At 37.0% G+C, this 115343-nt stretch carries 123 protein-coding genes and 1 pseudogene (2 of these 124 running past the window's edge); 100 read left to right on the top strand and 24 right to left on the bottom strand.

The genetic code is table 11. From position 1 onward, the window contains the following. The 20 genes from MKX83_RS04185 to MKX83_RS04280 all read left to right on the top strand — a co-directional run. Positions 1-91 carry the 3' portion of a GNAT family N-acetyltransferase gene (locus MKX83_RS04185; RefSeq protein ID WP_445293152.1) on the top strand. Its footprint begins 389 nt before the window's first position, so 91 of the gene's 480 nt are visible here — the last part of the coding sequence; its start codon lies beyond the left edge, outside the window; the stop codon is at positions 89-91. A gap of 252 nt (positions 92-343) precedes the next feature. Beyond that, on the top strand, positions 344-682 hold the full coding sequence (locus tag MKX83_RS04190; protein WP_095370570.1) for an ArsR/SmtB family transcription factor: 339 nt from the start codon (positions 344-346) through the stop codon (positions 680-682). 22 nt (positions 683-704) lie between these two features. Then, positions 705-1703, top strand: a complete 999-nt coding sequence (locus MKX83_RS04195) for an NADP-dependent oxidoreductase (RefSeq protein WP_322910154.1) — start codon at positions 705-707, stop codon at positions 1701-1703. A 426-nt stretch (positions 1704-2129) separates the two neighbouring features. Further along, positions 2130-2693: an alkyl hydroperoxide reductase subunit C gene (gene ahpC / locus MKX83_RS04200; RefSeq protein ID WP_095370569.1), complete on the top strand. Its 564-nt coding sequence runs from the start codon at positions 2130-2132 to the stop codon at positions 2691-2693. A gap of 13 nt (positions 2694-2706) precedes the next feature. After that, complete coding sequence (ahpF, locus tag MKX83_RS04205; RefSeq protein ID WP_307315039.1) at positions 2707-4236, top strand: alkyl hydroperoxide reductase subunit F; 1530 nt, start codon at positions 2707-2709, stop codon at positions 4234-4236. A gap of 561 nt (positions 4237-4797) precedes the next feature. Then, positions 4798-5115 (top strand): hypothetical protein, encoded by a 318-nt coding sequence (locus MKX83_RS04210; protein ID WP_341054235.1) that lies wholly within the window; start codon positions 4798-4800, stop codon positions 5113-5115. Positions 5116-5210: 95 nt separating this feature from the next. After that, on the top strand, positions 5211-5393 hold the full coding sequence (locus MKX83_RS04215; RefSeq protein ID WP_341054237.1) for a hypothetical protein: 183 nt from the start codon (positions 5211-5213) through the stop codon (positions 5391-5393). A 260-nt stretch (positions 5394-5653) separates the two neighbouring features. Further along, positions 5654-5956 carry a hypothetical protein gene (locus MKX83_RS04220; protein WP_341054239.1) on the top strand — a complete coding sequence of 101 codons (303 nt, stop codon included), beginning with the start codon at positions 5654-5656 and terminating at the stop codon, positions 5954-5956. Positions 5957-6236: 280 nt separating this feature from the next. Then, positions 6237-6902: an HAD family hydrolase gene (locus MKX83_RS04225; RefSeq protein ID WP_341054241.1), complete on the top strand. Its 666-nt coding sequence runs from the start codon at positions 6237-6239 to the stop codon at positions 6900-6902. Positions 6903-7040: 138 nt separating this feature from the next. After that, positions 7041-7847, top strand: coding sequence for a protein phosphatase 2C domain-containing protein (locus tag MKX83_RS04230; protein ID WP_341054242.1), 807 nt, complete (start codon positions 7041-7043; stop codon positions 7845-7847). Positions 7848-7932: 85 nt separating this feature from the next. Further along, a complete protein-coding gene (locus MKX83_RS04235) occupies positions 7933-8367 on the top strand; it encodes a DUF3888 domain-containing protein (RefSeq protein ID WP_233435325.1) in 435 nt (144 codons plus the stop codon). 116 nt (positions 8368-8483) lie between these two features. Beyond that, positions 8484-8765 (top strand): hypothetical protein, encoded by a 282-nt coding sequence (locus MKX83_RS04240; protein ID WP_307316911.1) that lies wholly within the window; start codon positions 8484-8486, stop codon positions 8763-8765. Positions 8766-8861: 96 nt separating this feature from the next. Further along, positions 8862-9065, top strand: coding sequence for a hypothetical protein (locus tag MKX83_RS04245; RefSeq protein ID WP_341054247.1), 204 nt, complete (start codon positions 8862-8864; stop codon positions 9063-9065). 181 nt (positions 9066-9246) lie between these two features. After that, positions 9247-9873, top strand: coding sequence for an SMI1/KNR4 family protein (locus MKX83_RS04250; RefSeq protein ID WP_341054250.1), 627 nt, complete (start codon positions 9247-9249; stop codon positions 9871-9873). 308 nt (positions 9874-10181) lie between these two features. Beyond that, positions 10182-10370, top strand: coding sequence for a hypothetical protein (locus MKX83_RS04255; RefSeq protein WP_341054252.1), 189 nt, complete (start codon positions 10182-10184; stop codon positions 10368-10370). 155 nt (positions 10371-10525) lie between these two features. Beyond that, positions 10526-11023 carry a YehS family protein gene (locus tag MKX83_RS04260; RefSeq protein WP_341054254.1) on the top strand — a complete coding sequence of 166 codons (498 nt, stop codon included), beginning with the start codon at positions 10526-10528 and terminating at the stop codon, positions 11021-11023. Positions 11024-11175: 152 nt separating this feature from the next. Continuing rightward, positions 11176-11541 carry a DUF2089 domain-containing protein gene (locus MKX83_RS04265; protein ID WP_224934442.1) on the top strand — a complete coding sequence of 122 codons (366 nt, stop codon included), beginning with the start codon at positions 11176-11178 and terminating at the stop codon, positions 11539-11541. Positions 11542-11554: 13 nt separating this feature from the next. Further along, positions 11555-11944, top strand: a complete 390-nt coding sequence (locus tag MKX83_RS04270) for an SHOCT-like domain-containing protein (protein ID WP_341054258.1) — start codon at positions 11555-11557, stop codon at positions 11942-11944. A 9-nt stretch (positions 11945-11953) separates the two neighbouring features. After that, on the top strand, positions 11954-12235 hold the full coding sequence (locus MKX83_RS04275; protein ID WP_341054261.1) for a hypothetical protein: 282 nt from the start codon (positions 11954-11956) through the stop codon (positions 12233-12235). 231 nt (positions 12236-12466) lie between these two features. Continuing rightward, positions 12467-12604 (top strand): hypothetical protein, encoded by a 138-nt coding sequence (locus MKX83_RS04280; protein WP_157733793.1) that lies wholly within the window; start codon positions 12467-12469, stop codon positions 12602-12604. A gap of 28 nt (positions 12605-12632) precedes the next feature. Here the strand turns inward: MKX83_RS04280 and MKX83_RS04285 are convergent, their stop codons facing one another. Together MKX83_RS04285 and MKX83_RS04290 are read right to left on the bottom strand one after the other, a co-directional pair. Next, a complete protein-coding gene (locus tag MKX83_RS04285; protein ID WP_328199778.1) occupies positions 12633-13268 on the bottom strand; it encodes a DUF998 domain-containing protein in 636 nt (211 codons plus the stop codon). A gap of 117 nt (positions 13269-13385) precedes the next feature. Continuing rightward, positions 13386-13608, bottom strand: a pseudogene (locus MKX83_RS04290) (cyclase). A gap of 209 nt (positions 13609-13817) precedes the next feature. Here MKX83_RS04290 and MKX83_RS04295 point away from each other — a divergent pair. The 16 genes from MKX83_RS04295 (at position 13818) to MKX83_RS04370 (ending at position 29954) form a co-directional block, all read left to right on the top strand. Beyond that, positions 13818-14786: a tRNA dihydrouridine synthase gene (locus MKX83_RS04295; RefSeq protein WP_307315390.1), complete on the top strand. Its 969-nt coding sequence runs from the start codon at positions 13818-13820 to the stop codon at positions 14784-14786. Positions 14787-15171: 385 nt separating this feature from the next. Beyond that, a complete protein-coding gene (locus MKX83_RS04300) occupies positions 15172-17067 on the top strand; it encodes an endonuclease MutS2 (RefSeq protein ID WP_341054265.1) in 1896 nt (631 codons plus the stop codon). A 396-nt stretch (positions 17068-17463) separates the two neighbouring features. Beyond that, positions 17464-18042 carry a hypothetical protein gene (locus MKX83_RS04305; protein ID WP_307315019.1) on the top strand — a complete coding sequence of 193 codons (579 nt, stop codon included), beginning with the start codon at positions 17464-17466 and terminating at the stop codon, positions 18040-18042. Positions 18043-18167: 125 nt separating this feature from the next. Continuing rightward, positions 18168-18818 carry a GntR family transcriptional regulator gene (locus MKX83_RS04310; RefSeq protein ID WP_340977902.1) on the top strand — a complete coding sequence of 217 codons (651 nt, stop codon included), beginning with the start codon at positions 18168-18170 and terminating at the stop codon, positions 18816-18818. A 27-nt stretch (positions 18819-18845) separates the two neighbouring features. Continuing rightward, positions 18846-20021 (top strand): amidase, encoded by a 1176-nt coding sequence (locus MKX83_RS04315; RefSeq protein WP_341054266.1) that lies wholly within the window; start codon positions 18846-18848, stop codon positions 20019-20021. Next, positions 20018-21670 carry a gamma-glutamyltransferase gene (gene ggt, locus MKX83_RS04320; protein WP_341054268.1) on the top strand — a complete coding sequence of 551 codons (1653 nt, stop codon included), beginning with the start codon at positions 20018-20020 and terminating at the stop codon, positions 21668-21670. The genes MKX83_RS04315 and ggt overlap by 4 nt, the downstream gene beginning before the upstream one ends. 416 nt (positions 21671-22086) lie before the next feature. Beyond that, complete coding sequence (locus tag MKX83_RS04325; protein ID WP_341054270.1) at positions 22087-22419, top strand: hypothetical protein; 333 nt, start codon at positions 22087-22089, stop codon at positions 22417-22419. A gap of 75 nt (positions 22420-22494) precedes the next feature. After that, positions 22495-22713, top strand: a complete 219-nt coding sequence (locus tag MKX83_RS04330; protein WP_341054272.1) for a hypothetical protein — start codon at positions 22495-22497, stop codon at positions 22711-22713. A 189-nt stretch (positions 22714-22902) separates the two neighbouring features. After that, complete coding sequence (locus MKX83_RS04335) at positions 22903-23286, top strand: hypothetical protein (protein ID WP_341054276.1); 384 nt, start codon at positions 22903-22905, stop codon at positions 23284-23286. Between the two features lie 75 nt (positions 23287-23361). Further along, complete coding sequence (locus MKX83_RS04340) at positions 23362-23580, top strand: hypothetical protein (RefSeq protein WP_341054281.1); 219 nt, start codon at positions 23362-23364, stop codon at positions 23578-23580. Positions 23581-23667: 87 nt separating this feature from the next. Then, positions 23668-23847: a hypothetical protein gene (locus tag MKX83_RS04345; protein ID WP_341054284.1), complete on the top strand. Its 180-nt coding sequence runs from the start codon at positions 23668-23670 to the stop codon at positions 23845-23847. 441 nt (positions 23848-24288) lie between these two features. Further along, positions 24289-25068: an ABC transporter ATP-binding protein gene (locus MKX83_RS04350; protein WP_095370548.1), complete on the top strand. Its 780-nt coding sequence runs from the start codon at positions 24289-24291 to the stop codon at positions 25066-25068. A gap of 3 nt (positions 25069-25071) precedes the next feature. Beyond that, on the top strand, positions 25072-25923 hold the full coding sequence (locus tag MKX83_RS04355) for an ABC transporter permease (RefSeq protein ID WP_095370547.1): 852 nt from the start codon (positions 25072-25074) through the stop codon (positions 25921-25923). 46 nt (positions 25924-25969) lie between these two features. After that, on the top strand, positions 25970-26971 hold the full coding sequence (locus MKX83_RS04360; protein ID WP_341054288.1) for an ABC transporter substrate-binding protein: 1002 nt from the start codon (positions 25970-25972) through the stop codon (positions 26969-26971). 282 nt (positions 26972-27253) lie between these two features. Then, complete coding sequence (locus MKX83_RS04365) at positions 27254-28645, top strand: sodium/glutamate symporter (protein WP_095370545.1); 1392 nt, start codon at positions 27254-27256, stop codon at positions 28643-28645. Between the two features lie 166 nt (positions 28646-28811). After that, positions 28812-29954 carry an MFS transporter gene (locus MKX83_RS04370; protein ID WP_095370544.1) on the top strand — a complete coding sequence of 381 codons (1143 nt, stop codon included), beginning with the start codon at positions 28812-28814 and terminating at the stop codon, positions 29952-29954. Positions 29955-30023: 69 nt separating this feature from the next. Here the strand turns inward: MKX83_RS04370 and MKX83_RS04375 are convergent, their stop codons facing one another. Further along, positions 30024-31163, bottom strand: coding sequence for an endonuclease (locus MKX83_RS04375; RefSeq protein WP_341054295.1), 1140 nt, complete (start codon positions 31161-31163; stop codon positions 30024-30026). A 188-nt stretch (positions 31164-31351) separates the two neighbouring features. Here MKX83_RS04375 and MKX83_RS04380 point away from each other — a divergent pair, with 188 nt between their 5' ends. Together MKX83_RS04380 and MKX83_RS04385 are read left to right on the top strand one after the other, a co-directional pair. Next, positions 31352-31705, top strand: coding sequence for a DUF3221 domain-containing protein (locus tag MKX83_RS04380; RefSeq protein ID WP_095370542.1), 354 nt, complete (start codon positions 31352-31354; stop codon positions 31703-31705). Positions 31706-31720: 15 nt separating this feature from the next. Then, the gene (locus MKX83_RS04385) at positions 31721-32080 is read left to right on the top strand and encodes a n-acetylglutamate synthase (RefSeq protein ID WP_180317008.1); all 360 of its coding nucleotides are present in this window, start codon (positions 31721-31723) and stop codon (positions 32078-32080) included. Positions 32081-32142: 62 nt separating this feature from the next. Here MKX83_RS04385 and MKX83_RS04390 read toward each other — a convergent pair whose 3' ends face one another. The 7 genes from MKX83_RS04390 to MKX83_RS04420 form a co-directional block, all read right to left on the bottom strand. Beyond that, the gene (locus MKX83_RS04390; RefSeq protein ID WP_328199793.1) at positions 32143-32925 is read right to left on the bottom strand and encodes a cytochrome c oxidase assembly protein; all 783 of its coding nucleotides are present in this window, start codon (positions 32923-32925) and stop codon (positions 32143-32145) included. Positions 32926-32944: 19 nt separating this feature from the next. Beyond that, positions 32945-33421, bottom strand: a complete 477-nt coding sequence (locus MKX83_RS04395; protein WP_095370541.1) for a DUF2243 domain-containing protein — start codon at positions 33419-33421, stop codon at positions 32945-32947. Between the two features lie 223 nt (positions 33422-33644). Further along, positions 33645-34004, bottom strand: a complete 360-nt coding sequence (uraH, locus tag MKX83_RS04400) for a hydroxyisourate hydrolase (protein ID WP_307314999.1) — start codon at positions 34002-34004, stop codon at positions 33645-33647. Positions 34005-34052: 48 nt separating this feature from the next. Then, positions 34053-35513 carry an NAD(P)-binding domain-containing protein gene (locus MKX83_RS04405; protein WP_341054301.1) on the bottom strand — a complete coding sequence of 487 codons (1461 nt, stop codon included), beginning with the start codon at positions 35511-35513 and terminating at the stop codon, positions 34053-34055. Positions 35514-35528: 15 nt separating this feature from the next. Next, positions 35529-36044: a 2-oxo-4-hydroxy-4-carboxy-5-ureidoimidazoline decarboxylase gene (gene uraD, locus MKX83_RS04410; RefSeq protein WP_341054303.1), complete on the bottom strand. Its 516-nt coding sequence runs from the start codon at positions 36042-36044 to the stop codon at positions 35529-35531. A 16-nt stretch (positions 36045-36060) separates the two neighbouring features. Next, on the bottom strand, positions 36061-37386 hold the full coding sequence (locus tag MKX83_RS04415; RefSeq protein WP_341054304.1) for a nucleobase:cation symporter-2 family protein: 1326 nt from the start codon (positions 37384-37386) through the stop codon (positions 36061-36063). Between the two features lie 146 nt (positions 37387-37532). Continuing rightward, positions 37533-39137, bottom strand: a complete 1605-nt coding sequence (locus tag MKX83_RS04420) for a PucR family transcriptional regulator (protein WP_341054306.1) — start codon at positions 39135-39137, stop codon at positions 37533-37535. 178 nt (positions 39138-39315) lie between these two features. Between MKX83_RS04420 and allC the strand changes: the two genes are divergently transcribed. From allC to MKX83_RS04455, 7 genes are all read left to right on the top strand, one after another. Next, positions 39316-40569, top strand: coding sequence for an allantoate deiminase (allC, locus tag MKX83_RS04425; RefSeq protein WP_095370535.1), 1254 nt, complete (start codon positions 39316-39318; stop codon positions 40567-40569). Positions 40570-40584: 15 nt separating this feature from the next. Further along, complete coding sequence (locus tag MKX83_RS04430; protein ID WP_341054308.1) at positions 40585-41835, top strand: pyridoxal-phosphate-dependent aminotransferase family protein; 1251 nt, start codon at positions 40585-40587, stop codon at positions 41833-41835. A 21-nt stretch (positions 41836-41856) separates the two neighbouring features. Beyond that, positions 41857-43236 (top strand): allantoinase AllB, encoded by a 1380-nt coding sequence (gene allB / locus MKX83_RS04435; protein WP_341054310.1) that lies wholly within the window; start codon positions 41857-41859, stop codon positions 43234-43236. Positions 43237-43360: 124 nt separating this feature from the next. Continuing rightward, complete coding sequence (locus MKX83_RS04440) at positions 43361-44398, top strand: XdhC family protein (protein WP_341054312.1); 1038 nt, start codon at positions 43361-43363, stop codon at positions 44396-44398. A gap of 35 nt (positions 44399-44433) precedes the next feature. Then, entirely contained in the window at positions 44434-45294 is an 861-nt protein-coding gene (locus MKX83_RS04445; protein WP_341054314.1) for an FAD binding domain-containing protein, read from the top strand. Continuing rightward, positions 45275-47566: a xanthine dehydrogenase subunit D gene (pucD, locus tag MKX83_RS04450; protein ID WP_341054316.1), complete on the top strand. Its 2292-nt coding sequence runs from the start codon at positions 45275-45277 to the stop codon at positions 47564-47566. The genes MKX83_RS04445 and pucD overlap by 20 nt, the downstream gene beginning before the upstream one ends. Then, positions 47493-47999, top strand: coding sequence for a (2Fe-2S)-binding protein (locus MKX83_RS04455; RefSeq protein ID WP_445293153.1), 507 nt, complete (start codon positions 47493-47495; stop codon positions 47997-47999). The genes pucD and MKX83_RS04455 overlap by 74 nt, the downstream gene beginning before the upstream one ends. Before the next feature lie 205 nt (positions 48000-48204). On the opposite strand, the gene MKX83_RS04460 is transcribed toward MKX83_RS04455, so the two are convergent. After that, positions 48205-48333: a hypothetical protein gene (locus tag MKX83_RS04460; RefSeq protein ID WP_307314985.1), complete on the bottom strand. Its 129-nt coding sequence runs from the start codon at positions 48331-48333 to the stop codon at positions 48205-48207. 396 nt (positions 48334-48729) lie between these two features. Between MKX83_RS04460 and MKX83_RS04465 the strand changes: the two genes are divergently transcribed. Continuing rightward, the gene (locus MKX83_RS04465) at positions 48730-49194 is read left to right on the top strand and encodes an SRPBCC family protein (RefSeq protein ID WP_095370529.1); all 465 of its coding nucleotides are present in this window, start codon (positions 48730-48732) and stop codon (positions 49192-49194) included. Positions 49195-49437: 243 nt separating this feature from the next. On the opposite strand, the gene MKX83_RS04470 is transcribed toward MKX83_RS04465, so the two are convergent. After that, positions 49438-50463, bottom strand: a complete 1026-nt coding sequence (locus MKX83_RS04470) for a serine hydrolase domain-containing protein (protein ID WP_307314983.1) — start codon at positions 50461-50463, stop codon at positions 49438-49440. 462 nt (positions 50464-50925) lie between these two features. Between MKX83_RS04470 and MKX83_RS04475 the strand changes: the two genes are divergently transcribed. From MKX83_RS04475 to MKX83_RS04545, 15 genes are all read left to right on the top strand, one after another. Further along, positions 50926-51423, top strand: coding sequence for a PH domain-containing protein (locus MKX83_RS04475; RefSeq protein ID WP_307314982.1), 498 nt, complete (start codon positions 50926-50928; stop codon positions 51421-51423). After that, positions 51423-52907, top strand: a complete 1485-nt coding sequence (locus tag MKX83_RS04480; protein ID WP_307314979.1) for a PH domain-containing protein — start codon at positions 51423-51425, stop codon at positions 52905-52907. The genes MKX83_RS04475 and MKX83_RS04480 overlap by 1 nt, the downstream gene beginning before the upstream one ends. Before the next feature lie 16 nt (positions 52908-52923). Then, positions 52924-53895 (top strand): quinone oxidoreductase family protein, encoded by a 972-nt coding sequence (locus MKX83_RS04485; protein ID WP_307314976.1) that lies wholly within the window; start codon positions 52924-52926, stop codon positions 53893-53895. Positions 53896-53914: 19 nt separating this feature from the next. After that, a complete protein-coding gene (locus MKX83_RS04490; RefSeq protein WP_322910220.1) occupies positions 53915-54622 on the top strand; it encodes a DNA alkylation repair protein in 708 nt (235 codons plus the stop codon). Between the two features lie 475 nt (positions 54623-55097). Further along, positions 55098-56660, top strand: a complete 1563-nt coding sequence (locus MKX83_RS04495) for an ABC transporter substrate-binding protein (RefSeq protein ID WP_341054320.1) — start codon at positions 55098-55100, stop codon at positions 56658-56660. 80 nt (positions 56661-56740) lie between these two features. Then, entirely contained in the window at positions 56741-57658 is a 918-nt protein-coding gene (locus MKX83_RS04500) for an ABC transporter permease (protein ID WP_095370522.1), read from the top strand. A gap of 15 nt (positions 57659-57673) precedes the next feature. Further along, the gene (locus MKX83_RS04505; protein WP_095370521.1) at positions 57674-58582 is read left to right on the top strand and encodes an ABC transporter permease; all 909 of its coding nucleotides are present in this window, start codon (positions 57674-57676) and stop codon (positions 58580-58582) included. Between the two features lie 15 nt (positions 58583-58597). After that, on the top strand, positions 58598-59575 hold the full coding sequence (locus MKX83_RS04510) for an ABC transporter ATP-binding protein (RefSeq protein ID WP_095370520.1): 978 nt from the start codon (positions 58598-58600) through the stop codon (positions 59573-59575). A gap of 7 nt (positions 59576-59582) precedes the next feature. Next, a complete protein-coding gene (locus MKX83_RS04515; RefSeq protein WP_341054322.1) occupies positions 59583-60581 on the top strand; it encodes an ABC transporter ATP-binding protein in 999 nt (332 codons plus the stop codon). Between the two features lie 20 nt (positions 60582-60601). Beyond that, the gene (locus tag MKX83_RS04520) at positions 60602-61735 is read left to right on the top strand and encodes a M20 family metallopeptidase (RefSeq protein ID WP_095370518.1); all 1134 of its coding nucleotides are present in this window, start codon (positions 60602-60604) and stop codon (positions 61733-61735) included. A 251-nt stretch (positions 61736-61986) separates the two neighbouring features. Further along, entirely contained in the window at positions 61987-62637 is a 651-nt protein-coding gene (locus tag MKX83_RS04525; protein ID WP_328198427.1) for a protein kinase family protein, read from the top strand. A 443-nt stretch (positions 62638-63080) separates the two neighbouring features. Next, positions 63081-63221 carry a hypothetical protein gene (locus MKX83_RS04530; protein WP_341054324.1) on the top strand — a complete coding sequence of 47 codons (141 nt, stop codon included), beginning with the start codon at positions 63081-63083 and terminating at the stop codon, positions 63219-63221. A 280-nt stretch (positions 63222-63501) separates the two neighbouring features. Then, on the top strand, positions 63502-63651 hold the full coding sequence (locus MKX83_RS04535) for a hypothetical protein (RefSeq protein WP_341049924.1): 150 nt from the start codon (positions 63502-63504) through the stop codon (positions 63649-63651). A 205-nt stretch (positions 63652-63856) separates the two neighbouring features. Then, positions 63857-64660, top strand: coding sequence for a nucleotidyltransferase (locus tag MKX83_RS04540; RefSeq protein WP_341054326.1), 804 nt, complete (start codon positions 63857-63859; stop codon positions 64658-64660). 313 nt (positions 64661-64973) lie between these two features. After that, positions 64974-65105 carry an anti-repressor SinI family protein gene (locus tag MKX83_RS04545; RefSeq protein ID WP_341054327.1) on the top strand — a complete coding sequence of 44 codons (132 nt, stop codon included), beginning with the start codon at positions 64974-64976 and terminating at the stop codon, positions 65103-65105. A gap of 14 nt (positions 65106-65119) precedes the next feature. Here the strand turns inward: MKX83_RS04545 and MKX83_RS04550 are convergent, their stop codons facing one another. Both MKX83_RS04550 and MKX83_RS04555 read right to left on the bottom strand, forming a co-directional pair. Continuing rightward, complete coding sequence (locus MKX83_RS04550; protein WP_341054330.1) at positions 65120-66235, bottom strand: response regulator; 1116 nt, start codon at positions 66233-66235, stop codon at positions 65120-65122. Positions 66236-66453: 218 nt separating this feature from the next. Then, complete coding sequence (locus tag MKX83_RS04555) at positions 66454-69363, bottom strand: hybrid sensor histidine kinase/response regulator (protein ID WP_341054332.1); 2910 nt, start codon at positions 69361-69363, stop codon at positions 66454-66456. 674 nt (positions 69364-70037) lie between these two features. On the opposite strand from MKX83_RS04555, the gene MKX83_RS04560 reads away from it, so the two are divergent. From MKX83_RS04560 to MKX83_RS04585, 6 genes are all read left to right on the top strand, one after another. Further along, entirely contained in the window at positions 70038-71330 is a 1293-nt protein-coding gene (locus MKX83_RS04560; protein WP_341054334.1) for an acyl-CoA thioesterase/bile acid-CoA:amino acid N-acyltransferase family protein, read from the top strand. Positions 71331-72023: 693 nt separating this feature from the next. After that, positions 72024-72497, top strand: coding sequence for a DUF2975 domain-containing protein (locus MKX83_RS04565; RefSeq protein WP_224934506.1), 474 nt, complete (start codon positions 72024-72026; stop codon positions 72495-72497). 9 nt (positions 72498-72506) lie between these two features. Next, positions 72507-72734: a helix-turn-helix domain-containing protein gene (locus tag MKX83_RS04570; protein WP_095370515.1), complete on the top strand. Its 228-nt coding sequence runs from the start codon at positions 72507-72509 to the stop codon at positions 72732-72734. A gap of 121 nt (positions 72735-72855) precedes the next feature. Next, positions 72856-73068, top strand: coding sequence for a helix-turn-helix transcriptional regulator (locus MKX83_RS04575; protein ID WP_095370514.1), 213 nt, complete (start codon positions 72856-72858; stop codon positions 73066-73068). A gap of 1 nt (position 73069) precedes the next feature. After that, the gene (locus MKX83_RS04580) at positions 73070-73444 is read left to right on the top strand and encodes a permease (protein ID WP_307314954.1); all 375 of its coding nucleotides are present in this window, start codon (positions 73070-73072) and stop codon (positions 73442-73444) included. A gap of 20 nt (positions 73445-73464) precedes the next feature. Further along, positions 73465-73635: a DUF3976 domain-containing protein gene (locus tag MKX83_RS04585; RefSeq protein ID WP_322910113.1), complete on the top strand. Its 171-nt coding sequence runs from the start codon at positions 73465-73467 to the stop codon at positions 73633-73635. Here MKX83_RS04585 and MKX83_RS04590 read toward each other — a convergent pair. Beyond that, on the bottom strand, positions 73591-74238 hold the full coding sequence (locus tag MKX83_RS04590) for a hypothetical protein (protein ID WP_341054336.1): 648 nt from the start codon (positions 74236-74238) through the stop codon (positions 73591-73593). The genes MKX83_RS04585 and MKX83_RS04590 overlap by 45 nt on opposite strands. A gap of 748 nt (positions 74239-74986) precedes the next feature. On the opposite strand from MKX83_RS04590, the gene MKX83_RS04595 reads away from it, so the two are divergent. Both MKX83_RS04595 and MKX83_RS04600 read left to right on the top strand, forming a co-directional pair. Beyond that, on the top strand, positions 74987-75535 hold the full coding sequence (locus MKX83_RS04595) for a GNAT family N-acetyltransferase (RefSeq protein WP_322910110.1): 549 nt from the start codon (positions 74987-74989) through the stop codon (positions 75533-75535). A 1-nt stretch (position 75536) separates the two neighbouring features. After that, positions 75537-76382 (top strand): GNAT family N-acetyltransferase, encoded by an 846-nt coding sequence (locus MKX83_RS04600; protein ID WP_322910109.1) that lies wholly within the window; start codon positions 75537-75539, stop codon positions 76380-76382. A 10-nt stretch (positions 76383-76392) separates the two neighbouring features. Here MKX83_RS04600 and MKX83_RS04605 read toward each other — a convergent pair whose 3' ends face one another. Next, positions 76393-76524, bottom strand: coding sequence for a hypothetical protein (locus tag MKX83_RS04605; RefSeq protein WP_267892255.1), 132 nt, complete (start codon positions 76522-76524; stop codon positions 76393-76395). 80 nt (positions 76525-76604) lie between these two features. After that, positions 76605-77219, bottom strand: a complete 615-nt coding sequence (locus MKX83_RS04610; RefSeq protein WP_095370507.1) for a TetR/AcrR family transcriptional regulator — start codon at positions 77217-77219, stop codon at positions 76605-76607. Between the two features lie 159 nt (positions 77220-77378). Between MKX83_RS04610 and MKX83_RS04615 the strand changes: the two genes are divergently transcribed. Next, entirely contained in the window at positions 77379-78539 is a 1161-nt protein-coding gene (locus MKX83_RS04615; RefSeq protein ID WP_307315371.1) for a YhgE/Pip domain-containing protein, read from the top strand. Positions 78540-78557: 18 nt separating this feature from the next. Next, on the top strand, positions 78558-80051 hold the full coding sequence (locus MKX83_RS04620) for an FAD-dependent monooxygenase (RefSeq protein ID WP_341054340.1): 1494 nt from the start codon (positions 78558-78560) through the stop codon (positions 80049-80051). An 83-nt stretch (positions 80052-80134) separates the two neighbouring features. Here MKX83_RS04620 and MKX83_RS04625 read toward each other — a convergent pair whose 3' ends face one another. Continuing rightward, positions 80135-80440, bottom strand: a complete 306-nt coding sequence (locus MKX83_RS04625) for a putative quinol monooxygenase (protein ID WP_095370505.1) — start codon at positions 80438-80440, stop codon at positions 80135-80137. Positions 80441-81087: 647 nt separating this feature from the next. Here MKX83_RS04625 and MKX83_RS04630 point away from each other — a divergent pair. The 16 genes from MKX83_RS04630 to MKX83_RS04705 all read left to right on the top strand — a co-directional run bounded on the left by MKX83_RS04630 (position 81088) and on the right by MKX83_RS04705 (position 96203). Beyond that, positions 81088-82734: an ABC transporter substrate-binding protein gene (locus MKX83_RS04630; protein ID WP_341054342.1), complete on the top strand. Its 1647-nt coding sequence runs from the start codon at positions 81088-81090 to the stop codon at positions 82732-82734. A gap of 15 nt (positions 82735-82749) precedes the next feature. Beyond that, positions 82750-83763 (top strand): ABC transporter permease, encoded by a 1014-nt coding sequence (locus tag MKX83_RS04635; protein ID WP_328198441.1) that lies wholly within the window; start codon positions 82750-82752, stop codon positions 83761-83763. Continuing rightward, positions 83756-85444, top strand: a complete 1689-nt coding sequence (locus MKX83_RS04640; protein WP_341054345.1) for a dipeptide/oligopeptide/nickel ABC transporter permease/ATP-binding protein — start codon at positions 83756-83758, stop codon at positions 85442-85444. The genes MKX83_RS04635 and MKX83_RS04640 overlap by 8 nt, the downstream gene beginning before the upstream one ends. Next, positions 85441-86235 (top strand): ABC transporter ATP-binding protein, encoded by a 795-nt coding sequence (locus MKX83_RS04645; protein WP_340977994.1) that lies wholly within the window; start codon positions 85441-85443, stop codon positions 86233-86235. Before MKX83_RS04640 ends, MKX83_RS04645 begins: the two co-directional genes overlap by 4 nt. 3 nt (positions 86236-86238) lie before the next feature. Continuing rightward, entirely contained in the window at positions 86239-86874 is a 636-nt protein-coding gene (locus tag MKX83_RS04650) for a phosphate starvation-inducible protein PhoH (protein WP_095370502.1), read from the top strand. Then, on the top strand, positions 86871-87479 hold the full coding sequence (locus MKX83_RS04655; protein ID WP_095370501.1) for a hypothetical protein: 609 nt from the start codon (positions 86871-86873) through the stop codon (positions 87477-87479). Before MKX83_RS04650 ends, MKX83_RS04655 begins: the two co-directional genes overlap by 4 nt. Positions 87480-87481: 2 nt before the next feature. Further along, entirely contained in the window at positions 87482-88129 is a 648-nt protein-coding gene (locus MKX83_RS04660) for a cell division ATP-binding protein FtsE (protein WP_341054347.1), read from the top strand. After that, entirely contained in the window at positions 88119-88994 is an 876-nt protein-coding gene (locus tag MKX83_RS04665; protein ID WP_341054350.1) for a cell division protein FtsX, read from the top strand. The genes MKX83_RS04660 and MKX83_RS04665 overlap by 11 nt, the downstream gene beginning before the upstream one ends. After that, the gene (locus tag MKX83_RS04670) at positions 88987-89937 is read left to right on the top strand and encodes a hypothetical protein (RefSeq protein ID WP_095370498.1); all 951 of its coding nucleotides are present in this window, start codon (positions 88987-88989) and stop codon (positions 89935-89937) included. Before MKX83_RS04665 ends, MKX83_RS04670 begins: the two co-directional genes overlap by 8 nt. Before the next feature lie 13 nt (positions 89938-89950). Then, positions 89951-90829 (top strand): hypothetical protein, encoded by an 879-nt coding sequence (locus MKX83_RS04675; protein WP_341054353.1) that lies wholly within the window; start codon positions 89951-89953, stop codon positions 90827-90829. 401 nt (positions 90830-91230) lie between these two features. Next, positions 91231-91497, top strand: coding sequence for a hypothetical protein (locus MKX83_RS04680; RefSeq protein ID WP_341054355.1), 267 nt, complete (start codon positions 91231-91233; stop codon positions 91495-91497). Between the two features lie 90 nt (positions 91498-91587). Next, the gene (locus MKX83_RS04685; protein WP_341054357.1) at positions 91588-91836 is read left to right on the top strand and encodes a hypothetical protein; all 249 of its coding nucleotides are present in this window, start codon (positions 91588-91590) and stop codon (positions 91834-91836) included. A gap of 108 nt (positions 91837-91944) precedes the next feature. Next, entirely contained in the window at positions 91945-92346 is a 402-nt protein-coding gene (locus tag MKX83_RS04690; protein WP_341054360.1) for a hypothetical protein, read from the top strand. 176 nt (positions 92347-92522) lie between these two features. After that, positions 92523-93623 (top strand): GerAB/ArcD/ProY family transporter, encoded by a 1101-nt coding sequence (locus MKX83_RS04695; RefSeq protein ID WP_341054363.1) that lies wholly within the window; start codon positions 92523-92525, stop codon positions 93621-93623. After that, a complete protein-coding gene (locus MKX83_RS04700; RefSeq protein WP_095370493.1) occupies positions 93601-95043 on the top strand; it encodes a spore germination protein in 1443 nt (480 codons plus the stop codon). The genes MKX83_RS04695 and MKX83_RS04700 overlap by 23 nt, the downstream gene beginning before the upstream one ends. After that, positions 95040-96203 carry a Ger(x)C family spore germination protein gene (locus MKX83_RS04705; protein WP_341054366.1) on the top strand — a complete coding sequence of 388 codons (1164 nt, stop codon included), beginning with the start codon at positions 95040-95042 and terminating at the stop codon, positions 96201-96203. Before MKX83_RS04700 ends, MKX83_RS04705 begins: the two co-directional genes overlap by 4 nt. 152 nt (positions 96204-96355) lie before the next feature. Here MKX83_RS04705 and MKX83_RS04710 read toward each other — a convergent pair whose 3' ends face one another. Continuing rightward, positions 96356-97228, bottom strand: coding sequence for a glycoside hydrolase family 73 protein (locus MKX83_RS04710; protein WP_224934533.1), 873 nt, complete (start codon positions 97226-97228; stop codon positions 96356-96358). 225 nt (positions 97229-97453) lie between these two features. On the opposite strand from MKX83_RS04710, the gene MKX83_RS04715 reads away from it, so the two are divergent. The 8 genes from MKX83_RS04715 to MKX83_RS04750 all read left to right on the top strand — a co-directional run bounded on the left by MKX83_RS04715 (position 97454) and on the right by MKX83_RS04750 (position 105252). Next, positions 97454-99466, top strand: a complete 2013-nt coding sequence (locus MKX83_RS04715) for a methyl-accepting chemotaxis protein (RefSeq protein WP_341054369.1) — start codon at positions 97454-97456, stop codon at positions 99464-99466. A 454-nt stretch (positions 99467-99920) separates the two neighbouring features. Next, the gene (locus MKX83_RS04720) at positions 99921-100433 is read left to right on the top strand and encodes a DUF4037 domain-containing protein (protein ID WP_341058573.1); all 513 of its coding nucleotides are present in this window, start codon (positions 99921-99923) and stop codon (positions 100431-100433) included. Positions 100434-100464: 31 nt separating this feature from the next. After that, positions 100465-102132 (top strand): FAD-binding dehydrogenase, encoded by a 1668-nt coding sequence (locus MKX83_RS04725; protein WP_322910095.1) that lies wholly within the window; start codon positions 100465-100467, stop codon positions 102130-102132. A 12-nt stretch (positions 102133-102144) separates the two neighbouring features. Then, entirely contained in the window at positions 102145-102618 is a 474-nt protein-coding gene (locus tag MKX83_RS04730; protein ID WP_095370487.1) for a GNAT family N-acetyltransferase, read from the top strand. A gap of 503 nt (positions 102619-103121) precedes the next feature. Further along, complete coding sequence (locus MKX83_RS04735; protein WP_307314891.1) at positions 103122-103754, top strand: HNH endonuclease family protein; 633 nt, start codon at positions 103122-103124, stop codon at positions 103752-103754. A 29-nt stretch (positions 103755-103783) separates the two neighbouring features. Beyond that, a complete protein-coding gene (locus tag MKX83_RS04740) occupies positions 103784-104026 on the top strand; it encodes a hypothetical protein (RefSeq protein ID WP_307314888.1) in 243 nt (80 codons plus the stop codon). A gap of 109 nt (positions 104027-104135) precedes the next feature. Beyond that, the gene (locus MKX83_RS04745; RefSeq protein WP_341054371.1) at positions 104136-104831 is read left to right on the top strand and encodes a hypothetical protein; all 696 of its coding nucleotides are present in this window, start codon (positions 104136-104138) and stop codon (positions 104829-104831) included. A gap of 43 nt (positions 104832-104874) precedes the next feature. Beyond that, positions 104875-105252, top strand: coding sequence for a hypothetical protein (locus tag MKX83_RS04750; protein ID WP_322910092.1), 378 nt, complete (start codon positions 104875-104877; stop codon positions 105250-105252). A 694-nt stretch (positions 105253-105946) separates the two neighbouring features. Here the strand turns inward: MKX83_RS04750 and MKX83_RS04755 are convergent. The 3 genes from MKX83_RS04755 to MKX83_RS04765 all read right to left on the bottom strand — a co-directional run bounded on the left by MKX83_RS04755 (position 105947) and on the right by MKX83_RS04765 (position 108501). After that, the gene (locus tag MKX83_RS04755) at positions 105947-107071 is read right to left on the bottom strand and encodes an MFS transporter (protein ID WP_341054374.1); all 1125 of its coding nucleotides are present in this window, start codon (positions 107069-107071) and stop codon (positions 105947-105949) included. Between the two features lie 67 nt (positions 107072-107138). Continuing rightward, a complete protein-coding gene (locus tag MKX83_RS04760; protein WP_341054375.1) occupies positions 107139-107669 on the bottom strand; it encodes a TetR/AcrR family transcriptional regulator in 531 nt (176 codons plus the stop codon). A 418-nt stretch (positions 107670-108087) separates the two neighbouring features. Beyond that, on the bottom strand, positions 108088-108501 hold the full coding sequence (locus MKX83_RS04765) for a VOC family protein (protein ID WP_095370479.1): 414 nt from the start codon (positions 108499-108501) through the stop codon (positions 108088-108090). Between the two features lie 174 nt (positions 108502-108675). Between MKX83_RS04765 and MKX83_RS04770 the strand changes: the two genes are divergently transcribed. Then, the gene (locus MKX83_RS04770) at positions 108676-109200 is read left to right on the top strand and encodes a dihydrofolate reductase family protein (protein ID WP_341054378.1); all 525 of its coding nucleotides are present in this window, start codon (positions 108676-108678) and stop codon (positions 109198-109200) included. Positions 109201-109232: 32 nt separating this feature from the next. Here MKX83_RS04770 and MKX83_RS04775 read toward each other — a convergent pair whose 3' ends face one another. Beyond that, on the bottom strand, positions 109233-109616 hold the full coding sequence (locus tag MKX83_RS04775; RefSeq protein ID WP_307314869.1) for a nuclear transport factor 2 family protein: 384 nt from the start codon (positions 109614-109616) through the stop codon (positions 109233-109235). 390 nt (positions 109617-110006) lie between these two features. Between MKX83_RS04775 and MKX83_RS04780 the strand changes: the two genes are divergently transcribed. The 3 genes from MKX83_RS04780 to MKX83_RS04790 all read left to right on the top strand — a co-directional run bounded on the left by MKX83_RS04780 (position 110007) and on the right by MKX83_RS04790 (position 113587). Beyond that, on the top strand, positions 110007-111470 hold the full coding sequence (locus MKX83_RS04780; RefSeq protein ID WP_307314868.1) for an Msr family ABC-F type ribosomal protection protein: 1464 nt from the start codon (positions 110007-110009) through the stop codon (positions 111468-111470). Positions 111471-111483: 13 nt separating this feature from the next. Then, complete coding sequence (locus tag MKX83_RS04785; protein WP_341054381.1) at positions 111484-112401, top strand: macrolide 2'-phosphotransferase; 918 nt, start codon at positions 111484-111486, stop codon at positions 112399-112401. 229 nt (positions 112402-112630) lie between these two features. After that, positions 112631-113587, top strand: coding sequence for a hypothetical protein (locus tag MKX83_RS04790; protein ID WP_341054386.1), 957 nt, complete (start codon positions 112631-112633; stop codon positions 113585-113587). Between the two features lie 185 nt (positions 113588-113772). Here MKX83_RS04790 and MKX83_RS04795 read toward each other — a convergent pair whose 3' ends face one another. Next, positions 113773-114477: a polysaccharide deacetylase family protein gene (locus tag MKX83_RS04795; RefSeq protein ID WP_341054388.1), complete on the bottom strand. Its 705-nt coding sequence runs from the start codon at positions 114475-114477 to the stop codon at positions 113773-113775. Positions 114478-114607: 130 nt separating this feature from the next. On the opposite strand from MKX83_RS04795, the gene MKX83_RS04800 reads away from it, so the two are divergent. Beyond that, positions 114608-115343 carry the 5' end (the start) of a YrzE family protein gene (locus tag MKX83_RS04800; protein WP_307314857.1) on the top strand. It continues 947 nt past the right edge of the window, so only the first 736 of its 1683 coding nucleotides appear in the window; it begins with the start codon at positions 114608-114610; its stop codon lies off the right edge, out of view.

A 115343-nucleotide genomic window follows, 5' to 3' on the forward strand; every position in this document is an offset into this window, starting at 1 on the left:
ATTGTACTTAAAAGTTGGTTTTGTTGATACTGGTGAGCGGAAAATAGGAAAAATTGACGAACAGTTTATATTGAAATTAGAAATGAAGTAATTGACCATGTTCATCTCAAACCACCTTCTTATTTTGAAGGAATACTAGCGTTTCTGTTTATGCAGAAACGCTTTTCTTTATTGTAATAAAACCTGCGCGAATGATGGGGTCTATAAGATTAAAACGTTAATGTGTTCGTCTCGATTTTCTTTCTCAATATTGCACTAGAAAAACCAATAGTATATTGTTCTCTTAAGTTATTTGGTTTATCAACTTAATCGATTCAACAAACAATTGGAGGAATTTAGCTGAATGAATAAACAGGTCCAACTGAATAAGATTAAAGAGGATTTTATTCTAAGTCAAAAGGTGCTATCAGCCATTGGTGATGAAACGCGTCAATCAATATTATTAGTGCTTATGGGGACGGATTGTGAAACGGGAATGCGCGTGGGTGAGATTACTAATCAAACGCATCTTTCAAGACCTGCCGTTTCTCATCATCTAAAGATCTTGCGTGAAGCTGGAATCATATTAATGCGTAAAGAAGGCACAAAGAATTTTTATTATATAAATGTACGAACAGAATTAGGGTTATTAAAAACGCTTGTAGGGGATATTGAAAAATTCATGGATGATTTTTATAGATAATGAAGGAAAAGGAGGATGAAATATGAGAGCAATGGTTATTGATCAATATGGAAAAGTGCCCATGCAATTGGCAGATATGTCTATACCAGAAATGAGTGATCATGAGGTACTCGTAACCATTTATGCCGCTAGTTTTAATCCCATTGATTTTAAGATCCGGGATGGGAAAGTGAAACTATTAGTTAAATATAGTATGCCACTTATATTAGGTAATGATTTTTCTGGTGTTGTTACAAAAGTCGGTAAAAAAGTGACGCGTTTTAAAATAGGTGATGAAATATATGGCCGCCCCCGCAAGAGTAAAATTGGCACTTTTGCGGAATACCTTGCCATTCATGAAGATGACATTGCATTAAAGCCAAGAAATTTGACCTTTGAAGAAGCAGCATCAATTCCGTTGGTAGGGCTAACTTCTTATCAAGCGTTAATAGATATTTTACAATTGCAAAAGGGTCAAAAGGTGTTTATTCAAGCTGGAGCAGGTGGAGTCGGCACCTTTGCTATTCAGTTGGCAAAAGAAATGGGTGCTACCGTGGCAACGACTGCGAGTCAAGCTGGTGAAGATTTAGTAAAATCTCTTGGAGCCGATATCATTATCAATTACAAGACGGAACAATTTGAAGAGATACTGAATGACTACGATGCAGTCTTTGATACGCTTGGCGGAGAAATATTAGAAAAATCTTTTGAAGTGGTAAGGCCTGGAGGAAAGATTGCTTCCGTTTCGGGACTACCCAATGCTCGCTTCGGTAAAGATTATGGCTCAGGTTTTTTTAAGACGTTATTGTTTTCCGTGGCAAGCCATAAACTTACGAGTCTTGAAAAAAAATATCAGGTTCATTATACTTTTTTATTTATGAAACCAAGTGGCAAACAATTAAAAGCCATCGCAGACTTGATTGAGGCTAGTAAAATAAAGCCGATCATAGATAAAGAATTTTCATTTGACGATGCACAAAAAGCGATGGAATATGCAGAATCAGGGAGGGCAAAAGGGAAAATCATATTAAAAATTAAATAGGTGCTAAATATTCTTTTAGTGACTGTAAAATACTAGTCCCTCACATATGGAACTAGTTTTTCCCTTTCTTAAATCGTATTTATTTGTCCGTTCTCTCTTAGAATGGAGAGGGAAGAATTTTCATTTGAAGCTATCCATTCTCAATTGAAGACTCTTTTTTTCTATTTTATAGTTTATTTCACAATAATGTAATATTTAGTTGAAAACGTATACATTTCTTATATAGCCTATATTTAGCGTTGATTCCTCATAATATTTAACCGATTAGGAATGATTGATATAAATTAATTCATGCGCTTTAATTGACAAATATAATATTAGTAATATAATAATAATCAATGCTAATTAATAATAATTATAGATTATGAATGTGATCATTCTGTTAATCTATGATTAAATTTAAACAACTTTTAGGAGGACTACAACATGTCATTAATAGGAAAAGAAGTATTACCATTTAACGCACATGCATATAGAAATGGAGATTTTATTGAAGTATCTGAAGCAGATCTTAAAGGTCATTGGAGTGTCGTTTGTTTCTACCCAGCTGACTTTACATTTGTTTGCCCAACAGAGCTTGAAGATCTTCAAGATCAATACCCAGCTCTACAAGAACTAGGTGTAGAAGTATTCTCTGTTTCAAGAGACTCTCACTTTACTCATAAAGCATGGCATGATACATCAGAAGCAATTGGTAAAATCACATATACAATGATTGGTGATCCATCACATACAATTTCTCGTAACTTCGATGTTCTTATTGAAGAATTAGGTCAAGCAGATCGTGGTACATTCATTATCGATCCAGATGGTATCATTCAAGCAGTTGAAATCAATGCAGATGGTATTGGTCGTGACGCAAGCATTCTTATCGATAAAATTAAAGCAGCTCAATATGTTCGTTCTAATCCAGGCGAAGTTTGCCCGGCAAAATGGAAAGAAGGATCTTCTACACTTAAGCCAAGCCTTGATTTAGTCGGCAAAATTTAAGGAGTGGAACCCCATGATATTAGAAGCAGAAATTAAAGAGCAACTCCATCAGTATCTTCAACTGATGGAGGGCGATGTATTACTGAAAGTAAGTACCGGAGACGATGACGTATCAAAAGATATGCTTTCTCTCGTTGATGAACTTGCCACAATGTCATCTAAAATTAAGGTAGAAACAGCTACATTAAAAAGAACACCAAGCTTCAGCGTGAATCGCATGGGTGAAGATACAGGTGTAGCTTTTGCTGGTATTCCTCTTGGTCATGAATTTACTTCCTTAGTATTAGCCTTATTACAAGCAAGTGGCCGCGCGCCAAAAGTAGATGATAAGGTGATGGAACAGGTAAAGAATATTCAAGGAGAGTTTCATTTCGAAACTTACGTTAGTCTGACATGCCATAATTGTCCTGATGTGGTACAGGCCTTGAATATCATGAGTGTGTTAAACCCAGGCATTACACACACAATGATCGATGGCGCGGCTTTTAAAGAAGAAGTCGATAGCAAAAACATCATGGCCGTACCAACTGTTTTCCTTAATGGAGAAGTGTTTGGCAGTGGACGTATGACTTTAGATGAAATTTTAGCGAAGATGGGTAGCACAGAAGATCCAGCCGAATTTTCTAATAAAGATCCATTTGATGTACTAGTTGTTGGTGGTGGCCCAGCAGGTGCGAGTGCAGCGATTTATGCTGCTCGTAAAGGTATCCGTACTGGAGTTGTTGCTGAGCGATTCGGTGGTCAAATCATGGATACGTTAGGTATCGAGAACTTTATCGGTACGAAGTATACAGAAGGTCCTAAGCTTGCAGCTAGTCTTGAAGAACATGTGAAAGAATACGATGTCGACGTGATGAATCTACAACGCGCGAAAAGCTTACAAAGAAAAGAACTCATTGAAGTGGAATTAGAAAACGGTGCAGTTCTTAAGAGTAAGTCAGTCATTCTTTCCACAGGTGCAAGATGGAGAAACGTTGGTGTACCTGGTGAAGCAGAATTCAAAAATAAAGGTGTCGCTTACTGTCCACATTGTGACGGCCCATTATTCGAAGGAAAAGACGTTGCGGTCATCGGTGGCGGTAATTCAGGTATCGAGGCAGCAATCGACCTAGCGGGTATCGTTAAACATGTAACAGTTATTGAGTTCGGTGCAGAACTAAGAGCCGATTCGGTCCTACAAGAGCGTCTGTATAGCTTACCGAATGTAAAAGTGATTAAGAACGCACAAACAACAGAAATCACGGGTACAGATAAAGTGAATGGTATCACTTATCTAGACCGTGAAACAGAAGAAGTACACCATATTGAACTTCAAGGAATCTTTGTTCAAATTGGTCTTGTTCCAAACACGGATTGGTTAGGCGATACGATTGAGCGCACAAGAACAGGCGAAATCGTCGTCGATAACCATGGTGCAACAAACGTCCCAGGCGTATTTGCAGCAGGTGACTGTACGAACAACCCGTATAAACAAATTATAATTTCTATGGGATCAGGTGCCAACGCATCATTAGGTGCATTTGATTATCTGATTAGGAATTAATATATATTTGCGGAGAAAGGTCAAGTGAGTTGAAACTCATCTTGGCCTTTCTCTTTTTTTATGGAGTGGATGTATTAATATTGTTTGGGCTGGTTCAATCATGCAATCGAAGAAAAAGAGTTTTGCTCGTACATCTAGAGTAAAATCTTCAAAGATAGCCGAACAAAAAGTTTTCATTCTCTCCTATTTAGTCCTTATTTGTTGACTAAGCGTTTATCAACTAGGTTATTTTTACAATTTTTACATATATTTTGATACAATTATAGTGAGATCAAAGTATTTCTAGAGGGTGGATGACTATAAATATGTGGAGACCTTTTTACGCTAGTGGTGTAGATTTAAAATAAAATCGCGACGTTTGTAAAAAAGATGCGATGTTTAAAACAAAGGTACGATATTTATAAAAAAGATGCGAAGATTTACCCCTTTGAATATGCATTGTCCGAAGAGGGATTTTATGGTGAAAATAACATGACGATCTTCAACAATCGGGCCATTTAATTGAATGAACTAGGTTAAAATTGAATCAATTTAAAAGCAAAAGAAAGGGGGGATTATAATATGGGTTTAGCATTGGATATTGCGCGTGTCATATTGCCTCTTGTAATAGTGGGTGGGATTGCAGTATTTGTAATTCTGAGAATGAAGCATAAATATGAGAAAGGCACCCTGGGTAAGAAAAAAACGAAAGACGCTCAAAATTTATTGGATAGCTTAATACCATTCGGAATGATGATTGGTTTTGCTATTGCTATATTTTTAAGTGTATTTTCACCAATTTCCTTACTATCTGCAATGACTTGGGGACCTGGAATAGGTTTTTTATTTGGATATTTTGCGTATGAAATTTATAGCAAAAAAGAAGAGAGTCATTCGTAATAACTGTCTTCCTGAAAAGGGTGCAGTTTTGGAATAACCTGTATAACATGAATACTTTTTAGTCAGATGTTCTGATACGAAAGGAGGTCTATGACTTGAGTAAATATGTCAAATACGCAGTAGTTATTGGTATCATAGCTTTTGTTTTGGCTTTGGTCTTATTCTTAACAATCGATTCTCCGTACCCATACCTTGGTGGTCTTGTTGTAGCGTTTATTATATTTGAAATCAGTTTTTTTCACTTATTTGGAAAGGAAAGACAAAAGAATAAACTGTAAAATGACTCTTGGGACATTTAAGCAAACGGGCGCATTTCAGGAGTAAGAATTAGCCTCTTCGTTTTTATATCTGTATTGGATCTCTCGTTGTTTTTGGATAATTATGTTAAAATAGATGAAGGTTATGAAATTTGTGCACTTAAACTCTAGAGCAAGTTTCTATTTTAAGTGAAGACACCTTTTTTATTAAAAGGTCAGGGTTTTTAGGTAATAGCAATTTTGTGCCTAATATAGTTTTTATAACTTGAGGATGGATGATTATGGCATTAATAATCTTGTTATTATTTATTTTGACAGTTGTTATCATAGGAAGGCTTTATAAAGCTAAAGAGGTTATTCGTAAACTTTCTTGGTGGGAACGTATTTATACGGTTATATTATATGTTGGATTATTTGGTGGTTCAATTATAGGGATGTCTGAATTAACGGATTGGGTACGGCAATTCGATTTAATTTGGATATATGAATTTAGCATTCAACTTATCTTATTATTAATAGGTATTTGGATTGTTACCAGCATTTTAAGTAGATTATTACCTGAAGGTATAATGAAAAATCTGTAATGTTGAAATTGAGGATGATTGCATAGCAAGAACAGTCGCTTGTTGTATTAAAGGTTTTGGTTAAAGTTCCATTTTAAATGTTAGCTGTCCATGTTCTAATAACAATCTTCAAGAATCGGGCGTAATTCTTGAAGACTGGAATTGTGCCTTTTTCAGTAATGGGCCATTTAATGGAGCAAGAATTATCGAGTAAACGGGACAGTTTGATAATGAATTTAAATAATTCTGAATTTTCTATAGTAAAATGAGGAAGGTAATTGATACAGAAAGGAAGCTTTATATGAACAAATATAAGATAATTTTATTTGATTTAGATGGAACACTTTCAGACCCAAAAATAGGTATAACTAAATCTGTTCAATATGCGTTAAAGAAAATGGACATTGATGAACCTAACATCGATAAACTTGAATGTTTTATCGGTCCACCACTTCAAGTGTCATTTTCTGAATATTACGATTTTGATGAAGGGAGTACACAAAAGGCAATTCATTTTTACAGGGAAAGGTTCAAGGATAAGGGTATGTTTGAGAATGACCTATATTCGGAAATTCCTTTTCTACTAAAATCATTAAAAGAACAACAATATATTTTAGTTGTTGCAACTTCAAAGCCTACTGTATTTTCTGAACAAATACTAAAGTATTTTAACATTGACCATTATTTTGATCTTGTTGTTGGAAGTAATCTAGACGGAACACGAACATCAAAAACTGAAATTATTCAATACATACTTGATAAGTACAATGAGCATAGGCTAGATGATTTTATTATGATTGGTGACAGAAAACACGATATGATTGGTGCAAATAATATTGGTATTGACTCTATCGGAGTAACTTATGGATATGGTTCATTTAAAGAATTAAGTGATACTAACCCTACACATATTGTTAATTGTGTTGACGAGATAACAGATATTTTAATAGCAAGTAAAGTTGGATAAATAACGAAATTATATTTCCGAAATAAGGAATTGGCAGCTATTCTGCATGAAAAGGGTGCTTTTCTTAGGTTATAAATCGTTTTATTTTCTTTTGTATATTAAAAATAGTTGACCAATATGAATACAAGGTGATTAATCATGAGTGATTATCAATGGGTAGGAAGCCAAAAACATTATGTAGATGAAGTTCACACTAAATTGTTGAACAACGATATTGTAATAGGTCATTTTGGTGGTAACTCTTCAACTGGGCAATTTAAGAATGAAGATGGATGTTTAATTTGGGTTAATCAAGAAGAAGATTGGGAGTTTGTTATTATTCTTGATGCTCATAATACAGCACAAAGTGCAGAATTAGTTCTTAAAACCTTTGAAAAAGAAAGAGACTCAGTGCAACAAATCTTAAAAATGCAGACAGTAGAAGCTTTCGACACCATATCCACCTTCATTCTAAATATTTTTATGGGTCAAAGCTTTCGAGAAGCTAATCAAAATGTCCAAGGAGAAACTGCTTGCCTATTTGTTGTTAGGAAAGGAAAATTCCTTTGGTGGCTGTCGATAGGAGATTGCATTCTTTATTTGTTTCATCCTGAACTTAAAGCACTAGGAGAATTTCAACAGAATCATAGAAGTTTTTATGAGTGGGTAGGACAAAAGAATACTTTTAATTTAGCTGTACCTTGTTACAGTTCTGGAAGGAAAGAATTACGGAAAGGAGAAAATCATATTTTCTTAACAACAGATGGGCTTATTGAGTGCCCAAATACTAATTTTGACAACCCATTTGAAATATTTAATACCTTCGAAGGGATAACCAATCAATATGGTGTTAAAAGATTATTAGAAGAAATTAAGGAAAATAATGTACGTGATAGTACAACAATAATTTCATGGAAAGTAACTATCAACAATTCAGCTACTTTACCCAGTGATATTCCGCAATAGGGCGCAATTATTGAATAAGGTTATACCAGAATAGGGACAAGATTCTTGAATAAATCATTTTAGTTCTTAGGAAAACTAAAATGAGGTGATAATTATTAATAAATTTGCGGTCTTGCTTATGGTTGGAATGCTTTTAGTAATCTCTAATAGAACAGTAAATGCAAAAACAGAAACAATAAATGAAGCCGATACGGAATTATGTGAAACGGTTAAAATGGCACTTATAAGTAGCCTAAGAGAACCAGTAGATAAAGCAATTGTTGAAATCTACAAAGACGACAAAAATGTACCTGAAGGTCTTACTTGGGCTTCATATGATACAGAAATCCTTAAAATAAAACAGTTATATGGAATTGGTGGATTATATGAGATAACGCTTAAAGTATACCCTTACTATCGTGCTCATATGGGTTATGGGGAAGATGAAGTCGTGATAAATACAAGAGGGAAACTCATAAATTATAAACACTTGAAAACATATCCTCGAACTGCAACTAAAGGGAGCGATTCATTAATATGAATAAGCGCCCTTTTTATATTTCAGACAGATATTTGAAGAAGGTATTTGAGGGGGGAACAACTAGGTAATTAAAAGAAATTTGTGGTAAAATGGAAAAAAATACTAGGGGGGTTAGTGTGCAAGCATTTTGGGATTATTTCGGTGGAATGGGTTTTTTAAATATGCTATTTGTATATTTTCCAATTGGGGTAGCTATTATTAGCGTTTTGCTCACTTTACTATTCAGAAAAACTTTTGTCCCAGTTATTGTAGTTTCTCTTATATTTGGATCATTTTTCATTTATACCTACACACAATTCAATGCTACTTTTGAAAATTTCCTTATTCCTTTGATTATTTATATTTTAATTGCGTTTCTGCTTGGTAAAATTACTAAAAAATTTGTTATCAAAGCCTAACCTTTCTATTCCGTATAAGGGCGATTTAATGCATAAGTTGTGTCAGAATCCGGCCATTTAGTTGAATAAGTTTTCTTAGGGAAGGGAGAAAAAGTAATGTCTAAAGGTTTAAAAAAAATGTTATTTTGGTCACTTGGATTTTCAGTTATTATTACTATACTCCGCATTATTACGGATTACTTTTTTGATCGTGATATTGAATTATTCTCATATTCGGCAGTCTTCTTGGGGACAGTTGTCGCGGGATTAATTTTTGCAGGACCATTAAATTATTATATATCAAAATCTCGAGAAGGATAAAAATAGCTTTTTGAAGTTCTTCTGTTATCGGGCGCGATTGTTGAGCATCACAGGTAGAAAATGATCAAACTTTTTTATAAAAACCAAACTTAAATCTGCTAAAGAAGAATCCTTTTTGATCAATCTTTTGTTCAAATGGATTCTTCTTATTTATCGTAAAATAAGGATTTGCGAGGTATTTTTGCTAAAACTTTATTTCAAAGCTACAAGTGGTATCGTGTTAGAGAAATTAACACAAGAAGATGTATTGAAAGCTGCTGAGGAGCATTTTGGTGTGAAATTACCAAGGGAATATGTGGATTTACTTTATATACAAAATGGCGGCTACCTTTTGAAAGATAGCATCAACATAGACATAGAGATAGATAATGAGCATACGCTTCCAATTGATTATCTCCTCGGTATTAAAGAAAACAAAGGTATCATGGAGACGAAGTGTCTATTTAATGAATGGGAAATTGATCATAATCAACTTATCGTTATTTCTGGCGATGGCCATTATTTTATTGTGTTAGATTATAGTAAGAATCAACATAACCCCAATGTCGCTTATTTAAATTCTGATTCAGGTGAGCTAATCGAGTTATTCCCAACATTTTATGAATTTATGAACGAGCTCTTACCAGAAGATGACGAAGTTTCATATGACCATGAGGAAGAAGAGATCAATCAATTCATGCGTAATCCTAATTTAGTACATGCTAAAAAGCTGGTAAGCTCGGATAATGAAGATTTAATATATCAAGGAATAGAATATTGGGGTCAAACAGGCAAAAATAAAAGTGAATTCAATCGTGGAGAAAAGTAGCATCGGAAGAGATAAAAGAAAAGTCTGCCATTCAGGCGGTTATTGATAGTATTCCAGATTCACCGTTAGATTTAGTGAAAGAATAAAAACAAAAAATAGTTGAAGAATTGAATGGATGATTGTTTCCTCGTTCTTATTGTATAAGTGATTAGTTGGTGTATATACGAGGGTCCCACTCCACAAGTGTCACCGAATTTATGGAGGGAAATGGAATGTGCGACGTTGTATAGCCACTTGAAATTGTATGTTAAGCTTAATTGTACATACAAGTAAGAAACGTTACTATCAATATAAAAGGAGCAATTAAAATGGAAGCAGCAAAACAATGGCTTGCTATCCCTAAACATACTAGAGAAAAGATCGTAAGAAATGTATTTTGTAGCAATTGTGGGGAAACGGAGATTGTGAAATACACGATTGAATCGGGTGATTATGGACCTATATTAAAAGGAAAATGTAAAACTTGTGGCACTGAAATTGCTCGTGTAATTGAGTAGTGCTAAGCATGGAGGGGTGGTCTTAGGTAGACTGTCCTTTTTCTTTGATATACGTTGATTTCAACATAAGTGGATTGCATAGCAATGACAATGTTAAAATAAAACAATGGCTTTAATACTACATAGCAAAGTCTGTTGAGATAGGAGCGATAATTATGGTTGATAATAATGATCTTTTAATCCGATTGCGATATGCGTTGGATATTAAAAATAGTGAAATGGCAGAGATTTTCAAACTAGGTGAGGAAGAGGTTACAGTGCCAGAGGTGGTGAAGATTCTTAAAAAGTTTGATGAAGATGAGGCGGAAAACCGAATTGAATTAACTGATGCGATGTTGAATTCGTTCTTAAATGGCCTCATTATTTATAAAAGAGGAAAACAAGAACCGAAACCCGGGCAAGTGAATACACCGGACCCGTCGATCACGAGCCATCGACATATCAATAATATCCTCTTAAAGAAAGTCAAAATTGCCTTGGCATTAACAACAGAGGATATGATTGATATCTTTAGAAAAGCGGGGCTCAACGTTTCAAAAGGAGAAATAGGCGCTTTTCTTAGAAAAGAAGGACATAAAAATTATAAAGTGTGCTTAGATCACTTTGCTAGGAACTTTTTGAAAGGTTTGACTGTTAAATATAGGGAAGCATGATATAAAAAAAGCAGTGGGAGTAATCCTGCTGTTTTTATTTTGTTCGAAAATAAAATAAATTAAATAAATATAGATAAAAAATTAATTATATTAATTTACATATTAATATAATTAATATATAATCAAATAAAATTAAATGAAGGGAGTGCGTTATGGCTTATAAAGTGATTACGAGTTGCCCTGTATGTAGTGAAACATTGAAAATTACTAAATTGCAGTGTGCACATTGCCAAACGACGATTGAAAATGAGTTCGAATTATCTAAGTTAGCGTCTTTGTCTAACGATCAGTTGCATTTTGTGGAAGTGTTCTTAACTTGTCGAGGTAATATAAAAGAGGTTGAAAAGGAATTGGGGGTTTCTTATCCGACCGTTCGCAGCAAGCTTTCAGATATCATTTCATCACTTGGTTATAAACAGGCTAAGAAGAATGAAGTGGATGAGAAGAAGGTCATCTCGATGTTGGAAAACGGTGAAATAAATTCAGACGAAGCAATTAAGCTCTTAAAAGGAGAATAAGGAGGCGTATTGTATGAAAGAGGAAATCACAAAAGTGTTAACGATGGTGCAAGAAGGAAAAATAGATGCCGATAAAGGGGCAGAGCTGATCCAGGTGTTAAAAGAAAAGGAGGAGATAGAAAGTAAGCAGCCCGAATCATCAAGTAAGTATATGGAAAAAGTTCTGAAAATCCGTGTGAAATCAGCTGAAAATGATAATGTCACAGTTAATCTACCAATCAAACTTGTCAAAGTAGTGTTGTTAGCAGGGCATAATATTGCAGCGAGTATACCTGAGTCTGCGAAATACGTGAAAGATATTGATATTAACTTAATTATCGAAGCGATAGAAAATGAATTGGACGGCCAAATTGTTGATGTGAAGTCAGCAGACGGAGATACCGTTTCAATCTTTATTGAGTAGTGACATCCTATGCTGAAAATTACGGTGAGAACAGAAGGTATGCGATTAACGATTCCAGTTCCTCATGCTGCATTGAATATTGGGTGCTCTATTCTTTTATCCAAAGTGTTTCAACGGCATGTATATGCGGGAATCAATCAACAACTGCAAAAGAAAGAAGTTGATTTTATCATCCCACAAATAGATAAAAAATGGCTGAAACCTATTCTGAAAGAAATGAAGAGTCATAAGGGCTTGGTATTAGTAGATGTAGTAGCGAATGATGGAACTGAAGTGAAGGTGAGACTGTGACTTTAAGGGAAGTGGTTATATTAATTCCAGTTCCTTTTTTTATGTGTTAGCAGGGTAAAGAAGAATTTATGAAAATTGGTAACTAAAAAAAGAAGTAATTAATAAAAAAGGTTATACCCATAACTTCCTCCTAAATAAATCTAATCGCCATACTAATCATATAGATGATATGTAAAACGACTCTTAATCTAACAGAGGAGAAGAAGTAAAAATAAAGGACGGTGTATTGGTGTGGAATGGAGTAAAGAGACGGAAATGTTTATTATCTTTATGTATTACGTCCTACCCGCAGTAGTGATTGGCTTGATTATTATTGGGTTTGTGATACTATTCCGTAATTTAATGAAGTATAAAAGCAATAAAAAATAGAGAAGATGTTTGAAGAAAAACCTGCATCTTAGTTTGACGCAGGCAAAGATTTAGAACGCTTTACTAAAAGATAAGTGGATACTGTTCCCCAAATAAACAATATGAAATAAAAGAGCCTTTGAAGTAATCCTGAAGGGAGAGGAAAGAGTGGAACAAGGGAAATCAGAATAGTAATAGATATTAAGCTTGCTGTGCAAAAATATGTCCATTTTCTAATGGCTGGCAGTTTCTTAGCGAAAATGAGTAGGCCTGGAAATACGGTTATCATAGCGATCCATACGAGAATAGAGTGCCCTAATAAATTGACATCAGCAGGGATTATGCCTGAGATAAAGGTAGAAATGCCTATTAAAAGGATAAACGATGTTGCCATTCGATTAATCAATGATTTGCACAAATATTGGGAGAGATATAGTACTCCGATACAAAAGGTTAATCCGTTAAACAAAAAGAGTCCATTCATTCCCACATGATGAGGGGAGCATATTTCATAAGGTGCGAATGCATAAGTGAATTCACCGCAGGTAGTTACACCAAGGTCACTCATAGCATGATGTAAATAGCTATAAGACGCTGTTGAGGTAAAAATGAAGAAAGGTTCAATAAGAAAGTATAGGCAAGTCATCCCCCAACTTAAGAAGCCTATTCTTTTTGATATATACATGAGATTCCTCCTGAGAGAAAGTTTATGTATATTTTATATCCATTATTTCCTAAATGGTATGGGCTATTTGTGTATATTGGTTTAAGGCTTGAGGCTGAAAAGCGTTAAGTGGCCACACTATTCCTCGCTTTTCATACGTTTATGTTTTTCGTGAATGATTTTTTTATTTAGTATTTTCACTGTCCCCACCATTAACAATCTCATATCTTCTACAATGTAGTCCGCTAGATCTTCATCTGAGATCGTATCTTCGTCAATATCCAAGCGAAAATCTTGTCCTTGTAAGCCTCCCCCCATTGGTAAATTCTATTTCGAAGTCGAATTGTACGCGTTTATCCATTATATTGCCCCCTCCCTTATTATTGTTTTATTCATATTCGTTTAGGGGGCATAAAGTGACCTTCTTATACAAACCATCTTATTCCCCGATATGATAAACTATAAATGTCAAAATTAACTGTTGTTTGAAAAGCAGTGTGTAAACATGCTATAAGTGAAGAAGGTAAATTTTATAAATAGATATCTCACTGTGAGAGGATTGAATACATGATGAAAGAAAATTTTTGGCGTGAGTTGCCACGCCCATTCTTTGTGCTTGCACCGATGGAGGATGTGACGGATGTTGTTTTTCGTCATGTCGTTAGTGAGGCAGCACGGCCAGATGTGTTTTTTACTGAATTCACAAATTCGGAAAGTTATTGTCATCCTGATGGACAAAAAAGTGTTCGTGGTCGCTTAACCTTTACAGAAGATGAGCAGCCGATGGTGGCGCATATATGGGGAGATAGACCTGAGAATTTTCGTGAAATGAGTATTGGTATGGCGGAACTAGGATTTAAAGGCATTGACCTAAATATGGGGTGTCCTGTTCCGAATGTTGCTGGAAACGGTAAAGGTAGCGGATTGATTTGTCGCCCGGATGTTGCTGCTGAGCTGATTGCTGCGGCAAAAGCAGGGGGACTGCCTGTTAGTGTTAAAACAAGGCTCGGTTATAGTGAAATCGACGAATGGCGTGATTGGCTTACACATATTTTAAAACAAGATATTGCCAACCTCTCGATTCATCTTCGTACGAGAGAAGAAATGAGTAAGGTAGATGCACACTGGGAATTGATTCCGGAAATTAAAAAGCTCCGTGATGAGTTAGCTCCTGATACGCTGTTAACAATTAATGGTGATATTCCTGACCGCCAAGTGGGATTAGAGCTAGCAGAAAAATACGGAATTGACGGTGTAATGATTGGCCGAGGTATTTTTAAAAACCCATTTGCTTTTGAAAAGGAAGCGAAAGAGCATAGTAGTAAAGAATTATTGGATCTATTAAGATTGCATCTCGATCTTCATGATCAATATGCAGGGCTGGAGCTGCGCCCATATACCGGCCTTCATCGTTTTTTCAAAATTTATGTTCGTAGCTTTAAAGGAGCGGGAGAATTAAGAAATCAATTAATGAATACAAAGTCAACGGATGAAGCACGTGCGTTGCTTGATGATTTTGACAGAATAAATCATTCATAAGAGAAAAGATGAATGTTTACTTCTTTTTATCGATATGATATGATACTGGTAATTAGATTCCATATGAATTTGGAGAGGTGCATTTATGAGTGCAGTAGGTTCTAAATAGGCAATTAAAATTTGAAATGAATGTAATAACAAAAGGGGAAAAAATTCTTAATGATTCCCTGATATTTGTTATGGATTGATTTCAACCTATGAAGATACCTACTATACTTTATAAAGCATGTGATGAACAGGGATAGCTATGCTATGGTTCATGACGTCTTCTTGCCTTATAAATGTAAAAGCTGCGGGGTATCCCTGCGGCTTTTTCTGTTTAAAATCTTTGGAATCTAATAAGTAGGTGTCTTCACAATTAAAAAATGAGTGAGGAGCATCGAAATTGAATAATATGACATTTGAAAAACTACAATATGACGAACTAAAACAAATTGTGCAATCTTATTGTGTGAGCGGTTTAGGTAAAAGGTTAATCGACAAACAAGAACCGAGTACAAATATAAAAGTGGTGAACAACCGCTTACAGGAAACTACTGAGGCCAGAGCAATCATAGATGCCGAGGGTCATATTCCTTTTGTAGGTATTACAAACATTGAAAGCATCATTAATTCACTTGATAAGGACATTATTTTGCAACCGAGTGATTTAGTTAGCTTATCCGACTTTTTACGAGGCTGTCGCAAAATCAAACAATTCATGGAAAGTAAAGAGTTTTTCGCACCAACGCTTGCTTCTTATGCTCAGTCGATGTCTGAAATGAAGACAATAGAGGAAGAGATCAATTTTACGATTAAAGGCAGTCGAATTGATTCTTCGGCAAGTAGAGAGTTAAAAAAGATCCGTTTTAAAAAAGAAGCGACAGAAGAAAAAATTAACGAGCGTTTAAATAAATTTTTAAACAATGGGACGAATAAGAAGTATATCCAAGAGTTCTTTATTAGTAAAAAAGATGACAGATATACAATTCCAATTAAAGCCTCTTATAAAGGTCAAGTGCCAGGTGCCATTATTGAAGTATCTTCGAAAGGTTCTACTGTATTTATCGAACCACAGACCGTTTCGAAGTTGAGTGCAGAATTAGCAAGCCTTAAAGTAGAAGAAGAGATGGAAGAATACCGAATATTAGCGACACTATCTGGGATGATAGTAGAAGAGTTACAAAAGATAAAAGTAAATATGGAGTTAATTAGCCAGTATGACATGGTATTTGCGAAGGCGAAATATAGTAAGCATATTGCTGGCATACAGCCAAAGGTCAATGATCATGGCTATATTAAAATAGTGAATGGTAAGCATCCCTTGTTGCCGAAAGATGCCGTACCCCTTCAGTTTGAGATTGGTAAAGATTATAGAAGCTTAATCATTACCGGACCTAATGCCGGTGGAAAAACAATTGTATTAAAAACAATTGGGTTATTAACTTTAGCGACGATGTTAGGAATTCATATTGCGGCAAAGGAGGGAACGGAGATCGCCATTTTTGAACATATTTTCGTTGATATTGGCGACAATCAAAGTATAGAAAATGCATTAAGTACGTTTTCATCTCATATGAAAAACTTGTCGGAAATCATGAACGCCTCCAATCATCGTACTCTTTTATTATTTGATGAAATTGGCAGTGGTACTGAACCGAATGAAGGGGCAGCACTTGCAATTGCGATACTAGAGGAATTCTATCATATGGGCTGTCTAACCATTGCAACAACCCATTATGGGGAAATCAAACGTTATTCAGAATTGCATAGTGATTTTATGAACGCAGCGATGCAATTCGATCAGGAAACTTTATCACCGTTGTATCAGTTAGTTATCGGGAAATCAGGAGATAGCAACGCATTATGGATTTCTCGCAAAATGAATATGAAAGAATCCGTATTAAAGCGAGCAGAAGCTTATATGGAGAATAAAGATTATCAACTAAAGCAAGTGAATCCAGATAAAGTACGTCAGCCTAAACACAAGGGCGAAGCAATTACAGCAAAATATGATTATAAAAAAGGTGATAGAGTAAAACTATTGGATCATAATGACTTTGCGATTATCTACAAAGAAATGGATCAATTCTATAATGTTGTGGTCTACTATAAAGGAGAAATGGTTGAAGTAAATGTTAAACGAATTACCTTAAATCTCCCAGCACAGGAACTATATCCAGAAGGTTACGATTTAGAAACCTTATTCACTGATTTCGCTACAAGGAAATTGGAACACGATATTAACCGCGGCTCGAAGAAAGCCTTACGGAAAATTCAGAAGGAAATGCGGAAAAAATAAAACAATATTGATGTACCCGAGTCCATATATAAGGATTCGGGTTTTCATATTTAGTAACAACTTAAAATGGTGAGGAGTTTAAGAAGTGAGCTGAGCCAAAGGAATTAGCGCGTTCATCCAGAGAGAAATCGCACGTGTTCAAAAAATGGTATATAGGCGAAATCTGATTCTATTTGATCTTCATTACCGCACCCTCACTCCATGCATTCCTAAGAAGCATCCAATAACTGAAAAGGTATCGTTTGATGAATTACGACCAAAGACCTAGCGGAACTTTAGACTCTAGCTAGTTAATCAGTCACGATTCCATTTGTATGATTATCTTAAGCAATCGGAAAAAATGGTGGCTATCGGGATTTGTTTATATTTCCTTCGTTGGCTAGAGGAGAGACGGTTATGGGTTTAAGTAACAAAAAGGTTTATATTTTACTAACAGATACAGGTACGTACTTTACGAAATTGATAAAAATCTATACAAAGAGAAGTTATAATCATGCATCTATCGCCTTTGATCATGAATTAGCAAAAGTATATAGTTTTGGCAGGAAAAAGCCACGGAATCCTTTTATCGGTGGGTTTGTAGTAGAGAATATTAACAAAGGGTTGTTGAAACATGCGGATTGCATCATTTATTCTTTCACAGTAAATAATGAAGAACTGAGGAAAATGGAACAATATATTGCTACAATCGAATCCGAAAAGGAGGATTATCGTTATAATCTCTTTGGTCTATTTGGTGTGCTGTTTAATAAACCTTTGAAAAGGAGAAAAGCTTTCTTCTGTTCTCAGTTTGTAGCTTCAGTCATCCACGCTACTGACAGCATCGAATTTGAAAAACCGCTATCATTAATCACTCCGTATGATCTCCGCAATATCCCCTTTATACAGGTTGAATATGAAGGGAAGCTGAAAGAGTATTTGTATAAGGAAATAGAACAACCTGAAGGAGAAGATTCTTTTTTTGTCTCAATATAGTGAATGGGTTTTAAATTTTCCTTGTCATATTTTCTAACAGATTCATTGCGTCTCTCTATGTGATAGGTATCATAGAAGCTATAACTGTGATCACATATCACATAAAGGAGGTGACGATCCCATAAATGCGTAAAAGCGAAGTAATTACTGTCCCCACATTATCTCAAGAAGTGTATAAGCGTCTCCGAAAAGACATCATGAATGGTATATTCCCGCCAGGTAAAAGAATTTCTATTAGAAAATTAGCCTACCAATTGAATGTCAGTACAATGCCGGTTAGAGAAGCATTAAATAAATTACAATCAGAAGGATTTGTCCATTTTGAACGGAGGAGTATTTTTGTTAGGCAGCTTTCATCGCAAGAATTAATTGAATTATTTGAAATTAGATTAACATTAGAGAAAATGGCCTTGGAATGGTCGTATAAACATATTGATAGTGTAGCGTTAGCTAGGTTAAGCGAAATAGTATTGGAGATGGAAAGGAAACTGACATCACCGGCGGAATGGAATGAGTTAAATAGACAGTTTCACACGTTGATATATACGTATGCCCAGTCGAAACCGATGCTTGAGATGTTGAGTATTGTCTGGGGAAGGGTGGAGCCATATATGAATATATACTCTACCAAACTAGACTATTTAATTATCTCTCAAAAAGAACATGAGCAATTGCTAGAAGCACTCATTAAAAAGGATATTGCAACATTACACCATGTATTAACGCTTCATGTTCACCAAACAAAAGAAGCAATCTTAGAAAAACTAGAAAAATAGCAAATTACATAGAGTAGGTGAAAAAGAATGAAAGAAAATGCAAGTGCCTTTGTGAAAGATAATCTTATACTGGAACCAACAGGTAGTGGTCCGCTTAATGGGTTGACGTTTGCTATAAAGGATGTTTTTGAAATCGAGAATTACAAAAATACTGCAGGAAATCCTCATTGGTATCATACCCACGAACCCGGACAACAACATGCAACAGTTATAGAATCCTTATTAAAAAATGGCGCACGCCTGCAAGGTACAACACATACGGATGAACTAATGTACAGTTTAAACGGGGAAAATTATCATTACGGTACACCGGTTAATCCTCGTTCGCCTAACCGTATTCCTGGAGGTTCATCGAGCGGTTCAGCTGTTGCAGCTGCATCAGGACTTGTAGATTTTGCAATAGGTACTGATACAGGTGGATCTGTCCGTATTCCTTCTTCTTACTGTGGAATTTTTGGATTCCGTCCGACGCATGGGGAAGTAAATATGAATGGTGTAATTCCGCTTGCTAAAAGCTTTGACACAATCGGCTGGATGTCGCAAAACTTAGATACCTTATTAAAGGTAGGAGAAGTGCTGATAAGTAATGAGGAAGTAAAAGATAACCCTTTTTCGCATGTCTATTTTGCAGAAGAGGCTTGGCAGCTAATTGATGAAGAAAACAAAGAAATATTGCTAGACAGTTTAAAAGGTGTCTCTAAACAAGTTGTAAACATTGCCGCTGATGGATTAGCAAAATGGTCAGAGTTGTTTAGACTCATTCAAGGAACGGAAATCTGGCAAGCGCATGGTGAATGGATTAACGAGGAGCGCCCAACTTTCGGACCTGGTATCGCCGAAAGGTTTCAATGGACATCCACTTTAAATCCAAGTGAACTTCCAGCACTACTGGGAAAACAAAATGTAATTAGAGGTCAGCTTTCATCGCTACTTAAAGAGGATGGTATCTTAGTCATTCCTACGGCACCAGGCGTTGCCCCGTTGAAAAATTTACCAAGTGAAGAGTTAGAACAATATCGAAACCAGTTAATGCAACTCACTTGTATCGCGGGAATAACGGGCCTTCCGCAGGTCACTATTCCGTTTGAAAATAAAGACGGCCTGCCAATAGGCCTCTCTTTTATCGCCAATCACCACCAAGATATTGCTCTCATTAAATGGGTTAGGGAAATGATGTTTGCTAAAAGGAAGGTGAAAAGATGAGTAGTTCCAAACAATCGTACCGTCCAACAACGATGGCGACAAATGGAATGATCACAACGCCACATTATTTAGCTTCTCAAGCGGGATTGAAGGTATTGCAAGCTGGCGGTAACGCGGTGGAAGCGGCAATTGCTGCATTATCCACCATTGGTGTTGTTTACCCTCATATGAATGGGATTGGTGGCGATAATTTCTGGCTTGTGTATGATGCGAAGCAAAAAAACTTAAAGGCATTAAATAGTAGCGGTCGTTCGGGCGAAGGGGCAACAATCCCGTTTTATCAACAACAAGGTTATAGCAAGATTCCTTCAAGAGGGGCTTTGGCTGCCAATACCGTTCCTGGTGCAGTCGCTGGTTGGGAAAAGGCCTATCAATATTCACAGAATCATATGAATGGCACGGTTGAATGGTCTGAGTTATTGCAGACATCTATTCATTATGCCAAAGATGGATTTCCTGTCACTCCTAGTCAAGTGTATTGGACTAATCTCAATTTAGATGACAAGGATAATGAGTTCCGTCATCTCCAACGTTTTACTGAATTTCAAAAGGTTTTTTTACAAGCAAATGGTCTTTCTTATCGGGCCGGTGACATTATGAAACAGCCTGATTTAGCAAGAACATTAGAAGGGTTAGCTGCGGAAGGTGGTTCGCTTTTATATGAAGGTGAATTAGCGAAGTTGATGACCACTGACCTGCAACTTCACGGGGGAGTGTTAACCATTGACGATTTGAGGCATCATCAGTCCAATTGGGTAGAACCAATCTCTGTACGTTATCGCAATCATCAAGTATTCAATGTCCCACCTAATTCTCAGGGCTTTGCATCATTATCCATCTTAAATATTTTGAATCAATTTCCACTATCAGACGTAGAAGAAGGCTCTGCTGACTATTATCATTTATTAGCGGAGGCAACAAAGCGGGCTTTCGTTGATCGTGATCAATACTTGACTGACCCGGATTTTGCTACGATCCCTTTAGATGAAATATTGTCTCTGAGAAGAGGAATCCAACTTGCCGAATCAATTGATTTTACTAGCGTAAGGGCATTTGAAAAACAACTTGATCCTAAGGGGGATACGATTTGGCTAGGTGTTGTTGATAAAGAAGGCAACGCAGTTTCGGTTATTCAAAGTATTTATCATGAGTTCGGATCAGGCTTTATTCCGAAAAATACAGGTATCGTACTGCAAAATCGAGGCAGTTATTTTTCTTTGGACGAAAGTCATATCAATTGCCTGCAAGCAAGAAAGCGAACATATCATACATTAAATCCCGCGATGTTATTTAAAAATGAACAACCTTATTTAATTTATGGAACGATGGGAGGGGAAGGGCAACCACAAACACAAGCGGCTCTTGTTACGAGAATAATAGATTACAATTTTCCGATTCAATCAGCCATTGAGGCACCGAGATGGTTATATGGCCGAACATGGGGCGCAACATCTAACAGCTTGAAAGTAGAAGGAAGAATAAGTGCATCCATTTGCTTAGAGCTCGAGAAAAGAGGACATGAAGTAGAAGTATTAGAAGACTTCACAGATGTAATGGGGCATGCAGGTGCTATTCAAATTAATCAACAGACTGGTGTAAAATATGGCGGAGCCGATCCTCGCGGTGATGGAGTTGCCAGTGGATATTAGTAGATAAGAGCAAGAACTGGCGAATAAAGAGGTCGCTGAAAAAAGGTCTTTATCATCTTTATTGATGGTAAAGACCTTTTTAGTTGCAGTGAAAATGAGAATTTGCTCAAAATTTGCTGTGTGAATGATATTTGCGCATAAGTCTCAAGTTACAATAGATTATTGCGTGCAAATTAAATAAACGCGCAACAGGCATGGGAAAAGGAGAAGAATTGCGCGTAAGTCGAAAATACGTGCAAAGGCCAGGAGGAAGAGCAGAAGAACTGCGCGTAAATTGAAAATACACGCAAAGGCCAGGAGGAAAAGCAGAAGAACTGCGCGTAAATTGAAAATACACGCAAAGGCCAGGAGGAAAAGCAGAAGAACTGCGCACAATTCGAAAATACGCGCAAAGGCCAAGAGGAAGAGCAGAGGAATTGCGCGCAAGCCGAAAATACGCGCAAAAGCCAAGAGGGAGAGCAGAAGAAGTGCGCGCAAATCGAATATACGCGCAAAAGCCAGGAGGGAGAGCAGAAGAACTGCGCACAAATCGAAAATACGCGCAAAGGCCAAGAGGAAAAGCAGAAGAACTGCGCGCAAATCGAAAATACGCGCAAAGGCCAAGAGGAAGAGCAGAAGAATTGCGCGCAAACCGAATATACACGCAAAGGCCAGGAGTAAATGCAGAAGAACTGCGCGTAAATCGAAAATACGCGCAAAAGCCAAGAGGAAGTGCAGAAGAACTGCGCGCAAATCGAATATACGCGTAAAAGCCAAGAGGAAAAGCAGAAGAACTGCGCGCAAATCGAAAATACGCGCAAAGGCCAAGAGGAAGAGCAGAAGAATTGCGCGCAAACCGAATATACACGCAAAGGCCAGGGGTAAGAGCAGAAGAACTGCGCGCAAATCGAAAATACGCGCAAAAGCCAGGAGGAAAAGCAGAAGAACTGCGCGCAAATCGAAAATACGCGCAAAGGCCAAGAGGAAGAGCAGAAGAATTGCGCGCAAACCGAATATACACGCAAAGGCCAGGAGGAAAAGGAGAAGAACTGCGCGTAAATTGAAAATACACGCAAAGGCCAGGAGGAAAAGTAGAAGAACTGCGCGTAAATTGAAAATACACGCAAAGGCCAGGAGGAAAAGTAGAAGAACTGCGCACAAATCGAAAATACGCGCAAAGGCCAAGAGGAAGAGCAGAAGAACTGCACGCAAGCCGAAAATACGCGCAAAAGCCAGGAGGGAGAGCAGAAGAAGTGCGCGCAAATCGAATATACGCGCAAAAGCCAGGAGGGAGAGAAGAAGAACTGCGCACAAATCGAAAATACGCGCAAAGGCCAAGAGGAAAAGCAGAAGAACTGCGCGCAAATCGAAAATACGCGCAAAGGCCAAGAGGAAGAGCAGAAGAATTGCGCGCAAACCGAATATACACGCAAAGGCCAGGAGTAAATGCAGAAGAACTGCGCGTAAATCGAAAATACGCGCAAAAGCCAAGAGGAAGTGCAGAAGAATTGCGCGCAAACCGAATATACACGCAAAGGCCAGGAGTAAATGCAGAAGAACTGCGCGTAAATCGAAAATACGCGCAAAAGCCAAGAGGAAGTGCAGAAGAACTGCGCGCAAATCGAATATACGCGTAAAAGCCAAGAGGAAAAGCAGAAGAACTGCGCGCAAATCGAAAATACGCGCAAAGGCCAAGAGGAAGAGCAGAAGAATTGCGCGCAAACCGAATATACACGCAAAGGCCAGGGGTAAGAGCAGAAGAACTGCGCGCAAATCGAAAATACGCGCAAAAGCCAGGAGGAAAAGCAGAAGAACTGCGCGCAAATCGAAAATACGCGCAAAGGCCAAGAGGAAGAGCAGAAGAATTGCGCGCAAACCGAATATACACGCAAAGGCCAGGAGTAAAAGGAGAAGAACTGCGCGTAAATTGAAAATACACGCAAAGGCCAGGAGTAAAAGGAGAAGAACTGCGCACAAATCGAAAATACGCGCAAAGGCCAAGAGGGAGAGCAGAAGAATTGCGCGCAAATGGAAAATACGCGCAAAAGCAAAGAGGAAGAGCAGAAGAACTGCGTGCAAATCGAAAATACGCGCAAAGGCCAAGAGGAAAAGCAGAAGAACTGCGCGCAAATCGAAAATACGCGCAAAAGCCAGGAGTAAAAGCAGAAGAACTGCACGTAAATCGAAAATACACGTAAAAACCAAAAAAGAGCAGAAGAACTGCATACAGCACCAATCTACTTACATATTCCAATATGTACTTCGTTAGTTAGACATCAAAAAGCGAGATTTTAAAGCCTTTTTACTTCTTTTTATCAGATTTTATATTGGCGCGAGTTCAGGCTAAGTTAAAGCTCAAGATATTGCCACATTCGCCTGTAACAGACTTCAAGAGCCAAAAGGATGAGTAATAAACGATGAACCTTTTGGGCCGCCTATAACATTAGTTTCTTTTTTTTGTTAGATAATCTTACAATAAAAAACTTAATTTAGTCATGATAGACAAAAATAATATTTAAGTTTGTACTGTCTGTCTAATGTGTATAAGAAAGGTACCATATATAATGAGAGTATAAATTCACGTTAGTTTTTGTGACATCAAATGTGATTTATTTCCTATTGAAAAGGAGAGGTGTGACATGGAAGTAGTTAAGGAAGAAGTTGTCTCTTTCCAACATGTTGATAAAGTGTATCAGTCAGGAACAGTGGCTTTGAGTCAGTTTGATTTATCAATAGCAGATGGAGAGTTTATTAGTTTTCTAGGTCCTTCTGGTTGTGGAAAATCGACTGCCTTACGAATGGTTGCTGGTTTAGGGGAGGCGACAAATGGTCGAGTGAAAGTTTTTAACCAAAGTCCTAAGGATGTAATCAAGCATTCGAATGACATTGCTTATGTCTTTCAAGAAGCTAACTTACTTCCATGGCGTACTGTGCTTGATAATGTTCTTCTTCCCCTTGAGATACGGGGGATTAATAAAGAGAAAAGAAAAGAGTGCGCAGTCGAGGTGTTAGAGATGGTTGGCTTAAAGGATTATTTGCACGCTTATCCTCGCCAACTTTCTGGGGGCATGAAAATGAGGGTTTCCATTGCTCGAGCTCTTGCTGCTAAGCCTAAATTATTGTTAATGGATGAACCGTTTGCTGCGTTAGATGAAATGACTAGACAAACATTGCAAATGGATCTTTTGCAAATATGGCAAAAAGAGAAAGCAACCATCTTATTTGTTACACACAATGTCTATGAAGCTGTATATCTTTCATCAAAAATTGCCGTTATGTCCGCACGTCCGGGAAGGTTAGTTACCATGATCGATGTGGATTTACCGTATCCACGAAACCGAGTAAACAACCAATTTAATGCGTATGTAGACAAGGCAGCTAAAAGTTTAGAGCATAGCATGGGTAGAAAGGAGGCTTGATGAATGGCGATTCAAACTGCTTCATCAAAAACAATCACAAGTCCTCTAGAGCAAACAAATAAAAAGAGAAATAACTATCTAAAAGGTTCAATTGTTGGACCAGTAATCGCGTTTCTTGTCTTTATGGGGTTATGGCAACTCATACCTACGATTCTGCAAATTCAACCTTTTCTATTACCGAAACCAACCGATGTCCTCACTGCTGCCATTACAGATTGGCATCTCTTATGGCCAGCGATTAGAATAACTATTTTTGAGTCAGTAATTGGTTTTCTCTTAAGTGCGGTCATTGGTATTGCTGTTTCCGTGCTATTGGCCAGTTCAAGAATACTAGAAATTAGCCTCTATCCATATGCAGTTATATTACAAACGATTCCAGTTGTGGCGATTGCTCCAATTGTTGTCATTTGGTTTGGATCAGGTTTTAACTCCATCGTAATGATTGCTTTTTTAATTGGCTTTTTTCCTGTCGTATCCAACACTTTGATGGGCCTGCATTCGGTTGATAAAAATATGAGTGATTTATTCACATTATATAATGCTTCTAAATGGCAAACGATGTGGAAGCTTCGTATTCCAGCTGCTCTCCCATACATTGTTTCTGGTTTGAAAGTTTCTTGTACATTAGCAATTGTTGGAGCGATTACAGGAGAGTATATTGCTGGAATCGGTGGAGGAAAAGGGGGATTAGGTTATGCGATAACTGTTGCTGCTGTTCAGTTAAAAACACCTTATCTATTTGCTTGTGCCATATCAGGTGCTATTTTTGGTATCGGATTTTATCTATTAGTAAGCTGGGTATCCCGTTTATTGCTACGGTCTTGGCATGAATCAGCGATAAAATCGGAAAGGTAAATGCATGTTAAAATAACTGAATATTTGGATAAAAAGGGGAAGAGATATGAAATCAAATCGACTTGTTCAATGGGTAATTTTAAGTGTTTTAGTATTGATTGTACTCGCTGCTTGTGGAGGAGAAGAAACGAATAGTGCTGTAGAAGAAGGAGAGCGAGAGGTAAAGGATGTTAAGTTGGTCTTAAACTGGTTTGCCAAAGCACAGCATGGGGGTGTTTATGCCGCAGAGGAAAATGGTCTTTTTGAAGAAAATGGCTTAAATGTAATGATTGAACCTGGGGGACCACAAGTATCCTCAATTAATATGGTCGCATCTGGAAAGGCTGATTTTGGTTTAGCACATGGCGATCAAATTGTGATGGCTAGAAACGAAGGCATTGAATTAGTCGCTGTAGCTACCGTCATGCAAGGGAGTCCGCAAGCATTTATGTTTCATAAAGGCAAGGGTATTGCTGACTTTGCTGAGTTAAATGGAAGAAAAGTTTATGTGCAGCCGGGCATTGTATACTGGGAGTATTTAAAAACACAATATGATCTCAGTGGTGTCGAAGAATTGGCATATTCCGGACAACATGTGAACTTTGTTGATGAGAAGGATTCTGTTACACAAGCATTCCTAACATCAGAACCTTACTTTATGCAATTAGAGGGGATTGATGTAGAAACGAAATTAGTTTCGGACGCAGGTTATGATCCTTATAATGTTGTCTTATACGTGACAAAAGATTACTTGGAAAACAATAAAGAAACGGTTGAAGCTTTTACGACTGCTTTTATAGAGGGATGGAATTTATACGAAGGTTCATATGAAGAAATCAATGAGTTGATTCAAAAAGATAATCCAGACATAGAACTTGCCTCTCTAAAATTTGAAGCAGAATCACAAGCAGAGTTTGTTTATGGAATGGATGCAGCTGCAAATGGAATCGGCACGATGTCAGAAGAGCGTTGGGGGACGCTGATTGACCAGCTATATGATTTAGGATTGGTGGATGAGAAGTTCGCTGCAGAAGAAATCTTTACAACAGCGTTTTTACCCGACAAGTAAATGGCGGCCGAAAGAAGAGTGAGTGATATCGAATCACTTACTCTTCTTTGCTGTTTCTCCTCAAACGGTTTGTATGGAAAAAGCCCACAATAGCCCTTCTTTTATTTAGCTCTCTTTTGGAAACGGTAGTACTTCGGTTGTCTCTGAATAGATGGAATTTTTTTATTTATCCTCTCGTGTGACAAGTTTATTCGGCATGTAGTATAATTCACGGGTCACTCTCTATAGGTTTCCTTAGAAGAAAAATGGGGAAATTAAATGAAATACAAAGGGGATGAATAAATGGACTTAACGATTGCAGCTTTTTCAGTTCTTATCCTGGCGATTATTTTAGTGCTTGGTAAATGGGTAAGAATTAAAGTGAAATTACTTCAAAGGTTGTTTTTACCAACATCATTAATTGCGGGTTTTATTGCACTTATATTAGGACCAGAAATACTAGGAAGGCTATTTGGACTTGAAGGTGGAATTTTTACATCTGAGATGGTCGAAGTTTGGGCTAGTCTGCCGGGTCTTTTAATTAATATTGTTTTTGCGTGTCTTTTTATAGGGTTTAAATTACCTAATCCCAAAAAAATGTGGCGGATTGGTGGGCCGCATATTGCTTTAGGTTATACACTCTCTTTTGCCCAATATGTAGTGGGTATTTTACTTGCTATCACCATCATTACACCTCTTTTTGGACTTAGTCCTGCTGCAGGCGCCTTAATTGAGATTGCCTTTGTTGGTGGGCATGGAACAGCCGCGGGTTTACAAGGGACATTTACTTCTTTAGGTTTTGAAGAAGGTTATGATTTGGCAATTGGTTTGTCGACAGTCGGTATTCTTGCAGGTATCATCGTAGGGATGATTTTAATCAATTGGGGAGCACGTAATGGCAAATCTAAAACATTGAGTCACCCTGATGAGATTTCTGTAGAGGAGCAGTCAGGTATTATTAAAGTCGATAATCGTTCATCAGCGGGTTTGCAAACAACTTCGCCGATGTCTATTGAGCCGTTAACGCTTCATATTGGATTTGTTGGGTTATCTATTTTTATTGGGTTTTTATTATTGGAAGCGTTTCAATGGCTTGAGGCTGTTACTTATGGGCAAGCTATAGGTGTTTATTTATTTGAATATGTTCCATTATTTCCGTTCGCCATGATAGGAGGAATATTGTTACAATTATTCTTATCCAAATTTGATCGTTATCAATTGGTTGATCGCGAATTAATTAATCGTATTCAAGGTGTAGCTCTTGATTTCCTAATCATTAGTGCGATGGCTTCACTTAGTCTACAGGTTATTGGTGAGAATTTCATTCCGTTCATTATTTTAGCGATTGCTGGAATTGTCTTGAATGTAGGGTTATTCTTATATCTAGGTCCTCGTATGATACCTGAGTATTGGTTTGAACGAGGATTGGGAGATTTCGGACAGTCTACAGGTGTGGCGGCAACAGGAATTATGTTAATGAAAACAGTCGATCCAGAGAACAAATCGCCAGCACTCAATGCCTTTGGCTATAAACAAATTGTATTTGAACCGATGGTAGGTGGCGGGCTTATTACAGCTGCAGCCGTTCCATTTATTATTCAGTTTGGAGCAATTCCTGTATTAATTGTCAGTACAATTTTAATGATTATTTTTTGGATAATGGGTGTAAAAGTGTTTGGTAAGAAGAAAAAGTGAGTGATTGACAATCCATGTACAAAATGATAAATTATTTTTGTTTATAAATGAATAATGGCGACATGGCTATGGGCGTCATGTTAGCGAATTCGCATAGAATATGTTTGAATGCAGCGCCTCCCGCTTTTATAGGGAGCGCTGCCTTTTTGCGTGGAGGGAAGGTCAGATGGATAAAAGAGTGTATTTACTAACCATAATTACTTTTATTGTCGGTTTGGTTGAGTTAATTATTGCGGGCATCTTGCCACTTATTGCAACTGATTTAGGTGTGTCGCTTGGTGAAGTGGGAATGTTAATCTCCTTGTTTTCTTTAAGCTTTGCCATATCTGGTCCTGTACTATTATCTTTAACAGCGAAGATAGAGAGAAAGCGGTTATTTCTATTCGTTCTCTTTGTTTTCTTCTTATCTAATTTAATGATCGTCGTTATGGATGGTTATGTATCTTTGTTGGTTGGAAGAGTATTATCGGCTATGTGTGCGGCTCTTCTTATTTCATTATGTCTCACGATTGCTTCACAAATTAGTGGTGAGAAATATCGAGCGAGAGCGATTGGTATTGTACTGATGGGGGTCAGTGCGTCCCTTGTTTTTGGGATTCCATTCGGTTTGTGGTTAGGGAATGAATTTAGCTGGAGAGCGCCGTTCTTGTTTATTTCGATTCTGACATTAATCATCATGATTGTTGTTTATTTTGCATTAGGTCCAATAGAGGCGAAAAGAGGTTTACCTTTAAAGGAACAGTTGAAAGCATTAAAAAATAGAAAGATTGTACTCGTTCAACTGACATCGATTCTCTTTTTTGCCGGTCATATGAGTCTATATGCGTATTTAACACCCTTTCTTAGTGAGACGATGAGTATTACTGGTAATTCGCTTAGTTTGATTTACCTTATTATTGGTATCGTTGCTGTGTGTGGGAGTTTTTTAGGTGGGCAGATTACGGATCGCTTAGGTGCGAAACGATCTATTATCATCGTACTTTCTGCTTTTATTGTTACGATTATCCTTATCCCGTATTTGCAGTTTTCTCTTGCTTTGTTTATTTGTGCACTATTGTTATGGAATTTATTAAGTTGGTCTTTGCAGCCCGCTATCCAGAGCTATCTTGTATCTGCTGCGCCAGAAACATCTGATATTCAACAAAGTTTAAATAATTCAGGGGTTCATGTTGGTATGGCTATTGGTTCAACTGTTGGTGGAATCATCATCGATCAATATCATGTGGAGATCAACCCTCTTATTGCTGGAGGTTTTACATGCATCGCCTTGCTCATTATCTTGGCCGCATTTAAGCAAAAGCGTAAATGAAAATAAAAAAGCAGCCTTCAAATTGAGACTCTTAGAGTCACAATTGAAGACTGCTTTTCTTTTCCTTAATTAATTCCAAATTTCTTCAACCCATTCAGGGTGATCGATAAATGGATTACGATTATGTTGATAGTCATTATAGATAATATCATTTCTTTGTCGTTCTAAGTCATCTACAGGGTCTAAGTTATGCCACTCAATTAAGGTTGAGAGTTTGCCGTGATATGGAGCTGAACCGTTGCTTACGCGGTCATTCACCTCTAAATCCAGTTCCCCACTGTCGCCTTCATAACGGACATCCATATAGAAAATCATTCTCGCGACATCCCCTTTTACTTCATCACGTGGTTCCCAAGAATCATTATCCGTATAGGTATCAGGTGCTTCACCTTGTGGAGAGCCGCCATTATCAAAATCTTTGTTACCGCGAGAGCCATTCACTGATACATCTGTTGGGCGTAGATGATGTAGGTCTGTTCCAGGGCCCATAGATGTTCCGAAATCACCATGTGATTTAGCCCACACATGTTCTCTGTTCCATTCATCTGGATTTCCACCGTTCGTTGATTTACTTTGTGATCTGCCAGTGTATAAAAGGATGACGTTATTCGTATTATTTGGATCTTCATCCGTTGCCTTTAATGCTTCCCAAACGGCACTATACGAAATTTCGGTATGGTCATCAATGATATTGTGTAACGCGGTTTTTAATGCTTCGCCTGTTTTTCCAGTAGCAGAATCATAATAAGAACCAGGGGCATTATTTTCCTCATCAGGTCCTTCAGGTTCCTCTTCTTCGGATTGTTTGATCATTTCAGTTGTGTTTTTCAATCCAGGATGTGAATAGTACGCTGTGAGATTGCCGGTTACTGTTATCTTCTCACCAAGTAATTCGGGGTTGCTCTTAAGGCCGAACTGTGTGCGGAATTGTGAGGGAATCTGAATATAAAGCATATTAGCAGTATTTGTTTCTGTGCGAGAATCAGCAATAGCTAAGGAGTAATCAGCTGGATAGTTGCCAGTAATTACTGTATTGGTTGAGGTAGGCTTACCTACTATATAGCCTTCCACCGATTGTATAGTGTTATTTTGCCTGTCGATGGCTTGTGATACTGGTAAGGTAGCAGCAGATGTTTGCGAAGAATCGAATGATAGAGTAGAAAAGGAAACGAGAAAAGCGACAATTGATAACTTAAAGAATCTACGCATATTATCCTCCTTTAATTTTTTTATTGTATTCTGCTTCATCTTACCATTTTTCTGTTAAAATATTTATAATAATAAGTAAATTTAGGAGGCATTGATAAAAATAAGAAAATCTACTCGGCTTGTTTGCAGGAGAATAGAACTTGTTTAGAGGGAATTTATGGTGAAAGTAGGTTGTAAGGAGGTAGAGGGTGAAAATCTTACGAGAGTATCTCATCTGTACTTTAGCTCTTTTCCTCATTATTAGTATTGGAGGATTTCTTTTCTTTACTTATACGCCGACCTACAAGGGTGTCATTATAGAAAGTGGCCAATCTATTTGGGTTGTGGCGGATGCTGAAAATATTAAATACAAATCAAAACAAGAGTTAAGAGAAACATACATGTATCAAGGGGTTGAATTTACATTACCAACTTATATGCCAGAAAAAAAGGTAGGTCAATTGTCAGTCGGTGATGAGGTAATCATCTACTTTAGCGGGGAGATAAGAGCTTCTGCACCTGGGGGCGGAGACGCCTATTGGGTCTCTTTAATAAAAAAGTGAGAGCGAGGAATCAACTTGATTAATTATAACGGAAAGAAATTTGTATCAATAGAGAATACAAATAATGGCGAAGTCTCTGATCAAACTTATTTTGATTATAGCCAAGAAGGAAATATCATTTCTGCTAGTTATTATGGCGGACAAATTAGAAAAGGAACGTTAATCGGTATTGTAAAGGAGGATGGTTCTTTATTGTTTAACTATAATCATGTAAATATCAAAGATGAAGTAAGAGGTGGTACTTGTTCTTCAACGCCTGAATACCTACCAGATGGACGAATGAGATTACATGAACAATGGCGATGGAATGATGCAGATCAAACCGAAGGACAATCGGTTATTGAGGAAATGAAAAAAGAATCGAAAGTATATTGATAGGAAGGCTAGTGGATTTCACTTTTAGTGCAAAAAGAGTCCACTAGCTATTCAAATTCTGATTATACAGAATGAGGTTGATACCTTTTAGGTTTTGTCACTTTAAACCATTGATAACAGAAAATAATAATAATCACTAGGTCAACAATATCGCCTCCATAATACATAATCATGCTTCCTTTTTCAGCTTCCGTTCTTCCTACACTTGAAGGAGGGTAACCATAGAAAGATTTGGCTAAAATCTGATGCCCAGCGAGAGCTAAAATAAGTATAATGGCTCGAAATTGAAAACTATAACCTTGTTGAAATTTATCAATATAGATGATTGATGCTGTAAAAAAATAACCAGCTAGGAAGATATGTGCATGAATGACGATGTACAACAGCATTGAATGGTGCATCATTGTGAATAATTCCGTTCGATATAATACCCATAGTCCACCAATATTTAAAACCGTAGTAAATAGGGGATTTAATAAAAGGTGAAATGGTCTCGTTTTTAAGGTAGTAGTCACTTTTCTAGCCGTTTTTACAGGTAATGAACGCAGTAGGAGCGTTACTGGTTTTGCTAGCACCATAAAAAGTGGGCCAATCATGCCTAAAAGTAAATGGGCAACCATATGGACACTGAAAAATTGGTGTGAAGCCTCTGCTAAAGGGCCAGCAACTGCTACTATACAAAGTACATTTCCACCAATCCAACATGCTGTGTGATACCATGACCACTGACGGTAAGATTGATTAGATTTGATGACAGCGATTCCATAGAGAATGATTAAAAGAAAAAAAGGAGTCGCTAAAATATATGAGAGAATGGTTATGTCAAAGTGTTGTTGATCAGGCATAGTGTCCCCCTTTTTAGCTTTACTTACTTTGTGACTGATTAGTTTTACGGATGATAATGATTCCGATAATCGTAATCACTGCAGCAGTGATATTCCATACCAAATCATAAGGTAGCACATCAACTCCGTAGCGAATTTGATGTAATTTGAACACTTTATGTTGGATTAAACCATCGTATAAATTAAATAAACCAATACCTAATAAAGCCCCGCCAATCCATCTTTTTTTCCACCAAGATTCTCTTCTGCGTAAGTCAGCTACCATAAATAGACTTGCTACTGTAGCGAACCAGCTAAACGCATGGAATAACCCATCAGAAAGTAATCCAATCTTTGTTGTGGATTGATCGTAAAAATGATGCCAACTTAATAGTTGGTGAAAAACCATCTCATCAATAAATGCAACCAAACCAAGTCCGAAGAGAATACCAGAGATGAGATTGTATGTTGAGTGCTTAGTTATGTTCTGTTGGAAATTCCTATGTTCGCCATTGATTGGATTATCGATAGTATCAACTCATTTCTGTAAGGTATTTCCTCTATTTTTCCCGAGTGTTTAAACTCTAAACATATATAGAAGTGTAAGTTTATAATGAATTAGAAATTGATTCGATATTCATAGGAAGTATCTATTGTAATTGGTTCTTATTGTGAAATAAAAAGAACCTAACTACGCTAAGGTAGTTAGGTATTGTGGAGTAGCTATGAAACTTTCATTACTAGCTTCCACGATATACTTGGTATCCCCAAGGTGAAATGAGAAGGGGGACGTGATAATCCTTATCTATATTTGACACTCCGAAACGAACAGGGACTGCCTCTAAGAATGGTGGGTCGGGGAGGGCGATCTCTTTTTCACGGAAATACACCCCGACATGGAAGATCAGTTCATAGCTTCCTATTTTCATTTCTTCTCTAGTAAGTAGTGGAGCATCTAAGCGACCGTCTGAATTGGTCTTTACTACTTTTATCTTTTTCCAACTATTGCGATTTGCTTCTTGGATGAAAAGCTCCACAATTACATTGGAAGCCGGTGTACCGTGGGTTAAATCCAATATATGTGTTGTTAGTCCTGCCATTTTAAACTCCTTAATTATAGTAGAATGTTTCTCTCGAGAAATATCCTTTTAATTTTCAATAGCTGATATTGTGTTACTTTGTCTGGTTTGAGGGTTGATTGGCCACGTTCCTGTAAATTCAGTCACTTGATAATCAAAGTAATCCTGCAAAATTTGCTCTTTATGATCTTGGAAAAGTTCATCAGCAATCGCCTTAGCTAGTCGCGGTAAGCCGAATTTCATACCAGAAAGAGCAGCGGCAGTAATACCACAGCTGATTAAAGCAGAATAATTAAATGTATAAAGTCCATGAAGATATTTTTCTCCTTCCTTATCGCGACTCGTAAAGGAGTAACCTGTGCTTAAATAAGGATGTGCATCTAGAACTGGGCTTGCACTATTCTTTGGAGGGTGGTATTTATCCTCCCAACGAGCAATATATTTTTCGACTAATTTTAGCTCTGGTCTTAAGGCAGGATCAGTGAACAGTCCTGTACTAATAATGAGATAATCAAATGAAAAGGACCCATGAGGGGTTGTGACTACCACCTGATTATTTGCTTGACTTACTTCTTGCCAAGGTGAATCCAAATGAAGGTTAAAACCTGGCCAAGCAGAAGCGCGATTATATGTATCATTCGTCGGTGGTTGATTATTTTGAAAGAAATGAGTCATGACCGTATATTTATCCACATCTGATAACGAGTGATATCTTTCTATCATACCTGAGGCTTCCATTTGCCGTATCGGATTGATTCTAGGCATTTCTTTACGACGAACAAAAACATGCGCTTCTGCTACTCCTGAACTAAGGGCGTAATTGGCATTATCGAATGCGGAGGCGCCACCACCTAGAATAGCGATTTTTTTATTTTTTAATGAGTTAAAATCGATATTTTCGGAAGTGTGGGCATAGAAATTTTTCGGTAGATTTTCAGAGACAAGTGGTGGTATATGCCACTCTCCTCCACCTTGAATACCTGTCGCTAAAATAACTTTGCGCGCAAGAAGGGGAGCGGCAGGTTCTTCTGTTTGGTTGATATGGAGTCGGTGTAAACCACCTTCAAGAGGTTCTACGAGTTGCAATTTGACATCGTTTATGACGGGTAAACGCAGGACTTTTCTATACCACCTGAGGTAATTCATCCAATCCTGACGTGGTATTTTATCCACTTGATCCCAGCCATTCTTGCCTGTTTGGGCTTCCCACCAAGCACGAAAGGTGAGGGAAGGAAGGCCTAAATCAATTGAGGTGATATGTTTCGGTGTTCTTAAAGTAACCATTCTTGCATAAGTCTCCCATGGCCCTTCATAGCCTTCGTGATTCTCATCGATAATGAGAAAGTTTGTGATTTTTTCTCGTAAAAGAGCAAATCCAGCACCTAAACCGCTTTGCCCGCCTCCGACAATGACGACATCATATATATGATTCTTAATATGTTTAGTTTGCGGTACCCATGTATCCGTATAGTTTATGTTCAAATAAGAAAGGTCCATTTGTACTCTCTCATGTAATCTTTCTAAGCTCATTGTTTTTCATCCTTTCTAGTTTGTTGTGAATGAATCTTTAATAATGACCTCTTCAAGTCGTAATAAGGCGATTTTATAGATTTCTGCCAGTGCTTGATGAAACTCTTCTTCTTTTTCGTTTTTGACTCTCTCTACCATTGATTGATAAATTTCATCCTTGTTTTTCCCGCGAACAGCTAATATAAATGGGAATCCAAATTTGTCCATATAAGATTGATTCATATAAATAAATTGTTTATACTCCTTCTCTGTGAGCTGATTTAAACCAGCGTTTTCTTGTTCGTTAACGGAATTTTCACTCATTTGAACGCGATCGCCTAAGTTGGGATGTTCTTTAATAAGTGCAAGCTTTTTTTGATTTGATGTTTCCTCCACTGTGTGAACCATCGTTTGATAGAGGTGATCAAATGATAAAAATGGTTTCGCCATGAGCGTTTTTTCTGCGACCCATGGGGAATGCTCGAAAACACCTCCAAATATTTGGATAAATGATGCATCACTGATTCTATTGATTTCTTGAATTGTATACATGATTGAAAACTCCTTTCTATGAACTTTTTAATTGGGGTTCCATACTCGTCTCTTTTAACGGCTGTGTTTCCTTTGTTTTTCTTTTGGTTAAAAGAAGGTTTAAGATAATGGCTGCTAGGCTGCCGGTAATAATTCCATCGCCGACGATAATTCGAAGGGTTTCAGGTAAATGGGCGAATAATTCCGGAACAACGGATGCCCCTAGTCCTAGTGAAATCGAGCAAGCAATAATGAGTTGATTGTTATTGTTCGTAAAATCGACTCTTTGAAGCATGCGTATACCAGAGGTGACGACCATTCCAAACATGACTACAGTGGCACCGCCGAAAACCGAAGGAGGAATGAGTGTAGCCAAAGTAGAGATTTTAGGAACTAAGCCTAGTACAATTAAAATAAAACCAGCAGCAATTGTGACTTTATTTGACCTTACTCCAGATAATTGGACAAGTCCGACATTTTGAGCAAATGTACTATAAGGGAAAGCGTTGAAAATTCCACCTAAAGTAAAGGCCATTCCTTCAGCTCGATATCCACGAGCGAGATCCTTTTCTTTTAACTCTTTATGATCCATTTTCCCTAGTGCAAGAAAAGCACCAGTGGATTCGACAAGAATGACTGTGCCTACTAAGATCATTGTTAAAATAGGAACAATTTCAAATGTAGGGTATCCGAAATGAAAAGGGGCCGGAAGGTGTAACCAAGAAGCTTCTTGAACGGATTGAAAATCTACCCTCCCCATTAGTGCCGCCGTGAATGTCCCAATGAATATCCCAATTAAAACAGAGATAGCACGTAAGAACCCTTTAAAGAAGCGGTTCATTAGTAAAATAAGTGCGAGAACACCAAAGGAGAGCAATAAGTTTTCAGCTGAACCAAAATCAGGATTATTCGTGCCTCCTCCCATATTTTTAATTCCTGTAGGGATGAGTGAGAGGCCAATAATGATGACGACGGTACCAGTTACGATTGGAGGGAATAATTTTACAAGCTTGCCGTATATATTTGAAGAGAAAATAATGAACAATCCTGTTATAATAATCGCCCCGTATATGGCTGATATCCCATAATTACTACCGATTGTAATCATGGGAGATACGGCTACGAATGAAGTACCCATGACAATAGGGAGCCCTGTTCCAAAGTATTTATTTTTGACAGATTGAAACAGTGTAGCAACCCCGCAAGTTAACAAATCAATAGAAATGAGGAAGGCTTGTTGTTCAGGGGAGAAACCTAAAGCGCCGCCAACTAAGATTGGTACTAAAATGGCACCAGCGTACATAGCAAGGACATGCTGTAACCCTAATGAGAATGTTTTTGATGGATGAATATTTTCTCCCAAAGTGAACCCTCCTGTTTATAATGTTAAGAAATATAACATTGAATGTTGTTATATTTAACATAATAAACAATATTCTGATTATTGTCATTGTTCAATATGCCTAAAAATGACTAACTTATTTGTGTAAGGTGCATGGTTGGGCTGTTTTAAGCTTCTAATAGTTTTTTCATCCGTAATGCTGTACGTAATTGTAAGGTTGTTTCTGGATCCTTTAAATCTTTACCGAGAATTTCTTCGCATTTATCTATTCTATAGACAACTGTATTCCTGTGGACAAATAACCTTTTTGCTGTTTCGGAGATTTGACAATGTGTTTCTAGATAGACAGAAAGTGTTTGTAGTAATGATTCTCTTTCATCAGGTTTAATCGATAAGAACCCCTTAAATGCATGGGTGTAAAAATGACTCAACTCTTTTTCGGGAATAAGGCGGAGTAATTCTAATATATCCCTTGTTTGAAATGATTGAATAAAGTTGGTTCTTTTTGAGATTGCTCCTTGAGAAAGAGATTCACTTGCTTCGTGATAGGCTGTTCTCACTTGGACAAAGGAATGGCTCACATTACTTACACCGAAAGAAATGGTTTGATTAAAGCGGTTTGTCATTCGTAATTGGATGTCTTTTAATATATTCATATAAGGTGATAACCCTTGATGGGCTTCAAAGAGCAAGATACATTCATCACTTTTGGTAAAGAAATGAACGTTGACAGTGGTTTGGTGTATCACTTCTTCCAAGTATTCAAATATATTATCAGATTTTTGTTGGCGTTGTGTGAAAGAATCGTGTGGATTTGCTTGATCGACCTTTCCGACAACACAAATATAGTCACAATCATTTTGAAGAGAGAACTCTTTGGCGCGATTAATAATTTCATCTTGTAACTTGAAGGTCCCATCTAAGAAGTGGAGAAAAAAATCGTTGCGTATATTTTTTGCGTGTGTATTTAGTGCATGCTCTTTCATAAGGGCGAAGGAGAGTACATTCGTCGCTTGTTCAATCGTTAAGATATTGAGGTGATTCTCCTGAGGGATTTCTCCTTCTATAATTAAGAAACCTTGCTTCTTTTCGCTAATGTTTATAGGAAATAGATGATAAGTTTTTTTGGATACAAGTAGTGAAAAGGAAATAGAGATAGGGCTGGATGATGAAATCCGTTTAATTTCTCTCTCGATATCTTCTCTCATTACGAATATTTCTAGTTGGTGTTGTTGGTCAGAGAGAGAATGAAGATGCTGATCGACTAAATGAACAGAACAATCAATTATCTTGCTTAATTCTTTCATCAATGTTTCTATACCTTTTCCTTGAAGAATGATGTTCGTAAAATGTTTATGTGTTTCTAAAGCAGCAGTTAATTCATTCGCGCGGCTATCTAAAATCAGTCTTAAAGTATGGTTGATTACATCTCCAAGTGATAAGGCGAGTGGCAGTTCGATGATGGGGAAATTTAATTCATTTGCCAGCTTCAATGCAGATGGAGGAACAGAGTCTAAGAACCTTTTTGTTTTTATACCAAGTGCTGCACATCCTTGATTAGCCATCGCTTGTATTAATTCATTTAGTAAATGTGGCTGGTCTTTTAAATGATAGGCTGTTGTCACTAAAAATTCATGGCGATTCAAAAAGGGAATAATATCAGGTGCATCCATCATATTAACCGTATGTACCTCACGTTTGATCCCGCTTTCTCCAGCTACAACTCTCATCCCTTCTAATGAAGGGGAAGAGAGTAATTTAGAAACTTTCATGTGGCTGACTCCTTTCGTTTGCATCTTCTTTTTTATATGGATTAGTTAATGTGCATAAAATTGTATGAAAATTTGTACATTTTTGCTGATGATGTTTCGATGCATAAAAAGTAAAATTGTTTTATATAACATAATTATGTAAGAAAATATTCCATAAGTAAAGAGGGGAGTGAAAGGATTGGCCATTCATGTAAGAGAATTTCATGATACAAATAAGGAAAAGATAGCAGAATTGATTGAATGGCTTTCGTCATTTGGTAAAACAACCAATGAAGGCGTTACGAGATTACTATATTCTAAAGCTTGGTGTGAAGCGCAATCAGCTTTGAAAAATAAAATGAAGGCAATCGGGTTAGATGCTTATTTTGATTGTGTTGGTAATTTATTTGGCCGGCTGCAGGGAACAGATGAAGATAATGCAGTCATATTGACAGGTTCCCATATTGATACGGTTATTGACGGCGGAAAGTATGACGGTGCTTATGGGATTGTTGCTAGCCTGCTTGCGGTGTCGAGGCTCTATGCCTCTTATGGCAAGCCCAAAAAAACAATTGAAGTCGTTTCTTTCTGTGAAGAAGAAGGGAGTCGGTTCCCTTTAACCTTTTGGGGATCAAGAAATATAACCGGCATGTACGATATTGGTCATACTAGAGGATTAGTCGATGCAAACGGTGTTCCTTTTATGGATGCGATGAAGGAGGCGGGCTTTGAAACAGAAAAATATATTCAACCAATTAGAAGTGATATTGCAAGATTTATAGAGGTACATATCGAACAAGGGATGGTACTAGAGAGAAATCAAAATGCGGTTGGTATTGTGACACATATCGTTGGACAGCGACGTTACAATATACGGATAAAAGGAGAAAGCAATCATGCAGGCACAACACCAATGAACCTTCGCAGGGATGCGGTTGTGACAGCCTCAAAACTTATTTCTTTCTTAACGAAAAAAGCAGAAAGTATCGACTCCCAGTTAGTAGCTACGGTGGGAAGAATTGAAGCGCAACCAAATGTACCCAATGTTGTGGCAGGGGAAGTCGAGTTTAGTTTAGATATTCGCCACCATAAACAACATGTATTGGATGAATATTGTATGTCCGTGTTTTCTTATTTTGAAGAGGTAGCTAAGTCTAATGATCTGATCATTGACTGGAAACAATGGATGAATGTAGAACCTGTCGCAATGGATGCCATGATGCATAGTAAAATCAAGACGTTAGCGGAACAGAAGCAAATTTCTTTCCAAGATATCGTTAGTGGCGCCGGTCATGATGCACAAGTTTTTGCAAGTACACTTCCTACTAATCTTATTTTTGTCCCAAGCAAAGGCGGCATTAGTCATAACCCGCAAGAGTTTACGAGCTCAGAAGATTTGGAAGTAGGAGTAAAACTGTTAACAGATATTTTATATCAATTAGCTTATGAATAGAAGGAGTGGATATATATGGGGTTTAATAGCTTGAATACACCTAGTCGTACGATTATGACACCAGGTCCAGTTGAGGTAGATCCTCGTGTGTTGAGAGCGATGAGTACACCTATATTAGGTCAGTTCGATCCAGCTTTTACAAAATTGATGAATGAAGTCATGGAAATGATTCGTCAAGTCTTTCAAACAAAGAACCGTTGGGCCTTTCCGATAGATGGTACTTCAAGAGCAGGAAACGAAGCGCTCTTAGCAAGTATTATTGAACCTGGTGATAAAGTGTTTGTTCCAATTTATGGGCGTTTCGGGCATTTACTTGTGGAGATTTGTGAAAGGTACGGTGCTGATGTCTATTCGATACAATGTCCTTGGGGAGAGGTATTTGACCCAGATGTAGTCATCGCAGAAATGGCAAAAATCTCACCTAAAGTGGTCGCTATTGTCCATGGTGAAACATCTACAGGGAGAATGCAACCTCTAGAAAAAATCGGAAAGGCTTGTAGAGAACAGGATGCGATTCTCGTCGTAGATGCAGTCGCATCTATTGGTGGCGTAGAGGTAAAGACAGATGAGTGGTTTATAGATGGGCTAATAGGGGGAACGCAAAAATGTTTATCCGTTCCTGCTGGGATGGCACCCATTACATTTAACGAGCGGATTGAGAAGCTTATATTAGAGCGGAAAAAGGTAGAGGCAGGTATTGCAACTGCAGAAGATGAGCAGTATCAACGTAGTCGAATGGCAATTGCAAGTAATTATTTTGATCTCGCCATGCTTATGGATTATTGGAGCCCAAGGAGATTGAATCATCATACAGAAGCAACATCGATGGTTTATGCGCTCTATGAAGGTTTACGACTTGTGCTAGAAGAGGGGTTAAAGCCTCGTTTTATCCGCCATCTCCTTCATGAAAAAGCTTTGGTGACAGGTATTCAAGCAATGGGGTTAAAGCTATATGGTGATTCTGAACATAAGCTTCCATGTGTGACATGTATAGAAATCCCTGCTGGTGTTGATGGTGAATCCGTACGGAAAATGTTGCTTAAGGAGTTCAGTATAGAAATTGCTTCATCTTTTGGACCATTACAAGGGAAGATTTGGCGTATTGGTACAATGGGATATAGCTGTCGAAAAGAAAATGTGCTTGCTGTTCTCGGCGGATTAGAAGCAGTCCTTATCCGTCACGAAGTCCAAGTAAATCGCGGCGAAGCGCTTCAGGCAGCAATGGATATATATGCAGCTGAGGAATCAGCTATGACGATACTTTAAATAAACAGGGAGGTGTTGGTTTTGGCTACATATGATCTCATTATTCGCAACGGCAATGTTGTTTTACCTCATGAAGTGAAGAAAACCGATATAGCCATTAAAAATGGTATCATTGTCGCCATTGAGGAAGGTATTACAGCCACAAGTAAAGACGAGAAAAATGCGGCAGGTTATTATATTTTTCCAGGTATGATAGATATTCATGTTCACTTTAATGACCCAGGCAGAGACGAATGGGAAGGTTTTGAATCGGGCTCTCAGATGATTGCTGCAGGAGGAGGAACAACTTTTTTTGACATGCCCTTAAATGGGATTCCTTCTACTACTGATTCGCAGGCATTGTTAAATAAAGCGGAGATGGGAGAAAGTAAGTCAGTTGTGGATTTTGCTTTATGGGGTGGCCTTGTTCCAGGAAATATCCTGGAGCTGAAGGGATTAGCAGATAATGGGGCAATAGGTTTTAAAGCGTTTTTATCTGAAAGTGGAAATGAAGAATTCGAACGTGTTGATGATTTAACATTAATTGCTGGTATGAAAGAGATTGCTTCATTGAAAAAAATACTTGCACTCCATGCGGAAAGTGCCGCAATGACAGATTTCTTAACGAAGGAGAAAGTGACGAATGGTCAATTAACTGCGGATGATTATTTAGCATCTAGACCGATCGCCGCAGAAGTGGAAGCGGTGGAACGTGCCATCGCATATGCAAGAATAACGGGCTGTCCTCTTCATTTTGTCCATATTAGCTCTGAGGAGGCTATTTTAAAAATTACAGCTGCCAAGGCAATGGGACTAGACATTACAGTTGAAACATGTGCTCATTACTTATTGTTTAATCATAATGATTTGCAAGACAAAGGAGCGGTAGCCAAATGCGCCCCGCCATTACGAAAAGTGGAGGAGCAAGAGAAATTGATTCGTTTATTAATAGAAGGCGCAATTGATATGGTCTCCTCCGATCACTCACCATCACCTTATCTATTGAAAGATCCAACCGTCCATCATTTATTCTCCGCTTGGGGTGGAATTAGTGGCGGGCAATTTACCCTTTTAGCATTAATTGAACTTGCAATAACCTATGACATTCCTTTTTATAAAGTGGCGGCACTCATAGCAGGTAATCCAGCTGACAGATTCAATTTAAATACAAAAGGGCATATCGAAGTGGGCAAAGATGCTGATTTAACATGGATCTCACTTGAAGAATCCTTCACTGTTGCAGAAAAGAATTTCTTCGCTAAGCATAAGCACAGTTTGTATATGGAGAGAACTTTCCCATGTGCAGTCAAACTTACGATGAACAACGGAGTAGTAGTTTTTGAAGACGGACAATTAGTAAACATGAGAAATAGAGGTCATTGGCTAAAGCCAGAGCAAACGAAAATGGGGACTAGTAGTTAACTACATCGCTGTAAGAAATTCATTTCTATTGTCAGAAAATCTAACACACTAGTAGCGGAAAAGGAGAAAATGGAAGATAATACATTTTAAACCTTTAGCAGCTGAGTGAAAGAGGTGTGTGAAGATGGATAATATTCATCAAATATTCAAGGCATCGCCTACAGAAGGTGATGTGTTAGCGACAGTGATTCAAGTGAATGGGTCTGCTTATCGAAAAGAAGGCACAACCATGTTAATCAAGCAATCTGGTTCAACTATTGGTGTCCTTAGTGGAGGATGCTTGGAAGAAGATATTAAGTATAGGGCAGAAACGCTAATCGATGGTCAATCAAAATCTTTTTTATACAATTTAAAAAGTGAAGATGATCTTGGGTGGGGACAAGGTTCGGGATGTAATGGTGAAATTCGTGTCCTGTTAGAGAAGATTGATGCAAGTTATCAAGCTCATCTAGAAAAGGTTAATGAACAGCTTTTACAAGGACGATCTATTTTAACAGTAAAGAAGCTTTCCGAGGATTATGAGGTTATAGGTTACACAGTTATCGTTGATGATAATAACTATTGGACCAAAGCATTAAACATAGATGCCAATATGGAATTAAAAGAGATGAAGAGTGGTATCCACTACTCAAAAGAGCTATCTATTTATCGTTATTTTCAGTGGTTTCATCCAAAGCCTCGTCTTTTTATCCTTGGTGCAGGGGAAGATGGCGTCCCTCTTTGTGATTTTGCTCATAAAACAGGCTTCCATGTAACAGTAGCTGACTGGCGCGAAGCTTTATGTAGTAAAGAAAGATTTCCTCAAGCAGATCGTTTATTAATAGGTTTTCCACATGAAGTGTTACCAAAAGCGCTTCATCCCCAAGACCATATTGTGATTATGACCCATCATTTTGAACGAGATAAAGAAATTTTACAATATGTGCTCAATCGACCATTTAAATATATAGGTATCATTGGTTCTAATAGACGGACGATGAGGTTATTAGAAGGGGAATCGGTACCATCGAATGTCTACACGCCTGTTGGTTTATCGATTGGCGCAGAGGGACCTGAGGAAATTGCGATTAGCGTTATGGCACAATTAATTGCGGTTAAACAAAAGGTGGTTACGGAAAATGGAAAACAAGCCAATTGTAGGACACTTGTTTATACCAAATAAAGGGAGCTAGGAAATGTAAAAGGAGAGTAGTTATCATGAGGATATTAGAAACAACCGTTGCTTCGCCTACTACCATTGAGGAAGCATGGACAATGTGGAAATCATATGATGAGGCGATCACATTTATCGCTGGAGGCACATTTTTACAAACCAAATGGGAAAAAGGGGCCGCCGTTCCTTCAAAAATGCTTCATCTAGGTGGCATTTCGGAATATAAACAAATCTACATGGACACGGAAAGTCAGATTCACATCGGTTCTTTTGTTAAGCTAGCGGAATGTAAGAATCATCCTCTGATTATTAAAAAACTACCCCAATTATCACAAACGATTGAGAAAATCGCTGCGCCTGCTGTTCGAAACTTAGGTACGATAGGAGGCAATATTGCCAATCAGGTGGGTGATACAATCCCCCTTTTACTAGCCCTCGATGCAGAAATACTATATTTAAATAAAGATGGAAAACAGCGAATAGATTTGCAGGATTGGTCAAAAATGACTGAAGATTCTATTATATTAGAGGTTATTATTCCATTTGATAATAGAGAAAGCTATTTATTTACTAAAAAAATCGGTCGCAGGGAGGCATTCTCAACATCTGTTGTTACATTGGCTGGCAAGTTAACAATAAAAGAGAATCAGCTATGTAATGTTCGAATAGCAGCGGGTGGCGGGGAGAAACAACCTATGAGGTTAAGAAATGTAGAATCTATTTTAAAACATGCACCAATTGTGGATTCAAATATTTTAAAAAAGGTGTATCAAACGGTAATGACAGAGTATCAGCCAGTTGAAGATGCTTTTTATTCGAGTAATTATCGTTTGAAAGTAGCGAGTAATCTCTTAATCTCAGAATTAGAAAAATGGAGTGGAGAATATGGCGGATTATACAAGTAATTTATCGTCTTCCCGTCCAAGGCCGGATGGAATGGGAAAAGTAACTGGTGGATTAAATTATTTAACAGACTTGCAAGTTCCAAATATGCTTTATGGAAAAGTGCTGCGTAGTGAGTACCCTCATGCGAAAATTCAGCAAATAAATATTGAAAAGGCAGAACAATTATCTGGCGTCCTAGCCGTAATAACAAGTAAGGATGTACCTGGATTAAATGGATTTGGTCTGATTACGCAAGATCAGCCTGTCTTTTGTGATCAAGTTGTTCGCTATGTAGGTGATGCGGTGGCAGCAGTAGCGGCAATCACTCCTGAAATTGCTGCAAAAGCACTTAAACGAATAGAAGTAATCTATGAACCATTACCGATTATTGATGACCCCGATGACGCAATGAACCCTGATAGTATCCCATTACATTCTGGTGGCAATATCCTTCATGAAGCATCTTATGAAAACGGTGATGTTGATGAAGGCTTCCAATTATGTGAGGTTATTATAGAAGAAACCTATCTACTGCCCCGGCAAATGCATGCTTATATGGAAACTGAAGGTGGGGTTTTTGTCCCAGAAAAAGATGGCAGGCTGTCTGTATATGCGGGCACGCAGCATGGCTACAAGGATAGACTACAATTAGCGAGAATATTAAATTTACCAGAAGAGCGTATTCGTGTAATTTCAAGTCCGATGGGAGGGTCATTTGGCGGTAAAGATGAGTTAAATATTCAGCCTTACGGAGCCATATTAGCATTGAAAACAGGAAGACCGGTGAAAATTCATCAATCACGTAGAGAATCAATGATCTCTGGTATTAAAAAGCACCCAATGAAAATTACGATGAAAACAGGAGCTAAGAAAACGGGGGAGATTGTTGCTCACGAAGTAAGAATTATTGCAGATACAGGAGCATATGCCACACTTGGTCCAGCTGTATTAGATTTTGCAGTGGAACACGCTATTGGCCCTTATGCCATACCAAATGTAAAAACAAAAGGCTACTCTGTTTTTACAAATAATGGTGTGGCAGGTGAATTCAGAGGGTTCGGTGGTAATCAGATTACATTTGCTCTAGAAGGGCAAATTGATCGGTTGGCAGATGGCTTACATATTTCACCACTTGTATTAAGAAAGAAAAACTTGCGACAAGGAACAGATCCTGGTCCAGTTGGACAAATTATTGCACCGACTAATGGAGATGCGCTTGTTTTAGATGAGATCGCGCAGTCACCGCTATTAGCGATAGATAAAAGTGAGAGCGACAATCCATGGAAGAAAACGGGAGTAGGGTTAGCGCTAACCATGCATGGAGGAGGGTTAGGTTTTGGTAGATTGGATCCTTCTGGTGGAAAAATTAGTCTGAACCATGAAGGGAAAATAGAGATCGCCTTTGGATTTGAAGAGGTAGGTCAAGGTTTGTTAGCGGTTATTGAAAATGTAACAACAGAGGCTATCGGGTGTTCTTCAGAGGATTTACACATTGTAATAGGGGATACAGACAAGGTGCCACACTCAGGTTCTTCCACAGCATCAAGAGGCACGAGTATGATTTGGCACAGTTTACAAAGGCTAAAGGGGCCCTTTATAGAAAAACTATTAGATACAGCAACCAAAATATCAGGTTATCAAAAAGAACAATTATATGTTGGAGGGAAGGGGATTTGGCTAAATGGCCAAAGGATACTTACTTTTGAACAGCTTTTTCTTGAGAATGAACCCATTAGTATAGACACGAAATTCGACTTTCCAACCACGCCAAATAGTATTCCGGGTGGTCATTTCTTGTACTCATTTGCAGCGGTGGCAGTGAAAGTAGAAGTCGACCTTATAACGGGAGCGATCAAGGTTACAGATATCGATCAAGCTGTTTCTGCCGGACCTGTTGTGAATCCTACTGGTTATATTGGGCAAATCGAGGGCGGTACGATTATGGCGCTAGGCTACACATTGTTAGAAGAAGCAGCCATGAAGCAAAGTCGCTATACTGCAGAAAACTTTGACACCTATATTCTGCCCACGATCCAAGACATTCCACCAAAAATGAATGTGAGAGCAATCGAGGACTTATGGGAGGGAGATATATATGGCCCAAGAGGCGTTGGGGAGATCGGAACAGTAGCATTAGCTCCTGCAATCGTAAGAGCCATCTATGATGCGACGGGGCATTGGGTGACGAAATTACCTGTCAGTCGAGAAGAGATATTACATGGAGGGAGAGGGTTTTTTGATAGAAAAGGTAAAGGTGAATTCGCAAAAAATCAATATTTCTTTCACTGTTAATGGTGAACAGCAGAAACTACAAGTTGAAGCAACAAAAAGATTAGTTGATATATTACGTGAAGACCTCTCATTAACAGGCGCCAAAATCTCTTGCGAAATTGGTCGATGCGGTGCCTGCTCTGTAGAAGTAGACGGTGAACTCGTCAACTCTTGTCTCATGAGAGCTTATCAACTAAACGGAAAGAGTATTCATACGGTTGAAAGCTTAAGTGAAAATGGACTGCATGAAATTCAAAAGGCATTTCTAGAAGAAGGTGGATTTCAATGTGGCTATTGCACACCGGGGATGATTATGGCTGTGAAAGCATTATTAGAGAAAAACAAGAAACCAACAGATGAAGAAATATTAGAAGCACTCTCAGGAAATATATGTCGGTGCACAGGTTACGCAGGCATTATCCGAAGTGTGAAAAAGGTGATTCAAGCAATATAAGTATGTCTTAAAGGAGGAATTGAGGGCTCTATCTAGGCTAACGGTGAAATCCTTGCAGTCAATAAGCCAAAAAAACAAAGAGGTCTGCCTCGAAATGTGAATCGAGACAGACTCACCCCAAAAATAAGAAATCTGCTTAAAATCGACCTGAATCGAGTCAGGCCCACCAAAACGAAATAAAGTATCTCGAATTGCATCTATCAGATCAAACAAATTGCAAAGCCAATACTCTCCATTTTTCACAGTCCACCGTCCTCTCTTGAGCATAATCAAAAATAAGATGTGTATTCCTCAAATCATTGTTCTCATTAAAGGTTGTCCATAATGGTTTCAAATAGTGTTTCTCCTGGCTACACAGTAAGAATGAACTCACCCTCGGTATGGTTGTTTCCCTTCTAAAGCAAAGAAGGCGCCAGTTCCGGAAACCTCGTAACTTATTAGGAGCGTAGGTTGATTGGTTGGATAACTGTTTGCAGGTATAAATAATCATCCTTCTAGGTCATTATCGCCAGTCCCTAAGTTTTCATCAAGATTACGTGTGGAGAAGTATATTTCGTAACGAGCTTCCGAGGGATTCGTAATGTCATAGATAAATAGTCTCTATTCTTGCAAAGAGTTTATGAATCAGGATCAGTTGAATAGTAAAAATGAATGATTTAGTTAACAATTTTTCCCTCAATAGGTTATAATTATATTTGGATGTTAATTAAAATGTTTAGGAGAAAGACAAATGAAAGAAATACAATGTTATAGATTCGAATCAGAGATTGAGGCAGATATAGATTTAGTTTTTGAATGTCTTAATAAAGATCAACATGTATTAAAATGGAATACACAAATCATTGAAAATCATTATGATGGAGCTGAAAGTGATTTAAAAGAAGGATCGATGTTCACTACAAGGCAGAAAATTGGAAAAAAGGTGTATGAGTTACAAGCTGTTTATTCTAAGTATGATCCACCTTTTTATGCTGTAGTAGAGACGAAGACGAAAGAAGGAATAAGTAGGACAGAATACATTCTCGAAATCCTCCCAGAAGGAACAAAGTTTATAGCGAATGTTACATTGATTCCATCAAACTGGATATATAAATTAGTTACAAATATGATGAAATGGTCATTTAAATATGTTTATGATGAGCAGTTTAATCAATATATAGAATATATCTATCAAGTTGAATATGAGAGAAGATGAATAGACTGAGAGTAGCCCTTTTTCTGGCTACTTTTTTTATGATAAAAAAAAGTAACAGCTTGATTGTACGCTAAAGCCAGTTCATATAGAGGATGACCCTTTTACATGTTACTTCGTATAGGTCTATAGGGAGGAGGATTGTGAAAACTAGTGAGCATAGGAGAGGGAATTTATCTTGTATTTGAAAAAAATTAAAAAAAGAAAGATAAGAGCTAATAGTGAAAAAATAGCTCTTATTCACATTTACTGAGTAAATATTATATTTTCTATTTCTTTAAGAATTTCAAAAGCCCCTTCTGATTTATTTGAGCAGACAACTATGGTAAGAGCTTGTTTTGGATAATGTACTGAACGATAATTTACTCCTGGATCATATCCCATCTGAATATATTTCACGATACCCAGTTCATTTGCTTCCATATAACCACCGTAACCGTAAAAGATATCTTCTGACACGTTTACTTGAGGAATCAATAAGTTGCGAGTCATATCTTTTGTTAAGAGTTTGCCATTCATTAACGATTCCCAGAATATCCCCATATCAATTGCAGTAACATAGGCACCGCCATCAGGTCCACCTTTTACAGGTAGAGAAAAAATATTCGATCTCAACGTTCCATCTGGTTTTTCCAAATATCCCAATGAAACGCTTTCGGGTAGTTCATCCATTGAAAAATATCCTGAGTCAGTCATGCCAGCTATTTCAAAAATATTTTTATTGATATAGTCAACAAAATTCATGCCACTGATATGTTCAATAATAAGGCCTAAAATAATATAGCCAGTATTATTGTATTTAAAAGGGCTATCCACTTTGGTTTTCATTTTTTTATATTGAAACATTGGCAAAAAGTCTTTTACAGAACGAATCTGATACATTGGCCTATCTTTCCAAAGGTCTTCATAATCATCCATTTCATCTTCGTCAAAATAATCCGGAATGCCAGATGTATGAGTTAGTAAATGATGAATGGTAATTTCTTTATCAAAATATGGAAATTCAATATCTAAACAATCGATGATTTTCGTGTCAAATGTGATACTACCTTCTTCTACCAACTTACAAATTGCAACAGATGTAAAGATCTTACTACCAGATGCAATTGAAAAGCGAGTATGTGAATGATTTTTGATTTTTTCAGAATGGATTGCGTAACCAAAGTTCTCTGTAAATATTGTACGATCATGCTTCTGTACACAAATACTCCCGGAAAATTGCACTTCCTGTTGCTTTTTTGTTAGACTATTCCATTTCGTTTGTTTATCCAATTTTAATTCCTCCTGAATGTGTATTTCATGAATTCATTTAATGAGGCACATTCAATTAACTTCTTCAATTTTGATAAAGAATCATTTTACTCTCCTCCTTCTCTTTTGAGCATAGCATGTTTCAATTTGTTAATACGATGATATATATTAATTTTATATAAAAATAGACAAAAAGAGCAGGAATTCATAGAGCAGATAAGTAGATTCAAACGCTACTCACTCAATACATAATAGAAATGACATTCAGTACCAAGGAGGCAAGTTTGTTGAACAAAAGATAATAGCTTTGTCATGTTTACAAAAATGTATAAGGTTTATAGAGTTTTGTACTAGTAAAAAAACTTTATATTTCTTTTCGTTTTAAGTCTTGTTACTCTGATTATATCTTGCAAAATGATAACAGATGAAACTAACCCCGCTTCTAACCGTATATTAGTAAAATCAGTCAGAAGGAGAATAAAGATGGATATAGATTTACCAATACCAAAACAGAGATTATCTAAGAATAGTATAAAAGCGATGCTAATTAGTGAACTAATTGGGAATGCGATATGGTTGCCAATTCTTGCTATACTTTTTTACGTTGACGCTCGATTTGATTGGTGGGATTGGGTAGGATGGGTTCTATGGATTGTCCTTGGTCTTACTGTTTTATCTATGATTTATTCGTTAACGATTCAACCCTACCTATTATATAAAAACTTCCGTTATGAAGTAGATGAGGAATTCTTGCAGATTAAGCAAGGAGTGTTTATAGAAAAATATGAATTAGTACCAATGACAAAGATTCAATCTGTGGCAACGAATCAAGGACCAGTTCAGAGAAGGTATCAATTATACGGTCTTTCTGTCGAAACGATGAGTTCAACCCATACAATCCCTATGCTATCAAAGGAAATAGCGATGCAACTGAGAAATACGATTGCTTATTATGCAAAAATAAAGGAAGTAGATGAATAATGGATTACAGACGATATTCTCGCTTAACCATTGCTTTTCATATATGGGGTGTTTTGAAGTTTTTCTTTTTTGCTTTTCTTTACTTATTTATTTTTAATCGAGAGGCCGATTGGATTGGTTACGGTAGAATTATTGCCGCCATACTACTTATTCTTTCTATTATTTTTGTTATCTTTAAATGGCTGACTACAACTTATAAGATAGATGAGGTCGCTTTTTACTTACGTGAAGGCTTTTTCACAAAACATAAACGAACCATTCCTTTTAGTAAGGTTCAAAATGTAAATAGACATACGACTTTTCTACATAAGTTAATAGGAAAGACCTCCTTGAAGTTTGAGACAGGTATGTCTGGTGAAGGTGGGACAATAAAATTCGAGGTGCTTTCTAAAGAAGAAGCGGACCATTTGGAAGACTGGATAGAAAAAAGTACACGTAATATCAAAGTGTCCGAAGGTGAAGAGGAAAAGGTAGAAGAATATATAGAAGATAGAAAACTGCATTTTGCTGCCAGCAAGAAGGATATTATAAAAGCTTCAATGACGTCATTAAGCTTTTTGCTTTTAATTCCTGCTTTAGGCTCACTGTTTTTTATGATCAATGATTTTATTAATGTTGAGAAAGAAGCGGAAGGTGCCATTCACTTTATATTAAGTGCCTGGTGGTTAACGGCACTTGTTGTTATTTTTCTTATTGTGACTTCAACCATATTTGGCATGATAAAAACATATATAAAATATGGTAATTATCGAATTTATTCAGATGTTGATAGGATTTATATCTCTAGAGGCGTACTAGATGAAGTCAGCTTTTCTATTTCAAAGGAAAAGGTCCAAGCTGTCGAAATAACGCAAACGTTAATGAAAAGAATTTTACGTATTGCAGAAGTGAAACTAACGAGTGCTGGTCAGACAGGAGGAGGAGGCGGGGATTCCTCAATGGAGACAAGCTCTTTGTTCCCTTTTTTACCGCAGAAGGATGCCTTTCGTCTAATATATGAAATATTACCAGACTATGAAGTAGAAGAAGAGATGCACAAGCTTCCGAAAAATGCTCTTTTTGCCAGGTTGTTGAAACCTAGTTGGCTCTGGATCATTGCAACGGCATTATTATATTATTTCCAACCAAATGTGTTAAATATGAATATTCCATGGTGGTTGTTTTCATTGCTTGTACTTATTTTAGTTGTTTTACTAAGGTTCCTAGATTACTATAATAGCCGCTATGTGTTGAATGAGCGTTTTATTCAATTAAAGACTGGGAGCTTAGCGACGACGTTATTTCTAACTAGACGTGATAAAGTGATTGAAATTGAAATGAATAGGGGACCCCTCGAGAAAATACTAGGCATTGCTAAGATTACGACTATCAATCGAGCGCAACCTGTGCGACACACTCACATGTATGGTGTACCCGAATCCTTCCGTTTAGCGTTTTATCAATGGTATAAGAAGAGAGGATCAGAAATTGAATTAAAACAATAGATAGGGTGAATGTAAAATGAAAGCCGTAGTGATAGAGTCGTATGGTTCCTCAGACGTATTACAAGTAATGGATATAGACATACCACGGCCTTCTGCTCATGAAGTGCTCATAAAAGTGGATAAAACAAGTGTGAACTACGCTGATATTAAAAATCGCCAAGGGTTGAAGAAGAAAATAGAAGGTCCCACGATTCTTGGCCTTGAAGCGGCAGGAACGATTGCCGAGGTAGGTTCTGAAGTCAAAAAATTTAAAGTGGGGCAAAGAGTAGTAGCTTTTCCTGAAAAAGGATCTTATGCGCAATATACTGTGGCAAACGAAGCACTTACATTTGCCATCCCAAACGAGATTGATTTTACTACTGCAGCAGCAAGCCCTATTGTTTCCTTTTTATCCTACCAATTATTGAAGGACATCGCACGGATGCAATTAGGAGAGACTGTACTCATTCATGCAGCAGCTGGTGGTGTAGGCTCTACAGCCATCCAAATGGCAAAGGTATTTGGTGCGAAAACTGTAATTGGCACTGTTAGTAGGGAAGAGAAGTTTTCCACTGTGTTGGCAGCAGGAGCTGATTTGGCCATCACGTATGAGGATTTTTCTTCAAAAGTAAATGAATACACCGATGGAGATGGGGTTAATCTTATCTTAGATTCTGTTTCTGGCTCTGTATTTGAGGAAAGCTTTGCATGTTTAGCTCTATATGGAAAGATTGTGCATTTTGGCAATACGAGTAATCAAACGGGTAGGATCCCAACAACTGCTCTCCATAGCAGTTGTCGTTCAGTCCTTGGCTTTAGTTTTGGTACGACAAGAAAGAAAAGGCCAGATACAATCAAGCCCGTTGCCGATGAAGTATTTAAGTTATTGGTAAACGGGGATGTCCAAGTGAAAGTAGGGGCAGAATACTCCTTGTATGAAGTGAAAAAAGCACATGAGATGATAGAGAATAGAGAGAATACTGGGAAAATCGTTTTAACAGTATCCTAGAAGAGGAGTGTTTTAGTTGATGGATTTCAAAGAGGTAATGAATGAATTAGAAGCATTAGGAAAAGAGCGAACGAAAAAAATTTATCTCTCAAACGGTGCACATGAGCCACTTTTTGGTGTCGCAACTGGAGCGATGAAACCGTTTGTGAAAAAAATAAAGATTGATCAATCATTAGCTGAGGAGTTATATGCAACAGGAAATTATGATGCGATGTACTTTGCGGGCATTATTGCCGACCCAAAAGCAATGACAAAGGAAGATTTTAATCGTTGGATAGACGATGCGTATTTTTATATGCTATCAGACTATGTTGTAGCGGTTACTTTAGCTGAATCACCGATTGCCCAGGAAGTTGCCGATGAATGGATTGCCAGCGGGGATGAGCTGAGAATGTCTGCTGGTTGGAGTTGTTATTGTTGGTTATTAGGTAATCGGAAAGACGACGAATTTGACAAGAGCAAATTATCGGATAGGCTAGATCAGGTGAAGGAGAACATTTATGACGCACCTTTAAGAACAAAGGTATCAATGAATAACTTCTTATATACCGTTGCGATCTCCTATATTCCTCTAAGTGAAAAAGCAGCTGAAGTGGCAGAGGAAATCGGAGCCATCGAAATCAAAAGAGAGAGAAAGAAGAATGGCGTCCTTCATGCGTATGAAAATATTCAAAAAGACTTAGATAAAGGTCGTTTAGGTTTTAAGCGGAAATATGTGAGATGTTAGAAGTAAATGAAGTTAGGATCAATTCTATTGATCCTGGCTTTTTTGTTAGTTTTCTAATCATTAACACGCTTACATATATCTTTGCGAATATATCAAGCCATAAATCAGAAGAGAAGTGTTCAAATTTAGGATTTACGAACACGCCATGCATTTTTATAATTTAACATAAATTTCTAATTTCATTAAAATATATGCAATCCCCGTATTGTCTACAATGAATGGACATCCCATATGACTAAGAAAAGATAATTATCACCTCTTTAAGTTCTTCTCGTAACATTGCAATAACCAACCTTTTTTTACTCTTAGTTTCCCTTACATTTCATAATATTCCCCTTCTGCAGAATTTCTTTTGTTCGTATTAAAATCTGTTTGAGAACATAACCTTAACGATTTTTATCATAGTTTTGCTTACACGTTTATAAACTGATGAAAAGGGCTTGCCTATAAAAATAAGCGTATAGGGGGAAACAATTTGAAGCGAAGTGTTTGGAGGAAGATTGTCCTGTTAGTCGTTGTTGCCATCGCTCTAGCTGGTTGTTCGGGAGGCGGTTCTGAGACTGGTGGAGCAGTCATTGAGAAAGGAAATGATCGAGTATTAACCGTTGCAGTTGGAACGGATATGGTGACATTTGATATTCATGACCATAATAATACGTCGACGGAAGCGATTCATGTGAATATGTTTAATTATTTGTTTAAAAAAGATAAGGATGGCAATATTCATCCAGAGCTTGCCACCGGCTATGAGAAAATCGATGACTTGACCTATCAGGTAAAACTAAAGGAAGGTGTTACTTTTCATAACGGTGATCCTCTCACAGCGGAGGATGTGAAATTTACGTTAGAAAGAGTAGCAAAAGATGACACTTTGCAGGAGTACCCCAATTATAAGCAGATAAAAGAAATTCAAGTGATTGATGAGCTCACTTTCAATATTGTGACACAATCACCAGAGCCTTCCTTATTCCACCGTTTATCCAGACTTGGTTCAGGTATCTTGCCTAAGAACTATATTGAAGAGAATGGTTGGGAGCATTTTCTATCTAATCCTGTTGGTACAGGACCATTTCAATTCAAAGAATGGAAACGTGATAATCGCATCGTTTTCACACCATATGAGAATTATTTCGCAGGAAAAGTAGAAGAATGGGATGAGCTTGTTTTCCGAGTTATTCCAGAAAACTCAACAAGAGTGTCAGAGCTTTTAACAGGTGGGGTTGATATGGCTGTTAATATTCCTCCGTCTGATTGGGAACGAGTGAATAGTAATGAGGGGACATCTATTGTACAAGAAAGGTCAAACCGAGTCGTAATGCTAATTTTGCGGGCGACAGAAGGGCTTCCAACTGCTGATGTCCGTGTACGTCAGGCTCTAGACTTTGCTATTAATAACAAAGCGATTACCGATAATGTCTTGCAAGGTGGAGGTATTCCAACAAGAACAAGAGTAGGTCCAGGTAATTTTGGGCATCATCCTGACCTTTATGATACTTACAATTATGATATTGAAAAAGCAAAAGCATTACTAGCTGAGGCAGGTTATCCAGATGGCTTTGAGATGACTTTGCATTCACCGAAAGGGCGCTATTTACAAGATGCAGAAGTGGCAGAAATGATAGCGGGTATGCTTGCGGAAATTAATGTGAAAGTAAATATCGAGTTCATGGAATGGAGTAATTTTGTAGAAATGCGTACGGCTAACGAGAATAAGGATGCTTATTTAATCGGTCTAGGTAATTCCATGTTTGACGGTGCTTACTCGGTCGATTGGTATCGTGCTGAACGTTTTGAAGGGCATACAGATTATAAGAATGATCGAATAGAAGAATTGCTCGCAACCTCTGCCGTCAATATGAATGAGGAAGAACGAGCCAAGCAAATACAAGAAATTGAAGCGATTGCCGCTGAAGAAGTGCCACATATTATGCTTCATGAGGAAAAAATCAATATCGGTGTAAATGATGCGATTGATTTTGTTCCTACCCCAGATGAAATGATTTATGCACCAACTATTAAAAGGAAAGCAAGTGAATAAATAAAGCTGATATTCGTGGGTGAATGGATGGTTCCATCCATTTCCCCATCTCTATTACTTTTCGCTATAGGGGGACAATAGTGGGCAAATATATTATGAGACGATTACTTCAAATTATACCGGTGCTGTTTATCATTTCTTTTATCGTGTTTTGCCTTGTTTATGTGGCAGGCGATCCTGTTGCATTAATGTTACCTGAAGATGCGAGTCAAGAGGATATATTACAACTTCGCGAATCACTAGGGCTAAATGAGCCTTTTTATATTCAATATTTCAACTATATGGTCGGACTTGCCCAACTTGATTTTGGTGAATCATTTCGTTATAACACGAGTGCCTTACCTATTGTGTTGGAGCGCTTACCGGCGACAATTGAATTAGCTGTAGCAGCTATGATTGTGGCCATAATGATAGCTATCCCTCTTGGTATTTGGTCGGCGACGAAGAAGAATTCTGCTATCGACGTCGTAGCGACAGGGGGAGCGGTAATCTGGAAGGCGATGCCGAATTTTTGGTTAGGGATTATGCTCATTTTGATTTTCTCCGTCATGTTAGGATGGTTCCCGGTTTCAGGGCGGGGTACATGGAGTCATCTGATCTTACCGGCAATTACGCTTGGCACAGGGATTGCTGCTGAGATGACCCGGTTTATTCGCTCAAGTATGTTAGAAATTATGAACCAAGACTATGTTCGTACGGCAAGAAGTAAAGGGTTAAAAGAGTTTTTTGTTATCCATAAACATGCTTTTCGTAATGCCCTTATTCCAGTTGTTACGATTACCGCGCTACAAACCTCAACCGTTGTCGGAGGCACATTAATAACCGAGAGCGTATTTTCATGGCCAGGGTTAGGACAACTACTCATTCAAGCAGTGAATACAAGGGATATGGCAATCGTACAGGCTAGTGTGTTTATTATTGCATTTATTGTTATTGCTATGAACCTACTAGCAGATATTCTTTATAAATTATTGGATCCCCGCATTACATTTCGCTAAGGAGGAGTGGTTGTTTTGGAATCAAAGGAAAACCAATTGTTAGATGTCTTAGTGAAAAGTAAGCAGGGTCACCTCAAGCGGTGGCTCAGATTATTATTAAAAAGTAAGACGGGTACTATTGGCTTACTAATCGTATTACTCATTATTTTTATAGCGATATTTGCGAAGTTATTAGCACCCCACGATCCGAACCAGATTAATGCGGCAATGATGTTGAAACCCCCGGCTTGGGTAGAAGGTGGGGTTACTGACTATATTTTAGGAACAGACAATCTTGGTAGAGATATTTTAAGCAGAATAATTTATGGCTCACAAATTTCTTTAGTTGTTGGGGTTGCCTCTGTCATCTTGGCAGGTATTATTGGTATTTTTATCGGTCTAGTTTCAGGTTTTTATGGTGGTTTCCTAGATAATATTTTAATGAGAATAGTTGATTCCTTTTTAGCGATACCAACCATCCTCTTTGCGCTTGTAATTTTGACTGTTTTTGGCCCAAGTGCGTTTACGTTGATTGTTGTATTAGGTGTAACGAATTGGGTGCAGTACGCTCGTTTAATACGAGGAGAGGTACTGTCTTTAAAAGAAAGAGAGTTTGTCAGGGCTGCAAGGTCTATGGGAGTGAGGGATCATAAGATTATCCTAAAACATTTATTGCCAAATGTAATTTCCCCGTTCATTGTCATTTCTACATTAAGCGTGGCAACCACGATTATATTAGAAGCTTCTTTAAGTTTTCTAGGTTTAGGAATTCAACCACCGACCATTTCTTGGGGGGGCATTTTAAGTGATGGTAGAGATTATGTAGCAACCAGTTGGTGGTTGGCGGCATTTCCTGGTTTAGCGATAACAATCACCGTCCTAGGCATGATTTTCTTAGGTGATTGGCTAAGAGATGTGTTAGACCCGAGAGAAAAGAAAGTGTAGGAGGAGGGAATTGCGTTGGACCGAGAGAGCTTGTTAGAAGTGCGTGACTTGAAGACTTATTTTTATACGGAAGATGGTGTGATTCCTTCTGTTGACGGAGTGTCATTTACGATAAAGAAAGGCGAGACTGTCGCTGTTGTAGGAGAGTCAGGCAGTGGTAAAAGTGTAACATCTTTATCTATTATGGGGTTGCTAGATGCTGCTGGAAAAATTGAAAGTGGCACCATCATATTTGAAGGTAATGATGTAACAAAACTATCAAAAAAAGATCGAAGGAAATTGCGCGGAAATGAGATGGCGATGATATTTCAAGAACCACTCACCTCTCTTAATCCTTTATTTACAGTAGGTAATCAAATTTCTGAAGCAATTAAAATCCATCAAAAAGTAGATAAAAAAGAGGCGAAAAAGAGAAGTATCGAGATTTTAAAAAAAGTAGGCATAGCTCGTGCGGAGAAGATATATCATTCTTATCCTCATCTATTAAGTGGAGGCATGCGTCAACGTGTAATGATTGCGATTGCCTTATCATGTAACCCGAAACTATTAATTGCAGATGAACCGACAACCGCACTCGATGTAACTATCCAAGCGCAAATACTCCAATTAATGAAAGAGCTGATAAAAGACAAGCAAACTTCTATTCTATTTATTACACATGATTTAGGCGTGGTAGCTGAGATGGCTGATCAGGTGATTGTCATGTATGCTGGTCAAGTTGTTGAATATACGGATGTGTTTACACTGTTTAAAGAAGCTGCTCATCCTTATACGAAGAGTTTATTAGCTAGTACGCCTAAAATCCACGAACAAACAGAAAAACTGCAAGTCATCGAAGGAACTGTACCCAATCCGAATGCTATGCCAAGTGGATGTCGCTTTCATACACGTTGCCCATATGTAATGGAAAAATGTATGAACAATGAGCCCGTACTTACCAACATCCATAACCGTCATCAAGTGAAGTGCTGGTTATATGAAGAGGAGGGGTGACAAAGACATGACAGTTATTTTAAGTGTAAGGGGTTTAAAGAAATATTTTGATGTGACTGAAGGGTGGTGGAAGAAGGAAAAACAATACTTAAAAGCAGTTGACCACATATCCTTCGATGTGAACGATGGGGAAACATTAGGGATTGTTGGGGAGTCTGGTTGTGGGAAATCGACAACAGGTAATTTAATTATGCAGATGTTAGAAAAAACAGAAGGAGAAATAATATTTCAAGGAGTAGACCTTTCCACTCTATCCAAACAAGAGCTAAGAAAGAAACGGGCGGAAATGCAGATGATTTTCCAGGACCCTTTTTCCTCGTTAAACCCTCGGATGAAAATATTTGATATTATTGCAGAACCGTTATTGACCCATCTTAATTTAAGTAGTGAAAGATTGAAGGAAGAAGTTTTGTCGTTGATGGATCAGGTAGGTCTTGATCGTTCATATATTCACCGCTACCCCCATGAATTTAGTGGTGGTCAGAGACAAAGAATCGGCATTGCTCGGGCCATTGCATTAAAACCTAAGCTCATTATTTGTGATGAGCCTGTATCTGCATTAGACGTTTCCATTCAATCACAAATCCTTAATTTAATGTCTAAATTACAGAAAGAGTTACGATTAACCTTTATCTTTATTGCACATGGCCTACCAGCAGTTAAATATATTAGTGATAAAATTGCGGTCATGTATCTTGGGAAAATTGTTGAACTAACGACAAAAGAAAAACTCTTTTCAAAACCCCTTCATCCGTATACAGAGGGACTTTTATCAGCAGTTCCCCTTCCTGACCCGATGTTAAGGAATAAAAAAGAAGGTGTTATTTTGGAGGGTGATATTCCAAGCCCAACCAATATTCCTTCTGGCTGTCGTTTTCATCCACGATGTCCACATGCACAAGAAAAATGTAAGAAAGAGGAACCAACATTTATTGCCCATGAGGAAGAGCACTATGTTGCCTGCCATTTTCCATTAAAAAAGGGTGTTGGTGTGTTGGAAAAATAGATAAAGGAGATGTATAAAAGGTGGAGGGATATATACAACAGCGAAAAACAGAAATGCTGCAATTAATTGAAAAACTTGTCAATATTGATAGTGGTTCATATGTAAAGAAAGGGATAGATGAAATCGGGAGAATTCTACAGAAAAAATACGAAGAAATTGGATTTGTTGTAGAGGTGAAAACAGAAGCAAAATACGGCAACCACCTTGTTATTCGACATGAGCATAGTCTGCACCCCAAAATTATACTGGTAGCCCATATGGATACGGTTTTTCCTGAAGGTACGGTGAAGAAGCGCCCGTTTCAAATGAAAGGAAGCAGAGCTTATGGACCTGGTGTCGTTGATATGAAGTCGAGTTTAGTTGAGCTTTTATATGCTATGAAAGCATTAGTACACTGTGGGTCAAATGCCTGTGAGAACGTGCAAATTATCTTAAATGGTGATGAGGAAATTGGTTCACCGTCATCGCGTGAATTAATAGAGGAACAATCGATGGGAAAAGAATATGCACTTATTATGGAGCCGGCAAGAAAAGATGGTTCACTTGTGACAGCAAGAAGAGGCGGGGGAAGATATAAGCTCATTATTAAAGGCAAAGCCGCCCATTCAGGTATTGAGCCAGAAAAGGGAAGGAGTGCGATTGAAGAACTAGCTTATAAAATCATCCAGCTGCATAATTTAACAAATCATGAACAGGGAATTAGTGTTAACGTAGGCATCATTTCTGGTGGTTCTTCTGTTAATACCATTTCTGATAATGCCGTCGCTCATATTGATATTCGCATCACTGAGAAAGAACAAGCACAAGAATTAGAAAAGAAGATTAAAAGAATATGTGCCAATACAGAAGTGAGAGGAACGGAAATTCAATTAGAAGGGGCAATTAGCAGACCACCAATGGAATACAACGAGCAAACAGAAAAGCTATTACACATTATTCAAGAAGTAGGCGAAGAAATTGGTCTTCATGTCCATAATACTGCAACGGGTGGGGGTGGCGATGCCTCTTTCACTTCAGCAACGGGTGTGCCTACAGTTGATGGTCTAGGTCCAGTTGGTGGGAATGCTCATAGTAAAGAGGAGTATATTGAAATTGACACATTAACAGAAAGAACCATTCTTCTTGCAAAGACAATTGAGCGTTTGTCCCGATGATTTTTTTGGAAGCTACCACTCGTTTGGTAGCTTTCATTATGGAGTTGTGAGGTCATATCCTAAAGGTCATTCAGAAGTATAAGTTGTAAATTTTTTGTATCAATTATTACAGGAAAGTAATTTTCTTCTCTATATGTATACATTTTTACTTGAAGGGACCTTAAAATTTGTAGGTGATGGCCTTTCTATACTAAACTACTCTAAAGCGAACATCATAAAGTTATGTTGTTCCTTCAAATGAGGTGATTAGAATGGAATTTAATCAGCTAGCGAGCAGTGTAGTAATTGAAATGGTAGAGGGACGCCCCTCTTTAAGATCATATAGTGACCAGCTAGAACTGATTGGTGTTGGAAGAAGCGCTTTTGTTTTCAAAATTACGAAGCAAGCGATTGCTATAAAAGTATACTTCCCACAAATGGAAGATATCGCAAAGGTGGAAGCGGCAAATTATCAACGAATTCAAGGTAATCCCTATTATCCACATCTTTATGATTATGGTGATTCTTATATTGTCATCGACTATATAGAAGGCTTTACGCTCTTCCAATGCTTAGAGAAAGGTATTCATATAAAAACTGAACATATAGAGTCTGTCCAATTAGCCTTACGTTCAGCTACAGAAGCAGGCCTGAAGCCGTCAGATATCCATTTGCGCAACATTATGATTGATCGAAACGGTAATATAAAACTGATTGATATTGCTCGTTTTAATTCGAAAAACATCGATAAACAATGGACAGACTTACAGAATGCGTACTACCGATATTACGCCAACAAATGGTTCCCGAAGAAAATCCCTACAGTCATCTTGAATTTCATAGCCGACATATATAAAAAGAGATTCCTTCCAATGTCTGTGAGAAAAGTAATCTTTCAGGATAAAAATGGGATACATGTATAATAGAATGATAAAATCAAACATGAACAACTCTTGTATAAAAAGGAGTGTTCATGTTTTTTTGTTGTTTTAGACTGTGAGATTGATTTTGGAGTCATAGGGGATACCTGAAGCCCAAGCAAAACCAAGTGAAATTGAAAGCTATGAAAAGAAATTGTTAGATCTGTAAACAGTGTAATGTCTAAGACTATGTATGTTGATGAAAATAAAGTTGAGATGAGCAAAACAGAACAGTCAGGTGAATTGAAGACGGAATCTTTTTAAGATGCGATATCATACAAAGGAACTGTTAAGGAGTAAAATATGATGATGAAGTTGAATATTCAGTTTCCTTCAAATCTGTTAAGATGAACAATGAAGATGTCGTAGAAGATGTTGACTCATTGAATATAGATTTGCAGTAGACAGGGAATATAAAAGTGTTTTCGAATGAAGCGGAAATATGGATGAAAACCATATGGTTGCATCCAAGGTTTGGGCTATTGCTCAATAGTATAAAAAAAGACATTAGTGAAGAAGTCCATGTTTATGAACATGCTTCTACAGAAGAAGTATTAAGCTCATTTAACGAACAATGTGTAAGCTAGGGTTTAAGTACAGTTGGATAAGATAAATTTGACGATCAAATGATAGCTAAAGCAAGTTTAGGCGAAAGATGGGATTGTACTCAGTCTTGTGTAGCGTCTAAAGTGTTTGTATTTATAGCAATTGTTGGTGTTGTGGAGTTGCTTGTACAGTTGGTGTTCCGGCTACAGCAGGAACAGCTTGCTATGCATGTATAAACACTGCTGGTATTCTCGGAGCTACAACAGTTCTTAACTGTTTCCAAGATTGTAGTTGATTCACTAAACAGTTAGGGTGATAAGAATGATGAAAATCATGTTTTTGCTTGGAGCATTCAGTGTAGGCCTATTTGCATTCTTAGATAAGCATTTTTGGGGCTTGATGCTTGGGCTTGCATTCTTTTTTATTGGTTTATATTTCATTAAGCCGCGCTTTAAAAAAATGAATGATTAACGTAAGTGCTAATTGGGGTTCTGGTGTCAAAACGAATGTATCTATACACTTACGAGGCAGGTAGTGATGTTTTAATGTATAAATGCTATTATTAAATTGATTTAAAGGATGGAAGGAGCATTACTTATGTGTTGTGCATGTTTTCCAGTTGTGAAAGAACACTCTATCTTAAATTGAAAAATAAACAATAGATAGAGGGGTTTATATGTTATTTCAAAAAAAATTAATTGAGCGTGTTAAAAATAAATGTGAGTTAGACAATCATATAGCTTCTGCACTGATGTACGGCTCTTTTACCAAAGGTGAAGGTGATCAATATTCTGATGTTGAGTTTTATATCTTCATTAAAAATCACATGAACGCTAATTTTGATTCAAATACTTGGATTAAAGAATTATTTCCAGTCGAACTAATATTCTTCAATGAATATGGTACACAAGTAGCTATATTTAGTAACCTTGTGCGTGGAGAATTTCACTTTCTACCTGAACAAAAGATGGGTGTCATTAAAGACTTTAAACCTACAGGGGTATTTCCAAATCCAGAGAAAATGTTTATTTATGATAGCACCAATAAACTGTTTCCTCTTTTAGAATACCTTAATGAAGACGATCCAATAAGAAAAACAGATGAAAATATAAATTTTGCTTTTAATAGTTTTGTTAATTATTGGATATTCGGTATTAATGTGCTAAAAAGAGGGGAATATGCTCGATCACTAGAAATTCTCAATGGTGTTCAAAAACAAATTTTACAACTCATGAGAATACAAGAAGATACTGTAGAACGTTGGCTAAATGCCACTAAAAATCTTGAAAAAGACTTGAGTAAACGTTCATATGAAAAATTTAGGGCGATTACTGCTAATCTTAATGAGAAAAGTATAAAACAAGCATATACTAATTCAATTGTATTAGCCGAGAGTTTACACGTAGACTTATCAAAAGAGTATACAGTAGGAATTGAACAACGACTACTATCCCAGCTTCATACACTTTTAATAGATTAATTTAGTGAGCTTCCTAAACATTAGGGAGCTCTTTTTTTTAATGATTAAACTAAATCACACTCTTACTTATATCATATTTATCCTTACTATTGAATCAATTTGGTTTCTGATTAAATATGATTTAAGGGTGAAATAAAAGAAGAAGTGAAGAAGGCCTTATTTGCAGGCTCTTTCACTTCTTTTATTTTACCTATACTATTCACTTCATTAAATGCTTATTTTCACTCCAAGTTTTTAAAAATTTAAGAGAGTTTTAAGAGAATGATTATATAAAGGATATAAACAAAAAATTATGAAGTGGGTGAACGGTATAATGAGTATGTGCAAGGATGACAAACAATTAGACGCTGAATGGGTTCATCTAATATTAAAAGCGAAAGAGATTGGTTTAACGATAGATGAAGTAAAGACATTTTTAAAAACGGCCAAGACTGAAGCCAAGTAAATAATCGACTTTTCTTATTTATTAATTTCTTGGTATAAATTAATTAAAATTGGGTCCGGGTCTATATTTAGATCGGTAGAGAGTAAGGCTTTATAATTTTTATATAATATGATCGCTTCATTCCGATTTCCTCTTTTTATTAAAAGGTTCATGGTTTGCTGAATATTTTTATCCATATATGGATTCAATTTGCGTTGCAAGCTAAGGTAAAACAGGGCTTTATCTGTATGGTTAATGTAATAATACTCAATAATACTGTCTAACAAATACATAGTAATAGTAAGTTTTTCCTGTGCGATATCATTTGCCCAATCGTAATAATTCCATTGCATGTATGAACCGGTATATTGACTTATTGCTTCTTCTGCACTACTAATGGATTTAATATCATTCTTTTTGAAACTATGTATAGCCTCATTAAATATTTTTAAATCTGAATGGATATTCGGAATGGATAAGATATAGCTCTGATTGGCAAACTTAATGCAATTTGAATAACCAAGAGTGTTTAACATTTTTCTTAAGTATGTTAGACATGTATGAAGGTTTATCTTGGCTTTTTTACTATCCTGATTTGGCCATATGTTTTCAATTAGATGATCTCGGTGGACGTATGTATCCATATAAGTAAAGAGGAATGCAAATAATTCCTTTACTTTAGATGTTTTAAATTGAAGTGGCTCTTTATTTAGAAAAACGTTAAACTCGCCGAAGCATTGAATATAAAGTGGTATTTTTTCTTTTGGAGCTTCATCCTCTCTATTTTTCTTGATTTTTTCTATTAATCTGTCAACCGTCGTTTTTAATCTTTTGGGCATAACAGGTTTCAATAAATAATCAATAGAATTGATTTCAAATGCTTTGACAGCATGCTGGGCATGGGCTGTAACAAAAACAATAAATATGGATTCATTAATCGATAAAATAGATTCAGCTAAATCTAAGCCGCTACCTTCAGTTAACTCGATATCTAAAAAAGCAACATCTATCATTTCTTGTTTTATATCTTCTAGAATATTTGTCTGATACGAATAAGCCTTAACAATTTCAATTTCCGGAAATGCATGCAATTGTTTAGTTAATAAATCAAGAGAAAGCTTCTCATCATCTACTAAAATGGCTTTAATCATCTAACGACTCCTTTGAAAAATTATTGGTGATATTATACAATGAACGAAAAATAGGGATAATTAAGGCGTTTGCAACTAATTGAAACTTTCATTCTCCCGAGTGGACCTAGAGTATTTGTGTTATAGGATTAAGAATAAAATACTTAACTTAGTAATTGTAATCTAGGTTACTTTGCTTCAGTAGAATCATTGATTTTTATAAAGTAGTTAAAATCAAACTACTCATTATTAGGAATAGAAAAACTAACAACGGTTCCTTGACCAGTTTTACTTTTCAATACTAGCCCTTTTCCATATAGTTGTCTTAATCTACGGTCTGTATTAAGTAAGCCGATGCCCTGTTCTTTTGAGTAATCATCTTTTTGATTAAAAATATTTTGAAGTTTATCTTCAGGTATCCCTTGGCCATTATCAATTATAGAGATAGTAGTAAAAGTATTCTGTTTTCTTATTTGTATACGAATCGTACCTCCACTTGTTTTTTTGAGGATGCCATGTTTCACAGCGTTCTCCACAAGTGTTTGGATAGAAAGTGGCGGTACATGTATATCAATAGGGTCATCTATTTCCCAAACAACCGTTAGACGGTTGCTAAATCTTTCATTTTCGATATAAATATAAGAACGAACAAGGGAAAGCTCATAATCAAGTGGAACAGTAGGTTCAGTATTTTTAAAGTCAAAACTTAGGCGTAAATAATTGCTAAACTCTTCAAGTAGTAGTTGCATTCTTGGTGTATCCATCATACTAAGGGCTGCAATTGAGTTTAAAGTGTTAAATATAAAATGAGGTTGGATTTGGGATTGTAACCAAGCTCCCTCCATACGTAGCCTTTCTTCAAAAGTCAATTTTAATTCCGATAAAGCCCTCACTCTTGCTTTTAACTCCCAACTATCAACTGGTTTTGTTATATAATCATTTGCTCCTGATTGTAACCCTGTCAAGATATCTTCAGACCGTGTTCTAGCAGTTAATAAAAGTACAGGAAGTTCAATTAAGCTAAAACGGTTTCTAATAATTTTGGTAAGTTCATAACCAGACATTTGAGGCATCATTACATCGGAAATGACCAGGTCATAGGATTCAATTTCAAGTTTAGCTACTGCTTGAAAACCGTTTGATACTGTGGTTATTTCATAACCATCATTTTTTAAAACATTTTGTAGAACATATAAATTAATGGGGTCATCATCGACTGCTAGTATCTTCATTCTTTTATTCAGATGAATATCTTTTAAATCACAAAATTGATCTGGATGAACATGTTCGATAGTTGCAGCAACTTTATCCATCATTTGATTCTCTATCTTTGACGGAGAAGTGCCTTCTGCTTCTACACTCTTATTTAGTATGGGAAGAGAAAATGTAAAAATAGAGCCTTTTTCTGAAGTTGATTTTAAGGATAAATCTCCATTGTGCAGTTTAACTAATTCCTTACAAATACTAAGACCAATACCTATGCCACTACTATCCGTTCTATTATTCTCACTAGCTTGTTCAAAAGGCTTAAAAATTCTCTCTATTTCTTCAGGATTCATTCCTACTCCCGTATCTTCAATTTCAATATGAGCCATTCCATTTATTCTTGAAGCACGAATTATAATGATACCTTCATCGGTGAATTTCAAAGCATTATGTAATAAATTGAACAAGATTTGTATGAGTCTATTCTCATCTGCTAGGACTGGAGGGAATGTGTTTGATATTTCGATTTTAAATTTAACCGGTTTTTTATCTCCAAGGAATTTCAACATATCAATGACCCCTGCTGTTACGACTTGCAAATTAACTCTGTTCATATTTAGTTGAATTGTTTTTTGTTTTAAACGAGTGACATCAAGTAGATCATTCAAAAGTAGGGAGAGCCTCTTACTTATGTCAATGGCTATACTTAAATGTTTTTTGTGCTCGTTACTAGGTGGTTTATCTTTATCATCAAGTATTGTTTGAATCATATTCATAATTCCATGTAATGGGTTCCTTAACTCATGAGAAGTTTTAATTAAGAAATCATCTTTCCGTTGATCTGCCAGCTGTAATTGCTCAGCCAGTTTTTTTGCATCTGATGTAGCGATAAAAAAACGTTTAAACCAAAATGCCGTAAAAGATAATATTGCAAAAATAAGATCAAAAGGATAATGCATCACATCAATGGAAGCATCGCTCAAATTACTTGTCCATATTAAATTAACAGCTATACTTAAACAACCTATGATAATGAAGATGATTCCTTCTATTTCATTTATAAACTTTCGAAGGATATTGATGGATATCATTACAGATATTATTAGCACACTACCAAGTACAATCTGGATTAGATTAATAATGTCCTTGGATGATGAAATTAAGACAAAGCCTATATCCAACATACAATATAAAGAAAAGTAACTTATCATTCGTTTATTTCTCGGGTTAGGAAATAGATTGTGAATAAAGGGCGGAATAAAAGCCGCAATACCAATATATGATAAAAAGGTGATTTTTACCTGGAGTTCATAATCGATACTCAACCATGTAAATAACAATCTATCATCGGATGCTAATACACTAATAACCGCAGAAAATAATAATAGCGAAAAATAAACCATCACTTTTCTTTGAGTTGATCCAATAAAGAATAAAATGATTCCATATATTAGATGTAAAGTTAAAACAACACAAAGCAATAATTGTAAATTGTTTGAAATGTAAACTCGGTGGTTAATGGCATCAATCGTTCCCAAACGAATGGGTTTTAAAATTCCTGCTTCTTTAAGATTACTCGATACATGAATCAGCAATTCAATTTCACTCTTATCTGTGTCAAAACTAACGGAATAAGGTATTGTATCTGCTTCATGCTGATTTTCTTTTATAGCTGGGGTCCCTGAGCCCCCTATAAGTTGTCCATTCACATAGATTAATGTTGCATCTTTGACAGAATTTAGCCGTAATCCAAGAGTAGGAATATCCGTATCATTAATCAAAATTTTTAACCTATATGTGCCATACCGGAAGTCATCCTTCCCTTCAAATGATCCATCCCAGGAACTAATGGAAGGAATGCGCAGATATTTTTTATTATGTTCGGGAAGTGAGTTTGATGTTGCGAGAGAATGTGGATAGAATTCCCATTCTCCATTTAACATAAATGTTTGTTTACTCGAGAAATCCCAACTCCGTAAATCTAATTCCCCTTGTTTTGCAGTAGGAGCCGATGGATAATCTAATTTCTCTATGAAGTTCATCCAAGACACGCGGATAATTGTAATAACTATGAGAAAAAAAATAATAAAAATCCATTTCCTCTTTGTTAGTATCTTCATTTGTTTCATCCTTCACACAGAAAATTTATTAAAATGAATCTATCAATCTATAGATAATGAGATTTGAAAAAATTATTACGATATTCTAAGATTTAACCAAAATATGCTATATCCATTTATAGAGTTTTTTTCCAATTATTATCATACAATTCTTTAATGAAGTAAATCATTATTTTGGATTTAATTGTAGTAATTTAGTTGTTGTATAATTTTGAAAACACAGATAATATTTAATGAAAATTTCGAAGGTTATTAATTATTACTGTCATTTAAACCACAATTGAGGAATAAAGACTTATAAGGTGTAATAAATCAACTATGAAACACTACTGCTATAGGGGATGCCACTGAGGGTTTTGATAGGTGTCAGATTAGAAGAATATTTGGTTTATTGTTCATCTATTAAGAATGAACGCTCTCGAACATACGAGGCTGTAAATTGTTTTGGAAGTGTTCTTTTGAAATCTTAGTCTAATAAAGTGAAGTGAGGGGATTACATGGGACCAGCTTTGCAAATTAGCCCAATTGATTCGTATATTGATGAAGATGTAATGATTAAAGTAACTGGGTGTTCGGCCGATGCAGAAGTCCTTATAAAAGCAATAACATATGATGAAAAAGGAAAAATGTTTTATTCGTATGCTAGATTTGTAGCTAATAATGAAGGTGATATCGACGTAAATTCTCAGAAGCCAATGGAAGGGACATATAATGAAGTGGATGGTTCTGGTTTGTTTTGGTCTATGAAACACGCTGATTCAAAATTGGATGATTATTATGAGAAAAGCAACATGGATAAAGTTACGATCAATTTGTTTTTAATAGTAAATGGGGAAGAGGTAGATTCATTAACTATTTTCCGATATTTTTATAAATCTGGCATAAAAAAAGAAGATATCCAGTTTGAAGAAGTTAAAGGAACGTTATTTCGTCCTGAATCACAAGGAAAATATCCTGCTATTATTATATTAAGTGGTTCCGATGGTGGATCGAAGGAACATGCAGCTGCTTTATTAGCTTCAAAAGGTTATATAACATTAGCCTTGTCTTATTTTGGGGAAGTAGGTGTACCGAAGGACCTAGAACATATCCCATTAGAGTACTTTCAAAAAGCAACTATTTGGCTGCAAGAACACCCTTTTGTGAAGGGAAAGGTAAGCTTAATTGGTTATTCGAGAGGTGGTGAACTTGCCTTACTCTTGGGAGCTACATTTGATTACTACAAATCAGTCATTGCATGTGCACCTAGTGCTTATGTAACTGCGGGTATGAAAAATGGGATTTTTGCACCGATACCCTCATGGACAATGGAAAAACGGCCATTACCATATATAAGGTTTAAATATCGCTTTTCCACCATGTTCACTTTACTTAAAAACTGGATATTAAAACAACCCATTTCCTATCTTTCGATTTGGGATAATACGTTGAATGAAGAGGGTGGGATTAGGGAATCAAGAATTCCCGTTGAGAATATAAAAGCCCCTGTAATGTTCATTTCAGGGGAAGATGATCAACTATGGCCATCAGCAAGGTATGTAAAAATGATGGAAGAGAAGTTAAAACACGCTAAAAATAATTCTAGTCAGAATCGTTATTTGTATTATAAGGGTGCAGGCCACTTTATATCTTTTCCGTACAGCTTCGTCAACCTTCCTGCCAATGTATTAATGAACGTTGGGGGAGGCATGACAATGACTTTTGGTGGTACTAAATCAACCAATGCAGCAGCCGCAAAAGATTCTTGGAGAAAAATATTAGATTTTCTCAATGAGTCTAAAGACGTTTAATACGATATACTTTAGTGACCAGAAGTTTAGAAAAACCTTGATGCTAATAATCCAGACTTAAATGAAAGTCAATCCATCATGATTGGTTGCGTTATAAAATGATAGGGTGAATGAGTATAAAAAGCAAAAAAGATTTATTTACTCATTTTTTAAGGATTATATAAACAGATATAAAAAAAACATTAACAAGGGCTGGGACATAACTAAATGAGCTAGCCTCAAAAACGAACAATAACAAATTATGGTTTATAAGATATCATTGCAAAAAAAACGTTCCATTGCGCTCGCGTACACTCGCTTTCCGCGGGGAGGGGCTGAGCCTCCTCGGCATTGCCTACGGTGCCTCAGCTTTCCCTCTATTTCTCGCAGTAGTCGAGTGCCTTCTGTTTCATTCCACTATTACTTCACATCAAGAGATAAATTACAAAAATATGAGTGATTAGATGTTGGACTACTAATTATTCGGATAAAATCCTTAGCTAGAATACCTATGTCCCAAACCCCTTATCTTGTAACTTGAATTTAAACAACTTTATTATATCTATACATTGAATACTTTTGCTGGCATGAGTGGATATTCATGTTTAGCTATTTCATATTCCAAAAACATAGGACGGTAAGAAATAAATATTTATTGTTTTTCAATAAATAATGAGGTAAGATAGGCATAATTAGAATTTGTGAGGTGTGTTTATGAGACAAGGGAAAGTTCTTTTTTTAAAAGTGGTGATTGTGATTCTTGGCTTGATTGTGTTAGGGATCTGCATCGGCTTGCCTTTTTTAGCAAAAGAAACAGCAGAGCTGAATCCAGCACATGCTTATTTAAAATATCCCGTATTATTTGGGATGTACCTAACTGCAATCCCGTTCTATTTTACTTTGTATCAAGGATTTAAGCTGTTAAGATATATTAGTGTAAATGAAAGTTTTTCTGAGCATTCCGTAGCTGCACTAAGAGCTATTAAATATTCCTGTGCTAGTATTAGTGTAATCTATCTAATTGGTATGATCTTTTTATTTACGCAAGATGCCCTACATCCAGGAGTGGCTTTGATGGGATTTGCTATTATATTTGTAACAACGATTCTCTCGATTTTTTCCGCAGTCCTTCAAGAACTTTTATATAATGTATTAAAAATAAAGTCAGAAAATGATTTGACCATCTGAGGTGAGAATGTGGCCATTATCGTCAATATCGATGTAATGTTAGCAAAAAGAAAAATGAGTGTAACAGAATTATCAGAACGAGTAGGCATCACGATGGCGAATTTGTCCATTCTAAAAAATAGTAAAGCAAAAGCAGTAAGGTTCTCCACGTTAGAAGCAATCTGCAAAGCATTAGATTGCCAGCCTGGTGACATACTTGAATATCAAGAAGATAAACAGACCGATTCTGCTACATAACGCAACTACCACAAGCGACTTTTCATAAGGAAAGTCGTTTTTTTTCGAAGAAGAAAATGTAAAGTTAACTTGACGTTAAGGTAACTTTACTATAAAATGGATATAATTAGGAGTGGTACATATGGAGAATCGTTTAATGCACTATAGAAAAGAGTTTGGTTATTCCCAAGATCGTTTAGCTTCCACTTTAGGCGTTTCAAGGCAAACAATTATTTCAATTGAAAAAGGAAAATATAACCCCTCCTTACCACTCGCCTTTGAAATTGCTCATTTATTTCAAGCAAAGATAGAAGATATTTTTATATATGAAAAGCCATTGAAAGGAGAGGAGTAAAATGGAAGGTTCAAGAAGAATATTTATTGTTATTGGATCTTTTCATCTCATCATTTCGCTATTTTTACTGACTGTATCGATTTTAGCGACAGAACTGACCATGACTTTCTTGATGCCCCTTGCGATCGCAATTATGTGCTATTGTTTAGGTTATTTATATCCAGAATGGAAGCAAAAGGATGAACGAATGCGTTTAATCCGGACAAAGGGGTTATCAGCTTCTTTTATCGCTCTTTTGCTATACTATTTTGTTTTTAGCGGATTATTGCAATTCAGTGTCATCAGTATAACAGCCATACAATTGTTAAACTTGCTAGGTGCCCTAATGATTATCACCGTTTTTCTAAGCTTTGTTATTTTTGCAAAAATCTATTAATCAATGAAAGTGGTGAAACGATGAATGTCTTTTTCCCGTTTCTCGTCTTTATGATTGCCTTCCTCTCAATCGCATTTTTAATTAGAAAAGATAAAAACGAGCAAAAGAAATTAACGAAGAGGGGCTGGGTGAAATTCGGTTTATTATTAGCTGTCGTTTTTGTTCTTGTTGCTTCCTTTGTTCTTAAGTGACTCACAAACCTCATTTGCGAAGCGCTCAGTTTCTTTTCTCACCTTGAGAGACTCGCAAACCTCATTTGCGAAGCGGTCAGTTCCTTTTCTCTTACTGAGAGACTCGCAAACTTCATTTGCGAAGCGCTCATTCTCTTTTCTCATCTTAAGTGACTCACAAACTTCATTTGCGAGGCGCTCAGTTCCTTTTCTCTTACTGAGAGACTCACAAACTTCATTTGCGAGGCGCTCATTCTCTTTTCTCACCTTGAGAGACTCGCAAACCTCATTTGCGAAGCGCTCAGTTTCTTTTCTCCTACTGAGAGACTCGCAAACCTCATTTGCGAAGCGTTCATTCTCTTTTCTCATCTTGAGAGACTCACAAACCTCATTTGCGAAGCGCTCAGTTTCTTTTCTCCTACTGAGAGACTCGCAAACCTCATTTGCGAAGCGTTCATTCTCTTTTCTCATCTTGAGAGACTCACAAACCTCATTTGCGAAGCGCTCATTCTCTTTTCTCATCTTGAGAGACTCACAAACTTCATTTGCGAGGCGCTCAGTTCCTTTTCTCTTACTGAGAGACTCACAAACCTCATTTGCGAAGCGCTCATTCTCTTTTCTCATCTTGAGTGCCTCACAAACTTCATTTGCGAGGCACTCATTCTCTTTTCTCACCTTGAGAGACTCGCAAACCTCATTTGTGAAGCGCTCAGTTCCTTTTCTCAACTTGTTTCGAACTAAAGAAGTGTGACTGCCTTCTAAATGCTCAATGAAAACCTTAAATGGATGAAATAGATCAATTAGATAATTAGCAGCGATAAAAGATTTTTAGAAATCGGAGCCACAATCATTTTCATAGTGTACTATTATATTATTATTCGATATCAACTGGAGGTAAGAATGAAAAAACAGCGATTGTATGGTATCCGCAGTTCAGTGAATACGAATTAAGTGTGGTACAATCTGTGTTAATGCAAGGAAATAAACAGATTATTACTGTGGGAGTGAGCGAGGAACCGGTTCGAGGTGAAGCTGGATTAGTCTGTGTTCTGGATATATCTATTGTTTTAGAAGAAGAGCGGTTACTACAATTGATTAAAACAAGCTTTTTAAACATGACTATAAAATTGGGAGCATTTCAAGTTCTCCTCATTTATTGGCATCGGCAGGTGGGCTGAAGCGGAGAAATTATATAGTCGGTTTACCGCTTGAATATCTAGAAAATTCTGATGTGTTTAATGAAACGAAATTTATCGCAAACGGATTAATACAGAATGGGTCGTTATTAACGCCAAAGGCTCAAGTTTCAACACATGCGGTTTACTTTTCGGTTCTATGTTAGGTCTAACCTTTAATGAAAGGTGGTATGGTAATGGAAGGTTTTCCTGAATTAGAAACAAGTCGTTTAAAATTATTAGAAGTAAAAGAAGTATATGCTTGGGAATATTATGCGGTTTTATCGAATGAAAAAGTGACGAGATATTATGGTATGGATACTTTGACGGATTATAACCAAGCAGTAAATATGATTAAACTCATGAAGGAGACTTTTCAGAAGCAGCGGGGAATCAGATGGGCAATCGTACTGAAAGATTCTGAGAAACTAATTGGTACAGTTGGCCTTAACTTATTGAATAGAGGTCAGTCTAGAGCAGAAATCGGTTATGAGCTCCATCCAGATTTTTGGAGAAAAGGGATAGCAAGTGAGACTCTAGAAAAGGTATTACAATACACATTTGAAACATTACAATTAAATCGTGTTGGTGCAATTACTTTTCCTCAAAATAAAGCTTCGATTGAATTGCTTAATCGTTTCAGATTTCAGCAAGAAGGCATACTGAGACAATATCTCTATCAGAATGGAGAGTCACATGATGCTTGTATTTTTTCCTTATTAAAAAATGAATGGATGACAAGATAATATGAAACTACAAATGTTGACCCACCAAGACATTGATGGCATCATTCGACTATCACAATCTGTTGGCTGGGATTATGATCAAGCTGAAGTAACGACTATTTTAAATTCAAGTAAGGTTTTTGGACATAAAAATGAAGCTAATGAGGTAGTGTCGTCTGCAGCAATTATTCCATACGGGGAGAAGGCTGCTTCGATTGGTATGGTGATTGTTCATGAGGAGTACCGAGGAAAGGGGTTAGCAAGGGCCTTAATGAAGGAATGTATTGGCCAAGTAGATGAGCAAACAATCATTCAATTAATCGCAACTGCCAATGGGCGGCCGGTGTATGAAAAAATCGGTTTCCACATGGCAGGGGCAGTAAAGAAATTGATTGCGCCAACTCATTTTTTAAACAATCATAAGCTTATATCCTCGCCACAAGTGGTGCCATTTCAGCAAAAGGATTTTCAAGAAGTGGTTGCCCTAGATGAGAAAGCCTTTGGTGCTAATCGAACACAGTTCCTCTCGGAGAGAATTAGACAAAGTAAAGATTGCTTAATCCTTAAAAGTAAGGAAGGAAAGATAACCGGGTACGGTCTTTCAATTTTTGGTCCAGTTTATACGATTCTTGGCCCAATCGTTGCACCAGATACCCACTCAGCATTTCAAATCATCAGTCAGCTTAAGAAAAGAGAAGGAAATGGCGTAAGGATAGATATTTTATCACAACAAAACGAGCTGCAGGAATTGCTAGTAGCAGCCGGTTTTGAGTTGATTAATGAGCCACCAATGATGATGTTACATTCAAATAAGATACCAACAAGAACGGATCAACTATTTGCCATTGCCTCGCAGGCTTTTGGATAAATAATTTAGGTTATTCTTTCTTTTCCTTTTCCTTCAATAACGCAATCATTTCTTCATGCAATTCATTAGATTTAGCTAATTTACGTTCTATAGAAAATAAAGTAGCCATGACAAAGATAAACCCTATTACGGCAATGAACATATGGATTGCTCCTTTTTTACACCTATTTTATAATGGGACAGGTTTAGATATATAGTGAAAAAGGTAGGGTTTGTATGGAGTTATTGCTTTTTAATCCCAGCAGCATAGAATGGTCCATTCAGGGTAATGGTGGATAATATATGAGCTATTTCTTCAGGTGTTTCATTCTTATCCCCAAGTAACCATTGTTGCAGGACACCAATATGTGCTGAAGCGATATAAGATATTAAGTATTCTCTTGGAACAAGTAGTTGATCTTCTTTAATCAGTGGCCCATTGGGGTCATCGAATAGCTTTTTGAACATAAATTTTTTTACCTTTGTTTGGAAAGAAAGATCACCTTTTGGTCCTAAAATGGCTTTCAGAAAGTCTTTATGGTGTTCAATGTATTGGAAAATACCTATGATTAGTGAAAACGAACCACCAGGGTATTGATTGACTTGTTCATATACTTTAGGGATGTTTTTCTGAGCAATCTCAGATAATCCAAGCATAATTTCTTCCTGACATTTATTCATCAAATCGTATTTATCCTCATAATGTGCATAAAAGGTTCCTCTATTGATTCCGGCTCTTGTTGTAATATCTTTCACTGTTACTGCTTCAAAACCCTTTTCTTCAATTAATTCCGCGATTGCTTTTCGAATAGCTTGTCTTGTGCGTGTTACCCGTAAATCTTGATTCTTGTTTGTCAAAAAAATCCCTCCATAAGCGACAGATTATAAGAATAGGTTCCATAAAGAACAGATTCTCTCTTTTTGATTATTGAATGGCCAACCTCTTGATATTTATAATTATAACCAACAACGTGTTGTTTAATATTATATCTTAAAAAGGAAGGCGACCATATGAAAATTTTTAAAGATAAATTAACATTGGCTACACCCATTCTCGCATTTGTTATAATGTTTATCTTTTCACTGACGTTATTTCCAACAGTTAATCCCACACCTGAAAACTTACCTGTTGCGATAGTCAATGAGGATGAAGGGATGGAAGTAAATAATCAAGGATCTATCAATATAGGGGAGACGATGGTTGAAAACATCAGGGAAGCGGGTAGTAGTACAGATGATGATGAAGCTGCAGTGAAGTGGGTCGAGGTAAAAAACAAGGAAAAAGTAGTAGAAGGTCTCGATAACCAAGAATATTATGCTGCTCTTGTCATACCAAAAGATTTCAGTGAAAAACAAGCTTCATTAAAAACAAATCATCCAGCAAATCCTGAAATCGATATCATCATTAATCAAGGGATGAATGCCGCTGCCTCCTCTATGGCTAATCAAATGCTTAATCAAATGGTTGATCAATTAAATCAGCAGTTACGTGCGCAAATTTTTGCGGAGTTAAAAACGGCAGATACAGCTGTTTCTGTTTCACAAGCAGAGGTGTTAGCTGAACCGATTGCAGTGAATCATCAGAACGTGAATGCGGTTGGAGAAAACAGCGCAAATGGTAATGCACCAGTCTCTTTATTCCAGCCACTTTGGATTGCAGTCATGGCAATTGCAGCAATATTGTTTATTGCTGTGAACAAAATGACCGTACATTCACGTAAAGAAAACATTACTATAAAAGTGGGCCAAATTGTAATTGGTCTGTTTGCTTCTTTAATCATTGGATTTGGTCTGCCATGGTTAGCGGAAGACCTAGTTGGAATGAACATTCCATCATTTATGGACACGGCGTTATTTTTATCAGCTACATCCTTCTGTTTCTTTTTAATGATCTTAGCTGTTTTATCTTTGTTAGGCATTAAGGGTATTGCTATTTTCGCGCTTCTATTATTCTTTGGCGCCCCATTATTATCTATGGCTCCTGAGATGATGTCTTCATTCCATCAAACTTGGATCTATTCTTGGTTACCAATGAGATTTCTAGTAGAAGGATTGAGGGAGTTATTCTATTTTGGGCAATCGTTCTCATGGGATTTGATTTCCGTCCAGTTTTGGATTGGTTTAGTCAGTATAATAGTGATTTTCTTAACAGCACTAAAGTTGAAGCCCAAAAAATAGTGAGATGAGGGAGTACTTGTGAATAATCAAGTGTTAATTGTAGGCGCAGGTCCGACCGGGTTAGCTTTAGCATTAGGCCTTACTAAACAAAACATTCCATGTAAAATTATCGATAAGAATAAGGGCTCTGGTGAGGAATCGAGAGCAATGGTCGTTCAGGCAAGGATTCTTGAATTTTACGAACAACTTGGTATTGCTGATAATGTTATTGATAGAGGAATTAAAATTAAACATTTACAATTCTTCAAAAATGTCAAACGTAAAGCAAAATTAAATGTGGAAAACATGGGGGAAGGGCAAAGCCCCTTTCCATATATTTTAAGCTTGCCGCAAGATGAACATGAAAAGGTACTCATTGAGTTACTTGCTGAACATGGTGTGGAAGTAGAATGGCAAACCAAACTAGAATCTTTCACGGATGGTGAAAATGAGGTATGTACTCTTCTGAATAAGGAAGGACAGAAGTCAGATGAAGTGTTTCAATATGTTTGCGGTTGTGATGGCTCGCATAGTACAGTGCGAAAGGCTTTAGGTTTTGATTTTATTGGAGGTTCCTATGAACAACTCTTTTATGTGGCAGATGTCTATTGTGAATCAAATGAAACAAACGGTTTTCAGATGCGATTATTTGACGAAGGATTTTGTATTATTTTTCCTATTCGTACAACCGGTTCATTTCGTTTAATTGGTATTGTCCCAGAACTATTGAAAGAGAAGGACGGATTACAATTTTCCGATATAGCTCCGTATTTACAAGAAAAGTTGTCTATAGTGATAACAAAAGTAAACTGGTTTTCCACTTACAAAGTCCATCATCGTATGAGTGAGCATTTTCGTAAAGGGAGGATATTTATTGCTGGTGATGCCGGTCATGTTCATAGCCCCGCAGGTGGACAGGGGATGAACACAGGTATTGGTGATGCGATCAATCTTTCCTGGAAATTGGGTGCTGTCATTGATGGAAGAATGGATTCGTCTGTTCTTGACTCGTATGAAGAGGAGAGAATGGCTTTTGCGAAAACATTAGTCTCAACCACTGACCGCTTATTCTCCATCATGGTCGGAAAAGGCAGGTGGAATCAGATGATACGAAGTATTGTGCTACCTACGCTCATTCCTAAATTGACGAAGTTTACTACTGTTAGAAATATGTTATTCAAAGTGGTTTCACAAATACGGATTCATTATCGTGATTCTATGCTTTCAACTGGCGAAATTGGAAAAGTAGCTGCTGGGGACCGCCTACCATGGGTGGCATTTACTACTGGTACTAACTATGATCTGTTACAGTCTTTTAACTGGCAAATTCATGTATATGGAGATGTAATATTTAACACAAAGTCTGTTAATATACCTATTACTTTTTTTCCATATTCAAAGATTGTGGAAAAAGCCGGTATAAAAGAGGGGACAATCCTTCTGATTCGTCCTGATGGTCATGTGGCAGTAGCTTGTGAAGAGGGAGTGGATGAAATCAACGCATACGTTAAAAAATGGCATGTGAGAATCTGATTCCTCGAGGTAAAGTTTTTATTGAAAATAGTATAGCCCCTAACGCTTCTAAAGGGGCTATAGTGAGTTTTGTTATATCATTGTTATACCCCTTTTCCAGCAACAAATTCAAAAGTGCTGACCACTTCTATATTTACAATAATTGGCTTCGCTCGCTTAATTAGGTTTTGAAAAACTTCTAGTGTAAGTGACTCTTCGTGGGCCTCTTTACTCGACCACACTTCATATACATAAACGATATTTTCTTCTTTTTTTGCCGTATTAATAAGATAAATTTGACAAGGCTGATGGCGTTCCATTTCTTCAGATGCTTGTAATAGAAGATTAACTAATACATCACCTTGGTTATCTTTCGTCATAAATTTCGTAAATTGGCTATACTGGTTCATGTATATCCCTCCTAATCGTCTCATACTTCATATAGTTCTGCCTTCATAAAACAAAACCCTTGAAAAGATTGGAAATATATTTGTATTTATCTTTGGGAATTCCTGAGGTTTATGTAGGTAAAAAAGAATCGGAGCCAATGGGGTATTCTTTCAGAAAATGAAACAGATTAAGAACTAATAAGCAAGGAAAGGAGAGGATGAGCAACGTAAAAGGAAAAATCGAAGCTAATAAGAAGTTAGACAATTAAAAAGAGGAACTTGAATCCTTGATTATGATAAAGAGTTTCAGTATCAGGTTTATCCACTAATCAAAAAACTTTCCTTTTATAATCATAGGACAATCCACTATTGCAATGCACCGCTACTTCAAGCAAATTCCCCCTAGATTCCTTCAATAAGAGTTCCTTCTCTAAATAGTTTTAACAATATTTTGAATATTAACCAAAAAATTATAATGATAAAATTTCCAGTTGAGAATATACTGAGAATATTTTTCTAAAACAAAGTCAATAAAACTCTATATTTAAAAGGTTTATTGAATATTATTCCATTTAAATGATATTGATAATCTTTCTCAACTATGATAATCTACTTATTGAAAAATGATATTAATATATTTTATATAAAAGAGAGGGGAAATAGGGAGGATGTTTAAGAAAGTATTAGGTCTTATTAGTCTTGCTGTACTAATGATTATCGCTGGATGCAGCTCTAGTGAGTCATCATCTGAAGGAAAGGCTAGTAGCGAGGATAAAAATAATGTAGAAGTAGAGGAATTGAAAATCGGGGTCCCAAGTGATGTAGGTCCCTTGAATATTTATACAGGAAACATGGATTGGTTAACAGATCTTGTGTACGATAAATTATTTTCGCCATCCCCTTATGTAGATGAGCCACAACCATGGTTAGCAGAATCAGCAGAGCAGTTAGATGATACAACTTGGCGTGTCAAAATTCGTTCTGGTATTAAGTGGCATGATGGAGAAGACTTTACGGCTGAAGATGTGAAGTTTACATATGAGTACTACCGTGATGGACCACCAAACCGTCACACGCACCATGTAAGTGAAGTGCCAAAGGTTGATACTATTGAGATTTTAGATGATGGGGAAACATTAGAATTCAAATGCGCTTATGCTTGTCCTTCAATGGCAACCATCACATTTGCCGATTTACCAATCTTACCAAAACATATTTGGGAAAATGTTGAGAATCCACGCAAACATACGGATTTAGCTATTGGAACAGGCCCTTTCAAATTAACGGCATATGAACCAGATCAATATTATCAATTTGAGGCAAATACTGATTATTTTATGGGTGCACCGACTGTGAACAAGTTGAGTATGCCAATCATTAAAGATTCAACAGCGATGTTCAATGCTTTGACATCTGGTGAGATTGATACAACGACAAGAACTGTACCAGCTGAATTACAAGAAACTTTACAAAAAACAGACTCTATGAAGTTGGCAAGTACATCGCCGCTATCAATCGTACAATTTGGATTGAATTATGAGATGGAACCATTTAACTCAGAGGAGTTCCGTCAAGCAATCTCTCTTGGCATTGATCGTGAGAGTATTGTTAGTACAGTTCTTTTAGGACAAGGAAGAGCGGGTGAAAAAGGGTATCCGCATCCAGATTCACCACGGACAAATCCTGAATTATCAACACCATTCAATGTAGAAGAAGCTAACAACATGCTAGATGAACTTGGATATGAAGATAGCAATAATGATGGCTATCGTGAAACACCAGAAGGAGAAAACTTAAAACTTGATATTAGTGTTTCTTCTGCAGAGCCATTATATATCCGTACAGCGGAAATGTTACAAACTCAAATGAAAGAAATCGGCATTCAGTTCGAAGTGAAAACAATGGATCCAACAACTTATACAGCGGCTGTATCTGAAGATGACTTTGATTCTTATGTAAGTTTAATTGGTCCTCATGGTGTAGCTGACCCGGATCAGTTCATTATGTCTCATCGATCTTCTTATCTTTGGACGAAAGATCTACCTTATCCAGAAATGGATGAGTTAGTATCGAACTGGATGAACGCGACTACAATCGAAGATCGTAAAGCAATCTCTTTTGATATGCAAACACTATATAATGAGCAACCAACTGCGATTGCCCTTTATTATCCAGAAGAAATCTATGCGTATAACGCCGATGTATATGATCAATATGTTGAGTCTTTAGGCTTTGGTATTATAAATAAATTCAGCTTTTTACCTGAAGAAGCACGTAAAGTTTCCTCCACTACACCAGTGCAAGTAGTAGAGTAAGGAAGTTAGATAGAAATGAAGCATTTGGCGAAGGTGAAAAACAAAATAGGTCAATATATATTAGTGATATTTGTTACTTTAACGATAAATTTTGCTTTGCCACGTCTCGCTCCGGGTGACCCGTTATTATATTTCTTTGGTGAAACAACAATCAATGAATTAACAGCAGAACAAAAACAAGAGGCCCTACATTCATTGGGCCTCGGTGGTTCTTTATGGGAGCAATATTGGACGTACTTAAAAGGCGTTTTCACTTTAGATTTTGGCACTTCAATAAAATATGGTGTCGCGGTAACAGAAGTGTTAGCAGAACGTATTCCATGGACATTATTGTTAGTAGGGACGGCTTTAATTCTTAGTCTTGTAATTGGTGTAAGTGCGGGAGCATATTCGGCATGGAACCGAGGGAAGAAACGTGATTTAACCATATTAACCGGCATGCTGACATTGGAATCTATTCCTGGATTTTGGATCGGGATGATGTTTCTATCGATATTCGCTGTCCAGCTTGGTTGGTTTCCTACTTTCGGAGCGGTTTCAATGGTACAGGATGGTACCACTTGGGGTTATATCAAGGATGTCATCAGCCATGCCATATTACCAGTGATTACGATTACGTTAGCTACAGTCGGCTCTAATTATTTACTCACTCGCTCCAGTATGTTGGAATCATTAGGACAAGATTATATGACCGTGGCTGAAGCGAAGGGAATTAAGAAACGAGCACTCGTATTTAAGCATGCTTTAAGAAATGCTTTGTTACCAATTTACACCCATTTCACATTAAGTGTGGGAACATTACTTGGTGGAGCGGTTGTCATTGAAACGGTCTATTCATACCCTGGGATTGGCCGCTTGTTGTATGAAAGCGTAACGGCTAGAGACTTCCCTATGCTACAAGGTGTCTTTTTACTTGTGACAATGGGTGTCATATTGGCCAATTTAATTGCCGATTTAACGTATCCATTATTTGATCCGCGTGTGCGGAATAGGAAGGAAGAGAAGGGAGAGGAGATCACTCATGCGTAAAACAACAAAGTGGATTGGCTTAACGGGTTTAGTTTTATTCTCAGCCATGTTGGTATTTGCCCTTTTTGGACCTATGCTTATTCCTTACGATGCCTATAAAGCATCTGGACCTCCCTTTCAATCTCCTAATCTTGAACATCTATTAGGTACAAATGATATGGGGCAAGATATATTGGCGGAGTTGGCTGTTGGCGCTAGGACTTCGCTCTTTATTGGTATTGCCTCTGCTATTCTAGCAGTTTTTATCGGTGGTTTAATAGGTGTGTTAGCTGGATATATAGGCGGTAGATTTGAAACAGTAGTATTACGAGTAATAGATATCGTTCTTACCTTACCTTTCCTGCCATTAATGATTGTTGTAGCAGTTTATATGGGAGCTGGGATTTTTACTTTAGTGTTTGTTATTACATTAGTTATGTGGGCAGGTAAAGCGAGACAAATTCGCGCACAAACCCTTTCTATCAAACATACTGGCCCTGTTTTAGCAGCAAAAACAATGGGCGCAAGCCACTTTTATATATTTTATAAACATATTTTACCTGGCGTGGTACCAATTTTTATTCCTCAGTTCGTAACAGGAGTGAATGCAGCTATTTTAATGGAATCGTCTTTAAGCTTTTTAGGAATGGGTGATCCGTTAACAAAGAGTTGGGGAAGTATTTTATTTTATGCGAATAGCCGAAGTGCTTTTTTAACAGAAGCTTGGGTGTGGTGGATTATTCCTCCAGGCGTATGTATCGTGATTGTTGTTTTAGCCTTTTCATTGATGGGCTACTACTTAGAAGAAAGATTCAATCCACGTTTAGGCGATTATTCTGTAAGAGAAAAAAGGAAGAAACAACCTGTCAAAACAAAAGAACATCAATCTTCAAAAGGTATTCTGCTGTCTGTTGAGAGTCTTACAGTTGCATATCCAAAATCAGGTGATTATCGCTCTGTTGTTGATGATGTTAGTTTCGTAGTTAAAAATGGTGAAGTGCTAGGTATTGTTGGTGAGTCAGGAAGTGGCAAGTCAACCATTGCTACAGCGATTATTCAACAATTAAAGAGACCGGCGAAAGAGTCAGGTGAGATTTACTTTGAAGGTAACCTCATACAGCATTTTGATGATGAAGGGCTTAGACAAATACGAGGGAAGGAGATTGGCTATATTGCACAAGCGGCCATGAATGCACTAAATCCGGTTATTCGTATTGATAAGCAGTTGCAAGAAGCCGTCAGAGCCCATTATCAATTAAGTAACAAAGAAATGGATGTGCGTGTTATTGAAGTGTTACAACAGGTTGGTTTGGATGAGAAATGGCGCTTCGCCTATCCGCATGAATTATCAGGTGGAATGAAGCAGAGAGTAATCATCGCGATGGCTTTAATTAATAAGCCCAAACTCGTTATTGCAGATGAACCAACAACAGGACTTGATGTCATTGTCCAGGTAGAGATTGTGCAATTATTACGCAAACTACAAAAAGAGTTAGGTATTTCAATGATTTATATCTCCCATGACCTTCCTTCCGTTTTGAGCGTGACGGATCGACTTATGATTATGAAGGAAGGGCAAAAGGTAGAAGAAGGACCATCTGTTGAGTTGTCTAAGGTATCTACGAACCCTTATACGAGAGTGTTAATCGATAGTATACCAACGCTATATCCGAAGAAAGAAACAGTGGAGGTGAGCCGATGAGTGCGGATTTATTACGCATTAATTCTTTAAAGAAATCATTCTATCGTTCATCTTCCTTGCAAACAAAGGTATTATCCAATGTCTCTTTTTCCATGAAGGAAGGGGAAATTGTCGGTTTAATTGGTGCAAGTGGGGCAGGCAAGAGCACGATTGGTCGTATAATAAGTGGCTTAGAAACAGCAGATAGTGGAAAAATCCTTTTTGCTGGTGATGACCTAACTAAAATGAAGACGAAAGTACGTCGTCAATTAGCGAAAGATATTCAAATGGTCTTTCAAGATCCATATGAGGCATTGTCGAGTCGAATGAAGATTCATGAGATTGTTGGAGAGTCCCTACATATTTTACAAATTGAAAAGGGCAATCTTGAGCAAAGAACGCAATTAGTTAAAGAGGCCCTTCGTAGTGTGAATCTCGACCCGGACTATTATATGAATCGTTATCCACATGAATTATCCGGTGGAGAAAGACAAAGAGTGGGGTTAGCAAGAGCATTTGTGTGTAAACCGAAACTGATATTAGCTGACGAGCCGACCTCTATGCTAGATACATCTTTACGCCTGGATTTAATTAGGTTAATGAAAAGGATGAATCAACAAGAAGGTACATCCTATTTATTTATTACACATGATATTGCGTTAACACGTGACTTTTGCGATCGATTGATTGTTCTAAAAAATGGAGAAATCGTTGAAACTGGAGAAACGTTAGATGTCATTATGAATCCAGTACATCCTTATACGAAAACTTTAATAGAAGCCTTATTAATACTAGAAAATCATGGAGGTTAAAAAATGACTATTCAATTTATCTCATTAAACGCTGGTGGTGTTTTTGCCCAAACTCGTTTAGAAAATCAAGATTCAACTGGCTTTACACATGTAGATATTTACCAGTTACCATATACAGACTTCACTCCTTATGCATGTTTAGTTATTGGGGGTATGTGTGATCAGGACTTTTTATTAGAGCATAAGGACATAATTTCATCATTTTTAGATGAGGGGAAAATTGTCATATTCTCAGGCAATCTAGTCACTGATTGGTTACCAGGCGGTCGCCCGTTTGTGCCGAAGGAGATTAAGAGTTTTCAAGATTATGCAGTCAAAATTGAATCAGCTCACCCAATTTTTGAAGGAGTACTAGAGGATGATATGACTTTTAATAAAGGAGTTGCTGGATTTTTTGCTCGCGGTCATCATCCGTTACCAGAAGGGGCAGAGGTGCTTCTTACATTGGATGGAAAAGAACCGATTACATATATCGATCGACAAAGTACAAACGGGACGATTCTTGTTCATGTAGGCTTTGATTTATTCGGCTATATGGGAAGTAATGATCTAGAGAAAACTACGTCACGCATTTCTCCGCAATTAAGAAAATGGGTAGAAGAGGAATATAGTAAAACAATTCAGGGGGTACAATCATGAGAAAGATTGCTGTTGTTTACGGAGGAAGTTCGCAGCACCACCGCACATACAAAACGTCTGAGTTCGCTAAACATTTCCATCAATTAATCCCTATTAGAGAATTAGCAGAGGCATCGTTTGAAGAAATCGATGTTTTGCTCATTCCATCACAAACGCATTTAGGACTCTTAAAGGAAAATGTCGAGAAAATTCATGCCTATGCAGATAATGGTGGGATTGTTGTGACGTTTGGTCCGCAAGGCTTTGATTGGTTACCTAAACATGATTGGGAATTCCGAATTACGAATTTTTGGTGGTGGTTAGAGAAAGATGCGAAAAGCGGTCTTGTATTAGCAGGAGAAAACCATGATCTATTCAAAAATTATTTAACATTATCTGATGCAACATGGCATCAACACGGTGTGTACTGGCCACCCGAAGGCAGTGAAGTATTAGTAGCGACAGAAGATGGTGGAGCGGTATTTTATATTGATAAAGTAAGTTCGAAAGGAACATGGATTAATACGACGCTCGATCCTGATTATCATTACGGTTCTTATTTTATGCCGGCAACAGAACGTTTTTTAAGGGGATTTCTTCCTTGGCTTGAGGAAGGTAAGATTTAATCGTGATTGTATTAAATCGTGTATCAAAGAGTTATGGAGACAGAAAGGTTTTACAGGATGTCCAATTTCAGCTTCAATCGAATGAGTTCGCATTTTTAAAAGGGAAATCTGGATCTGGAAAAAGTACGTTAATTAAATTACTTTACAGAGAAATAGAGAGAGATAGTGGAGACATTCTGATTGATGGGCAAGAGATTGGACAAATGAAGAAATATGAATTAAGGAGAAAAATGGGTGTGGTTTTCCAATCCTTTGAATTATTAGAGCGAAAGACAGTGTTAGAAAATGTCATGCTCGCAGGAAAGATTTTAGGAAAACCACAAAAGGAGATAGACAACGAAGCGGTTCGTCTTCTAACAAGAGTAGGACTGGCAGACCATCTCCACCATTTTCCGAAGCAATTATCAGGAGGGCAGCAACAACGCACAGCTGTTGCTCGTGCCTTATTGAATAAACCAAAGCTCATTCTAGCTGATGAACCAACTGGTAATCTTGACAGAGAAACTTCTCTCGAAATATTAACCTTGTTAAAAGAGCTACATGAAGAAGAAGGTGTATCGATGTTGGTCATCACTCACTCTGAACAACTGATTCAACAAATGAATGAGATGTCATGGGTGATTGAGGGAGGTAAGGTTTATGAGCTTTGAATCATTCCGCTATATATGGGACGATGTCCAATCTGGACTGAAGCGCAATAAAGGTGCATCGCTTGCATCTATTATTCTTATCTTTGTAGCTGTCACTTTAATCGGTGGTCTGCTTTTAATGAGGCTTGCTCTTGAAGATACTATCACTTATGTGGAGTCGCAAATCTCAATGAAGGTGTACGTGGAGAAAGGGTATGATACCGAACAACTATCTTCTGTGCTTGTAGAGAATGATTTTATTCAATCTGTCGAAGTAGAAACAGGCGATGAAGTGTTAGCTGGTCTCTCACATTTTTTTATGAATAGAGAGCATTTGTTGGATTCCTTTACCAATGGGGCGATGAATGATGCTATTAAAGTCCATGTGACAGATGCAAGTCTAATAGAGGAAGTGGCTCGGTCTTTAGATGGTATGCAGGGCATTGCAGAGGTCATCTATCCACAAGAGATGGCTCAGACACTGTACGAGTGGATTAAGAAAGTTGAAACATATGTTAGTATCATTGCTATCATACTTTTAATCATTGCTTGTATGGTTGCCTACATTGCCTTTCATCTAGCATTATATCAAAGAGAAAAAGAAATTCGTGTAAAGCTATTAGTAGGAGCGAATCCTGCTCATGTTAGATTACAATTCTTAATTGAAGGGTTTTTATTAGGGTTAGTGGGTGGTATCTTGAGCCTTTTCTCTACCTTTGCTCTATTTAAACTTGTCCTACATCCAATTGAACAAGCAGTGCCTTTTTTAATACAGTTAGATAGCTCTAATCGGATCATCGTCTTTAGTTTGCAATGTATTGTAAGTATAGTGATTGGCATTGGGGCAAGTTTTCTTGCAACAAGAAAGTTGATTCGTGATGTTTAAAAAAGTCATACTCACTATTATGCTTGTTATGGGACTCGCACTTCCTGTTTATGCTCACCTGACAGGCGCTTTTGCTGACTTTCTTGCCATTGTCTATGATGAATCAACGATTGATAAGCTAAAGGATGAGATGAAGGCAACAGAGAAGGAAATTGCAGCACTAGAGCCACAGGTAGAATCACTAGAAACAGCATTTAAGCAAGATCAAGGACTAGCCGTTGATCAGCTGCAATTTTATAGTGATGTTGGTCTAGATACATGGCTAGCTATGACTGAAAATGGTGAAGATATAGTTGATATCCAAGGGAATTATTGGCTGATAGAGCAGCAGATTGATGCGTATTTAGAGGAATTAAATACACTCTATCTGTCGTTTAAGCAACTAGAGGCAGCAAAGAATGCGTTAGAAGGACATCAAGAGTTGTTAGGGATGATTGAGAAAAATATCCAAGCTAGAGCGACCTATTTAGCGGAAAATGAAGGGTTAGGATTAGAACAGATCGCTAACTATTTAGATATTGATTGGACGGCTGAAATAGAGGATCATATTATTGCCGGTATTGAGCGCGATAATAAGCGAATTAATGAGGAGTTGACTCATTGGGTAGTGGCTCAACCTGATGGTACGTATCGATTGTCAGGAGAATGGTTAAATACTGAAAGTGATTTATCCTATTATTTTCGGGCGGATCATGTGTATATGGTTTACGAGCGTCCAGAGGGACATGTTATTTTAATCGGGCAAGTCTTACAGAATAAGGATGGACAATCCGCAAGCTTGATATTAGAAGAAGGCTTTTATAATGGATTTTTCTTACCGAAAGAGTTATTAGAAGAATTGATTCCATTTACCTTATCCTATGAAACTTTAAAAAACTTAGATGGCGTGGAACAACCATATCTTACACAAAAAGATGGTTATCTACAATTACAAACCAAATAAGGAGAGAAAAGAGATGTGGAAGAAAATCGTCAGTATATGTGCGGTGTTATTTATACTGATAACGTCACAAGCTCATGCACATGTGATGAATGCTGATAATGCTTATAATGATTTAAATTATACAGAGGCAAAAGGTGAGATATTGTTTATTACCGCTTTAGGGATGACGAATAGTCAAGATGAAACTGCCATTTTCAGACCAAATGACAGTTTGACGATGGAAGAATTGGCTGAGTTTGTCGCAGCATATTACCACCTTGAAGGAGAAAATACGGCCCAACAAGTAGTGGAAAAAGGATGGATCTCTTCACTCAAGGGGAACGCGACATTTGCTGATGTAAATGAAGCTTTCTTTGCAGGTGAACTGGCAATTGAAAATGGTTCTGAGGGCTTAACAAGAGAAGCATTTGCTATGTTTATTAGTGAACACGGAAGTTCGCTAATAGAGGAGGCTGGCTTTACTGAAGGGCCAGTTGGTCAAGTTGAAGCTGTCGAACAAAAAGAGATAAGTGTTGATGGGAAAGATACTCACCAATATCAAATTCAAATAGGTGATGAAACAATCATACTTGCTGCTCACCCATATGTAGATGCACCATCTGTTGATCCTACTGTTTGGGAAGGAATGTATGTGACAACTTCATTACTAATAGAAGACCCTCATGATAACGGTGAAGAGGTGGCACAGTTCTTATCTATATCTGAAGAGCAGCTTGTACAAGAACAAGTAGTTGAGGAAGAAACATCTTCTATTGATGAAGAGAGTAAGAAAGAAAAAGCTGAAGTAGTGGAAGAAGAGAAAGGTAATCATTATGCCAATTGGTTGTTTATCGGCTTAGTTGCTGTTGTCGTTCTTATCGTTGTCGGTTTGTATATGAAAAAAAGGAAATAGTTAGAGAGGGATTATAACCGTAACAAGAAACTGATTAAACGTTTCTGTTACGGTTTTTTATTTGTGTAGAGGTGGTGATAAATTAGTGATATTTGAAGAATTTAAAAGATATTAAGTCGTTCTTATCATTTGTTCACACAAGTTAAAGAGTTGGGTATTTAAGATATACGCATTATTCAAAGTGAAGAAAGAGATTGAAAGCCGAGTAGAAGAAAGTTGTTGCATGTCACTCAGAAGAAAAAATTCAAACGAGAGCGAAGCAAAAGAGGAGAGCGAGTCACTCAGATGAGGAAACCAAAACGAGAGCGAAGGAAAAGGCGATAGCGAGTCACTCAAATGAGCAAACCGAAACGAGAGCGCAGCAAAAGGGGAGAGCGAGTCACTCAAATGAGCAAACCGAAATGAGAGGGAAGCAAAAGGAGATAGCGAGTCACTCAGAAGAGCAAACCAAAATGAGAGGGAAGCAAAAGGAGAGAGCGAGTCACTCAAATGAGCAAACCAAAACGAGAGCGAAGCAAAAGGGGAGAGCGAGTCACTCAGAAGAGCAAACCGAAACGAGAGCGAAGCAAAAGGGGAGAGCGAGTCACTCAGAAGAGCAACCCGAAATGAGAGCGAAGCAAAAGGGGAGAGCGAGTCACTCAGATGAGCAAACCGAAACGAGAGCGTAGCAAAAGGCAATAGCGAGTCACTCAGATGAGCAAACCGAAATGAGAGCGCAGCAAAAGGAGATAGCGAGTCACTCAGAAGAGTAAACCAAAATGAGAGCAAAGCAAAAGGCGATAGCGAGTCACTCAGATGAGCAAACCAAAATGAGAGCAAAGCAAAAGGAGATAGCGAGTCACTCAGATGAGCAAACCAAAATGAGAGCAAAGCAAAAGGAGATAGCGAGTCACTCAGATGAGCAAACCGAAATGAGAGCGCAGCAAAAGGAGATAGCGAGTCACTCAAATGAGCAAACCGAAATGAGAGCGCAGCAAAAGGAGATAGCGAGTCACTCAGATGAGTAAACCAAAATGAGAGCGCAGCAAAAGGAGAGAGCAAGTCACTCAGATGAGCAAACCGAAATGAGAGCGAAGCAAAAGGGGAGAGCGAGTCACTCAGATGAGTAAACCAAAATGAGAGCAAAGCAAAAGGAGAGAGCGAGTCACTCAGATGAGCAAACCAAAATGAGAGGGAAGCAAAAGGAGAGAGCGAGTCACTCAGAAGAGCAAACCGAAATGAGAGCGCAGCAAAAGGAGATAGCGAGTCACTCAAATGAGCAAACCCAAACGAGAGCGCAGCAAAAGGGGAGAGCGAGTCACTCAGAAGAGCAAACCGAAACGAGAGCGAAGCAAAAGGAGAGAGCAAGTCACTCAGAAGAGCAAACCAAAATGAGAGCGAAGCAAAAGGAGATAGCAAGTCATACACAAATCCGAAAACAGAAAAGAAAGCGTTGCAAATGTAGTTTGCGCGTGACCCTGGTTCAAAAAATCATTCCCTTCAGCCACACAAGTAATTTCACTTATTGTTGCAATTAGTCTTCTGTTTAGGCCTCTCCTCTGCAATTTAACTCCAATTTTTTTGTGATTGAACAATTAAAGCCACCAAAAAAACATGTATCTTCCAACTGAATATTAATTTAAGTTTATAGGAATAAGCTAGCCAATTAAACAAATAATACCAATATCTTATGGAAGATAGAGAGGGTGGATCAATGAAGTTTTCTCGCCTTCAACTTGCTTTTGTCATTATTTTATTTATAGGCATATCTAATCATGTGCTCATTTTACCCCATTTGTTGGGTTTGGCTAAACGAGATGCTTGGTTAAGCGTTTTAATCGCCTACGGTATTATGTTTGTTTGGATATTTTTATATAAGATCATCTTATCTAAAAATCAAGCTGGCGAACATACCTTCCTTTGGATGAAAAAAAGAGTTGGGACATTTCTTTCCTATAGTATTATGAGTTTGTTTCTCTTGTATTTTAGTGTTGCTGGTATTGTTTCATTTTTTGATTTGATCCAATCAGTGCATATTTTTTTCCTACCATTTACACCTATATGGATTGTCGCCCTACCCTTTATTTTGTTATGTGTGTGGGCAGCCAGTTCAGGCATAAAAACGATCATCTATACTTCGACCATTCTCTTGCCTATTGTATGGGGATTAGGTATGTTTGTCGCGATTGCCACATTAGAGGAAAAAGATTATTCCTATCTTTTGCCGTTATTTGCTGATAAAGACGCTTCTGTTATTGAAGGTGTAATCATCGTGCTAGGTGGGAGTGTGGATTTACTTATCTTCTTTATCATTCATCACTATTTTGAAAAGAAGATACCATACTGGTATTTAATGTTGTTATTAACTGTTTTAACGATGCTTATTATGGGACCAACCATTGGTTCATTAACATCATTTGGTCCAAGTATGGCTGCTAATATGCGGTTTCCTGCATTTGAACAATGGAGACTTGTATCAATTGGGGATTTAATATCTCATGTGGATGCTTTAGCTGTGTTTCAATTATTAAGTGGTGTAACCATCAGAGTCTCACTTTGTTTATTTCTTATTCCGGAAATAATCCATATTCAAAAAATGTGGTGGAAGGTTATTCTCATAACTTTAACAGCTCTTATCTTATATGGCATCGTTTCCTTACAGACGAGCGATATTCTTGTTTTTCATATCATTAAATATTATTTTTACAAGGTTGCCCTATGTTTTGGGGTGGTTATGACCATTATTCTATTGTTCGTCAGCTATCTTCCAAGCCGAAAGGGTGAAAAAGAGTATGACCGTGGAAAGTCAATATAAACAATTAGATAAACTTTTAGATACTGGAAAGCTAAACAGTCGGCATTTAGAAGAATTATTTAATCAGACATCAGATATCCATTTGGTTACACAACAAAATGTCCTCACCTTATACGCTGATGGAATGATTAGTAGAGAACAATATAACCGTTATGTACATGCGATTGTGACTTATTTCAATGAAGGATACCGCTCGAAAGAAATGGCATCACAATGGCCAACATTTTTAAAAATTCATCAAACAAAGGATATGGTGAGTCATTTACTAGGTGGTTATGTTATTTTCTATGTAAACGGAGGCAGGAATTATTTTGCCATCGATATCGCTCAAATTCCACATCGCTCACCTGAAGATTCACAAACGGAGGTTGCCTTAAAAGGTGCAAGGGACGGATTTACGGAAGAATTGCATACAAATATGGCTCTGATTAGAAAAAGAATTAAAACAGAAAAGTTAAAGAGTGAAGTCTTTCAAATTGGAAGTGAAACAGAAACAAAAACAGTGCTTGTCTATTTAGAGGGCAAGGCTAAGCAAAATGTGATTGATGAAGCGAGAAAAAGATTAGAAAAAGTTGATGTAGAAAGCCTTATTAGTGCGGGGCAACTTGAACAATGGATATCAGATAAGACATTTTCGCTCTTTCCTCTTTTAGATTATATAACGAGGCCGGATTTTGCAGCGCAATGTTTACTTAGAGGTCGATTTGTTATCATTGTTGAAGGGTCACCTACGGTATTAATAGGGCCGATGAACCTATTAGGAATAATCAAATCTCCTGAAGATGTTCACTTTCCTTATTATATTGTTGCCTTTCAAAGATTGCTTCGAGTAGTTTGTTTATTTATTGCTATATTCGTGCCGTCTTTCTTCCTTGCTATCTCGAATATTAATATTGACCAACTACCTTATCCTTTAATTGCAACCATCGTCATTTCGCGCCATGGATTACCCTTTTCCTTACCATTAGAATCGTTTCTCATTCTCCTTCTTTTTGAATTACTAAAAGAAGCGGGAGTTCGGATGCCGACTGCCTTAGGGCAAACGATTTCTATTGTAGGGGGTATAATTATTGGAGATGCGGCAATTAGAGCAGGGCTTGCTTCTCCAACATTGCTTGTTGTTTTCGCTGTGGCGGCAGTCGCCACTTTTACATTAGTAAATCAATCGCTTACTGGTACTGTAACGATCCTCCGATTATATACGATGCTTTTCTCTACTTTTTTAGGCGTTTATGGATTTGCCTTAAGCTTCATCAGTATTGTTGTTTACTTAACAAGACTTGAATCGTTTAAAGTGTCTTATTTAGAGCCGATAACATCTCTGAATTTTGGTGAGTTTTTGTCCGCTTTCATGGTCAATCCTTTTCGCAGAAGAAAGAATGAAAACTGGATTGCAAGTATAAGGAGAAAGAGCAAATGAAAAAGCTCTTCCTTTCGTTATTATGTCTCCTTCTCCTAGTGACATGTGCATCCTGTAAGTCTGACATGAAAGAAATACAGAATTTGAATTTTGCAACTGCCTTAGGTGTAGACTTTAAAGATGGGAAATACCAATTATATATACAACTTGTTGGACTTGATTCTGTCGCAAAAACCGAGGGTGAAACAAGCTATGCTCAAACATATATTTCTATATCTTCTGGAGAAACATTATTAGATGCGTATTTTGAATTATATAAATCTGAACAGGAAGTTATTATATTTTCGCATATTTCAACAATAGTTGTCAGTGAAGCGATTTTAAATCATGGTCTTGACCATGTGTTGGACGAGTTGACGAGATATTATGAATATAGGCAAACGCCTTGGATATTTGCTACCAAAGATCCAATCGATAAGGTGTTGTCCACACTAGGTTTATTTAAACAGTCTTCTCTAGAAACCTTATTACATCATCCGGATCGTTCAAGTAAACAAAGTACAATGGTAAGACCGATCAAGCTTTATCAATTCTTTAGAGAAATATTTGAACCTGGGAAAACGACTTATTTACCTGGTATCACAATCACAGAGAGCCAATGGAGGAGTAACGAAAAGAAAGAGCCTAAATTGACTTATAGTGGCGCCTTTTTTATTAAAGATATTAAATATATAGGTTTTTTTAATTTAGATACAATTAAAGGCATAAGGTGGGTATCCAAGGGTACAGAAAGGTCTTCATTGAAAGTGCCTGATGGGGGAAATCAGGAAACGATTATTGTTATTGATAATATCAAGACGAAGAAGAAACTTGTAGATAGTAAAGAGGGCAAATATCAATTTGAAGTACAACTAGAAGTAAAAGCGAGTCTTGGGAATAAGGTAAATGACCAGACATATAACCAGTTACTTAGAGAAACAAAAAAAAACTTGTCAAAGGAAATTAAAGATCTATTCCAATTAGGGGTAGAGGAAGGTATAGACTTTCTTGACCTGGGTCATATTCTCTATCGTAATGACTTTAAAAGCTGGGAAAAGGACAAGGAAAATTACTTAGCTAAAAGTGAGGTAGAAGTAAGAGCAGATGTAACGATTCAACATGCAAGTGCATTTAAAAACAAACGGTTTGAAGAACTGAAAGAAAGAGGGAAGACAGACTAAGAACCTGGTTGAAACTTAAGTAGATTGGCTCCCTTATAAGTAGACAGAGATTATAAAGATGCTACTTATAAGGGAGTTTTATCAATATCTATTCGTACATGTTTAGTGTACGAATTTGTAGTTGTCGCCCATCCTTTTTTTCAATGGACATTTTATTGATATACTTTACTGTCAATCAATTGCAATTGGTGTTGCTGAATAATCTGCGCCAATTGGTCGCTATAGATTTTTTCGCCTTGTTCATTTTCAATTGTACTGTATCCAGCGTCTTGTAATGCTACTGCTTGCTCCATATAAGTTGTGCCATTGAATAGCCCATTTTTTTTGTAGCGATCGTGAGTGGCTAAGAACTCTCCGTGATCTTTTACGGAATCCTCCATTTGATCATATACCCTAAAAGCATCCTCAATTGTTTCATCATAGTACTCTTTCGTTTCTAGGTTTACTGATTCTCCGTCCCAATTATGGCTCTTGATGCCAAAGTAGTTATTATATTCGGATGAGAGGGTCGATCTACCCCAATCGGATTCAAGTATGGCTTGAGCAATCGTAATTGATGGCAGGATACGATAGGTTTCATAGTTTTCTATTGCAATTGCTTCAATATCATTGATAAAGTTTCGTTGCATTTTTTTTAGGTTATTATTGTCTGCTGCTTCAATTTGATCTGTTAATTGATTATAGTAATTTTTCACTTCTTCTTTTTCTTCTTGGCTGTACTCATTTTCGGTTAATACTCTATCAATCTCTTTTATTTTAAAATCATCATTTTCTTCGGTAATAAATTGATTTGTCAGTTGTTTTATTTCCTCATTACTTATTTCTTCAATGCCATACTTCACTTCTGCCATAGCTGAAACATAGCGCCAATCAACTTGAGCCTTCCCACGACTCGTTTCGTCAACAACTGCTTGAACTTGTCCTGTTTGGTCAATGGAGATACTTTTTTCTTTATTCATAGCGATAAAGTAGATGCCCACTATAAACAAAACGAGTGTAAATAAAATCCACTTGCTCTTTTTCATTCGAATGTCCCCTTATTCCATATTACTTTCTACTAATATAACTTGAATCATGTTCATTCTTCCAGTGACACCTCTTTATAAGAGTAATAAACTAAATTTTCTGCCATTATAGATAAACATGAAAGGATATCCTAGTCTGCCGATAAAAATAACAGGACAAAAGATGTGGTTATTTATTTTTGATAGGTCATTAATCACGCATTTTAGATAAAAAGGGGAATATTTATGGGCAAGTTATACGATCGAAAGGGGAAGGAAAACTCATTCCTAAACCGCTTAACATCCACTATTCAATTTCAAATATTGCTGCCGTTCTTAGCGCTAATTATCATTGCAGTCATGACGGTTAGTTATGTTAGTTACCATTTTAGTATTAAAAATACGACAGCGATCCTCAACCAAAAAGTAGAAGAACAATTAACGAGTTTAAATGATACTTTTGAGATGTTCTTTACTCAGAAACATCAAATCATGACTCGAATGACGATGAATGAGGACATCATTCCCTCAGAAGGTGACAATGACGAGGTATTAGCCTATTTCCGCGAAACACAAGAAACAACAGACTCTGTTATCAACCTTTATTCAGCTAGTGAGAGTACGGGTGAAGTGGTGATTTATCCTGAAGCTGATTTAGGGAATGATTTCCTTGCAAAGCAAAGAGATTGGTATAAGGAGGCAGTTAATGCAAAAGGTGATCCCGTATGGACAGCACCATACAAAGATGGTAGTACAGGGGAAACGATTATAACGATTTCTGAAGCCGTTTACCAAAATGATCAATTAGTAGGTGTTGTTGGGGCTGATGTACTTGTTGACACATTAATTGAGATGGTCAATAAAATGGACGTAGGTGACACAGGATATGGCATGATTGTCGATTCTTTTGGTAAATATGTTGCTCATCCTGATTCAGCACTTATTGGACAAGCCGCTTCATTAGATTTGTCCACAGACTCTAATGAACAATCACTTGGAAGTATTGAGTTAGAGGAGGAAATAGTTCATTATATTGAGAATCCTACAACCGGATGGACTATAGGCGGTATAGTCAAAACGAGGGATTTAGAAAAACAAGGGGAAGCAATCGTGTTACCTAATTTAATTACTATTGGTGTGGTTTTATTGTTAGCAATTGTTACTTCGTACTTCATTACCCGAGCTTTAACAAAGCCGATGCATGATGTAGTAGGCAGAATGAAAAGTATGGCAGATGGAGATTTTACTCATGAACCACTTCCTATTAAACATAAAAATGAGATTGGTCACCTTGTAATAGCAACGAATGAGATGAATCAACAAATAAAAACGCTTCTCGTTGATGTTCAAGATGTATCTCACACAGTAACAGCCAAAAGTGAGGAATTGAAATTAATTTCTGAAGAAGTAAAAGCAGGTACTTCACAGATTGCTACAACAATGGAGGAGCTTGCGTATGGTTCAGAAGCACAAGCGAAAAGTGCGAGTGACATTTCTTCCTTTATGAATGATTTTGTTGTAAAGATTGATGAGACCAATGCGAATGGTGAATGGATTCAAGAAAAGACAAAAGATGTTTTTGTTATGACGGAAAAAGGCACGTTAAATATGCAACAATCAACGAAACAAATGGAGACAATTCATGACATTGTCAGCCAAACAACAGCAAAAATGAAAACATTGGATCAGCAAACACAAGATATCACAAAGTTGGTTGCTGTGATAAAAGAAGTAGCTGAGCAAACGAATTTACTTGCATTAAATGCTGCTATTGAAGCAGCGAGAGCGGGAGAACATGGTCGTGGGTTTGCCGTTGTTGCAGAAGAAGTTCGTAAACTAGCAGAACAGGTGGCAGCATCTGTCCAAGATATCACATCTATTGTCATGACCATCCAATCTGATTCAAAAGAAGTCGTTGTTTCCTTGCAGACGGGATATACAGAGGTTGAAAAAGGAAAAGAGCAAATGGATGAAACCAATCAAACATTTGATGATATCCGCCTATCACTGCAAGAAATGGGAGAAAGTATTGCTCAAATTGCAGAAAATCTTAACGATATTACAGCAAATAGTCAAGAAATGAACGGTACAATTGAAGAGATCGCCTCTGTGACAGAAGAATCAGCAGCGGGCATTGAAGAAACATCTGCATCGGCAGAAGAAGTAAGCGGTTCGATGGAAAATGTGACTGAAAGTGCACAACACTTAAATAACTTAGCGACAAAGGTTCAATCATTAATTGGTCGCTTTAAACTTTAACATAGAAGAAGAAATCCTGTGAAAGCAGGATTTTTTTCTTTTTTTAACGAATGTTAGGGGTTGGTATATAGTGAAGTATTTTAAGGTTTGTTAATAAAAATTTGTAAAAGGATGATATGAATGATTTTGATCGAGGAGGCTAAAAAAGTACTGAATATTATCGAAGTAACACTAATGTTGATATAGTATAAATTTCTGAATCTGTTTCCCGTGTAGGGAAGACGAGTATTCCGATATTGAAATCAACGTCTTATGGAATAAAGATCATACGGATGATGAACGACTTTACCCAATAAAGGAAAGAGGGGGTAAAGTTCTCGACTTTTTCCCATTTGAAGATGAAGAATGGTCCGAATCGTATATAGTCTCTAAAGTAAAATATGAAATAAGTAATTTTCGCACGATAACTTTTCAGCGGATCATCGATGACCTTCTAATCAAGCAAGAAGCAGATATTGAAAAACAAGTATTACTTGCAAGCCTACAAAGTGGTATTCCACTCATTGGTAAAGACATATTTAAAGCTTCAAGAAGACAAATTGATAGATATCCAACAGCACTCACAATAAATTTGATTAAAGAGTATAAAGAAGTAACAAATAGCTGGCATAGTAGATATGGATTACTAGCGCGAAATGATTGGTATATGTTACAACAAGTTCTTTTTTCAGTTGAAAAGAATATTTTAATATTATTATTTGTATTGAATAAAGAGTTCATTCAACACCCTGGTTTTAAATGGTTAAGGAAATCGGTCAACGCATTGAAAGTTAAACCATCAAATTTTCTCGAGAGGTTAGAGAAAATTCATATAGGGCAATTAACTTTGAAAGATTTACAAGAACTTGAAAAAATATTAGTAGAAACATATAGATTAGTAGAAAGAGCGTATCCCGAGATAGATTTAAATGAAGCGAAACAAAAAAGTATGTTAACTTGCCCTACAAACAATAAACAGTCATTATAACTAAATAAATGGATGAATGGAGGAAAGTTCAATGGATTACGATGTGATTGTGGTTGGCGCAGGATTAGCTGGTTTGGTGGCAACGGCAGAAATAGCGGATGGTGGGAAGCGGGTATTACTTTTAGACCAAGAGCCAGAAGCATCCTTAGGTGGCCAAGCATGGTGGTCATTTGGTGGACTGTTTTTAGTCAATTCCCCTGAACAGCGTCGAATGGGAATCCAGGATTCTAAGGAGTTAGCATGGCAGGATTGGCAGGGGACAGCTGGCTTTGATCGGATAGAAGATGAGGACTATTGGGGATTGCAATGGGCTAAAGCTTATGTTGAATTTGCAGCAGGAGAAAAGCGGGCATGGTTACACAAGATGGGGGTTCGTTTTTTTCCAGTAGTCGGTTGGGCAGAGAGGGGGGGACAGTTAGCTGATGGCCCTGGTAACTCTGTACCACGCTTTCATATTGTCTGGGGAACAGGTCCAGGAATCGTTGAGCCATTTGAACGCCGAGTACGGGAACATATGAAAAAAGGCTTGGTCCAATATCAACCGCGTCACCGTGTGGAGCAATTAATAACAGACGGTAGTATGATTGTTGGATTAAGTGGCTCCGTATTAAAGGCTAGCCAAGCGAAACGTGGGGAAGGAAGTAATAGAGAAGTAGTGGGTCGCTTTAAATATGATACAAAACTCGTCTTAGTCGCTAGCGGAGGAATCGGTGCGAACATGGAGCTGATTCGTAAAAATTGGCCAAGTAGACTTGGAGAGCCACCTCAACAGATGATTTCTGGAGTTCCGGCACATGTGGATGGAAGGATGCTTTCGGTTACAGAGGCAGCAGGCGGAAGGATTGTGAACCGTGACCGCATGTGGCATTACACAGAGGGAATTAAGAATTGGCAGCCTGTATGGGAGAACCATGGGATTCGTATTCTTCCTGGACCATCTTCTATTTGGCTTGATGCAAATGGAAAACGTTTTCAAGCGCCTAACTATCCAGGTTTTGATACACTTAGTACACTAGAGGCAATTAAAAAAACAGGCTATGACTATTCTTGGTTTATTCTTTCTCATAAAATAATTGAAAAAGAGTTTGCCTTATCTGGCTCCGAACAAAATCCAGATTTAACGGGTAAAAGCATTAGTAAAGTGATTGGCAGAGCATTAAAACGTGTACCAACGCCTGTAAAAGCATTTATGGATAAAGGGGAAGATTTTGTTATTGCTAGTCAACTAGGTGATCTTGTCACTGCAATGAATAAACTTTCTGGCAATGATTTGCTGCGTGTGGATGAAATTGAGAGACAAATTCAAGCAAGAGACCGTGAGATTGATCATGCTTTTACAAAAGATTTGCAAGTGACAGCTATTAGAGGAGCAAGAAACTATCTGGGGGATAAATTAATACGAGTGGCTAAGCCTCATAAAATTCTTGATCCAAAAAATGGCCCGCTTATTGCCGTTCGTTTAAATCTCTTAAGTAGAAAAACACTAGGTGGTTTGCAAACCGATTTATCAGCAAGGGTGTTAAATGAAAAGGGATCCCCTGTTCACGGCTTATATGCAGCAGGAGAAGTAGCCGGCTTTGGCGGAGGTGGAGTGCATGGCTATCGCTCATTAGAAGGAACGTTTGTTGGTGGCTGTCTTTTTACAGGAAAAGTGGCAGGCCAAGCAATCGTGGCAGCATTAGATAATGAAACGATATGAGGAGCTTATACGATGACATATAGACTGACAAGACTTGCTAATGATGACGCAAAAGAACTGTTCAAATTTGAAAAAGTGAATAAACAATTTTTTGAGAAAAGTGTTCCACCTAGACCTGTAAGTTATGAGATATATGAGCAGTTCCTACAAGTCTTAATAGAATTATTAGGGGAGCAAGCTGAAAATAAATCATTATTCTATCTTATTAGAAATGAAACAGATGAAATTGTCGGTAGAATAAATATTGTAGATATAGACTGGCGAGAGAAAAAGGGTTATCTTGGCTATCGCATAGGTGAGACATACACTGGGAAAGGGATAGCGAGTCATGCATTGCAAATTCTTCTACAGCAAAATAAGAAAATCAATCAATTCTTGGCCAAAACAACGAAAGATAATATTTCTTCTCAAAAAGTATTAGAGAGAAATAACTTTGTCATGCAAGGAGAAGAGGGGAATTTTATTTACTATCAGTGGGATCGGTAGTTGGATACAAGTTACTAGGTGAGAGGAGATTACGGCATTTATGTTTGAAAAAATAGGAAGGGGTGAGGGAGTTGTATAAAGAGAAACCAATGCTCTCATATAAATGATAACCTATCGACCCCAATTTTAATAAGGAAGAACAAAAAGATTTGGTTCTCCGGGGATTTATACCATATATTCAACTGCTTTTCTTGTGGATTTTGTGTGTCAACATGACATACCCCTATTTCCCCACACATCATTCTAATTTGCTTATTATCTTTCGAAGAAGCACATCTTTCAACTCTAGTATGTAGTCTTCAAAGAAGTCAAATTAACAAAATATTAATAATATTGTAACTTCAATTGATGTTAATTATGATATACCATAAATAAGTAGATACATAATTATTTCAAAGTGATTATTACTTGCTAAAACTCATAGAAAGTCCTATCTAAGATTGGTATTAGCAGCTCTTATTAGAGTGTTGATATAGACAACCATTATAATGAGGAGGAATTCTATGTTGAAAAAGTCGTTGCTGTTCTCTTTGTCTCTTGTTTTATCATTGCTTGTTTTTCAGTATGATTTATTACCTGCTTCTGCTTTGCCTCCAGATTTGCCATCCAAATCTACTACCCAAGCACAACTTAATTCGTTAAATGTACAAAATGAGGGATCCATGAGTGGCTATAGTCGAGAAAAATTCCCTCACTGGATTAGTCAAGGGGATGGTTGTGATACAAGACAAGTAATCCTTAAGCGTGATGCCGACAATTATAGTGGTAATTGTCCAGTGACTTCAGGTAAATGGTATAGCTATTATGATGGCATCACTTTCAATGACCCCTCACAATTAGATATTGACCATGTCGTTCCACTCGCAGAAGCATGGCGTTCTGGGGCAAGCAGTTGGTCAACTGCTAAAAGAGAGGACTTCGCCAATGACCTCAATGGACCACAACTCATCGCAGTATCAGCCAGCTCCAATCGTTCCAAAGGTGACCAAGATCCATCCACATGGCAACCACCTCGTGCAGGTGCAAATTGTGCTTATGCTAAAATGTGGATCAATACAAAATACAATTGGAGTTTGCATTTGCAGAGTTCTGAAAAAACAGCTCTTCAAGGAATGCTCAATAGTTGCTCCTATTAAACAATCAACCAATGAAAGGAGTCAATTAAATGGATACAATCTCATCTGTGTTTAAGGCAACTCATGGTGTTATGACTACTGAGGTTGGTGTCATCAGTGGGGATCTTGAATTACGAACGACATCTGACAAAGAAGGTAACCTCACTCTTGAGATTACTTATGTAGATGCGGATGAATGGTACACACTTCCAGGGGGAAACTATCAGTTACATGACACTCGGGACCATGATGTGATACACCGGATGTTAATTGCAGTATTAAACAGGCAATAATCATATATGTAATGTGGCGTTCTTGAATGTGGAAGTCGGCGTGAAGGTATTCAAGCTTTAATTAAATTGAAGGATAGCCATATTCAATAAACCATGGAAAGGAGTACCGATGTTTAATTGGCTAACTGAAATAGAAGGACATCCTTGTTCAATAGATGAGGGAGAAATAAAAGATTTCAGAATGAGGAAAATAATTGTAAAGAAAAGTCCGAAAATGATGAGTGCTGTTTGTCAGTTATTCGCCGCCGTCGATATCATTAATGAAGAGTCTAGTATGATGGTCTATCCAATACCTGATGAACAGGCGAGATTGCTTGTGATGGAGATGGCTGCTCCTCATTATGAGGAAATAAAAGAAACCATTATTGCTGGACGGGTAAAGGAAATGAATTTATTTCATTTGAAACCAGAATCAAGGATCATTATAGAAAAGAATCTCCAAAAGAATGGGTATCCGGCTATCCAAGATTTATATAGAAGAAAACGAATAAAACTCTCAGATACACCACAAAAAATAAAATATTATCTCATCAATAAAGAGAAAATCGCACAATTAAGCTCAAGAGAAACGGAAGAAGTTTTCTCCTTTTTTCATGCAACCTTTTTTGTTCAACAGGAATCGATTCTCCTTCAGCCTACTGGTTGGCAACTAGAGGATGAGTTAATCACATCTTATACTATTCGCACATTTAGTAGAATGGCTGGAGATCTCGTTCTTTGGGTAAATGAAAATTCGAATGATGTAGTTGGATTAGAAGTGTATCGTAATAAAATTCCACTTCCAATTGTTTCTAATTTAAGCTAATATGAATTAGATAATAAATAATAGATAATAGGAGAAGATGCTTATGTTTAACCGTAATCGTAATAAAAACGTAGAAACAGTTGACCAAGAAGTGGAAATAGATAATATTTATACCATATTACCCCCTCCAGGTACAATTATTGCTGAAGCAACAGAAGAAGAGATGGAGCAAGCAGCCGAATTAGAAATACGTCATATGGCTTTTATGAGATTACAAGAGATGTATGTACAGTTCGATGGTTCTTCTTATAAAGAATTATTGCAAGATTTCCAAGAGTTCGAAAGAGATTCAACAAAGTTTTGGAGAACAGTAGCAAAAAGACTGGCTGTTCCTTATGAATGGCCGATTAGAATTGATCATGCCAATGGCCCCATTTATATAGGTGAACATGAGGTAGTTGTCGAAGAAGAAGAAGAATAAAATAACTTGTTAGAGATAACCTATTACCTTCATGGATAATAGGTTTTTTTTTGCGGATGGCAGAAATAATCATAGTAAATGGACAACTAATCACTAGATTAATCAGGTCGCCTTACTTCTACATTTTATTGTGGAGGATTTTTAAGGGTTAGAGTAATCCAGTATTCTCAAATATTGTATAATCATTCATTATATGCATTTTGACGTTAGTTGATTAATTTTGTTAAAATTAATGTTAAGATTGTCTTATAAATGTCATTCAAAGTAAAAGTTGAATGTGTTACTGTATAAGGAGGAAACGAAAATATACAGGTTAATAGTATAAATATTAATAAATAAGAATAGGTGGGGGAAACAACAAAGAGTATGCATACAATAAAAATAACCAACAACAGTGAGCAATTAGTTGAGTGTATAGAATACGAGCAGGAGAAAGATTTTCATAGAGTCTTAGAACAATTTAAAAATAACCCAATTTATAAGGAATGCTTATTGGAAGAATCTAAGGGACAAAGGGTAGCGAGTTTAAAAGTGGATAGTGTGAATGGTAACATCCATCCTAACTAAGCAACTCTAGAATTGAATGAAAGTTCTGAACAAAGAATAAGCATCAGTTATTGTTTGAGGCAACAATAACTGATGCTTATTCTTTATTTCGTGTAGCGGTGATTACCTATGAAAAAGCAGATCCTACTCATGACGTTGACTTCTTCTTCGTTGTGACAAACAAAGCGACTAAGCAAAAGGCGGCAAATATGTTGAAACTAAAAGGATAGGAAGTCATTTCAATGGATATACCGGCGAGATAGGAACCTAATGATTGCCCGATTCCCAGTGCGAAAAAGGATAAACTTACTCCTAAAGCCGGCAAAACGGGAAAAATCCTCGTGGCCCAGACAATACATAGTCCCGTGAGGAAAACGTAGGTACTGCCAAATAGACCAGCTGAAAGGTAAATAGCCACAGCGCTTGGAATTGTTAATAGAAAGATAGACGTTGCTAGTAAAAAGACAAGTAATCGGTAAGACAGGGACAATCCCAGTTTTTGAATAAAGTTTCCTGAAACGCCTCCAAGTATGCCAGCCAATCCTATGATCATCCAGAATATCACACTTTCATTGATTCCTAGTCCATAGCTTGAAGTTATGAAGCTTCTTGAAAAAGTCCAGTAAATTGAAGAACTTCCGCCGATTAAAAGGGAAGCAACTAATAAATATTTAGCTGTTTTTATAGCAGATAGATATTTAATATTGTTATCTGATACCGATTCCTTTTTCTCATCAGGAGGAAGAGAAAAATGATTCCAAATCAATACAAGAGCAGCAATAACAGCAAATAGTAAGTAAGCTAATCGCCAATGATCAGTCAATAAAATAACGATGGGTCCGGTCAAAATAATACCAAAGCTGGTTCCACTATTGATCCATGTGTTTCCTTGGTCGAGCTTTTCTTTTGATAAAGTGTTTTGCACCATTTGACTTAATGCTGGAGAAGCTAATCCACTACCTAAACCAGCTATAAATAGGCTTATATTTAAGTATAAAATAGATGGCGCACTAGCCATCCCTAGTAGTCCAAAAACGGCTGTAAAACCAGCAAAGAGATTCACTTTCCGGTAGCCAAAATGTTTAATCAATAAGGCTGAAAGTAATAAAGCAAGTGCATAGGCGATAAATGCAATGGAACTCCCTAGCCCAGCTTCACCTTCACTCATGCCCAATGTATTCGAGATATTTGGGAGAAATAAGCCATAACTTAAGCGGGCAAGTGCATATGTGACAGCAATCATTGCTAATCCAGGTAGTATTACTTTTCTCATGTTTATTCACCTCATTCAAATAGATATAACGTTCATTATATTTTCTTGAAATAAAGAGCGAGACCCTCTATTCCGAAAACAAACTCGATACTGAATGATGAAATTCTGTTGCTACAGTCTCTATAGCAAATACTTCTGCCAAAGCGGTAGCTCCTTCAAATAACAATTCAAGCCTTAGTGCCTCGTTGCTATTCAATCCTTTACTTGTGAAAAAATCAATGAGCCGTCTTTTATGTTGTTCAGTAAAACTGACAATCTCACCATTAAATGAAGGTTCTAAAGAATACTCCTCTTTAGCCCGCAGAAACATACAACCATTTGAACCGTTTATTCTTAACCAATTGATGTGTGCCTCGGCTAATCGAATAGCTAAGTTGCCCTGATTGGATATGGCATTTTCTAAAATGTCAAAATATCTTTCTTCTCTTCTACGTAATACTTCTAAAATAAGCGCTTCTTTCGATGTAAAGTGGTTGTACATTGTCATAAGAGCTACATTAGATTCTTTAATAATTTGTTTTAAGCCAACTGTATGAAAGCCGTGCTGATCAAATAATTTCTCTGATTTTTCAAGTAATTGCTCTTTCTTTTTACTCATTTACCCACACATCCTTTAGATATAACGTTCATTATATAAATAGTAAACCATTAAAAGGGGTTTTTCAATTAAGCTGATTCTTTTGGATAAAGGAGGTAGGAACATAACAAAATGAGCTAAAATCAAAAACGAACAATTACAAATTATGATCTATAAAACTCCTTTTACCAAAAATTCCATTGCACTCGCGTACACTTGCTTCCCGCGGGGAGGGGCTTGAGCCTCCTAGGGCATTACCTGCGGGATCACAAGCTCCCCCTCTATTTCCCACAGGAGTCGAGTGTCTTCCGCTCCGGTCCACTATTTACTTCATATAAAAAGATAAATTACAAAAAACCCGAATGATTAGCTGTTAGATATACCTAATCATTCGATAAATCCTTAGCTAGCATACTGATATCCTAACCTCTTTTCCTTCTTACTTTTCTTGCATTCTTTTTACATTCTCTGAATGATACGGTGAATCTTTTACTTCATTTACTACACTAAATGGATTACCATCTATATCGAAAAAATCGAAGAACGCCATCTCTCCCATATGTTGAATATCAGTCGTTATGACTCCATTTTTATTAAAATACTGATGAACTGTTACGATGTTATCCACGACAAAATTATAATAGGCGTTTTTTTGGTTATCTTGTATAGTGAATTCCGTCGGTTGTGGACGATTCACTTTGATTAAAGCTAACTGAGTTGACCCAGTAGGTAAATAAAATCCCGCGCCCCCTTCCCAAACGTCAATTTTTGTCGCACCTAAGTATTTTACGTACCAGGAAGAAGATTTTTCAATATCTGACACAGGAATAAAAATGCTACCGACTTTAAACATAGGTTTCCTCCTAAAAAATTGGCTTAATTATAATAATAATATAAAAAGTGTAATATTTTAAATTTTTAAATATCAATTGATTTAAATATGTATGATTATCTATTCGGTGTAGATGATATGAATGAAGATGTATGTTAAAATATACGAACAATTGTTCTTTTTAGGAGGGTTATGATGAGAAAAGTAGTACTATATATTGCTCAAAGTTTAGATGGTTATATCGCAACAAAAGAAGATTCGCTAGATTGGTTATTTAGTGTGGAGTCAGAAGGAGATAATGGCTACGGTGAGTTTATCAACGGTGTGGATACAATCTTAATAGGAAAGCGTACGTATGATTGGGTAATGGAACAAGAAAAGGGAGAATTTCCATACAAGGATAAGGAATGTTTTGTGTTCTCCCGATCAGTGAATGAAGATACGGAATATGTGAAATTTATTCATCCAGATATTAAAGTATTTACAGATCATTTGAAAAATGGTGAGGGAAAAAGCATATGGCTAATCGGTGGAGGTGACTTACTTTATACATTCTTACAGGAAAATCTTATAGATGAAATGATTGTTACTGTTGCACCAAGAATCATTGGTGAGGGCATTCCCCTTTTTAAGGCAGGTGATTATCAATTCAATCTTTCTTTAAAAAGCACGAGAACCTTTAATCAATTTGTTGAATTACATTATGTTGTGGAAAGGTAATGTTTCGAGAATTAATGTTCTGTCACAATCATTCAATCGTGTTTAATTAAAAAGGTTTTGACAGTATTAATTGTATTTTTTCCGGCACTTGTGAAGGTAATGATATGGCAAAAAGAAAATGTTGAACCATCTGACATAGTATAAGTGCCATCCGCTGACGCAAGTTTTCCATGGGTGATAATTCGCTCAATATGTAGAGATAAAACATGATTATTTTCAGTGTTAGCAAAGAAATGAAATAGGCTCTCTTTGCCAATGATTGACTGATGGTTCACTCGTTGCCATTGGATATCCTCTGACAAATAGTGAGAACCTTGGGAGGGATCTTTACGAGCAAAAGCATGTATCATTTCTTTAATCGTCTCTTTTTTTGGTGCATTGCTACAATCTTTTGGGTAAGTAAAGGTAAAGTCCATTATACTTTCACTCCTTTTTATGTATCTTACCGGATTTTTTGCCTGATTGACAAATCTATGGAGAACATAATATAGTTATTATTAATAAAAGAAGGGAGGATCATTAAAAATGACTGCAAGTATGAGATTACGCCACGTTACTTTGAACAGCTAATTGAATAATGTTCAAAGGCTCTGTTTTCATAAACAGGGTAAACGGGAGTAGTCTGCACATTTTTAATGGTTTTCATCGTGATAATTTCGAACAGAAAACGCAGATTGTCTGTGTTTTTTTGTTATCTCTAAAACAAATACCACCATATACGTTTACCCTAAACACAGACAACCGAGCGCGTCTGTGTTTTTTTATGATCACATTCCTTTAATCACTCAACTAAAGGAAGTGGCAGCGTGGGACAATTAACATTAGAAATAAAAAATATTGAGGTGACATATCTAGATCGTATTATTTTAGAGATTCCTTATTTATCAGTCTACCAGTATGATCGAATTGGGATTGTTGGGAAGAATGGTAGTGGTAAAACGACCCTATTAAAGCTTATGTATGGGGATATCTATCCTTTAAAAGGAAGTGTGAGTAAACAGATTGACTTTGGCTACTTTGAGCAAAAAGAAGTGCCGGAAACAAGGCAAGCAGACGGAGAGTTATTATCAAGGTTATCCGTACCAAATGAGGATGTGAATCATTTAAGTGGTGGTGAACAGACACGATTAAAACTTGCTCAACTTTTTTCCACCTATTATGAAGGATTGCTTATCGACGAACCGACAACCCATCTGGATAGTGAAGGCATAGATTTTTTAATAGATGAGCTTATGTATTATTACGGTTCGCTCATTATTATTAGTCATGATAGATACTTGCTCGATCAATTGGTAACAAAAATATGGGAAGTTGAAGATGGACACGTAACAGAATATGTGGGCAACTATTCTGACTATGAGTCACAGAAACAACTAGCTCACAATCAGCATATTCAAGCATTTGAACAATATAAGAAAGAAAAACAAAGATTAATTCAAGCAGCGGATGAAAAAATGAAGCAAGCAGAAAAAGTGAATCAAGCCAATCGTTCAATGTCGAAAAAAGAGGCAAAAGCAAAAGCGAACCGAATGTTCATGACGAAATCAAAAGATACAAGTCAAAGAAACATTCATCGTCAGGCGAAGGCAATAGAACAAAGAATAGATCAGTTAGGAGAGGTAAAGACACCGGAAGTTGATCGTGTGCACCACTTCCCACAATCAAAAATTCTTCAAATGCATAATAAATACCCAATAATGGGAGATAGAGTCTCTTTATCTGTTGATGGCAAACGATTATTAACACATGCCAGTTTCCAGTTCCCATTAAGAAAGATCATTGCCATTGAGGGAAGGAATGGTTCCGGTAAAACGGTTTTACTTAAACATATCGTCTCCAATGGGGATGGAATAGTTCTATCTCCTAATGTATCATTTGGTGTTTATCATCAGCATAATTATTTATTAGAAGGTGTACAAACGGTTTTAGCATTTATGAATGAAAACAGTGTATATGCTGAAAGTAAAGTTCGTACAGTCCTTCATTCTATGGGTTTTGAAGGGAATGACTTGCAGAAATCGGTAATGACCTTAAGTGGTGGAGAATCAACCAGACTTGTATTATGTCAGCTATTTTTAGGAAGTAATAATGTACTCATCTTAGATGAACCAACCAATTTTCTAGATATAAGAGCCATACAAGCATTGGAAAGTTTTCTTCATGCATATGAAGGGACTGTACTGCTGGTAAGTCATGACCGAACTTTCGTGAAAAGAGTGGCGGATCATATTTTTAAAATTGAAGAGCAACAAATAAAACAAGTGAAATAAAGGAGAGATAAAAATGGATAAAAAAGAAGTGAAAAGACTAGCTAACAAACATGGATTAATGATTGATGAGGAAGAAATTAAAATAAATGAATCAGGTATGGATTTCTTAGTTGCACATGTTGTGGATAAAGAAAATAATCAGTGGATATTACGTATACCACGCCGTGAAGATTCAATGACTCGTTCAAAACAGGAGCATGCGGTACTTGAAGTACTTTATAAACATACGAGCATTAAAGCACCGCATTGGGAGGTTTTTACGAATGATTGTATGGCCTACAAACAATTAGACGGTATACCAGCTGGCACAATCGATCATGAGATACAAAACTATATTTGGAGCTTCGATAAGGAAAGTGATTTGACAAGGTATCACGCAACGTTAGGTGAAATACTGGCAGAACTTCACCGAACGCCGATTCCCTATGTAGAAGATATTGGTATTAAAATTTTTAATAGTTCCCAAGCAAAAGAGGAAATGAGTTCAAGAATGAATAAGGTAAAGGAGATTTATGGGGTAAGCGATGAACTTTGGAGACGTTGGCAGAAGTGGTTGGCGAATGATCGCCTATGGCCCAATCATACAGGATTGCTTCACGGTGACGTGCATCCAGGGCATATTCTTGTGAATAAAGAGAAAGAGGTAACAGGATTGATAGACTGGACTGAAGTAGCTGTCGGTGATGTATCTATAGACTTTACTTCTCATTATTTAATTTTTGGAGAAGAGGGGTTAGATGCAGTCATCTCAGCTTATGAAAAAGCGGGCGGCAGGACATGGCCATTTATGAAAGAGCATATCATCGAACTTGTCAGTGCAGCAGCCGTTGGAGTAGCTGAATTTGCTCAACTCTCTGGCTTGGAGGAAATGGAGAAGATGGCAAAAACGATGCTTGGTGTAGATGGGGATAATGAGGAGAGCAGCAAATAAATCCTAGAGATACTCAACAAGCGAGCAAAGACTGTGAAAAGATTTGCTCGTTTGTTTTTACTATCATTCGTTTGAAATCTACAATCGTCATTTGAAAACAGGGTGAAGCAACATACGACGATTATCCGTAGGTGATCCATAGTTGAACTGAACCATTAAGAATAATGAAGGTAATAGAAGAATAATGTCGAATCCCACATAGGAAGAACAGCAAATGGAGGTTTTTCGGGTGGCACATTTACTCTATCAACTCTGTATTCAGGGTGAGATCACACAAATCTATCAACAATTAATAAGAAAGGAGCATCGTACTGCAGAAGAGGAAGCCATGTTGAAAAGTTATCAACAGCGCTTCTTTCAGAAGAATGAACCTTTTCAACATGTTGATAAGTGGATAGCAAATGTAGTTAATTGTTATCACAGCTATTTTATAGATGTTTTAACTAGGAGAAAAGATGTTTCTCAAGCGGAAAGTGATCTATTAATAGGTTTAGGTAAATCAACATTTAGCCATGCTCAGTCGATGGAAGAAATAGAAGAAGAGCTGAGACAAATATTTAAAGAGAAAGGCTATTCATTCGTCGGAGGAAGGACATTTCCACATTATGGTCCATATATTTGGCAAACTACAGAAAGTAAAAAGGTAGATGTTGAACTTTTAAATGAAATAGAAACGGTTCAAGTATTTTTCCTCGATGATTTTTTGATGCTGGGTTGGCTAGACTATGCCACTTTTGGAGAAATAGGAGCAGGTGGATGGGCATCGAAGGAAGGGATCTATTGTATACTTCCTCGCTATAGAGAATATTTAAATGAAGATCAGTTCCTCGTTTCATTTTTAAAGCATGAAGCTCAACATATCAACGATTATAAACATTATCCGAATTTAAGCGGGAAGGAGCTGGAGTATCGCGCAAAATTAATCGAGCTCATCTATTACTCAGACCATCGTTTGCTAGAAAGGTTAATCCATCAAGCCATAAATAATGATATTCCACATAACTATGCATCTTACCAAATCATGCAGCAACTATCTACATTCTTTTTCAAGAAAAATGAACAAAAAGATATGGATAAATGGTTGAATATACATTATAAGGAAATCTGTCAATATGGGAGAAAGCTATATTGTCAACATACAGATATGTTGAAAAGGTTAAGGACAGGAGGTAAGAACAGTCTTTAAAAAGTTAGCTTATTTTATTATTTTATTTAGCTGGGTTGTATTATTTAGTTATTTCTATAACCTTTTGATGCCAAAGAGCTGGCTTTATCTAGTCATTGGTATACCAGCCCTTTATTTTAGTACAAGTTTTTTAATAGATAGAATGAAAGGTGAAAAAACTCCTTGAAGCGAAAGGTTTATGATTTTTATTCCAATGCTTGTAGGTCATCGACAGTAACAAATCGATAGCCTTCTTCTGTTAAAGCTTTTAAAATTTCTTCGATCACTTGAAGTTCGTCACCAGATTGATCATACATTGGATGAAGGAGAATAATAGAACCAGGGTGGATTGCTTCTAATACATAGTCGATTTTTTCCTCTGGTGTAGTGAAAAAAGTATCAGGTTCAATATTCCATGTAATCGTTTCTTTTTCTTGTTGCTTGAGATAATAAGGTAAGAAAACTAATTTTTTGCCGTTTGGTGGTCTAAAGTCTATTTCGCCTTTATACCCCGCTTCATGGATGAGCGCATCGGTTTTATCAATTTCCTCTTTAATAAATATCGGTGACTTGAAAATCATTCTTGCATGTGAAAATGTATGATTACCAACTTGATGATCAGCTTCAATAATTGCTTTCGTTTCTTCGGGAAACTTCTCTATATCTTGACCAATCAGAAAGAAAGTGGCCTTTGCATTGTATTGATGCAACAAGTGAAGAACCTGTTCCACATTTTTAGTTGGACCATCATCGAAAGTAAGGGCAACAACTTTTTCATCGGTTTCAATGCTATTTGTTATGTTTCCGAATAATTGATAGGATCTTGCATTCATTAATTCATAGCTACCGAATAAAAGCAGACAAAGTAACAGTAATGACAAAATGATTTTAAGGTATGTTTTTTTTCTCACATTACTATTTCCTCACATTTTAGATTTCATTAGTCTTGATTATAACAAAAAAATGAAAAAGGACTGAAACTATTTCTGTGTAGATTCGTATAACATAGTAGAACATTGCAATAACGAAAGGGGATACTCCATGGGAGAACTATTTATATTCTCACTCATAATCGCTGTGGTAAGCGCAGTTATTTTGTTTCCAGTCTTATCTTTATTTCAAAAGGGGGAAGAAAAGAAAAAAAACCCTTCATTTAACGGGTTCCTTTTTATCTTCGTTCTTCTCTTTATTATTATCTTTAGTATTTATTATTTCACTAATTTAGATCGCAACATGAATGGTCTTGTTATCGGTTTAACAGTGTTAGCTGTACTAGGCGGTTTCTTTGCTAAAGGTATAGAACGTAAGGTTAAATTAGTATTAGGTTTAATAGGTATCATAGCTATCGCTTATATGTCTTTCGCATTTGTCTTTAATGCAGATAAAAAATTTGAAAAAGCACAAATGCAGGTCGAAGAAGAAATTGAAACATTTGATGAGAATGAAACACCAGCAAGTGTGCCGCCTGATTTTGCTCGTAATAAAATGAAGAAAGCTTTTGGGCAAGTGCCAAACACGAGCTATTATGAACTTGGGAGTTTACAAATACAAAAAGTAGATGGGCAATATGTGTATATTGCACCAGTTGAATTTTCCGGTTTCTTTAAATGGATACAAGGTGATACTACACCAGGGTATTTTACTGTAAGTGCAACAGACTCTAGTGCCAATCCAAAGTTTATTAAATCGGAAATGGCTTATACACCATCTTCCTTCTTAAACAAAGATATTTATCGCCAGATTCGAATGCAATACCCTGATTATATTTTCTATGGTG

Source organism: Cytobacillus sp. FSL M8-0252 (genome assembly GCF_038007345.1).
Classification (GTDB): domain Bacteria; phylum Bacillota; class Bacilli; order Bacillales; family Cytobacillaceae; genus Cytobacillus; species Cytobacillus kochii.

Bases quoted from the DNA above. Each gene is read 5' to 3' on its own strand.
- MKX83_RS04755 (WP_341054374.1), bottom strand. From the start codon at position 107,071: ATGAGAAAAGTAATACTACCTGGATTAGCAATGATTGCTGTCACATAT.
- MKX83_RS04775 (WP_307314869.1), bottom strand. From the start codon at position 109,616: ATGGACTTTACCTTTACTTACCCAAAAGATTGTAGCAATGCACCAAAA.
- MKX83_RS04530 (WP_341054324.1), top strand. From the start codon at position 63,081: ATGAAAACCATATGGTTGCATCCAAGGTTTGGGCTATTGCTCAATAGT.
- MKX83_RS04230 (WP_341054242.1), top strand. From the start codon at position 7,041: ATGAGTGATTATCAATGGGTAGGAAGCCAAAAACATTATGTAGATGAA.
- MKX83_RS04225 (WP_341054241.1), top strand. From the start codon at position 6,237: ATGAACAAATATAAGATAATTTTATTTGATTTAGATGGAACACTTTCA.
- MKX83_RS04370 (WP_095370544.1), top strand. From the start codon at position 28,812: ATGGATAAAAGAGTGTATTTACTAACCATAATTACTTTTATTGTCGGT.
- MKX83_RS04485 (WP_307314976.1), top strand. From the start codon at position 52,924: ATGAAAGCCGTAGTGATAGAGTCGTATGGTTCCTCAGACGTATTACAA.
- MKX83_RS04575 (WP_095370514.1), top strand. From the start codon at position 72,856: ATGGAGAATCGTTTAATGCACTATAGAAAAGAGTTTGGTTATTCCCAA.
- MKX83_RS04260 (WP_341054254.1), top strand. From the start codon at position 10,526: ATGGTTGATAATAATGATCTTTTAATCCGATTGCGATATGCGTTGGAT.
- MKX83_RS04725 (WP_322910095.1), top strand. From the start codon at position 100,465: ATGGATTACGATGTGATTGTGGTTGGCGCAGGATTAGCTGGTTTGGTG.
- uraH (WP_307314999.1), bottom strand. From the start codon at position 34,004: ATGGCAGGACTAACAACACATATATTGGATTTAACCCACGGTACACCG.
- MKX83_RS04420 (WP_341054306.1), bottom strand. From the start codon at position 39,137: ATGAAAGTTTCTAAATTACTCTCTTCCCCTTCATTAGAAGGGATGAGA.
- MKX83_RS04560 (WP_341054334.1), top strand. From the start codon at position 70,038: ATGGGACCAGCTTTGCAAATTAGCCCAATTGATTCGTATATTGATGAA.
- MKX83_RS04640 (WP_341054345.1), top strand. From the start codon at position 83,756: ATGCGTAAAACAACAAAGTGGATTGGCTTAACGGGTTTAGTTTTATTC.
- MKX83_RS04270 (WP_341054258.1), top strand. From the start codon at position 11,555: ATGAAAGAGGAAATCACAAAAGTGTTAACGATGGTGCAAGAAGGAAAA.
- MKX83_RS04635 (WP_328198441.1), top strand. From the start codon at position 82,750: ATGAAGCATTTGGCGAAGGTGAAAAACAAAATAGGTCAATATATATTA.
- MKX83_RS04310 (WP_340977902.1), top strand. From the start codon at position 18,168: ATGCGTAAAAGCGAAGTAATTACTGTCCCCACATTATCTCAAGAAGTG.
- MKX83_RS04585 (WP_322910113.1), top strand. From the start codon at position 73,465: ATGAATGTCTTTTTCCCGTTTCTCGTCTTTATGATTGCCTTCCTCTCA.
- MKX83_RS04765 (WP_095370479.1), bottom strand. From the start codon at position 108,501: ATGTTTAAAGTCGGTAGCATTTTTATTCCTGTGTCAGATATTGAAAAA.
- MKX83_RS04405 (WP_341054301.1), bottom strand. From the start codon at position 35,513: ATGAGCTTAGAAAGATTACATGAGAGAGTACAAATGGACCTTTCTTAT.
- pucD (WP_341054316.1), top strand. From the start codon at position 45,275: ATGGCGGATTATACAAGTAATTTATCGTCTTCCCGTCCAAGGCCGGAT.
- MKX83_RS04275 (WP_341054261.1), top strand. From the start codon at position 11,954: ATGCTGAAAATTACGGTGAGAACAGAAGGTATGCGATTAACGATTCCA.
- MKX83_RS04295 (WP_307315390.1), top strand. From the start codon at position 13,818: ATGAAAGAAAATTTTTGGCGTGAGTTGCCACGCCCATTCTTTGTGCTT.
- MKX83_RS04285 (WP_328199778.1), bottom strand. From the start codon at position 13,268: ATGTATATATCAAAAAGAATAGGCTTCTTAAGTTGGGGGATGACTTGC.
- MKX83_RS04190 (WP_095370570.1), top strand. From the start codon at position 344: ATGAATAAACAGGTCCAACTGAATAAGATTAAAGAGGATTTTATTCTA.
- MKX83_RS04595 (WP_322910110.1), top strand. From the start codon at position 74,987: ATGGAAGGTTTTCCTGAATTAGAAACAAGTCGTTTAAAATTATTAGAA.
- MKX83_RS04580 (WP_307314954.1), top strand. From the start codon at position 73,070: ATGGAAGGTTCAAGAAGAATATTTATTGTTATTGGATCTTTTCATCTC.
- MKX83_RS04220 (WP_341054239.1), top strand. From the start codon at position 5,654: ATGGCATTAATAATCTTGTTATTATTTATTTTGACAGTTGTTATCATA.
- MKX83_RS04545 (WP_341054327.1), top strand. From the start codon at position 64,974: ATGAGTATGTGCAAGGATGACAAACAATTAGACGCTGAATGGGTTCAT.
- MKX83_RS04770 (WP_341054378.1), top strand. From the start codon at position 108,676: ATGAGAAAAGTAGTACTATATATTGCTCAAAGTTTAGATGGTTATATC.
- ahpC (WP_095370569.1), top strand. From the start codon at position 2,130: ATGTCATTAATAGGAAAAGAAGTATTACCATTTAACGCACATGCATAT.
- MKX83_RS04490 (WP_322910220.1), top strand. From the start codon at position 53,915: ATGGATTTCAAAGAGGTAATGAATGAATTAGAAGCATTAGGAAAAGAG.
- MKX83_RS04550 (WP_341054330.1), bottom strand. From the start codon at position 66,235: ATGATTAAAGCCATTTTAGTAGATGATGAGAAGCTTTCTCTTGATTTA.
- MKX83_RS04465 (WP_095370529.1), top strand. From the start codon at position 48,730: ATGAAAGAAATACAATGTTATAGATTCGAATCAGAGATTGAGGCAGAT.
- MKX83_RS04735 (WP_307314891.1), top strand. From the start codon at position 103,122: ATGTTGAAAAAGTCGTTGCTGTTCTCTTTGTCTCTTGTTTTATCATTG.
- MKX83_RS04305 (WP_307315019.1), top strand. From the start codon at position 17,464: ATGGGTTTAAGTAACAAAAAGGTTTATATTTTACTAACAGATACAGGT.
- MKX83_RS04600 (WP_322910109.1), top strand. From the start codon at position 75,537: ATGAAACTACAAATGTTGACCCACCAAGACATTGATGGCATCATTCGA.
- MKX83_RS04665 (WP_341054350.1), top strand. From the start codon at position 88,119: ATGAGCTTTGAATCATTCCGCTATATATGGGACGATGTCCAATCTGGA.
- MKX83_RS04445 (WP_341054314.1), top strand. From the start codon at position 44,434: ATGAGGATATTAGAAACAACCGTTGCTTCGCCTACTACCATTGAGGAA.
- MKX83_RS04360 (WP_341054288.1), top strand. From the start codon at position 25,970: ATGAAATCAAATCGACTTGTTCAATGGGTAATTTTAAGTGTTTTAGTA.
- MKX83_RS04650 (WP_095370502.1), top strand. From the start codon at position 86,239: ATGACTATTCAATTTATCTCATTAAACGCTGGTGGTGTTTTTGCCCAA.
- MKX83_RS04710 (WP_224934533.1), bottom strand. From the start codon at position 97,228: ATGAAAAAGAGCAAGTGGATTTTATTTACACTCGTTTTGTTTATAGTG.
- MKX83_RS04655 (WP_095370501.1), top strand. From the start codon at position 86,871: ATGAGAAAGATTGCTGTTGTTTACGGAGGAAGTTCGCAGCACCACCGC.
- MKX83_RS04740 (WP_307314888.1), top strand. From the start codon at position 103,784: ATGGATACAATCTCATCTGTGTTTAAGGCAACTCATGGTGTTATGACT.
- MKX83_RS04245 (WP_341054247.1), top strand. From the start codon at position 8,862: ATGTCTAAAGGTTTAAAAAAAATGTTATTTTGGTCACTTGGATTTTCA.
- MKX83_RS04355 (WP_095370547.1), top strand. From the start codon at position 25,072: ATGGCGATTCAAACTGCTTCATCAAAAACAATCACAAGTCCTCTAGAG.
- MKX83_RS04455 (WP_445293153.1), top strand. From the start codon at position 47,493: ATGGAGGGAGAGGGTTTTTTGATAGAAAAGGTAAAGGTGAATTCGCAA.
- MKX83_RS04525 (WP_328198427.1), top strand. From the start codon at position 61,987: ATGGAATTTAATCAGCTAGCGAGCAGTGTAGTAATTGAAATGGTAGAG.
- MKX83_RS04690 (WP_341054360.1), top strand. From the start codon at position 91,945: ATGAGAGCAAAGCAAAAGGAGAGAGCGAGTCACTCAGATGAGCAAACC.
- MKX83_RS04730 (WP_095370487.1), top strand. From the start codon at position 102,145: ATGACATATAGACTGACAAGACTTGCTAATGATGACGCAAAAGAACTG.
- MKX83_RS04590 (WP_341054336.1), bottom strand. From the start codon at position 74,238: ATGAGAAAAGAGAATGAGCGCTTCGCAAATGAGGTTTGTGAGTCTCTC.
- MKX83_RS04265 (WP_224934442.1), top strand. From the start codon at position 11,176: ATGGCTTATAAAGTGATTACGAGTTGCCCTGTATGTAGTGAAACATTG.
- MKX83_RS04680 (WP_341054355.1), top strand. From the start codon at position 91,231: ATGAGAGGGAAGCAAAAGGAGATAGCGAGTCACTCAGAAGAGCAAACC.
- MKX83_RS04760 (WP_341054375.1), bottom strand. From the start codon at position 107,669: ATGAGTAAAAAGAAAGAGCAATTACTTGAAAAATCAGAGAAATTATTT.
- MKX83_RS04750 (WP_322910092.1), top strand. From the start codon at position 104,875: ATGTTTAACCGTAATCGTAATAAAAACGTAGAAACAGTTGACCAAGAA.
- MKX83_RS04440 (WP_341054312.1), top strand. From the start codon at position 43,361: ATGGATAATATTCATCAAATATTCAAGGCATCGCCTACAGAAGGTGAT.
- MKX83_RS04430 (WP_341054308.1), top strand. From the start codon at position 40,585: ATGGGGTTTAATAGCTTGAATACACCTAGTCGTACGATTATGACACCA.
- MKX83_RS04700 (WP_095370493.1), top strand. From the start codon at position 93,601: ATGACCGTGGAAAGTCAATATAAACAATTAGATAAACTTTTAGATACT.
- MKX83_RS04365 (WP_095370545.1), top strand. From the start codon at position 27,254: ATGGACTTAACGATTGCAGCTTTTTCAGTTCTTATCCTGGCGATTATT.
- MKX83_RS04670 (WP_095370498.1), top strand. From the start codon at position 88,987: ATGTTTAAAAAAGTCATACTCACTATTATGCTTGTTATGGGACTCGCA.
- MKX83_RS04375 (WP_341054295.1), bottom strand. From the start codon at position 31,163: ATGCGTAGATTCTTTAAGTTATCAATTGTCGCTTTTCTCGTTTCCTTT.
- MKX83_RS04210 (WP_341054235.1), top strand. From the start codon at position 4,798: ATGGGTTTAGCATTGGATATTGCGCGTGTCATATTGCCTCTTGTAATA.
- MKX83_RS04625 (WP_095370505.1), bottom strand. From the start codon at position 80,440: ATGAACCAGTATAGCCAATTTACGAAATTTATGACGAAAGATAACCAA.
- MKX83_RS04540 (WP_341054326.1), top strand. From the start codon at position 63,857: ATGTTATTTCAAAAAAAATTAATTGAGCGTGTTAAAAATAAATGTGAG.
- MKX83_RS04555 (WP_341054332.1), bottom strand. From the start codon at position 69,363: ATGTTAAATGGAGAATGGGAATTCTATCCACATTCTCTCGCAACATCA.
- MKX83_RS04480 (WP_307314979.1), top strand. From the start codon at position 51,423: ATGGATTACAGACGATATTCTCGCTTAACCATTGCTTTTCATATATGG.
- MKX83_RS04255 (WP_341054252.1), top strand. From the start codon at position 10,182: ATGGAAGCAGCAAAACAATGGCTTGCTATCCCTAAACATACTAGAGAA.
- MKX83_RS04475 (WP_307314982.1), top strand. From the start codon at position 50,926: ATGGATATAGATTTACCAATACCAAAACAGAGATTATCTAAGAATAGT.
- MKX83_RS04605 (WP_267892255.1), bottom strand. From the start codon at position 76,524: ATGTTCATTGCCGTAATAGGGTTTATCTTTGTCATGGCTACTTTATTT.
- MKX83_RS04515 (WP_341054322.1), top strand. From the start codon at position 59,583: ATGACAGTTATTTTAAGTGTAAGGGGTTTAAAGAAATATTTTGATGTG.
- MKX83_RS04785 (WP_341054381.1), top strand. From the start codon at position 111,484: ATGGATAAAAAAGAAGTGAAAAGACTAGCTAACAAACATGGATTAATG.
- MKX83_RS04630 (WP_341054342.1), top strand. From the start codon at position 81,088: ATGTTTAAGAAAGTATTAGGTCTTATTAGTCTTGCTGTACTAATGATT.
- MKX83_RS04695 (WP_341054363.1), top strand. From the start codon at position 92,523: ATGAAGTTTTCTCGCCTTCAACTTGCTTTTGTCATTATTTTATTTATA.
- ahpF (WP_307315039.1), top strand. From the start codon at position 2,707: ATGATATTAGAAGCAGAAATTAAAGAGCAACTCCATCAGTATCTTCAA.
- MKX83_RS04675 (WP_341054353.1), top strand. From the start codon at position 89,951: ATGTGGAAGAAAATCGTCAGTATATGTGCGGTGTTATTTATACTGATA.
- MKX83_RS04350 (WP_095370548.1), top strand. From the start codon at position 24,289: ATGGAAGTAGTTAAGGAAGAAGTTGTCTCTTTCCAACATGTTGATAAA.
- MKX83_RS04705 (WP_341054366.1), top strand. From the start codon at position 95,040: ATGAAAAAGCTCTTCCTTTCGTTATTATGTCTCCTTCTCCTAGTGACA.
- MKX83_RS04745 (WP_341054371.1), top strand. From the start codon at position 104,136: ATGTTTAATTGGCTAACTGAAATAGAAGGACATCCTTGTTCAATAGAT.
- MKX83_RS04685 (WP_341054357.1), top strand. From the start codon at position 91,588: ATGAGAGCAAAGCAAAAGGCGATAGCGAGTCACTCAGATGAGCAAACC.
- MKX83_RS04645 (WP_340977994.1), top strand. From the start codon at position 85,441: ATGAGTGCGGATTTATTACGCATTAATTCTTTAAAGAAATCATTCTAT.
- uraD (WP_341054303.1), bottom strand. From the start codon at position 36,044: ATGTATACAATTCAAGAAATCAATAGAATCAGTGATGCATCATTTATC.
- MKX83_RS04195 (WP_322910154.1), top strand. From the start codon at position 705: ATGAGAGCAATGGTTATTGATCAATATGGAAAAGTGCCCATGCAATTG.
- MKX83_RS04565 (WP_224934506.1), top strand. From the start codon at position 72,024: ATGAGACAAGGGAAAGTTCTTTTTTTAAAAGTGGTGATTGTGATTCTT.
- MKX83_RS04390 (WP_328199793.1), bottom strand. From the start codon at position 32,925: ATGCCTGATCAACAACACTTTGACATAACCATTCTCTCATATATTTTA.
- ggt (WP_341054268.1), top strand. From the start codon at position 20,018: ATGAGTAGTTCCAAACAATCGTACCGTCCAACAACGATGGCGACAAAT.
- MKX83_RS04715 (WP_341054369.1), top strand. From the start codon at position 97,454: ATGGGCAAGTTATACGATCGAAAGGGGAAGGAAAACTCATTCCTAAAC.
- MKX83_RS04535 (WP_341049924.1), top strand. From the start codon at position 63,502: ATGATGAAAATCATGTTTTTGCTTGGAGCATTCAGTGTAGGCCTATTT.
- MKX83_RS04315 (WP_341054266.1), top strand. From the start codon at position 18,846: ATGAAAGAAAATGCAAGTGCCTTTGTGAAAGATAATCTTATACTGGAA.